This window comes from Winogradskyella sp. 4-2091 (assembly GCF_045765065.1).
Lineage (GTDB): Bacteria > Bacteroidota > Bacteroidia > Flavobacteriales > Flavobacteriaceae > Winogradskyella.
Map to the genome: position 1 here is coordinate 250,379 of NZ_JBJKOD010000001.1, position 115,343 is coordinate 365,721.

Annotated in this window: 100 protein-coding genes and 1 tRNA gene (1 of these 101 cut by a window edge); 50 read left to right on the forward strand and 51 right to left on the reverse strand. The window is 32.6% G+C overall.

The features are described from left to right. Both ACJBCC_RS01080 and ACJBCC_RS01085 read left to right on the forward strand, forming a co-directional pair. The coding region (locus ACJBCC_RS01080) for a T9SS type A sorting domain-containing protein (protein WP_407556164.1) at positions 1–464 on the forward strand (464 nt) is incomplete at its 5' end. 128 nt (positions 465–592) lie between these two features. Beyond that, positions 593–1,657, forward strand: coding sequence for a hypothetical protein (locus ACJBCC_RS01085; RefSeq protein ID WP_407556165.1), 1,065 nt, complete (start codon positions 593–595; stop codon positions 1,655–1,657). 118 nt (positions 1,658–1,775) lie between these two features. Here ACJBCC_RS01085 and ACJBCC_RS01090 read toward each other — a convergent pair whose 3' ends face one another. Genes ACJBCC_RS01090 through map form a run of 3 tightly spaced genes read right to left on the reverse strand, consistent with a single transcriptional unit; the run spans position 1,776 to position 3,740 of the window. Beyond that, entirely contained in the window at positions 1,776–2,144 is a 369-nt protein-coding gene (locus ACJBCC_RS01090; RefSeq protein WP_407556166.1) for a DUF423 domain-containing protein, read from the reverse strand. Between the two features lie 2 nt (positions 2,145–2,146). Then, positions 2,147–2,920 (reverse strand): class I SAM-dependent methyltransferase, encoded by a 774-nt coding sequence (locus ACJBCC_RS01095; RefSeq protein WP_407556167.1) that lies wholly within the window; start codon positions 2,918–2,920, stop codon positions 2,147–2,149. Between the two features lies 1 nt (position 2,921). Continuing rightward, a complete protein-coding gene (map, locus tag ACJBCC_RS01100; protein WP_407556168.1) occupies positions 2,922–3,740 on the reverse strand; it encodes a type I methionyl aminopeptidase in 819 nt (272 codons plus the stop codon). Between the two features lie 126 nt (positions 3,741–3,866). On the opposite strand from map, the gene ACJBCC_RS01105 reads away from it, so the two are divergent. After that, positions 3,867–5,141, forward strand: a complete 1,275-nt coding sequence (locus tag ACJBCC_RS01105) for an acetyl-CoA hydrolase/transferase family protein (protein ID WP_407556169.1) — start codon at positions 3,867–3,869, stop codon at positions 5,139–5,141. A 4-nt stretch (positions 5,142–5,145) separates the two neighbouring features. On the opposite strand, the gene ACJBCC_RS01110 is transcribed toward ACJBCC_RS01105, so the two are convergent. Together ACJBCC_RS01110 and gpmI are read right to left on the reverse strand one after the other, a co-directional pair. Next, complete coding sequence (locus ACJBCC_RS01110; RefSeq protein WP_299099167.1) at positions 5,146–5,544, reverse strand: BT0820 family HAD-type phosphatase; 399 nt, start codon at positions 5,542–5,544, stop codon at positions 5,146–5,148. A gap of 47 nt (positions 5,545–5,591) precedes the next feature. Continuing rightward, positions 5,592–7,109, reverse strand: a complete 1,518-nt coding sequence (gene gpmI, locus ACJBCC_RS01115) for a 2,3-bisphosphoglycerate-independent phosphoglycerate mutase (RefSeq protein ID WP_407556170.1) — start codon at positions 7,107–7,109, stop codon at positions 5,592–5,594. Positions 7,110–7,371: 262 nt separating this feature from the next. Here gpmI and ACJBCC_RS01120 point away from each other — a divergent pair, with 262 nt between their 5' ends. Further along, the gene (locus tag ACJBCC_RS01120) at positions 7,372–7,767 is read left to right on the forward strand and encodes an ankyrin repeat domain-containing protein (RefSeq protein WP_407556171.1); all 396 of its coding nucleotides are present in this window, start codon (positions 7,372–7,374) and stop codon (positions 7,765–7,767) included. Positions 7,768–7,811: 44 nt separating this feature from the next. Here the strand turns inward: ACJBCC_RS01120 and ACJBCC_RS01125 are convergent, their stop codons facing one another. Continuing rightward, positions 7,812–8,579 carry a M48 family metalloprotease gene (locus tag ACJBCC_RS01125; protein WP_407556172.1) on the reverse strand — a complete coding sequence of 256 codons (768 nt, stop codon included), beginning with the start codon at positions 8,577–8,579 and terminating at the stop codon, positions 7,812–7,814. A 150-nt stretch (positions 8,580–8,729) separates the two neighbouring features. Here ACJBCC_RS01125 and ACJBCC_RS01130 point away from each other — a divergent pair, with 150 nt between their 5' ends. Next, positions 8,730–9,155, forward strand: coding sequence for a GNAT family N-acetyltransferase (locus ACJBCC_RS01130; protein WP_407556173.1), 426 nt, complete (start codon positions 8,730–8,732; stop codon positions 9,153–9,155). Positions 9,156–9,157: 2 nt separating this feature from the next. Here ACJBCC_RS01130 and pepE read toward each other — a convergent pair whose 3' ends face one another. Further along, positions 9,158–9,865, reverse strand: coding sequence for a dipeptidase PepE (gene pepE / locus ACJBCC_RS01135; protein ID WP_299099177.1), 708 nt, complete (start codon positions 9,863–9,865; stop codon positions 9,158–9,160). 153 nt (positions 9,866–10,018) lie between these two features. On the opposite strand from pepE, the gene ACJBCC_RS01140 reads away from it, so the two are divergent. The 6 genes from ACJBCC_RS01140 to ACJBCC_RS01165 all read left to right on the forward strand — a co-directional run bounded on the left by ACJBCC_RS01140 (position 10,019) and on the right by ACJBCC_RS01165 (position 16,568). Further along, complete coding sequence (locus ACJBCC_RS01140; protein WP_407556174.1) at positions 10,019–10,855, forward strand: carboxypeptidase-like regulatory domain-containing protein; 837 nt, start codon at positions 10,019–10,021, stop codon at positions 10,853–10,855. Next, on the forward strand, positions 10,842–11,633 hold the full coding sequence (locus tag ACJBCC_RS01145) for a hypothetical protein (protein WP_299099181.1): 792 nt from the start codon (positions 10,842–10,844) through the stop codon (positions 11,631–11,633). Before ACJBCC_RS01140 ends, ACJBCC_RS01145 begins: the two co-directional genes overlap by 14 nt. 47 nt (positions 11,634–11,680) lie before the next feature. Next, the gene (locus ACJBCC_RS01150) at positions 11,681–12,187 is read left to right on the forward strand and encodes a DUF6702 family protein (RefSeq protein ID WP_299099183.1); all 507 of its coding nucleotides are present in this window, start codon (positions 11,681–11,683) and stop codon (positions 12,185–12,187) included. 64 nt (positions 12,188–12,251) lie between these two features. After that, positions 12,252–14,549: a M1 family metallopeptidase gene (locus tag ACJBCC_RS01155; RefSeq protein ID WP_299099185.1), complete on the forward strand. Its 2,298-nt coding sequence runs from the start codon at positions 12,252–12,254 to the stop codon at positions 14,547–14,549. Positions 14,550–14,651: 102 nt separating this feature from the next. Continuing rightward, positions 14,652–14,942 carry a twin-arginine translocase TatA/TatE family subunit gene (locus ACJBCC_RS01160; RefSeq protein WP_299099186.1) on the forward strand — a complete coding sequence of 97 codons (291 nt, stop codon included), beginning with the start codon at positions 14,652–14,654 and terminating at the stop codon, positions 14,940–14,942. Between the two features lie 117 nt (positions 14,943–15,059). Further along, a complete protein-coding gene (locus ACJBCC_RS01165; RefSeq protein ID WP_407556175.1) occupies positions 15,060–16,568 on the forward strand; it encodes a S8 family peptidase in 1,509 nt (502 codons plus the stop codon). Between the two features lie 62 nt (positions 16,569–16,630). Here the strand turns inward: ACJBCC_RS01165 and ACJBCC_RS01170 are convergent, their stop codons facing one another. From ACJBCC_RS01170 to kynU, 11 genes are all read right to left on the reverse strand, one after another. Then, positions 16,631–17,272, reverse strand: coding sequence for an O-methyltransferase (locus ACJBCC_RS01170; protein WP_407556176.1), 642 nt, complete (start codon positions 17,270–17,272; stop codon positions 16,631–16,633). 33 nt (positions 17,273–17,305) lie between these two features. Beyond that, positions 17,306–17,533 carry a hypothetical protein gene (locus tag ACJBCC_RS01175; protein ID WP_407556177.1) on the reverse strand — a complete coding sequence of 76 codons (228 nt, stop codon included), beginning with the start codon at positions 17,531–17,533 and terminating at the stop codon, positions 17,306–17,308. A gap of 54 nt (positions 17,534–17,587) precedes the next feature. Continuing rightward, positions 17,588–18,673 carry an amidohydrolase family protein gene (locus tag ACJBCC_RS01180; protein WP_299099194.1) on the reverse strand — a complete coding sequence of 362 codons (1,086 nt, stop codon included), beginning with the start codon at positions 18,671–18,673 and terminating at the stop codon, positions 17,588–17,590. A 52-nt stretch (positions 18,674–18,725) separates the two neighbouring features. Further along, complete coding sequence (locus ACJBCC_RS01185) at positions 18,726–19,205, reverse strand: 3-hydroxyanthranilate 3,4-dioxygenase (RefSeq protein ID WP_407556178.1); 480 nt, start codon at positions 19,203–19,205, stop codon at positions 18,726–18,728. Between the two features lie 98 nt (positions 19,206–19,303). Further along, the gene (locus ACJBCC_RS01190) at positions 19,304–20,086 is read right to left on the reverse strand and encodes an SDR family oxidoreductase (RefSeq protein WP_407556179.1); all 783 of its coding nucleotides are present in this window, start codon (positions 20,084–20,086) and stop codon (positions 19,304–19,306) included. Positions 20,087–20,212: 126 nt separating this feature from the next. Continuing rightward, a complete protein-coding gene (locus ACJBCC_RS01195; protein ID WP_407556180.1) occupies positions 20,213–21,652 on the reverse strand; it encodes an aldehyde dehydrogenase in 1,440 nt (479 codons plus the stop codon). After that, positions 21,649–22,293 (reverse strand): hypothetical protein, encoded by a 645-nt coding sequence (locus ACJBCC_RS01200; protein WP_299099201.1) that lies wholly within the window; start codon positions 22,291–22,293, stop codon positions 21,649–21,651. The genes ACJBCC_RS01195 and ACJBCC_RS01200 overlap by 4 nt, the downstream gene beginning before the upstream one ends. Positions 22,294–22,363: 70 nt before the next feature. After that, entirely contained in the window at positions 22,364–22,759 is a 396-nt protein-coding gene (locus ACJBCC_RS01205) for a RidA family protein (RefSeq protein WP_299099203.1), read from the reverse strand. Between the two features lie 131 nt (positions 22,760–22,890). Beyond that, complete coding sequence (locus tag ACJBCC_RS01210; protein ID WP_407556181.1) at positions 22,891–24,288, reverse strand: FAD-dependent oxidoreductase; 1,398 nt, start codon at positions 24,286–24,288, stop codon at positions 22,891–22,893. A gap of 28 nt (positions 24,289–24,316) precedes the next feature. Next, a complete protein-coding gene (locus tag ACJBCC_RS01215) occupies positions 24,317–24,670 on the reverse strand; it encodes a hypothetical protein (protein ID WP_407556182.1) in 354 nt (117 codons plus the stop codon). Next, the gene (gene kynU, locus ACJBCC_RS01220) at positions 24,667–25,932 is read right to left on the reverse strand and encodes a kynureninase (RefSeq protein WP_407556183.1); all 1,266 of its coding nucleotides are present in this window, start codon (positions 25,930–25,932) and stop codon (positions 24,667–24,669) included. The genes ACJBCC_RS01215 and kynU overlap by 4 nt, the downstream gene beginning before the upstream one ends. Positions 25,933–26,088: 156 nt before the next feature. On the opposite strand from kynU, the gene ACJBCC_RS01225 reads away from it, so the two are divergent. After that, positions 26,089–27,480: a sensor histidine kinase gene (locus ACJBCC_RS01225; protein WP_407556184.1), complete on the forward strand. Its 1,392-nt coding sequence runs from the start codon at positions 26,089–26,091 to the stop codon at positions 27,478–27,480. Positions 27,481–27,638: 158 nt separating this feature from the next. On the opposite strand, the gene ACJBCC_RS01230 is transcribed toward ACJBCC_RS01225, so the two are convergent. Further along, entirely contained in the window at positions 27,639–28,322 is a 684-nt protein-coding gene (locus tag ACJBCC_RS01230; RefSeq protein WP_407556185.1) for a hypothetical protein, read from the reverse strand. A 41-nt stretch (positions 28,323–28,363) separates the two neighbouring features. Here ACJBCC_RS01230 and ACJBCC_RS01235 point away from each other — a divergent pair, with 41 nt between their 5' ends. Further along, positions 28,364–29,173: a methyltransferase domain-containing protein gene (locus ACJBCC_RS01235; RefSeq protein WP_299099215.1), complete on the forward strand. Its 810-nt coding sequence runs from the start codon at positions 28,364–28,366 to the stop codon at positions 29,171–29,173. Positions 29,174–29,291: 118 nt separating this feature from the next. Here the strand turns inward: ACJBCC_RS01235 and msrA are convergent, their stop codons facing one another. From msrA to ACJBCC_RS01250, 3 genes are all read right to left on the reverse strand, one after another. Then, positions 29,292–29,954 carry a peptide-methionine (S)-S-oxide reductase MsrA gene (msrA, locus tag ACJBCC_RS01240; protein ID WP_299099217.1) on the reverse strand — a complete coding sequence of 221 codons (663 nt, stop codon included), beginning with the start codon at positions 29,952–29,954 and terminating at the stop codon, positions 29,292–29,294. Positions 29,955–30,080: 126 nt separating this feature from the next. Further along, a complete protein-coding gene (locus ACJBCC_RS01245; RefSeq protein ID WP_299099218.1) occupies positions 30,081–30,866 on the reverse strand; it encodes a zinc ribbon domain-containing protein in 786 nt (261 codons plus the stop codon). A gap of 2 nt (positions 30,867–30,868) precedes the next feature. Then, complete coding sequence (locus ACJBCC_RS01250; RefSeq protein ID WP_407556186.1) at positions 30,869–31,963, reverse strand: Nif3-like dinuclear metal center hexameric protein; 1,095 nt, start codon at positions 31,961–31,963, stop codon at positions 30,869–30,871. 40 nt (positions 31,964–32,003) lie between these two features. On the opposite strand from ACJBCC_RS01250, the gene lpxK reads away from it, so the two are divergent. After that, positions 32,004–33,002: a tetraacyldisaccharide 4'-kinase gene (gene lpxK / locus ACJBCC_RS01255; RefSeq protein ID WP_299099220.1), complete on the forward strand. Its 999-nt coding sequence runs from the start codon at positions 32,004–32,006 to the stop codon at positions 33,000–33,002. Here lpxK and ACJBCC_RS01260 read toward each other — a convergent pair. From ACJBCC_RS01260 to ACJBCC_RS01285, 6 genes are all read right to left on the reverse strand, one after another. Further along, positions 32,995–35,235, reverse strand: coding sequence for an ATP-binding protein (locus tag ACJBCC_RS01260; protein ID WP_299099221.1), 2,241 nt, complete (start codon positions 35,233–35,235; stop codon positions 32,995–32,997). The two genes, lpxK and ACJBCC_RS01260, sit on opposite strands and share 8 nt — an antisense overlap. 50 nt (positions 35,236–35,285) lie before the next feature. Then, the gene (gap, locus tag ACJBCC_RS01265; RefSeq protein WP_299099223.1) at positions 35,286–36,281 is read right to left on the reverse strand and encodes a type I glyceraldehyde-3-phosphate dehydrogenase; all 996 of its coding nucleotides are present in this window, start codon (positions 36,279–36,281) and stop codon (positions 35,286–35,288) included. Further along, positions 36,281–37,153, reverse strand: coding sequence for a lipoyl synthase (lipA, locus tag ACJBCC_RS01270; RefSeq protein ID WP_407556187.1), 873 nt, complete (start codon positions 37,151–37,153; stop codon positions 36,281–36,283). The genes gap and lipA overlap by 1 nt, the downstream gene beginning before the upstream one ends. A 114-nt stretch (positions 37,154–37,267) precedes the next feature. After that, positions 37,268–37,813, reverse strand: coding sequence for an RNA polymerase sigma factor (locus ACJBCC_RS01275; RefSeq protein WP_407556188.1), 546 nt, complete (start codon positions 37,811–37,813; stop codon positions 37,268–37,270). After that, positions 37,804–38,916, reverse strand: a complete 1,113-nt coding sequence (locus ACJBCC_RS01280) for a glycosyltransferase (protein WP_407556189.1) — start codon at positions 38,914–38,916, stop codon at positions 37,804–37,806. The genes ACJBCC_RS01275 and ACJBCC_RS01280 overlap by 10 nt, the downstream gene beginning before the upstream one ends. Before the next feature lie 6 nt (positions 38,917–38,922). Next, positions 38,923–39,126 carry a membrane or secreted protein gene (locus ACJBCC_RS01285; protein ID WP_299099231.1) on the reverse strand — a complete coding sequence of 68 codons (204 nt, stop codon included), beginning with the start codon at positions 39,124–39,126 and terminating at the stop codon, positions 38,923–38,925. A 132-nt stretch (positions 39,127–39,258) separates the two neighbouring features. Here ACJBCC_RS01285 and aqpZ point away from each other — a divergent pair, with 132 nt between their 5' ends. Then, positions 39,259–39,945, forward strand: coding sequence for an aquaporin Z (aqpZ, locus tag ACJBCC_RS01290; protein WP_299099233.1), 687 nt, complete (start codon positions 39,259–39,261; stop codon positions 39,943–39,945). A 76-nt stretch (positions 39,946–40,021) separates the two neighbouring features. On the opposite strand, the gene ACJBCC_RS01295 is transcribed toward aqpZ, so the two are convergent. The 5 genes from ACJBCC_RS01295 to ACJBCC_RS01315 form a co-directional block, all read right to left on the reverse strand. Beyond that, complete coding sequence (locus ACJBCC_RS01295; protein WP_407556190.1) at positions 40,022–40,810, reverse strand: RNA polymerase subunit sigma-70; 789 nt, start codon at positions 40,808–40,810, stop codon at positions 40,022–40,024. A 2-nt stretch (positions 40,811–40,812) separates the two neighbouring features. After that, a complete protein-coding gene (locus tag ACJBCC_RS01300) occupies positions 40,813–41,355 on the reverse strand; it encodes an RNA polymerase sigma factor (protein WP_299099237.1) in 543 nt (180 codons plus the stop codon). A 198-nt stretch (positions 41,356–41,553) separates the two neighbouring features. Continuing rightward, positions 41,554–42,567, reverse strand: coding sequence for a UDP-N-acetylmuramate dehydrogenase (gene murB, locus ACJBCC_RS01305; RefSeq protein ID WP_299099239.1), 1,014 nt, complete (start codon positions 42,565–42,567; stop codon positions 41,554–41,556). Further along, positions 42,567–43,757 (reverse strand): pyridoxal phosphate-dependent aminotransferase, encoded by a 1,191-nt coding sequence (locus ACJBCC_RS01310; protein ID WP_407556191.1) that lies wholly within the window; start codon positions 43,755–43,757, stop codon positions 42,567–42,569. Before ACJBCC_RS01310 ends, murB begins: the two co-directional genes overlap by 1 nt. 117 nt (positions 43,758–43,874) lie before the next feature. After that, positions 43,875–44,300 (reverse strand): DUF1573 domain-containing protein, encoded by a 426-nt coding sequence (locus ACJBCC_RS01315; RefSeq protein ID WP_299099243.1) that lies wholly within the window; start codon positions 44,298–44,300, stop codon positions 43,875–43,877. Positions 44,301–44,486: 186 nt separating this feature from the next. Between ACJBCC_RS01315 and ACJBCC_RS01320 the strand changes: the two genes are divergently transcribed. Beyond that, positions 44,487–47,117: a valine--tRNA ligase gene (locus ACJBCC_RS01320; RefSeq protein WP_407556192.1), complete on the forward strand. Its 2,631-nt coding sequence runs from the start codon at positions 44,487–44,489 to the stop codon at positions 47,115–47,117. A gap of 39 nt (positions 47,118–47,156) precedes the next feature. On the opposite strand, the gene ACJBCC_RS01325 is transcribed toward ACJBCC_RS01320, so the two are convergent. The 7 genes from ACJBCC_RS01325 to purH all read right to left on the reverse strand — a co-directional run bounded on the left by ACJBCC_RS01325 (position 47,157) and on the right by purH (position 54,799). Beyond that, complete coding sequence (locus ACJBCC_RS01325; RefSeq protein ID WP_299099247.1) at positions 47,157–47,492, reverse strand: hypothetical protein; 336 nt, start codon at positions 47,490–47,492, stop codon at positions 47,157–47,159. A 10-nt stretch (positions 47,493–47,502) separates the two neighbouring features. Then, positions 47,503–48,783, reverse strand: a complete 1,281-nt coding sequence (gene rodA / locus ACJBCC_RS01330) for a rod shape-determining protein RodA (protein ID WP_299099249.1) — start codon at positions 48,781–48,783, stop codon at positions 47,503–47,505. After that, positions 48,783–50,720: a penicillin-binding protein 2 gene (gene mrdA, locus ACJBCC_RS01335; RefSeq protein ID WP_299099251.1), complete on the reverse strand. Its 1,938-nt coding sequence runs from the start codon at positions 50,718–50,720 to the stop codon at positions 48,783–48,785. Before mrdA ends, rodA begins: the two co-directional genes overlap by 1 nt. Continuing rightward, positions 50,717–51,223 (reverse strand): rod shape-determining protein MreD, encoded by a 507-nt coding sequence (gene mreD, locus ACJBCC_RS01340; protein WP_299099253.1) that lies wholly within the window; start codon positions 51,221–51,223, stop codon positions 50,717–50,719. The genes mrdA and mreD overlap by 4 nt, the downstream gene beginning before the upstream one ends. Further along, positions 51,216–52,037, reverse strand: coding sequence for a rod shape-determining protein MreC (mreC, locus tag ACJBCC_RS01345; protein ID WP_299099255.1), 822 nt, complete (start codon positions 52,035–52,037; stop codon positions 51,216–51,218). Before mreC ends, mreD begins: the two co-directional genes overlap by 8 nt. A gap of 10 nt (positions 52,038–52,047) precedes the next feature. Continuing rightward, the gene (locus ACJBCC_RS01350; protein WP_092444594.1) at positions 52,048–53,076 is read right to left on the reverse strand and encodes a rod shape-determining protein; all 1,029 of its coding nucleotides are present in this window, start codon (positions 53,074–53,076) and stop codon (positions 52,048–52,050) included. A gap of 193 nt (positions 53,077–53,269) precedes the next feature. Next, entirely contained in the window at positions 53,270–54,799 is a 1,530-nt protein-coding gene (purH, locus tag ACJBCC_RS01355; protein WP_299099257.1) for a bifunctional phosphoribosylaminoimidazolecarboxamide formyltransferase/IMP cyclohydrolase, read from the reverse strand. A 144-nt stretch (positions 54,800–54,943) separates the two neighbouring features. Between purH and ACJBCC_RS01360 the strand changes: the two genes are divergently transcribed. After that, positions 54,944–56,197, forward strand: coding sequence for an ABC transporter permease (locus tag ACJBCC_RS01360; protein WP_299099259.1), 1,254 nt, complete (start codon positions 54,944–54,946; stop codon positions 56,195–56,197). Positions 56,198–56,221: 24 nt separating this feature from the next. Here the strand turns inward: ACJBCC_RS01360 and ACJBCC_RS01365 are convergent, their stop codons facing one another. Next, positions 56,222–56,680, reverse strand: coding sequence for a GAF domain-containing protein (locus tag ACJBCC_RS01365; protein WP_407556193.1), 459 nt, complete (start codon positions 56,678–56,680; stop codon positions 56,222–56,224). Positions 56,681–56,770: 90 nt separating this feature from the next. Between ACJBCC_RS01365 and xrtF the strand changes: the two genes are divergently transcribed. From xrtF to ACJBCC_RS01395, 6 genes are all read left to right on the forward strand, one after another. Then, positions 56,771–57,316: an exosortase family protein XrtF gene (xrtF, locus tag ACJBCC_RS01370; RefSeq protein ID WP_407556194.1), complete on the forward strand. Its 546-nt coding sequence runs from the start codon at positions 56,771–56,773 to the stop codon at positions 57,314–57,316. Continuing rightward, on the forward strand, positions 57,316–57,744 hold the full coding sequence (locus ACJBCC_RS01375) for an exosortase F system-associated membrane protein (protein WP_407556195.1): 429 nt from the start codon (positions 57,316–57,318) through the stop codon (positions 57,742–57,744). Before xrtF ends, ACJBCC_RS01375 begins: the two co-directional genes overlap by 1 nt. Positions 57,745–57,794: 50 nt before the next feature. Next, positions 57,795–58,208: an HYC_CC_PP family protein gene (locus ACJBCC_RS01380; RefSeq protein WP_407556196.1), complete on the forward strand. Its 414-nt coding sequence runs from the start codon at positions 57,795–57,797 to the stop codon at positions 58,206–58,208. A 74-nt stretch (positions 58,209–58,282) separates the two neighbouring features. Then, positions 58,283–60,520, forward strand: coding sequence for a TonB-dependent receptor (locus ACJBCC_RS01385; RefSeq protein WP_407556197.1), 2,238 nt, complete (start codon positions 58,283–58,285; stop codon positions 60,518–60,520). An 87-nt stretch (positions 60,521–60,607) separates the two neighbouring features. Beyond that, the gene (locus ACJBCC_RS01390; RefSeq protein WP_407556198.1) at positions 60,608–60,979 is read left to right on the forward strand and encodes a heavy-metal-associated domain-containing protein; all 372 of its coding nucleotides are present in this window, start codon (positions 60,608–60,610) and stop codon (positions 60,977–60,979) included. Between the two features lie 20 nt (positions 60,980–60,999). Continuing rightward, a complete protein-coding gene (locus ACJBCC_RS01395; RefSeq protein ID WP_407556199.1) occupies positions 61,000–61,611 on the forward strand; it encodes a hypothetical protein in 612 nt (203 codons plus the stop codon). Between the two features lie 36 nt (positions 61,612–61,647). Here ACJBCC_RS01395 and ACJBCC_RS01400 read toward each other — a convergent pair whose 3' ends face one another. From ACJBCC_RS01400 to miaB, 8 genes are all read right to left on the reverse strand, one after another. After that, positions 61,648–62,316, reverse strand: a complete 669-nt coding sequence (locus ACJBCC_RS01400) for a DUF6090 family protein (protein ID WP_299099275.1) — start codon at positions 62,314–62,316, stop codon at positions 61,648–61,650. A gap of 126 nt (positions 62,317–62,442) precedes the next feature. Further along, positions 62,443–64,071: a chaperonin GroEL gene (gene groL, locus ACJBCC_RS01405; protein WP_299099276.1), complete on the reverse strand. Its 1,629-nt coding sequence runs from the start codon at positions 64,069–64,071 to the stop codon at positions 62,443–62,445. A gap of 106 nt (positions 64,072–64,177) precedes the next feature. Further along, positions 64,178–64,453 (reverse strand): co-chaperone GroES, encoded by a 276-nt coding sequence (gene groES, locus ACJBCC_RS01410; protein ID WP_299099278.1) that lies wholly within the window; start codon positions 64,451–64,453, stop codon positions 64,178–64,180. Positions 64,454–64,629: 176 nt separating this feature from the next. Continuing rightward, positions 64,630–64,974: a preprotein translocase subunit SecG gene (gene secG / locus ACJBCC_RS01415; RefSeq protein WP_299099280.1), complete on the reverse strand. Its 345-nt coding sequence runs from the start codon at positions 64,972–64,974 to the stop codon at positions 64,630–64,632. Position 64,975: 1 nt separating this feature from the next. Then, positions 64,976–65,920, reverse strand: coding sequence for a hypothetical protein (locus ACJBCC_RS01420; protein WP_407556200.1), 945 nt, complete (start codon positions 65,918–65,920; stop codon positions 64,976–64,978). Between the two features lie 3 nt (positions 65,921–65,923). Then, complete coding sequence (locus ACJBCC_RS01425; RefSeq protein ID WP_407556201.1) at positions 65,924–66,427, reverse strand: LptE family protein; 504 nt, start codon at positions 66,425–66,427, stop codon at positions 65,924–65,926. A 71-nt stretch (positions 66,428–66,498) separates the two neighbouring features. Continuing rightward, positions 66,499–67,773, reverse strand: coding sequence for a sigma-54-dependent Fis family transcriptional regulator (locus tag ACJBCC_RS01430; protein ID WP_299099286.1), 1,275 nt, complete (start codon positions 67,771–67,773; stop codon positions 66,499–66,501). Positions 67,774–67,775: 2 nt separating this feature from the next. Continuing rightward, positions 67,776–69,221 carry a tRNA (N6-isopentenyl adenosine(37)-C2)-methylthiotransferase MiaB gene (miaB, locus tag ACJBCC_RS01435; protein ID WP_407556202.1) on the reverse strand — a complete coding sequence of 482 codons (1,446 nt, stop codon included), beginning with the start codon at positions 69,219–69,221 and terminating at the stop codon, positions 67,776–67,778. A gap of 205 nt (positions 69,222–69,426) precedes the next feature. Between miaB and ACJBCC_RS01440 the strand changes: the two genes are divergently transcribed. The 9 genes from ACJBCC_RS01440 to ACJBCC_RS01480 all read left to right on the forward strand — a co-directional run bounded on the left by ACJBCC_RS01440 (position 69,427) and on the right by ACJBCC_RS01480 (position 80,521). Further along, the gene (locus tag ACJBCC_RS01440; protein ID WP_299099290.1) at positions 69,427–70,212 is read left to right on the forward strand and encodes a hypothetical protein; all 786 of its coding nucleotides are present in this window, start codon (positions 69,427–69,429) and stop codon (positions 70,210–70,212) included. 44 nt (positions 70,213–70,256) lie between these two features. Next, positions 70,257–70,688: a hypothetical protein gene (locus ACJBCC_RS01445; protein WP_299099292.1), complete on the forward strand. Its 432-nt coding sequence runs from the start codon at positions 70,257–70,259 to the stop codon at positions 70,686–70,688. Positions 70,689–70,842: 154 nt separating this feature from the next. Continuing rightward, the gene (gene topA, locus ACJBCC_RS01450) at positions 70,843–73,374 is read left to right on the forward strand and encodes a type I DNA topoisomerase (protein WP_299099295.1); all 2,532 of its coding nucleotides are present in this window, start codon (positions 70,843–70,845) and stop codon (positions 73,372–73,374) included. A gap of 6 nt (positions 73,375–73,380) precedes the next feature. Beyond that, complete coding sequence (locus tag ACJBCC_RS01455) at positions 73,381–74,547, forward strand: formimidoylglutamase (protein WP_299099298.1); 1,167 nt, start codon at positions 73,381–73,383, stop codon at positions 74,545–74,547. A 159-nt stretch (positions 74,548–74,706) separates the two neighbouring features. Further along, positions 74,707–76,062, forward strand: coding sequence for a gliding motility lipoprotein GldK (gene gldK, locus ACJBCC_RS01460; protein WP_299099300.1), 1,356 nt, complete (start codon positions 74,707–74,709; stop codon positions 76,060–76,062). Positions 76,063–76,137: 75 nt separating this feature from the next. Then, positions 76,138–76,776, forward strand: a complete 639-nt coding sequence (gene gldL, locus ACJBCC_RS01465; protein ID WP_299099302.1) for a gliding motility protein GldL — start codon at positions 76,138–76,140, stop codon at positions 76,774–76,776. 49 nt (positions 76,777–76,825) lie between these two features. Beyond that, positions 76,826–78,400 (forward strand): gliding motility protein GldM, encoded by a 1,575-nt coding sequence (gene gldM / locus ACJBCC_RS01470; RefSeq protein WP_299099304.1) that lies wholly within the window; start codon positions 76,826–76,828, stop codon positions 78,398–78,400. A gap of 50 nt (positions 78,401–78,450) precedes the next feature. Beyond that, positions 78,451–79,362, forward strand: a complete 912-nt coding sequence (gldN, locus tag ACJBCC_RS01475; RefSeq protein WP_299099306.1) for a gliding motility protein GldN — start codon at positions 78,451–78,453, stop codon at positions 79,360–79,362. Positions 79,363–79,480: 118 nt separating this feature from the next. Then, entirely contained in the window at positions 79,481–80,521 is a 1,041-nt protein-coding gene (locus tag ACJBCC_RS01480; RefSeq protein WP_299099308.1) for an FAD-binding oxidoreductase, read from the forward strand. A 44-nt stretch (positions 80,522–80,565) separates the two neighbouring features. Here the strand turns inward: ACJBCC_RS01480 and ACJBCC_RS01485 are convergent, their stop codons facing one another. Continuing rightward, on the reverse strand, positions 80,566–80,949 hold the full coding sequence (locus tag ACJBCC_RS01485; protein ID WP_299099310.1) for a DUF983 domain-containing protein: 384 nt from the start codon (positions 80,947–80,949) through the stop codon (positions 80,566–80,568). A gap of 112 nt (positions 80,950–81,061) precedes the next feature. Between ACJBCC_RS01485 and ACJBCC_RS01490 the strand changes: the two genes are divergently transcribed. The 8 genes from ACJBCC_RS01490 (at position 81,062) to ACJBCC_RS01525 (ending at position 92,418) form a co-directional block, all read left to right on the forward strand. Further along, entirely contained in the window at positions 81,062–82,972 is a 1,911-nt protein-coding gene (locus tag ACJBCC_RS01490) for an ABC-F family ATP-binding cassette domain-containing protein (protein ID WP_299099312.1), read from the forward strand. Between the two features lie 69 nt (positions 82,973–83,041). Beyond that, a complete protein-coding gene (locus ACJBCC_RS01495; RefSeq protein ID WP_299099314.1) occupies positions 83,042–84,181 on the forward strand; it encodes an efflux RND transporter periplasmic adaptor subunit in 1,140 nt (379 codons plus the stop codon). Then, positions 84,181–87,378 carry an efflux RND transporter permease subunit gene (locus ACJBCC_RS01500; RefSeq protein ID WP_407556203.1) on the forward strand — a complete coding sequence of 1,066 codons (3,198 nt, stop codon included), beginning with the start codon at positions 84,181–84,183 and terminating at the stop codon, positions 87,376–87,378. The genes ACJBCC_RS01495 and ACJBCC_RS01500 overlap by 1 nt, the downstream gene beginning before the upstream one ends. Then, complete coding sequence (locus ACJBCC_RS01505; RefSeq protein ID WP_299099318.1) at positions 87,368–88,687, forward strand: TolC family protein; 1,320 nt, start codon at positions 87,368–87,370, stop codon at positions 88,685–88,687. The genes ACJBCC_RS01500 and ACJBCC_RS01505 overlap by 11 nt, the downstream gene beginning before the upstream one ends. A gap of 12 nt (positions 88,688–88,699) precedes the next feature. Further along, a complete protein-coding gene (locus ACJBCC_RS01510) occupies positions 88,700–88,846 on the forward strand; it encodes a CPXCG motif-containing cysteine-rich protein (RefSeq protein ID WP_407556204.1) in 147 nt (48 codons plus the stop codon). A gap of 166 nt (positions 88,847–89,012) precedes the next feature. Continuing rightward, a complete protein-coding gene (locus tag ACJBCC_RS01515) occupies positions 89,013–89,855 on the forward strand; it encodes a Two component regulator three Y domain protein (RefSeq protein ID WP_299099322.1) in 843 nt (280 codons plus the stop codon). Positions 89,856–90,023: 168 nt separating this feature from the next. Then, positions 90,024–90,096, forward strand: a tRNA-Met gene (locus tag ACJBCC_RS01520). A gap of 402 nt (positions 90,097–90,498) precedes the next feature. Further along, positions 90,499–92,418 carry a T9SS type A sorting domain-containing protein gene (locus ACJBCC_RS01525; RefSeq protein ID WP_407556205.1) on the forward strand — a complete coding sequence of 640 codons (1,920 nt, stop codon included), beginning with the start codon at positions 90,499–90,501 and terminating at the stop codon, positions 92,416–92,418. Between the two features lie 639 nt (positions 92,419–93,057). Here ACJBCC_RS01525 and ACJBCC_RS01530 read toward each other — a convergent pair. Next, positions 93,058–97,845, reverse strand: coding sequence for a beta strand repeat-containing protein (locus ACJBCC_RS01530; RefSeq protein WP_407556206.1), 4,788 nt, complete (start codon positions 97,843–97,845; stop codon positions 93,058–93,060). Between the two features lie 362 nt (positions 97,846–98,207). Here ACJBCC_RS01530 and ACJBCC_RS01535 point away from each other — a divergent pair, with 362 nt between their 5' ends. The 10 genes from ACJBCC_RS01535 to ACJBCC_RS01580 form a co-directional block, all read left to right on the forward strand. Beyond that, the gene (locus ACJBCC_RS01535; protein WP_299099328.1) at positions 98,208–99,650 is read left to right on the forward strand and encodes a DASS family sodium-coupled anion symporter; all 1,443 of its coding nucleotides are present in this window, start codon (positions 98,208–98,210) and stop codon (positions 99,648–99,650) included. A 138-nt stretch (positions 99,651–99,788) separates the two neighbouring features. Next, entirely contained in the window at positions 99,789–102,581 is a 2,793-nt protein-coding gene (locus tag ACJBCC_RS01540; protein ID WP_299099330.1) for a LuxR C-terminal-related transcriptional regulator, read from the forward strand. A 253-nt stretch (positions 102,582–102,834) separates the two neighbouring features. Then, positions 102,835–105,870 carry a SusC/RagA family TonB-linked outer membrane protein gene (locus ACJBCC_RS01545; protein WP_407556207.1) on the forward strand — a complete coding sequence of 1,012 codons (3,036 nt, stop codon included), beginning with the start codon at positions 102,835–102,837 and terminating at the stop codon, positions 105,868–105,870. 15 nt (positions 105,871–105,885) lie between these two features. After that, positions 105,886–107,421, forward strand: a complete 1,536-nt coding sequence (locus ACJBCC_RS01550; RefSeq protein ID WP_299099334.1) for a RagB/SusD family nutrient uptake outer membrane protein — start codon at positions 105,886–105,888, stop codon at positions 107,419–107,421. 11 nt (positions 107,422–107,432) lie between these two features. Further along, positions 107,433–109,175 carry a LamG domain-containing protein gene (locus ACJBCC_RS01555; RefSeq protein ID WP_299099336.1) on the forward strand — a complete coding sequence of 581 codons (1,743 nt, stop codon included), beginning with the start codon at positions 107,433–107,435 and terminating at the stop codon, positions 109,173–109,175. 103 nt (positions 109,176–109,278) lie between these two features. Then, the gene (locus ACJBCC_RS01560; RefSeq protein ID WP_299099338.1) at positions 109,279–110,652 is read left to right on the forward strand and encodes a glucoamylase family protein; all 1,374 of its coding nucleotides are present in this window, start codon (positions 109,279–109,281) and stop codon (positions 110,650–110,652) included. Positions 110,653–110,654: 2 nt separating this feature from the next. Beyond that, complete coding sequence (locus ACJBCC_RS01565) at positions 110,655–112,013, forward strand: glucoamylase family protein (RefSeq protein WP_407556208.1); 1,359 nt, start codon at positions 110,655–110,657, stop codon at positions 112,011–112,013. A gap of 10 nt (positions 112,014–112,023) precedes the next feature. Further along, the gene (locus ACJBCC_RS01570) at positions 112,024–112,821 is read left to right on the forward strand and encodes a prolyl oligopeptidase family serine peptidase (RefSeq protein ID WP_407556209.1); all 798 of its coding nucleotides are present in this window, start codon (positions 112,024–112,026) and stop codon (positions 112,819–112,821) included. Between the two features lie 6 nt (positions 112,822–112,827). After that, the gene (bglX, locus tag ACJBCC_RS01575; RefSeq protein ID WP_407556210.1) at positions 112,828–115,167 is read left to right on the forward strand and encodes a beta-glucosidase BglX; all 2,340 of its coding nucleotides are present in this window, start codon (positions 112,828–112,830) and stop codon (positions 115,165–115,167) included. 6 nt (positions 115,168–115,173) lie between these two features. Further along, positions 115,174–115,343: the 5' portion of a glycoside hydrolase family 3 N-terminal domain-containing protein gene (locus ACJBCC_RS01580; protein ID WP_407556211.1), read on the forward strand. Its footprint extends 2,050 nt past the window's final position; the window shows 170 of its 2,220 coding nt (coding positions 1–170); the start codon lies at positions 115,174–115,176; its stop codon lies off the right edge, out of view.

The window sequence follows — 115,343 nt, forward strand, 5'->3', positions numbered from 1 at the left end:
ATTTCGCAAATCATTCTAGCACTACAAATGTTTCAAACACAAATCCTTTGTTTACAGATTCTGTAAATGGAGATTATACATTGCAAGGAACATCGCCAGCTATAGATGGAGGGGATAATCAATATGTTACGCTTAACGAAGATTTATTAGGCAATGCTAGAATTTATGGAAGTGCCGTAGATATGGGAGCTTATGAGTTTGGTTCTTCATTATCAATAGCTGATGCAGAAGGTAATATAACAGAAGTTAAACTGTATCCAAATCCTGCCTCTAACATCATAAACATTATATCAAACCAAGTTAATATTAAATCGGTAGGTATCTATGATGTTTTAGGTAAACAAGTTTTAGCTACAACTAATAAGAAAGATATAAATGTATCTGATTTAAGAAGTGGAATGTATATCGTTAAAATTGAGTTCGAAAATAATACAAGTGCTTCAAAACGCTTTATAAAATTATAGACCAAATAGAAGAGGATCTTTAATATTCCGCTTATTTGCTTAAGCCATTAAAAACAAAATCAAGAATCATTTAACAACTTGTATTAGAGTAATTTGGTTGTGATATGGTTCTAAAAAAAACAAATAAAATGAAAAAAAATATAACATTAGCGCTAGCACTTTTTTTAACCCTAGTAAGTTTTTCTCAACAATCCCTTTTTGAAACATTAGAATCTCATGGAGAAGAGGCTGTATACCAACGTTACTATTCCGTGTATAAAGATGATGATGGCAAACAAGTAATTAAAGGTAAGCAATACCAATTAAAAGTAGAAATTCTAAAAACTCAAGGTGTTTATTCTGGTATAAAATTAGTTGGTGCAACAAAAGATGATAAAGCAGGTATGTATACCCTAGATGTAACAAAATCTAAATCGAGCAAAATGTATGGATATCCAAATGTATCTCATTTAGTAGATAAAATTTCTAGAAAAGGATTTGTTGTTATAGGTGATTACATTTTTAAAATAGGGAATGTTTGGAAAGAAAGCGAAGGATATGGCTTTAATAATATAGATGAAATATACATAAGAGTTGGTGCTGATGTCACAGAAAAATCAGAGGTTGATGGTAAAAAGAAAAAAAAGAAAAAGAAGTTTGGTGCTTTAATGGGTAAATTAAAAGATGCAGCAATGAATAAAGCACCTGCCGAATGTACAAGTCCTGCATGTAAAAAAGCAGAAAGTATGAATTTAAATAGGTATGTATTAGATTATCTTGAAGAAATGAAAGCAAAGCAAGATGGTTACATACTTACAGCAAAGGATAAAGCAGATATTGCAAAAATTGAAAATGCAGAGAAATCGTATAGTGAAGGGATAGCTGATTACAATAATAAATATAAGAGAAAACCTGAATATCAGCGAGTGCTTCAAAACAATATTAATGCACAAGCAAGTAAAGATCGGAAAAACTTTATACGTGTAGAAGGTACAGATGCTAAAGTAGATAATTGTAAATACTACATAAAAAATGTAGGTTCTACTACTTACAAATACACAAATTCATCACAGAAAATTGGGAGTATTTTACCCGGAAAAACTCAAGAATTTAGTTGTTATTACCTAGCTTTTGTGGCGGAAGGTACGGATAAAGGGAAGTTAATTGTCAATGGAGGGCAAAGCTCTAGAGGCAAAACACGGACGGTAAATTAATAGTTTTATAGGGTGTAAAAATTAAGGGAAGTTATAAAATAAAAAGGGAAGTCAAAATATTGGCTTCTCTTTTTAGTTCTTAAATCCTACTCACAATTTAAAGATAATTAATGCTGCACTAAAATGCTTCAAAAACAATCAATAGCCAACCACTCACTAAAAGCAAACCACCAATTGGAGTTACAGGTCCTAAAAACCGAAGTTTTTTGCCTTTAGCATCAGATAAAACTAAACCGTAAATACTAAAAGAGAAGAGTATTATACCGATTGTAAAACACCAATACGTTGCTGAGGTTACATTGGTTGCGCTAAGTCCTAATACTAATAATACGATGGCGTGATACATTTGATATTTTACACCAACTTCAAAACTGTGCAATTGATCTGTGGATAATATTTTCTTTAAAGCATGTGCTCCAAAAGCACCAAAAATAACAGACAACATCCCAAAAAGTGCACCTGTTGCAATAATAATATTTTGAGTCATATTTAAAAATTTAATTTAAAAACAACAGGAATTATCTCACCCTCTGCCAACCTGAATTTATCAATATCTCCTTGAGATAGTTGAGTTGTATAATCTACTTCTTCAACCTTAAAACCTATAGAGCGCAATTTGTCAAAATAATCTCTGCCATAAACTCTAACATGATCGTATTGCCCAAAAATTTTAGCACGCTCAGCTTTATCTGTAATGTTATCGTCCTCAAAAGTTTCAGCTCTATTTAAATCTTGAGGAATTTGAAAAATGCCATAACCACCAGGTTTCATTACTCTGTACAATTCTTGGATAGCTTTGGTATCATCTTGTATGTGCTCTAGAACATGGTTACATAGAATAACATCATAGCTATTGTCTTCAAAAGGAAGATCGCAAATGTCAGCTTTTACATCTGCAATTGGCGATAATAAATCAGTTGTTGTATAGTCTAAATTTTTAAGTTTCTTAAAACGTTTTAAAAAACACTGTTCTGGCGCAAAATGAAGCACTTTTTTATTGGCCTTAAAAAAATCAGTTTCATTGTTTAGATAGAGCCATAATAATCGATGCCTTTCTAAAGAGAGTGTAGAAGGAGATAGTACGTTTGGTCTTTGTTGGCCATAACCGTAAGGTAAGAAGGATTTAAAACTTTTTTCGTCTATAGGGTCTGTATATTTATTACCTTTTAATATTAAAGCTAAGACGGGTTTTATTAAGTAACTTAGCCTTATTAAAAGTGGTCTAGGGATAAAATTGAGAAAAAATTTAAAAACTGATTTCATTTTATAATACCAACGCCTTTTGTCTAAAAGGATTTTCCTCATTAGTAACGATTCCTAAAGCTTCATGCACATACGCAAAGGTTGATAATATTTCAGGCTTACCATTTACAATAGCAATATCATGCTCAAAGTGAACGCTTGGTTTACCGTCTTGTGTTACAATCGTCCAGCCGTCTTTTAATTGTTTTACTTTATGAGTTCCCATGTTTATCATAGGTTCTATAGCCACAACCATACCTTCAATAAACTTCTTTCCTCTACCGCGTTTTCCGTAATTTGGCATTTCTGGATCTTCGTGCATTTTTTTACCTAATCCATGACCAACTAATTCTCTAACGACACCATAGCCTTGAGCTTCGCAATGTTGTTGAATAGCATACCCAACATCACCAACACGATTACCAGTTTTTAACTGTTCAATCCCAACATATAAAGATTCCTTTGTAACCTTTATTAATTTTTTAGTGTCTTCATCAACATTTCCTATTTCAAAAGTATAGGCATGGTCACCATAAAAGTCATTCATTAATGCGCCACAATCTATAGACACAATATCGCCATCTTTTAAAGGAATGTCTGTAGGTAAACCGTGTACAACAGCTTCGTTTACACTACATAGTAAAGTAGACGGACAATCATAAAGGCCTTTAAAACCCGGTAAAGCACCATGATCTCTAATGAATTCTTCAGCGATTTTATCTAAGTGATTTGTAGTTACACCTTCTTTAGTTTCTTTGGCTAACATACCTAAAGTTTTAGATACAATTAGAGCACTTTGGCGCATTAATTCAATTTCTTCTGCAGTTTTTACTATAATCATGTTTCATTCTATTGAGCGGCAAAGATAGGTAATTATAATAATTAAAATATTCATCAAAACATGATATATCGCAGTTTCTATATCAGATTACTAATATAAATTTGTAATCTAATTACATCTCAAATTATGTTTAAAACGGTAACTGCAGAAACGGCTTTAAAAGTTGTAAAGTCTAATGATCGAGTTTATATTCAGGCTGCTGCGGCTGCACCTCAAACATTAATAAAGGCATTAACTGCACGAAGTGAAGAATTGAGAAATGTTGAGATATGCCAATTACATACGGAAGGAGAAGCGCCTTACGCCAACCCGGTTTTAAGGGATAGTTTTCATGTTAACTCGTTCTTTATTGGCAAAAATGTTAGGCATACTATTAAAGCAGGCAATGGCTCTTATACTCCAGTTTTTTTAAGTGAATTACCAAGATTGTTTAAGCAGCGCATTTTAGAATTAGATGTTGTACTTATTCATGTATCAATACCTGATCGTCATGGTTATTGTTCATTAGGTGTGGCTGTTGAGGCTGTATTAACAGCTATTGATAATGCTAAAACTGTGATAGCTCAAGTAAATCCGCAAATGCCTAGAACGCATGGAGCGGGAATAATTCACATATCTGAAATTGATTATTTTGTAGAAACAGATGAACCTATACCAGTACATATTAATCCTGAACCAAATGCTATTGAAAGTAAAATAGGAAATAGCGTTGCTAACTTAATTGAGGATCAAAGTACCTTACAATTAGGTATTGGTTCTATACCAAATGCAGTTTTAAAAAGTTTGGTTAATCATAAAGATTTAGGACTTCATACCGAAATGTTTTCGGATGGAGTAATTGATTTGATTTTAAAAGATGTTATTAATGGCAATTACAAAAAGATAAATAGAGGTCGTGCGCTGTCTACATTTGTTATGGGTTCTAAGCGATTATATGATTACGTGGACGATAATCCATTTATAGAAATGCGAGCTTCAAATTATACCAATAATCCGGCTTACATTAAACAAAACCCTAAAATGGTAGCTATAAATTCTGCGATAGAAGTAGATTTAACAGGACAGGTTTGTGCGGATTCAATTGGTTCTAATATGTATTCTGGAGTTGGAGGACAAATAGATTTTATAAGAGGAGCATCTTTAAGTCAAGGCGGAAAAGCAATTATAGCACTACCTTCAGTTACAAAAAATGGTGTGAGTAGAATTGTTCCTATTTTAAAAGCAGGAGCAGGTGTTGTTACTACAAGAGCACATGTACATTACGTAGTTACAGAATATGGAGTGGCAAATTTATATGGCAAAACAATAAAACAGCGTGCAAAAGCATTAACTAATATTGCGCATCCAGATCATAGATTAGCAATTGATAAACAATATTTTGAATTACTAAGAGGTGAATAGAATTCTATCTTTGCCACCACTTTTTCTTTGGGATTTTAATGTCTGGCTTTTCATTAGTAATGATTTGGTAGACTTCTCCCCAACCTAGAATTCCTCCAATGTTTCTGTCGTCAATGAATAAGTCAGCATGAATTTTTCTACTTCTGCTGTAGTCATATTTTTCTTCAGGGAAACTAGCATTAACAGCATAAAATTCAATGCCGTTTTCTTTACAAAACTCAACAGCTTCATCTAATTTAGAACCGCATCTATAAGTCCATAAAATGAGTCTGTGACCATCATCTTGTAATCGCTTTAAAGTTTCAAACGCAAAAATTCGAGTTTTTCCAATTTTAGGATACGCATCGTCTACTATGGTACCATCGAAATCGACTGCTATTATTAATCTGTTTTGAAAATTCATGCTATTAAATAATTGTAGGTTGGGGCAAAGTTACAACATTAACGTTTTTATACAAGACTTTCTTGTGTCATTGCTTTTGGTTGAGGGATTCCAATAAGTTTAAGTATTGTTGGTGCTACATCTCCTAAGATGCCGTCTTTAATTGATTTTAAATCTTTATCAATTAAAATAATAGGTACAGGATTTGTAGTATGTGCTGTATTTGGAGAACCGTCCGGATTAATCATAGTTTCACAATTACCATGATCCGCAATTAAAATAGTAGTATAATCATTATCTAATGCTGTTGTTACCACATTTTTCACACACTTATCTACAGCTTCACAAGCTTTTATAGCTGCTTCCATAACACCTGTATGCCCAACCATATCTCCATTTGCAAAATTTAAACAAACAAAATCAACTTCTCCTTTCTTAAGTTCAGGGACTAAAGCATCTGTTAATTCAAAGGCACTCATTTCTGGTTTTAAATCATAAGTTGCAACTTTAGGAGAGTTTCTTAAAATTCTTGTTTCGCCTTCAAAAGGTTTTTCTTGACCACCAGAAAAGAAGAACGTAACGTGAGGATATTTCTCCGTTTCGGCTATTCTAATTTGCTTTTTATTGTGTTTTTCTAATACTTCGCCTAAAGTTTCAGAAAGGTTATCTTTATTAAACACAACATTTATGCCTTTATAATTATCATCATAATTGGTTAAGGTTACATAATGAAGATTTAATTTATGCATGTTTTGCTCATGAAAATCACTTTGCGAAAGCACTTCAGTTAACTGACGACCACGATCTGTTCTAAAATTGAAGAAGATCACAACATCATCATCTTTAATCGTAGTAATTGGTTGATTATTGCTATCTGTAGCGATTAAAGGTTTTATAAATTCATCAGTAACATCATTATCATAATTGTTTTGAATAGATTGTGATATATTCTGTGTTTTTTCGCCTTCACCATTTACCATTCCGTCGTAAGCTAATTTTACACGCTCCCAACGTTTATCTCTATCCATAGCGTAATAACGACCAGTTACTGTAGCAACTTTACCTGAGGTTTTAGCCATATGGCTTTCTAAATCAGTAATAAATCCTTTGCCAGATTTTGGGTCTACATCTCTACCGTCTGTAAAAGCATGTACAAAAACATTTTCTAAGCCATAGTCATGCGTTGCGTTTAATAATCCGAATAAATGATTAATATGTGAGTGCACACCACCATTGCTAACTAAGCCTAATAAATGAACATCTTTATTATTTGTTTTAGCATACTCAAAAGCATCTTTAAGCACTTTTTCTTCTCTTAAAGTTTGCTTTTCTACGGCCAGGTTAATTTTAACTAAATCTTGGTAAACGATTCGTCCTGCTCCCAAATTCATATGTCCAACTTCACTATTTCCCATTTGCCCTTCTGGCAGACCAACATGTAAACCATCGGTTCTTAAGCTAGCGCTAGGATATTTTGTGTAAAGTGAATCTATAAACGGAGTTTGTGCATTATCAATTGCTGAAACTTTAGGGTCTGGCGATTTACCCCAACCATCTAAAATCATTAAAATAACCTTCTTATTCATGTGTAAATATTTTATGTATCAAAGATAATACATACAACAGTATAACAATTCCGTATCCTTAAAAAATTTATAGAGTTATCTATTTTTTATTTTGATGTAACCTGTTGGTTTTCTAATTATTAGGTTTTGTGATTGTGTTAACAGATTTGTTTTCAAAGCGTTAAAGAAATGTTATAAAATAAATTTTAGTGTAACAATTAAAAATAGATATCGTCTATTTAGTATAATCAAAAAACAAATCATTTAATTTAAATCTTTCATCATGAAAAAATCAGTAGTAGTTTTAGCCTTAGCATTAGGTTTTTCAATCAGCAATTTAAATGCATCAAACGTTATTTTGTCTTCAAATGTAAATGACGTCATTGTTCAGACCGTAGAAGTTAGTCCTTTATGTAAAGCAGTTGCAACAGGGAACACGGAAGAAGTAAAAAAATTAATTAAAAATGGAGTCGATGTCAATGCCAAATCTAATGGAATGATGCCAATTCATTATGCTGCCAAATACAATCGAGTAGATTTAATAAAAGTATTAATAACAGCTGGATCTGAAATCCATAGTACTTGTGATAAAGGCTATTCAGCGTTAACATTAGCTAAAAAAGCAAATGCAAAAGAGGCTGCATTGTTTTTAAAGCGTTTTAAAAAGACAACTGCCTAGGAGTGGGCAATTATTTGAGTTAGTTTGCTAAAAAAAGCGTCCAATTAGGACGCTTTTTTATATTTAGAAATAGCTTCCCTTATTTTTTCAATTCTATTTTCAGGGTCAGGATGAGTACTTTGCATCTCTGGTGTTCTGTTTGGTCCAGCTGCCGCTTTTAGTATTTCCATAACGCCTATCATTTCTTCGGGATTGTAACCTGCATCCATCATAAAAACGACACCAAGTTCGTCACTTTCTAATTCATCACCTCTTCCATTTTTTAACAACGAACCGTTTCCAATCTGTTGCGCTACGCCTCCCATATCAATTGCAGAACTTCCCATGGCTAATGTTTTCCAAAAATTGGCATTTGTGATACGCTCGTTAGAATGCTTGCCGAGTACATGACCAATTTCATGACCCAAAACACCAGCTAATTGATCTTCGTTTTCTAATTTTGAAAATAATGAATAGGTTATAAAGATTTGCCCACCAGGCAATGCAAAAGCATTAATTGTTTGCTCATCTGCTAACAAATGAAATTCATATTTATAAGGTGTATTTTTTGCTAAGCTACTGTTAACTAGTTTGTTGCCAACATTGTCTACGAGAGCTTGGTATTGGTTGTTGGGATGTAATCCTCCATGTTGTTGTGCCATACCAGGCGCACTTTGTAGTCCAATAGCTATCTCTTCTTGTGGTGATAAGGATATCGCTTGTTTTTTTCCTGTATAAGGATTGACTTCTTCTTGGCTACATTTTCTTAAGAAAGCAAAACCAGCTATTGCTACGAATATTAAAATACGTACTTTTAAATTACCTCTTCTCATAATTGATGGATTAATGGGTTCAATTTACAAAAGTTTGACACAATTTTTAGCCTAAAGTCATCGATTAGAAACAATTTCAGTAAGTAAATAAAAAATAAACCGACTTGTTTGTCATTAAATTACGATACTTTTATTCAATTAATTTAAGATATGAATTACCAATTTAGCATAATTTCTAATGAAAATTTAGACCAAATAATTCCTTTGGTTTATGAGTTAAATGACTTCAAAATAAGTGAAGCTATTTTGAAGACTAGATTTAATGAAATGAAAAATCAAAACTATGAATGCGCAGTGATTTCAGCAGATAATGAATTAGTTGGAGTTACAGGCATGTGGTTTTGCACAAGGCATTATATTGGTAAATCAGTAGAATTAGATCATGTTTTTATCAAACCAGAGCATAGAGGAAATGGCCTTGGTAAGCAATTTATGGCTTGGATTAATAATTATGTAATAGAAAAAGGGTGTAATTCTGTTGAGTTGAATACCTACGTGCAAAATAATCCTTCACATAAATTTTACTTTAATGAAGGATTTGAAATTTTAGGGTATCACTTTTTGAAAAAACTTTAATCTTATTTTAAAAATTCGAGATTAGTAGTTGTTTTAATTTCATATGGTGCTTTGCCATATTCAAAAATTCTTGCGTCCAATTGTCCTTCTAACGTCAACGTATTTTCTTGCACCTTAACCCAACTGCCTTCTCTTAGACCAATAACAGGTTGGGTATTAAAAGCATGAAATTCTTTAATACGAGTTTCTCTAGTTTCTCCCATATGTTTACTTCCTTCAATTGGGTCTAAATAATGTGGATTAATATTAAATGGCACTAATCCCAAAGTTTTAAAACTTGGAGGATACATAATTGGCATATCGTTCGTTGTGTTCATGGTTAAACCACAAATATTACTACCAGCACTCGTGCCTAAATAAGGTGTTCCCTTAGCTACAACATTTTTTATCGTAGATAAAACGTCATTTTTATAAAGTTGAGATACCAATACAAAGGTGTTTCCACCACCAACAAAAATACCTTTTGCCTTTTCTATAGCGTTTTTAGCACTTTTAAATTCATGTATGCCTTTTACTGATTTTCCAATGGAATTAAAAGCTTTTGCAGCAATAGCAGTATACTCATCATGAGATATTCCGCCAGGTCTGGCATAAGGAATAAATAATATTTCATCTGCAGACTTAAAATGAACTTTAAGTTCGTCTAACAAATATTCTAAATAACCACTACCATGAATGGTTGACGTGCTTGCAATTATAATCGATTTCAATTTTTAGATTTTTTTGTCAAAATATGAATTCTAAACAGGAATGAAAAATTAAATTTAATAGAAATCAAAAAAATGATTTAACAAAAGTTTGACGGACATTATGGTTATTTTTAAAATATAAAACCGAACTTTAGAAAACTAACCCAATACATTATGAAACCAATTATACTTTTTTTGTGTTGCTTATTGTCGTTATCTATTAATAGCCAGGAAATTAGTAGAATTTCTGTTAATGGAAGAATTGTTGTGGCTTCGGAAGATAAAGAAGGAGTGACAGTATTTAATACCTCTTCTAATAAAGGAACAACTACAGACGAAAACGGAACGTTTAAGATTGCAATTGCGCTTAATGATGTAGTAGAATTTGGAGCACTACAGTTTCAGGATTTTAGTGTTGTTATTTCTGAAAGTGTAATGGAATCCAGGCAATTAACAGTAATTTTGGTTGAAGAAGTTAACAAATTAGATGAAGTCGTTTTATTGCCTTTTGGTCTAACAGGAAATTTAAATGCAGATTTCGAAAACGTAAGAACTTACAATGTAGATTTAGATGCCATATATTTTGGACTAGACCATATTGAAGACTTTGAATTTTCAGCAGATTATAAAACTGAAGCAGAAAATTTAGCTTTTAATGAGTATAATCCAAGAATGGAGAATATGCTAAATTTAATTAATGTGGCAGGTTTTTTAATGAAACAAATTGTTAATATAGACGGTGTTGGCCTTGATAGAATTAAATTTAAATCAGAAAAAGAAAAACAAGCAATAGATAAAACACCTTTTAAGCAAGCCCTAGATGATTATAGCGTTAACTATGTTCACACCAATTTCGATATTCCTCTAGAACAAATGGAAGCTTTTACCGATTATGTAGAAAAAGAAGGTGTAAACCAAAAGTTGTTTGCCGATGATAAGGAATTAGAATTACTAGAACGTATTTCTCAATTAAGTAAATCTTTCTTAAAAACGTTAAGTGAAGAAGATTAAAATACTAATAATAGTAACTGCGTTTTTATCAATAAGCATTACTAACGCTCAACTGAATAATGTAAGTGGTCAACTCATTGCCAATGATGAGGTTGCTGGGCTTCATATTCAAAATAAATCTCAAGCAAAATATACTATATCTAACGAAGATGGTAGTTTTATCATTGAAGCAAAAGCATCAGACACTTTAGTGATTTCTGGTGTTCAGTATAAAAAGAAAGAGTTCATAATTACATCCGAAATTATAGAAATAGGGCACTTTAATGTTTATCTCATTGAAAATGTTAGCGAGTTAAATGAAGTTGTAATTGGAAAAATATTGACGGGAAGCTTAGAATCTGATGTTGAAAACTCTGATGCCGAAACCGAGATTAATTTTTACGATTTAGGAATTCCTGGTTATAAAGGCAAACCGCTCACACAAAACGAACGCAAACTTCATGATGCAGATGGTGGAGGTCCAATTTATACGGGATTAGGAGTTAATGTTCATAAATTACTCAACAGAGTGAGTGGTAGAACAAAAAAACTAAAAAATATTGTAGAATTAGATAATAGAGAAGCTTGCACAGAGCGACTAAAAGGAGAATATGAGTCTATTTTATTTGAAAAAGATACGTTAACAAAAAGTCTTAGAATTGAGTACTTTTTATTTTGTCAAGAAGACGAAGAATTCTTAAACTTGTGCAATGCAAATAACGAATTAAAATTACTTGAATTTTTGCAAGCAAAACTATTAGCGTACCAAGAAAATAGAAAATCTGTAACTGAAGATTAAATTTTGGAATACGTTTTGAGATACCAAAAAGAACTATAAAAATTTTTATGAAATCATTACAATTATTAATTACCTTTTTAATACTTCCACTTTTTTTATCTAACCAAAGTTCGCATGAATATTATGTGAGTGTAACGGAAATTGAATACTCTGAAAAAGAAGCGTCTCTTCAAATTATAAGTCAGATTTTTATAAATGATTTTGAAACGCTCATTCGTAAACGATATGATGAATCAATAACCTTAGATTCTAACGATGAATCTGAAAAAGTAGAAACCTACATGAAGCGTTATTTAGAAGATAAACTCAAAATTAAGGTAAACGACAATGCTGTTAAATTCAATTTTATAGGGAAAGAATATAAAGAGGATATTACGTATTGTTATCTAGAAATTCCTAATATTAAAGATATAAATTCTATAGAAGTATCAAACACATTATTATTTGACGTGTTTGACGAGCAACAAAATATCTTAAGGATGAAGCTCTTAAATAAAAATAAAAGTTTTTTATTAGTTCCTGGCAATGAAATATGTGCGTTAAACTTTAAATAAAAAACTTTGTATGCCATCTTAAATTCTTATTTTAGGCTTCACTTTTAATCACAACTAATTATTTATGAAAATTACTAAGTACTTTTTATGCGCTTTGTTATTCTCAACATTCAGCATGTATGCTCAAGATGAGGAAAAGCAAGAGCGTCAACCTGGTCACACCAACGAAAATAAGTTTAAACAACTTTACGATGAGTTTGCGACACCAAATATGTTTAGAACAGGCTCTGGAGCGCCAGGACCAGCATATTACCAACAACAGGCAGATTACAAAATGGATATTGAAATCGATGATGTAAATGCTAAGCTTTATGGAGATGAAACTATTACTTACACAAATAATTCTCCTGACGATTTAAAATACCTTTGGGTACAATTAGATCAAAACATGCGTGCTAGAGATTCTAAAACACCACTTATTCGTTCTTCTGGAATTGGACCAGCAACTTCATCTGCAGGTGCAGTTAAATCTTATTTAAAAGAATCTTTTGATGGTGGTTTTCATATAGAACATGTTAAAGATGTAAATGGAAAAGATTTACAACACACCATAAACCGTACAATGATGCGAGTAGAATTACCTAGCGTTTTAAAATCTGGCGATAAATTTTCTTTCCAGATAAAATGGTGGTACAATATTAACGATCACGTTAAGGATGGTGGACGTTCTGGTTACGAGTATTTTGAAGAAAATGATAATCGTATCTATGTAATGGCTCAGTTTTATCCTCGTATGGCTGTATATAACGATGTAGAAGGATGGCAGAATTCTCAATTTTGGGGACGCGATGAGTTTGCATTACCATTTGGAGACTTTGATGTAAATATTACAGTGCCTGCAGATCATATATTAGATGGTACAGGCTTCTTAGTAAACCGTGAAGACGTGTTTACTAAAGATATGATGAAACGTTTTAAGAAAGCGAAAAAATCATACGACGAACCTGTTATGATTGTAACACAAGATGAAGCTGAGGTATCAGAAAAGTCTAAAAGTAAAAAGAAAAAAACATGGAAACTTTCTGCACAGATGGTACGTGATTTTGGTTTTGCGACATCTCGTAAATTTTTATGGGATATGATGGCTGTAAAAGTAGGAGAGAAGGATGTAATGGCAGTGTCTTTATATTCTAAAGAAGGAAACCCGTTATGGGAACAATGGTCAACTAAAGCTGTTGCGAGTACATTAAAGTCATATTCTCGTATGACGTTTGATTATCCTTACCACAAAGCAATTTCTGTACATGCACCAATGGGAATGGAATACCCAATGATTTGTTACAACTTTGGTCGTCCAGATAAGGAAGGGAATTATTCAGATAGAACAAAATACGGAATGATCAGTGTTATTATACATGAAGTTGGCCATAACTTTTTCCCAATGATTGTAAACAGTGATGAACGTCAATGGACATGGATGGATGAAGGATTAAATACATTTGTTCAGTATGTGGCAGAGCAAGATTTTGGAGAGTGGTATCCAAAAGCATTATCTCCAAGTGATAAAGCTTATCCATCGAGGCGTGGACCAGCAAAAAATATTGTGAGATATATGGGCGGAAATCAAGATTACATTGCGCCAATTATGACAAAAGGTTTAAATACTTACCAGTTTGGTAACAATGCATATAGTAAGCCAGCAACAGGATTAAATATACTTAGAGAAACAATAATGGGACGTGATTTGTTCGATTATTCTTTTAGAGAATATGCTAACCGTTGGATGTTTAAGCACCCAACACCAGAAGATTTCTTCCGTACTATGGAAGATGCATCTGCTGTAGATTTAGATTGGTTTTGGAGAGGCTGGTTCTACACTACTGATTACACAGATATTGGTATAAAAGAAGTGAAGAAGTTTGCTGTGACAGCAACACCTAATGAAAATGGTAAACAATTAGCTGAGCGTTACAACAGAGACCCAAATAGCTTAGTGTATTTTATTGAAGAAGGAGCAGAAGGTTATGATGACGCTATTAAAAAAGCAGAAGCTATTGATGATTTGCCTACTGTAAAAGAATACATCATGGATAATTTTACACCTGCAGAACAAAAAGAAATGAAGGAAACGCCTAAATTCTTTTATCAAATTACTTTTGATAAGCCAGGTGGATTAGTAATGCCAATTATTGTAGAATATACATATGCAGATGGTACAACTGAAAAAGAAACATATCCTGCTCAAATTTGGAGATACAATGATAAGGAAGTTAGTAAAGCAATAGCAAGTGAAAAAGAAATTGTTTCAATAGCTTTAGATCCAGATTTAGAAACTGCTGATGTGGATACAAGTAACAATTCGTGGCCTAAAGAAGCTGTGACAAGTGAATTTGACAAGTTTAAAGACAAAGTAAAAGACTAAAACTATTTAGTATGTAAAGAGAAGCCGATTTTTTTAAAATCGGCTTTTTTTTATTTTTAATTTCACTAGGTATAATTCACAAACTCACTTTATATTTGCATTATGATACATCACTTAACATTGTTATTTATTGGAGGTGCCGAAATAATGGTAATACTACTAGTTGTGGTTATGTTTTTTGGTGCAGATAAGTTACCAGAAATAGCTCGCGGTTTAGGTAAAGGTATGCGTCAATTGAAGGATGCTACAAATGATGTTAAGCATGAAATCACCAAAAGTGCCAAAGAAAGTAATATTATTGATACTGAAGTAACTAAAAATGTGAAAGAGGAACTCAATAAAGTAAAAGATGATTTAGAAGACTTCACTGGATCATTAAAAAGAGATAAGTAATTTTATTATTGTTATCTTAAAAGGTGGTTTTTTGACAAAATCACAAAATTCACTTTAAAATTTTATAATATATTTAATATATTTAGGAAATATAATTAATCAACTAAATCATATTAAATGAAAAAAATGTACCGTTTGGCAATGTTCGCATTGGCGATTGCCGTAGTTTCTTGTTCTAAAGATGCTATTGTTGAGACTGAAACCGTAACTGAAGCATCTCAAACTCCAGAAAAAGCTTTAACCATTCAGCAAATAAACCAGCGAATTACAGAAAGTATTGAATCTACTGGAGATTTTGATTGGAATGATCAAGAAGCTCATTTTGTTTGGAGCGCATTAATGCTTGGCCAGAATGTATTAACCGTTGGCTATGGTAATGAAGGTCAGAGTTACAGTGAAGAAGTTGATGTAGAATTAATTCAAAAAAAGAACGACTTACTTTCAATTATTATGTCAACTGAACAAGTAGATAAAGATGATTTTAAAATGAAAGAAGATGAAATTCTTACCGTTTTTGATGCAGAAGTAACGAAATTAGAAACTATCATAGCACTTAGAAAAAGTGATTATGTCAGGTATTTAGAGCCAAATGGGTATAATCATTATGTAGCAGGTTCAGTACAAAAATCGAGCTCAGGTTGCGATAAAAGTGCAGATTATATTAGTACTGCTCATTATACAACAACCACGCCTAATAACGTACAAGTATCTTGGCATTTTAATGAACACAACATTCAAAGTGCTTGGAATATGTCTACTGGTTCTGGTGTTACAATTGGATTAATTGATACAGGTATTTCAAGATATCAATCACTATTAACTTCAGCAGGTATTAATGATGGTTATTCATCTGGTCGTTATGTTCAGAAATATGGAACTTTTATAGATTCTAATTGGTGGTGGTCTAGTAATTATGATGGTCCAGATGACAAATGTGGACACGGAACAGCAATGGGTTCAACAATGGCGTCACCTAGAAATAATGATGGTATGCCAGTTGGTGTAGCATACAATGCTAATTTGGTAGCATATAGAGCAACAGAAGATGTGTTACTTAATGATTACCATGAGCGTAAAGGAGTTTCTAAAGCCTTAACGCAATTAGGAAATCGGAGTGATGTGAAAATTATATCTATGTCTATCGGCTATGTATGGTCTATAGGTAATATTAAAGACGCTGTGAAATATGCTTACGGTAAAGGGAAATTGATTTTTGCAGCTGGCGGAACTTCAACTAGTTTTACAAATGGCTTTGGTGTAATTTTTCCGGCAACAATGAGTGAAACTGTAGCGGTAACAGGTGTAAATGATGGTAGTAACTATGAACGTTGCGAAACTTGCCATAGTGGAAGTAAAATAGATTTCACAATTATAATGGAAGGAGATAATAATACAAGTAAAGCACCTCCTGTTTTAAACTTTTATAATGGTCAACGTCGTTATACAGGTGGTTCGTCTGCAGCAACAGCAACTACAGCTGGTATCGCGGCTTTAATTTGGTCTAAGTATCCTAATTGGAGTAGAACACAAATATTAAACAGGTTAAAACAATCTGCAGACCTTTATCCTTATAAGAGCAGTAGTTTTGGATATGGAAATATTGATGCGCTTCAAGCAGTACAATAAAGTTTAATACTATGTATAATAAAAAATCCTCTTCAATTTTGAAGAGGATTTTTGTTTTACCTTTATTTTTTTCTACTAATAGTTAAACCATCTCTAATAGGAAGCAGTACAGTTTCAATCCGTTTATCTTCTTTTAAAAGGGTGTTGTAATCTAAAACCGCTTTGGTAGATTTATCTTTTTCGTCTAAGGGTTCTACAACTTTTCCGTGCCATAAAACATTATCTGAAAGAATTATACCTCCAGAATTTAACTTATCAATTATTAAATGAAAATAATTAGAGTAGTTAGGTTTGTCTGCATCTATAAAAACTAAATCGAAAGTTTTATCTAGTTCTGGAATAATATCTAAAGCACTTCCTGTATGCTGAATGATTTGTTTTCCATAATTAGATGTGTCAAAATACTTACGTTGAAAGTCAACCAATTCTTCATTAATATCAATAGTATGCAATTCGCCATCACTAACTAAGCCTTCTGCCAAACACAATGTAGAATAGCCAGTAAACGTGCCTAATTCTAAAATAGATTTTGGTCGTATCAATTTAGAAATCATACTCAACACTCTCCCTTGATAAGGTCCACTGAGCATAATAGGTTGTAAAACCTTCTGATATGTTTCTCTAGTGAGTTGTTTTAATAAATCAGGCTCTTGTTCAGAATGTGCAACAACGTAGTTGTCTAGATTTTCTGGTAAGAAATACATATCTATAAATATTTTAAAGAAATGAAAAATATATTATTCAGCAGACTCTTCATTCGGTAATTCTAGCTCAGTTTCTTCAACTTCTGGTTTTCCCATGAAGAAAAGAACAGCACCTACAACAACAAGCCCAATTTTAATAGCCCAAGCAGCTGTGTCTCCCCAAGAATAAATCCACATTAAGATAGTTGGTACTCTGTCAAAGAAATTTAAAACAATAGCAAATAGGCCAAAGAAAGCCATATATCCTCCAATTTTTTTCATAATTTATTTAGTTGGTTAGAGTTTAAATATAGACATAAAAATTGAATTTCAAAGCTAGGATGTTATTCTGGTAATTAACTTTTGTTTAGCGTCTTCATCCTCGCCACACAACCATTGAATAACATTATCTTCCCAAATGGCATCGCCTTCAGTTTCTGTAATTATCTCTCTGTCAATGGCTAAGTCAATTATTTTTCCTGGATAAGAAGATTGTTTTTCGCTTTCCATTTCCCCTAATGGATAAGGGTCATCAAGTCCCATTATCACTTGTTTAGAACCTTGATTTCTTATTAATAACTCTAATCCTCCAGTATCATGCACTAAAGTGTCAAAGAAGATGTTTTTATGTCCTACCGCTTTTCTAGGATGACTTTTGCCTTCAAATAAATCTGGTCGTCCATCAAACCCTTGAATACGTCTTCCTAAGTTAATTTGTGCCAATTGTCCACCATGAGCAAAACAAGTTCTCATGTTTGGATATTTATCTTGGTAACCATTTAAAGTTAAAAAGTGATACGCATCGCCACATTGTGCGAGCATCCAAATTAAGTGAAAACGCCATGATGTATTTTCTAATTTTATAAACTTTTCGCCATCGTAAGGATGGATTTCTACAGCCAAATTATATTTGTTGGCCATTTCAAAAATGGGTTCATTTTCTTCGTCAAAAATACAACGCCAAGTACCTATAGAATCCATATAATGCGTTGGTAAACATAATAATCGCATACCTAACACTTCTACGCAACGCTCAATTTCCCAACAAGCACTTCTAACAAAACCAGGATGAACCACAAAACCACATGTAAATTTACTAGGATGATTATGTTGCACTTTGGCATTAAAATCATTTTGAAAACGTAAAGCTTGCTTCATTTCTTCAACCCTTAAACCATTACCATAAAGCTGAGATAAATTTAAAACCACAGCATGGTCTAGCTTATTGCGCTCCATCCATTCTAATTTTTCATCTAAAAAGAAGCTAGAATCTGTGATAGGTCGATTCCAATCTTTTTGAAGCATAAATTTTCGGTCTTTATCTACCCAAAAAATACCTTTGTCTTTCATGAACTGAGGGATTTCTTCAGGATAGGGAAGAAGGTGAGAGTGACCGTTTATTCTTAGTTTGCGTTTACTCATATTTGGGTTGAATTACGAGAGGTTTTATTATGAAATCTTTTTAATTTCTAGTTTAATCTTTTTTAATAGTCTTATTATATCTGTCAAAAATGGCAGGCATATCAGTTTCTATATTATCCAAAGTAAATTCCTCTTCGTATAGCAAATTAGCATCTTTTTCAGAGTACCATTGCAGTTTGTCTTTTACACCTTCATCTCTTGGATATTCTATAACTAAACCAACCGTGTTTGGTCCACGTTGTGGCGAATGCGGCACTTTTGGTGGCAATAAAAAGATGTCACCTTCCTTAATATGAATGTCCTTTGGTACACCTTCATCAATGACTTTTAAAACAATGTCACCTTCTACTTGATAGAAAAATTCTGGTGTTTCATTATAATGATAATCTGTACGGTCGTTAGGTCCACCAACAACCATTACAATAAAGTCGCCATCTTTCCAAACCACTTTGTTACCAACAGGTGGTTTAAGTAAATGACGATTTTCTTCAATCCATTCTTTAAAATTTATGGGTGGGAATAGTTTGCTCATATTTTACTATTTTTTGTCATTCCTGCGTATGCAGGAATCTATGTTATTATAGTTTTTATTTTGGATTCCTACCTGCGCAGGAATGGCAAGTTATAAAGTTACAAAGATTTCGTTCGTCCGCCATCAACAGGAAGATTAATTCCGTTGATATAACTTGCGCGTTCACTCGCTAAAAATGTAATAGCATCGGCAAGTTCTTCTGGTTGCGCAAAGCGTTTTACTGGTACTGCATTTTTCATGACATTAGCAGCTTCTTCTTCCGTGTTTCCTGATTTAGCCGATTTATTTTTAATAATTTGAGTTAAGCGTTCTGTGCCAGTGGCTCCTGGTAACACATTGTTTACCGTAATACCGAATTGACCGAGCTCATTGGCCAAAGTTTTACTCCAATTGGCAACGGCTCCTCTAATGGTGTTACTAACGCCAAGTCCATCTAAAGGCTGTTTCACAGACGTTGAAATTACATTGATGACACGACCAAAACCTTCTTCTTTCATAAAAGGAACAATGGTTTGAACTAGAACATGATTGCACTTTAAATGTTGCGTAAAAGCCGATTCAAATTCATCAACTTCAGCAGAAAAAATAGGACCTCCTTTTGGGCCACCTGTATTATTTACCAAAATATGAAAACCATGATTTTCTGAAATGTATTCTGAAACCTTAGTTTTTAAATCTTCCGGATTCGAAAAATCAGCAACAATATAATCGTGTGTTCTTTGCTGAGGTAATTCTGAAAGTACAGTTTTTAATTTGTCTTCGTTTCTAGCAACAAGTGTGACTTGCACACCTTCAGCGGCTAAGGCCATTGCTGTTGCTTTTCCTATTCCTGCGGTGCTTCCGCAGACTAGTGCGTATTTGTTGTTTAGTTGTAGATTCATAAGCCCATCCCAACCTTCCCAAAGGGAAGGGGTTTTGTTTAGAGTTATTATTTTAAAAATTTATTCAATTTATATATAGAGTTCCAATCTAGTTTCTTCCCTTATGGGAAGACGGAAGATGGGCTTCTAGTATTTTATACAAACATTCTTAGCCTCTGTAAAAAAGCGTAAGGCTTCAAATCCACCTTCTCTTCCAACACCTGAAGCTTTTACACCACCAAAAGGTGTCCTTAAATCGCGCATCATCCAAGTGTTTACCCAAACAATACCTGCTTGTAATTGGTTGCTGAGTTTCATGGTGCGTTTTAGATTGTTGGTCCACAAAGTTGCTGATAAACCATATTTAACTTTGTTTGCCATTTCTAAAACCTCGTCTTCTGTGTTGAAAGGCATTATGGTTACTACAGGCCCAAAAATTTCTTCTTGGTTCACTCTGCAGTCGTCATTAGGCACTTCAATAACGGTTGGTTCTAAATAATAACCATTTTCAAATCCTGCAACAGTAACTTCATTGCCTCCACAAAGTACAGTTCCATTTTCTGTTTTTGCGATGTTGATGTATTCTTTTACTTTTTCAAGATGTGGTTTTGAAACTAAAGCACCAATATTGGTGTCTGTTTCGGAAGGATGTCCGACTTTGAGTTGTTTTACTTTTTCTACAAAGTCAGTCTTGAATTTTTCATAAATAGAAGCTTCAACAAATATGCGACTACCACACAAACAAATCTGCCCTTGATTGGCAAAGGACGAACGTACTGTGGTGTTCAGCATATCGTCGTAATCGCAATCGGCGAAAATGATATTTGGGTTTTTTCCGCCTAATTCTAAGGATAATTTTTTAAACATTGGTGCAGCGACTTTGGCAATATGTGCTCCTGTTGCTGTGCCTCCTGTAAAGGAAATGGCTTTAATATCTGGATGCTCAATAATAGCTTGTCCTGTGGTGGTTCCTAAGCCGTGAATAATATTTAAAACACCTTCAGGCAAACCTGCTTCGTTACAAATTTCGCCAAGTAAATAAGCCGTCATTGGTGTGACTTCACTTGGTTTGGCAACCACACAATTTCCTGCAGCTAGTACTGGGGCGATTTTCCAGGTAAATAAATAGAGTGGTAGGTTCCATGGCGAAATACAGCCTACAACACCAATAGGTTGACGCAAGGTATAGTTAATGGCATTTTGACCTACAGATTCATGACTTTCACTCGCGAATTGCGTAATGGCATTACCAAAAAAACGAAAGTTACTCGCAGCTCTTGTAATGTCAACCGCTTTAGCTAAACTTATAGGTTTGCCGTTGTCCTTACTTTCAGCTTCGGCAAAACGGTCAAGGTTAGCTTCTAATAATTCTGAAATTTTAATTAGAATCCTGCTTCGTACCTCTAACGTGGTTTGCGACCATTGCTTAAAAGCAGCTTTCGCACTTTTATAAGCTTCGTCAACATCATCTTTGGTTGAATTAGGAATTTGTCCATAAATCGCTCCATCTGATGGGTTATAATTATCTATCCAGTTGCCTTGAATTGGATTTTGGAATTTTCCGTTTATGTAGTTTTTGATGTTCATCTTGTCCAGCCGCCTGCGTAGTCTTTAAATTGCCACTTATTATTTGTTTTTTCATATAGAAACCCAGAACCATTTAGATAGGAAAAATCTACTTCTATATATGCTTTGTTTAATGGTTTATTAAAGATAGGTTTACTTATAGAGACACTTCTGTTTTTCTTTAAATACTGATAAATACTTTCTAATGAATCCTTTGTTACAAATACTTGTTCTTCTACTAAACTATCTCCAATATAAATATTTTTCCTAATGTTTTTCCAGTCGATTATTTTATGTCCATTAGGTTGAATGTTTTCTATATTAAAATCGTTATCTAAATATTGATTATACACAAAAGAAGAGTCTTTTTCATTTAAGGTCATTGCAATGATTTGAATATCGGATTTAGTTTGAGTTGTACCTTTAACTTTATCATTGATTAGTCTTTTAGAGTTAACAATTTCTTTATTAAAAATTAATGCATTTTTGTATCTACCCGAAAGAACTATTGAATCTTTTAAAACCTCTTTTAAAAAATCAAGTTTATATTTTTCCGTAATTATTGGGTATCCATTTGAGTCATAGTTTATCAACTCATCCTTGCTGTTTTCACAAGATAAACTCAAAAGAAAAATTAATAAATATGTATAATATAGTTTCAAATAGTAATTAGTTTTTAATGCTATGCGATTCCTCGTCGCTACGCTCTGTCGGAATGACAACGATGATTCTTTATTTTGGTTTATAAGCCATAACTTTTATTTCAACCACTAAATCAGGATGCGGTAATTGATGAACCGCAACAGTTGTTCTGGTTGGTCCTGTTTCCTTTTCAAAGAATTCTGCATAGGCTTTGTTGTAATCTGCAAAATCATTCATGTTGACTAGAAAAGACGTAACGTCAACCACATCTTTAAGGCTTGCTCCAACTTTTGCTAAATTTTTTTCTATGTTTTTTAGAACTTCTTGGGTTTGTGTGTAGGCGTTTAGACGTTTTGTTCCCATCTCGTCAATCAGGTCTACACCTGCAATGGTGTTGTCTGCACGTCTAGAACTCGTACCTGAAATGAATATAAAATCGCCTACTTGTTTTACGTGTGGATATGCTCCTCTTGGTGTTACTTCCATATGTTTAAAAAGCCCCTTTTAATTTCCCGAAAGGGAAAAAATCAGAGCGAAAAATTGAGTTAATATTTATAATCAATATTTTTTATGCGTCAATAGTTCCTTCCCTTAGGGAAGGTTCGGATGGGCTTTTTTTATAATCCCGCAATCCTATCATCTTCCAAAATAGCTTCAGTTTCCGCGTTTACTTTGTCTAAAATATCTTTTAAATTGTCTTCTGATGAAATTACTTTATCAGTTAACATATTCAATATGGCCTTGTCTTGTGCGCGTCCTTTTAACATGGCTTGTCTATAACCGATGTTTTCATTAAAGGTAACTAAACTATATTTTGAGGAATACGCATTTTGAAATTCTTTTTCTAAAGCCATTTCGATTTTTCGTTTTTCTTGAAAAATAGGATTCGCCACATGACCTTTCATTTCATGGAAATTGTCAATGGCTAAATCGGCAATAGCGTCTGTATCTTTCTTGCGGTTTTTCTCGTACGTTTTAAATATCGCTTCCCAATTCTCTAGGTTTTGGTCTAGTACTTTATCGAATTCAACCACATCTTCAAACGATGCATTCATACCTTGTCCATAAAAAGGGACGATGGCATGTGCAGAATCTCCCATTAATAAGGTATTGCCTTTATAATGCCATGGCGAACATTTTACCGTTCCTAAGGCTGCTGTTGGATTTTCAAAAAAGTCATCGACTAAGTTTGGCATAATGGCTAACGCGTCTGGAAATTCTTTTTGGAAGAATTCCGTTACGGCTTCTGGTGTTGTTAGATTGTTAAAATTGTATTCGCCTTCATCAAAACTTAAAAATAATGTGACTGTAAAACTGCCATCTAAATTTGGTAAAGCAATGAGCATAAAGCTGCTTCTTGGCCAAATATGTAAGGCATTTTTATAGGTTTTATAATCGCCAGTTTCAGTTGGTAAGAAGGTTAATTCTTTATAGCCATGACTTAAATAGTCTTGAGAGAAACTGAATAAAAATTTCTTACCCAAATAATAACTTTTTCGCAAAGCTGAACCTGCGCCATCCGTTGCTATAATGCAATCTGCGTCTTCTACAAATTCGTCTTTTGAGTTATAATCTTGAAATAAAGCTGTTGTTTTTTCAAAATCTATAGACTTACATTTTTTGTTAAAATGTATAGTGACATTATCATGTTTTTCGGCTTCATTGAGAAGTAGAGCGTTTAAATCGCCTCTAGAAATTGAATTGATATATTCGTAATCTCTTCCGCTATAATTAGATAAAAAAGTATTGCCTTCTTTATCGTGAAGCATTCTACCATTCATTGGTATACATAAATCATTGACTTTATCTTCTAAACCAACGAGTTTAATAGCTTTGTTGCCTCTGTTAGAGAAGGCTAAATTAATAGAGCGACCTGCAGAAATGTCTGTTGTTCTGAGGTCTGGGCGCATTTCGTAAACGGTTACGTTATAACCGCGTTGTCCTAATCGTAATGCTAATAGGCTTCCGCAGAGTCCTGCGCCTATGATTAGTATGTTTTGTTGTTTGTTACTCATTTTGAAAATTTTACTTCAAATAACGTAATTAACTGTTTTGATGCTTTAAAAGGTTTTTTATGTCTTGAATTTCTTCATACGATGGTCTAAACCTATTTAAATTAATAATTTGTTTTCTGTTTTGACGGTTTATTACATACAAATTATTGTTGTTAGAATTGAATTTGAGACTTGAAAATAGTTTGTAATCTACATTTTTTATCAAATCATTTTTGATGACTAGAAGTACTCTTTTATCAGTAATAATTAAATAATCATGCCCTAAGTTAAAGAAATAATATAACAGTCCTAAAATTTGATATTCCCAAAAACTAGCCTCAGACTTTTTCTTGATTTTTAAGAGTATATTTTCATCATTTATAAGGGCAAAGATTTTGTTCATAAAAGTGCTTTCATCTTCTCAACCATTAAATACACATCTTCAAATGAATTATATAAAGGAATTGGTGCGCATCTAATAACATCGGGTTCTCGCCAATCACTAATAACACCGGCTTCAGTTAATTTATCGTGTAAGGATTTGTCGGCATTTAAAACTTGAATAGAGAGTTGGCAACCACGTTCATCTGGATGCTCTGGCGTGATGATTCTGATGGTATCTTCGCCTAAGTCTTTCAGTAGAAACTCAAAATAACCCGTTAGTTTTTTCGATTTTTTTAGGATTTTATCAAATCCGACTTCGTGAAACATATCCAATGACGCTTTGATGGCAGCCATGGATAATATTGGCGGATTACTTAATTGCCAACCTTCGGCTCCTGGTAAAACATCAAATTCGTGACGCATATTAAAACGTGTGTCTTTATTGTGGCTCCACCAACCTGTAAATCGGTTGAGTTCTTTATCATAAGCATGACGCTCATGTACAAAGCAACCCGATAAGCTACCTGGTCCTGAATTTAAATATTTATAAGTACACCAAACGGCAAAATCTGCTCCAGAATTATGTAAGTCTAAATCTACGTTTCCGGCACCATGAGCACAATCAAATCCGACTTTACAGCCATAACTATGTCCTAAGTCTGTAATACGTTTAAAATCGAAAAACTGCCCTGTGTAATAATTGACACCTCCAACCATAATAAGCGCGATTTCGTTGCCGTGAGTTTCAAGAATTTTTTCTAAATCTTCGTAACGTAATAATTCTTCATCTTCTCTCGGTTTCCAGAGAATCAATCCTTCTTTATCATCATAGCCATGATGTCTTAATTGGGATTCTACGGCATATTTATCTGAAGGGAAAGCATCACTTTCAATCAGAATTTTATAACGGTCTTTTGTTGGTTGGTAAAACGACGCCATCATAAAATGCAGGTTCGCCGTTAAGGAATTCATAGTAACTACTTCTATGGGTTTTGCACCAACGAGTTTAGCAGTGGCTTCGGTTAAAAATTCGTGGTATGGTAACCATGGGTTTTTAGCATCCGTATGGCCTTCAACGCCAAGATTTGCCCAATCTTCTAATTCTTGATTGATGTATGCCTTGGTTGATTTTGGTTGTAAGCCAAGTGAGTTACCACAAAGGTAAATAAGGTCGTTTCCATCCTTGTCTTGTGGAATGTGAAACTGATTTCTGTACTGAGATAATTCGTCTAATTCGTCTTGTTGTTTTGCATAATCAAGACCTAGTTTATAGTTGGACAATTTGAAAAATTTTTCGGATTGTAACAAAAATAAGATAATTATATGATTTTTTTATAATTGTTAAATGCCTCAATTATTAGATGACTAATTTGTAAGAATTATATTGTCTAATAAACAAATTCTACTTAGATTTATTGTAATCAATCAATTTATTATATGCTTAAGAAACTATGGTCATCATACTATGAATGGTATATTCAGTTTAGTGGGTTTTCTAGAGGAAATGAACAAGACGAATTATCTTATTTTAGAGATCGACTTTTCATTTCAATTCTCCTCTTAATTTTACCTTTAGGGCTGATTTCATATATTCCAAGTGCTATTTTTAGTATTATTTTGGATAAATGGAATGTCTTCTATGCGGATTCTATCGCTTTTTTGCTCATTTGCTTTTTATTTTTTAATAATAAAATGAGCTTAAGTCTTAAGAAAAACATATTTTCTATTAACCTATTTGTATTATCATTTGCGCTTGTTGTGTATATTGGTTTAAGTAGTAGTAGTGGTTTGTTATTGTTTATGTTAAGTGTTTTAGTAACACTCTATAGTGGAAAGAAAGCAGGACTACTTTCAGTATTATATACTGGCTGTGCTTATGCCTTAATAGCCGTGATTTTTTATTTTCAACTTTTTGACTTCCCTTTTTTTGAAGATGAGGTGTTTGAGGTTGTAGTCATCGTTTTCCTTAATAATGTACTTTTTATTTTAATGACTGTTTTTTCGGTTTCTTTTTTAATAGATAAGATTAATGCTGCGCTTATTAAAGAAAGTAAATTACAAGAAGAACTTATAGAAAAACATAAGAATGTAATAATCGCAAAAGAAAGAGCAGAGCAATCAGATCAGTTAAAATCTGCTTTTTTAGCAAATATTAGTCATGAAATAAGAACACCAATGTATGGGATTTTGGGCTCAGCCGAACTTTTAAAAGATTATGAAACTCAAAATGATGAGGATTTTAAAGAGTTTGTTGATGTCATTGAACAAAATGGTTCAAAATTGCTTGATGTTATCTCAGGAATAATTAATATTTCAGAAATAGAAACAGGCGTTATGAAACTTAATATTACTAGATTCAATATTATTGATACCATTTCTTTAATGTATGAACAATATCTGCCAGAAGCCCAATTAAAAGGTGTGCTCTTTATTTTTGAAAATAATATTTTAAAGGATAATTCTGAGATATCAACAGATGAGGCTAAGTTGGTTGTACTGTTAAAGAAGTTGATAGAAAATGCTATAAAATTCACATCGGAAGGTGAACGTATTATTTTAAGAACATCCATGAATAGTTTAACCTTAGACGTGTCTTTAGAAGATACAGGTATTGGTGTGCCAGACGATAAAAAAGACACTATTTTTAATCCTTTTTATCAAGTAGACGTCAATAATAAAAATGCATTACATGGGTCTGGTATAGGTTTGTCTATTGCAAAAGCTTATGCAGAATTACTTGGTGGCAGTTTGTCTTTAATAAGTGCAGAAGGTGTAGGCTCTACATTTATGTTTAGTATTCAGAGCAATTTGAACGTGAAAGCCAATTAAATAATAGATTTTTAAAAAAGAGAAAGCACTTCTATTAGTAATAAAAGTGCTTTCATATATATAGACGCCAAAAGGCGGAAAATGTAAGCTATGCGTATTTAAATAAAAATTTAGAACGCGAATCTTACATTATAGATTGCAAATGTAATGCCATACTATTAGTTTACCAAAGTAATACTCACATCTGTAAAATTTAAGTTCCAATTACCGTCAGCCATTTTGTGATCTGTGGCAATTTTTATGCCGTTATAAACTTTATAGTTCTCAAAAGTGGTAGTTAATGAAGGTTCTTTTGAGTTTCCTTTTCTAAAAACCCATTCTCTAATCATAAAGTCGTTATCGTAATAAATATCATAAGCATCACCAGGTGTATAACCACCTTCGTTAGGATATGTTATCGTAAGCATATTTAATTGTTTCTTGCTTATTGGTGCAACTGTAAATGTCGGTTCTGATACTTTTGCTGAGCTATCCCAAACTAATTGAAAAGGTACTAATAACCAATATTTATCATTAATGAATTTTTGGTCAGTATTAACATGCGTGCTATCCATTTGGCTTCTACGGTATTTTATATTGGTTTCGCTAGTTGTCATTTTGACCTTATCATTTTTAGGAAACCATGTCCATGATCTTCCTTTGCCTTTAATCGTGTCTCTATCGACTTGGAAAGTAAATTTTACTTCCGATACATTTTTCCAGTTTTCAAAACCATGTGCATTCGCTATTTTTTCTGTAATAGTTAATTCTTTTACGTTTTCAGAAACTGGTGTTTCAGTTTTATCAGATTTACAAGAAACGACAAGGAATAGACCAATCAAACTTATATATAATGCCTTCATATTAAAAAGTTGTTATAAATTACATGCAAAATTAACCAACCATGAAAGACAACACTAATTATTTTGAAGTAAATAAATCGACATGGAATAAGAAAGTAGCTATACATGCACAGAGTGAAATGTATAATTTGGAGGCTTTTAAAAATGGAAAAACATCCTTAATGCCTTACGAATTAAAGGCTTTAGGTATTGTTGAGGGAAAGTCACTATTACATTTACAGTGTCACTTTGGGCAAGACACCTTGAGTTGGAGTAGAATGGGAGCCAAGTGTGTTGGTGTAGACCTAAGTAATGAGGGCGTAAAATTGGCAAAGCAACTAAATGAAGAATTAAAGTTAGATGCTGAGTTTGTGTGTTGTAATGTTTTAGATACATCACAGAATATTACCGAAGCATTTGATATTGTTTTTACAAGTTATGGCGTTATTGGGTGGTTACCAGATTTAAAACCTTGGGCAAAAATGATTGCGGAACGTTTAAAGGTAGGAGGAACGTTTTACATGGTAGAGTTTCATCCCATTGCGTGGATGTTTGATTATATAGATGGACAGCCAAAAATGAAATACCATTACAGTCAAGATGAAGTGATATTCGAAGAATATGAAGGTACTTATGCTAATGAAGATTCTGAAATGGTAAGTAAAGAATATGGCTGGAATCATGGATTAAGTGAGGTTGTAAATGCATTGATTGAAGCCGGATTGCAAATTGATTACCTCAATGAATATGATGAAAGTCCGTATGATGTATTTCCGGATTTAGTAAAAACGGAGTCTGGAATGTATATAATGGAAAATCAATTATTTCCTATGATTTTTGAGTTGAAAGCTACTAAGAAGGAGCCCCTTTAATTCCCCAAAGGGGAAAACTGTGCAATCTCAATTTATATTAATAGTACCTGAAAACCTAGTAAATTTTAAAATCTACTAGGTTTATATAAATATCTAGACCTGCTAGGTTTAATTATAATTAATGCTTTTCTTCTTCCTTTAATAGTTCCGGAAATTTAGCTTTAAATTTATTTAATCTAGGAATAGATACATTCCTTATATAGCCTTGATTTGGGTGAAGCCTTTCATAGTTTTGGTGGTAATCTTCACCAACCCAAAATTTTTGAAAAGGATAAACCTCTGCAGCAATTGTAGCATCTAATTCTTTAGCTAAAGCCGCTTTTTTATCTTCTATTATTTTCTTCTGCTCATCGTTTTGATAAAAAATAATTGAACGGTATTGCGAGCCATGATCTGGTCCTTGTCCATTAACTTGTGTTGGGTTTTGAGAGCCAAAATAAACATCTACTAATTCAGAGAAACTAATAACTTCTGGATCGTAAATAATTTCAACCGCTTCTGCATGGCCTGTTCTACCTGTATTACTTGCTTCGTAAGTTGGGTTTTCAGTAAAGCCACCAGAATAACCAGAAATAGATTCTTCAACGCCTTTTACACTTTCATAAACAGCTTCAACACACCAGAAGCAACCACTAGCAAAATAAGCTCTTGCTTTTCCGTCTTCTAGAGGAACTTCAACAGGTTCTGCATCAATAACGGCTTGTTGTTCTGGGTTAACTTGTGCTTGATTATGGCAGCTAAATATTAAACTTAGACTTAATACGGAAAGTAACTTTTTCATATTTATAATTTTTCTTTTTTTGTCGACTTAAGGTACAAATCCTTAACACCAATTATTCTAAAATTATCTTAAATAAAAAAAGCCCTTGCAGTTGCAAAGGCTTTTTTTTATAATATGTAATGATAATTACTTACTAAGCTTAGTAAATAATTTATTCATTTTTACTTTTTCTTCTTCAGCTAAAGCAGCATCAACTAAGATACGTCCACTGTGCTCATCAGTAATTACTTTTTTACGAGAAGCAATTTCTACTTGTACTTGTGGTGGAATTGTAAAGAAAGAACCTCCAGAAGCACCACGCTCAATAGCAACAACAGCTAGACCATTTTTAACGTTGTTTCTAATTCTAAGGTATGCTTTTACTAAACGGTCATCAATTTTCTTTTGAAAATCTAAAGACTTATTAATTAACGCTTCTTCTTCTTTTTCAGTTTCCTTTAAGATCTCGTTAAGCTCACCTTTTTTGTGCTTTAAGTGTGCGTTACGGTCTTTTAAACGGTCTTTAGTGTCAGAAATAACTACTTTTTTCTGCTCTATTTGCGCTTTAAATTCTTTAATGTGCTTTTCAGCCAATTGAATTTCTAGTTCTTGAAATTCAACTTCTTTAGTCAATGAGTTGTACTCTCTGTTATTTCTAACATTTTTTTGTTGCTCACTGTATTTTTTAATTAAAGTTTTTGCTTCTTCAATTAAGTTTTTCTTTCCTTTAATTTCGTCGTCAATAATAGTAAGGCTATCATTTAGCTTTTCCATTCTTAAGTTAAGTCCTTCAACTTCGTCTTCTAAATCTCTAACTTCTAACGGAAGCTCACCTCTGACATTTCTTATTTCATCTACTCTAGAGTCAATTAATTGTAAATCATATAGTGCTCTTAATCGCTCTTCAACAGAAACTTCAGCTTTTTTTGCCATAATTATAAATACTTTATCGGATTTGTATTTGTCTTTGATAAAATGATTGCAAAATTAGTAATTTTTTTCGAGAGATAGTCTACTAAAAACGATTTTGTGAACTGTTCGCTTTCATAATGTCCAATATCTGCTAATACAATACTATTTTCTGCACTAAAAAAGTCATGGTATTTTAAGTCGGCAGTAATGAAAATGTCAGCATTGGCGGCTTTTGCGGCTGATATAGCAAAACTGCCTGAGCCACCTAAAACCGCTATGCGTTTAATAGTTTTATTTAATGATTTAGAATGTCTAATACACTCCGTATTCATCTTAGTTTTAATATATTTTAAACAATCTTCCGTTTTCATTGCCGTTTTTAGTTCTCCAACCATTCCCATACCAATCTGTTGGTTGGCATTTTCTAATGTTGAAATTTCATAGGCGACTTCCTCATAAGGATGTGCTTCAAATAATGTTTTTAATACTTTTGATTCTAGGTGCTTTTTGAAAGTAACGGAAATCGCGACTTCCTTTTCGGTATGTAATTCTCCTTTTTTTCCAATAACAGGATTAGAATTTTCATTGCCTAAGTATGTGCCTTGTCCTTCAACATTGAAGCTACACGATTCATAGTTGCCTAGACTACCAGCACCAGCCTTAAATAAAGCGGATCTTAAATTTGCTGCATTTACTTTAGGAACATAAGTTTGTAATTTTTTTATTGTACCAGATTGCGGAATTAGTATTTGCTTGTTTATTAATTCTAATTGATTACAAATAATTGAATTAACGCCATTTATAGCATTGTCTAACGCTGTGTGAATAGAGAAAATTGCGATGTTATATTGAATTGCTTTAATAACCACACGCTCAACATAAGTTTTTCCTGTTAATTTTTTTAAACCCGAAAAAATGATAGGATGGAAGCTTACTATAAGATTACAATTGTTTTCAGTCGCTTCGTCTACAACGGCTTCAAGCGTGTCAAGAGTAACAAGGATGCCAGAAACTTTTTCATTTTTATCGCCAACTAAAAGACCAACGTTATCAAAATCTTCAGCATAAGCTAAAGGCGCTAAGTTGTGTAAGTGATTAATTACGTCTTGTATAATCATAAGTGTATATTTGTTTCAAAAATAATATAATTTAGTCATCGTGAACTTTATCCGTATCATATTGTTTCCTATTGTGCCCATTTATTATCTGATAACATGGTTAAGAAATTGGTTATTTGATATTGGTGGAATTTCTTCTAAATCTTACGACGTCCCTGTTATATGCGTTGGAAATTTAAGTACTGGAGGAACAGGAAAAACACCAATGATTGAATATTTAATAAGGCTATTGAAGGAAGAAAAGGATATTGCAACTTTGAGTAGAGGTTATAAAAGACAGACTAAAGGATTTGTTTTAGCAGATGACAAAGCAAATGCTGACACTATTGGAGATGAACCTTTTCAATTTTTTAGAAAATTTAAAGATGTAAGCGTTGCTGTTGATGAAGATAGACAAAATGGGATTGAAAACCTGATGGAATTAAAACCAGATCTCAACGTTATTTTATTAGATGATGCTTTTCAACATAGAAAAGTTAAAGCAGGTTTTAATATAATGTTAACCGCTTATAATAACTTGTATTATAAGGATTGGGTTTTACCTACAGGGAATTTGCGAGAGCCTAGATCAGGAGTTAAACGCGCAGATATAATTGTTGTTACAAAATGTAATAAAGATATCTCGGAAGCAAAAAAGTTGGAAATTGCATCTCGTATTCAGCTTAGAGATCATCAGCAATTGTTTTTTAGTTATGTAGATTACTCATCAGTAGTAAAGTCCGTAAACTACAAATTGAACTTAGATGAATTGCCAGAATTTACACTTGTCACTGGTATAGCAAATGCAATACCACTTGTAGAATTTTTAAAAGAGAAAGACTTAAAATTTAATCACTTAGAATTTAGTGATCATTACAGTTTTAAGGAGTCTGATATTGAGACAATAGCTTCAAAATCATTAATAATTACTACGGAGAAAGATTTTGTTAGGTTGTCTAGATATGTGGAATTAAAGGATAAATTGTATTATTTGCCAATAGAAGTTAAGATAGATAATTCGGCAGAATTTAATGCTTCAATTATAAATTATATTAACTAAAGTAACTTGAGACTATTTTTTCTCCAGACAAGGCTGCGTGCAATTTAGTTTCAAAATCATCTTGTTTAAATGGTTTAGAAATAATGTCATCAAATCCGGCTTCTCCAAATTCGTGCATTTTATCTTCTAAGGTTACAGCCGTAAGTGCAAAAATTGTTAGTTCTTTATCAAAAGTTCTAATGATTTTTGTGGCTTCTAATCCGCTAATTCCAGGCATATGGATGTCCATTAAAACAACATCATATTCTACCTCTTTTACTTTTTCTACTGCAGCTTCGCCATTATCTACCACATCACAATATAGATTCATTTTGTTAAGAATCTTTTTGGTAATCATTTGATTAATCTTATTGTCTTCTACAATTAGAATTTTAACGTTACTTAAATCTAAACTATCCATCTTATTAACTTTTTTAACTTCCTCTATTTTTGGTTTTTCAGCATCTTTATCATATTCTAATGGTAGTTCAAAAAAGAATGTTGTGCCTTTACCAAGCTCACTCTTTAGATAGATTTTACCTTTTAGAATTTGAATAAGTCCTTTTACAATAGATAGGCCTAGACCTGTTCCTCCATATTTTCTGTTAATTTGAACAGAACCTTGAGAGAAGCTATCAAACATTTGACCTTGCTTTTCTTTTGTAATTCCAATACCATTATCTTCAATTTCAAAGCGAAGGTTGTACATGTTGTCTTTTGCATCAACTTTGTATGCTTTTACCCAGATGTCTCCATCTTTTGTGAATTTAATAGCATTTCCAAGTAGGTTAATTAAGATTTGGGAAATCTTTAGTTGGTCACCAATATAGGTTTCTGGCAACCCTTTTTCATATTCGAAATGAATTTTTGTGTTTTGGTCATTAGCAGAATTACTAAGTGCCGAAATCACATTTTCTAATTTATGTTTAAGATTAAAGTTTTCTGGGTCTAACTCTACCTTATTTGCTTCAATTTTATTTATTTGAAGGATGTCATTAATAAATGTTAGTAGGTAATCACCCGAGAATTTTAATGATTTTAAATGTGGTACTTGATGTTCTTTAGGTTCTTCATCTAGAAGCATATTTGTTAAGCCAGTGACAGCATACAATGGTGTACGTAACTCATGTGTAACCGTAGATAAGAAATTTGCTTTGGTTTTAGAGGCTAACTCTGCTTTCTCTTTTGCAACGATTAATTCATCGTTCTTTTTGTGAAGCATTGTATTGGTATTTAACCTAATATTATTGTTTTTATATAACGATAATGTTAATAAAGACAATATTGTGATTAGTGCAATACTTAAAATTGTAGTAATTCTAGTAAAGGCACTTTCTCGAGTAACTTCATCAATTTGAGCTTGTAATTGCGCATTTTCGGCATCTTTATATTTATCAATATTTTGACCAGACATACCAGGTGGTAAATTATCTCGTTTTATATTTAAGATAGAATCAGATAGTTGTATATGCTTAGTAATATAATTATAGGAGCTTTTATAATCGCCATTCTTTTTGTGGATATCGCTAAGAACAACATAAGCTTCGTTAATGTTTTCTAAGATATCATTCTTTTTAGCAATAGCTAAGCCTTCTTCTGCTTGAGATTGAGCAATTCTTGGCTGATTTAAAGCATCTGAAACTTTTGCACTTTCAATAAGAGCGCTACTTAAACGGTCCTTTTGACTATGTTTTTTCGCTAGAATTATAGTTTTAACCAACTGCGATTTGGCTTCTTCGTAACGTTTTTGAGCAATAAATATCTTTGCTTCATTAAGAGTTACATCTGAGATATAAGACTCTAAATCTTCTTGTTCGAATAAATTTTTTGCTGAATTAAAATATTGTAGCGCATATTCATATTCTTCTAAATTACTATGAATAACACCTTTAATGTTATAGGTAATAGCTAAGTTAGCGTAGTCGTCAATTTTACGTTGAATTTGAATGGCATTGTGCAGAGAACCATTAGCTAAATCTGGTTTGTTAACTAGAAATTGAACTTTGGCAATCTTGGTATGAATTTTACCTTGATTTATTTTATCGTCAATTTTTTGAGCAATTAATAATGCCTTATCTAAATTGTCTTGAGCATCGTAGTATTTACCACGATCATTGTCTAATTTAGCCTGAGCTAAGTGATTTTGAAGCTGTAACGTTAAGACGTCAGTATCTTCAACGCTATCTTGTTGCGCAAAGATTAGACTACAAAAACATGCTAAAAATACAAATATGTAATATTTGAAACGGGACATTCAGCTCAATTGATTTGAGGCAAATATAAATATTTATTCGATAAAAGCTATTATTTTACCGATAAATTGCATAAAAGGTCTAAAATTCTTGAACTATATCCTGTTTCATTATCATACCAACCAACTATTTTTACCATGTTTCCGATAACTGAAGTCATTTGAGAATCAAAAATGCAAGAGTGCGGATTACCTACAATATCTATGGATACTATAGGGTCTTCTGTATATTCTAAAATATGTTTTAACTGACCTTGAGCTGCGTTTTTAAAAATTTCATTCACATGTTCAATAGATGTTGGCTTTTCAACATTAATTGTAATATCTGTTAAAGAACCGTTTGCTACAGGTACTCTTATACCACAGCCACCAATAACATCTGATAAATCTGGAAATATTTTAGTTAACGCTTTTGCTGCTCCTGTTGTTGTTGGTACAATAGATTGACCTGCTGCTCTAGCTCTACGCAAATCTTTGTGTGGTTGATCATGTAAACTTTGATCTGTTGTATAGGAGTGAATTGTTGTTATATATGCTTGCTTAATGCCAAGATGCTTTTTAATTAATGCAATCATTGGTGCTGCGTTGTTAGTAGTACAAGATGCATTAGAAATTATAGTTTCATTACCATTTATCGTATGGTCATTAACACCTAGAACAATAGTTTTAATATCATCTTCTAACGCAGGAACAGATAAAATAACACGTTTAGCACCATTAGAAATATGATATTGTAGGTCTTGTTTTGTTTTAAATTTTCCGGTTGATTCTATAACAAATTCCGGATTAACTTTAGTCCAATCTATGTTTTTAGGATGCGGTGCACTATAGATAGGAATTGAAACACCATTAACAATAATATGATTATCATCATGAGAAATGGTTTCATTTAAAACACCATGAATACTATCATATTTTAATAAATGACTTAATGTTTTAGCATCTGCTAAATCATTTATAGCAACTATTTTTAAATTAGGATTGTTTAAAGCAAGTCTAAAAACACGGCGACCAATCCTTCCAAAACCATTAATGGCAATAGTAATCATTAATTAATGTGTTTTTGCGCTTTATAAGAAGATCTCACTAAAGCACTACTTTCAACATGTCTAAATCCTAACTCTAATCCTATTTCTTCATATTCTTTAAATTGATCAGGATTAATAAATTGTTTTACAGGTAGATGTTTTTTACTTGGCTGAAGATATTGGCCAATTGTAACAACATCGACATCGTTTTCTCTTAAATCATGAAGCGTCTGTATAACTTCTTCACGTTCTTCACCAAGACCTAGCATAATTCCAGACTTTGTTCTTCGTTGCCCTTGTGCTTTTAAATATTTTAAAACACCTAAACTACGATCGTACTGTGCTTGTATTCTAACCTCACGAGTTAATCGTCTTACAGTTTCTATATTATGTGATACAACTTCTGGTGCTACATCAATAATTCTGTCTATATGTTTTTCTATGCCTTGAAAGTCAGGAATAAGGGTTTCTAATGTCGTTTCAGGATTCATTCGTCTAACTGATTTTACAGTTTCTGACCACATGATGCTTCCCATATCTTTTAAATCATCACGATCTACACTAGTTAAAACGGCATGTTTTATCTGCATAAGTTTTATAGATCGCGCTACTTTTTCTGGCTCATCCCAATCAACCGTTTCTGGTCTACCTGTTTTAACACCACAGAATCCACAAGAACGTGTACACACATTGCCTAAAATCATAAACGTTGCTGTACCTTCTCCCCAACATTCTCCCATATTAGGGCAGCTACCTGAGGTACAAATCGTATTTAATTTATACTTATCAACTAAAGATCTTAATTCAGTATATTTTTTACCTGTTGGTAATTTTACTCTTAACCATTTAGGTTTACGTTCTGGTAAAATATTTGAAGCGACTTTGGTTTCCATGCAATATCAATTTCTTACAGCAAAGATACGAAGTAAATAATAAATTAAGTTGAATGTGGTGAAGGATAACAAATACTACTTTTAACATTTTATAGTTCTGTTTTTGTGTAGAATTTATGCTTTAACAATAATGGCAGCAAGTAGTTTTTTTGCGCGTAAAAGTTTAACTTTTACGTTGTTGATAGGTTCTTTAAGTTCTTCAGAAATGTCCTTATAACTTAACTCCTGAAAATATCTAAGATTAATAACTTCTTGATAATGAGGTTTTAATTTTTTGATATCTCTAAGTAAATTTGCTAAATTTTGTTCTGTAATGATCTTATCTTCAGGTGTAGGAGAATCATCTACAATTTCAAAGTAATTCTCCTCATCATCTTTTGAGGTGTTTTTGATAGATTTTTTCTGTTTTCGAACTAAATCAATATGAAGGTTTTTAGATATGGTAATTAACCAAGTTTTAAATTTGAAAGCTTCGTCATACGTGTCAATTTTATCAAAAGCTTTAGAAAATGTTTGAATGGTAATGTCCTCAGCATCATTTTCATTTAATGTGCGTTTCAGTTGAAAAGCATAAACATCGTTCCAGTACGTATCTAGCAAAAATTTAAACGCGCTTTGTTCTTTATTTTTGGCTTTAGTAATGGCTTCTTTTATTTCCAATGTTTCGGTTTCGATATCTTATTAGCAATAAAGATACTTAATTGTGAAGTAATTAAAAACACTTCTAAAATAGGAGCTAAAAAAATAAGATCAGTTTCTTCGAGTTTTTTAGCTGTAAACCCTATGCAAAGCCATTGAATAATAAATCGAAGACCAATTAAACTTGCTGTCCATTGCCAAGGAAATGCCGTTAATAATAGAGTAATGCCTAGTATCCAAAACATAAGTTGCGTTATGTAAAATACACCTAGTAGAAATTGATGTTTTGCCTTATATAAACGAGCAGTACTGATATGTCTTCTTTTTTGAGTTATCCAAGTTTTAAAGGATGGCTTGGCTTCGGACACTGTGAAACTTTCTTTTGAAAAACATAAAGCTGTGTTCGATGAGGTTGCGACTTCATTGATAAATAAGTCATCATCACCAGATTTAATATTTATATGGTTGTTAAAACCGCGATTATTAAAAAATAATTCTTTTCTATAAGCCATGTTTCTGCCAACTCCCATATATGGTAATCCTAATTTTGCATAAGAGAAATACTGCATAGCAGTCATTACCGTTTCAAAACGTATAATTTTATTTAAAAACGAATATTTCTTTTTAGCGTAGGCACCATAACCTAAAACTATAGATTCTTTATTAGAAAAATGAGAACTTATATGAGAAAGCCAGAGGTTAGAAGTAGGTACACAATCTGCATCTGTAAATACTAAAAAGTCATTTGATGAGGCTTTAATACCTAAGGTTAATGCGTATTTTTTATTTCCCCAAAATGTTTCGTTACTTTTAACATCAACGATTTTTATATTTGAGTTTTTAGAAGCAAAATTCTCCATGATTTCTAATGTGCTATCACTAGAACTGTCATTTACTAGTACAATTTCGAAATTAGAATAATCTTGGTTTAATACGGATGGTAAGTTTTTTTCTAAATTTTGAGCTTCATTTTTGGCACAAATAATTACAGAAATAGGAATCTGTTTTTTTAAGCGAGTTTCTGATCGTTTTATTGCAAAAGAAAATAAAAAACAAGCGTAATAAACTACTTGAATTATAACTACTACAATAAATGCATAAAACAGTATTGTGATAAATGCCATTAAGGTTTAAGAATGTTGAGGTTCGCTACAATCTTGGTATTGATCAGGAGTTTTACCGCAAAAACCACAAGCTTCCCCTTCTTTATTTAGCATTGGGTTTTGACTTGCACACGTACCAGCAAATTCACCATCTTTTTTTGCCCATAATTTAATGGCAATTCCGGCTACACCTAGAGCTAATAAAGCAAGAGTAATTAATAGTAATTTCATTATTCTTCTAAATTTTGCACAAAGATAATACTTTTACTTTGAATCCTTATTGTTAAATTTTGTGACTTAACTTATTGATTTAGTGTCTTATTAGCATTAATCATTTTTTACTAACTAATTAATTTATCAATTATGAAAAAATTATTTGCAGAGTTCTTTGGAACTTTTTGGCTTGTTTTTGGAGGTTGTGGTAGTGCAATTTTTGCAGCCGGAATTCCAGAATTAGGTATTGGATTTGTAGGCGTTGCTCTAGCCTTTGGTTTAACAGTTTTAACTATGGCTTATGCTGTTGGTCATGTTTCAGGTGCACATTTTAATCCTGCAGTTTCTATAGGTCTTTGGGCTGGTGGAAAATTTGATGCTAAGGATTTGCCTGGTTATATTATTGCTCAAGTTATTGGAGCAATTGCAGCTGCTGGAGTTTTGTATTTAATTATTTCTGGTAAATCAGGATTTGATGGTGTAGGTGGTTTTGCTGCTAATGGATATGGTGAGTTGTCGCCAGATGGTTATAATATGGTTTCTGCTTTAATAGCCGAATTTGTATTAACGGCATTTTTCCTTTTGGTTATTTTAGGAAGTACGTATCCTAAAGCACCTAAAGGTTTTGCTGGTATTGCTATTGGTTTAGCTTTAGTCTTAATTCATTTAATTAGTATACCAATAACAAATACGTCTGTAAATCCGGCGAGATCTTTAAGTCAAGCGATTTATGCAGATGGAGCTTATTTATCTCAAGTATGGTTATTCTGGGTTGCGCCTATTGCTGGTGCAATTGCTGGTGGTTTAATACACAAAACTTTATTTTCTAAAGATTAGGTGCTAAGAATTATAAACAAAAAGAGGCGCAATATTTATTGCGCCTCTTTTTGTTGTTATTTATAAATTAAAACTTCTATTGATCTTTTAATGATACTTCTGCAACTTCAGTATCTGTTTCAATTGTATCATCTTTAGATTTAATCTTTATGCTCAATGCTAGTGCATCTTCCATATATGGAATTTGCTTTAACTTACGGTCAGACTCATCTAATATACCTAAGTTAACCATTTTGTCTTGCATTTCTGCCCAAATCTCATAGTGCTGCTCTTCTGGTAATTGTGGTAGAGAGATAACATCAATCATTGACGTTTTTTCAATAGGATTAATATAAGCAACCGTTTTTAAGTCTTTTGCACGATCATTTCCTGTAATTAAATATTTTTTAGAATCAGGATTGTTTAATTTTAATAATTCTCTAGATAATTGATCTAGCTTAGAGTTATTAGTTTCTATATCACTTCGTAAGTCATAAATTTCATCAACAACAACATTGTTTTCGTTGTTTAATTGCATGTTCTTTTGATATAACATAAATGATGTCGCAGCAAATAATACCGCAGCTGCACTTGCTGCAATACTATACCAAGGCGTTTTTCTGCTCTGTACTAAATTGATAACTTTAGTATCATTCGTTTCTTCTAATGACTCTAATATATCTCCTAAAATATCATGAGGCACTTCTGTAGCACCTGCTTTTGCAATGATTTCTAAATTATCTTGAAGTTTTTCATAAGCATCTGAAGCTTCAGGATAGTTTGAAATAAAGTGTTCAACTTCTTTAGATTCTTCCAAAGAAGTATCTCCAACTAAATACTTATTTAGTAAGTTGGAGTTTAAAAAAGTATGTAATTTTTTTTCCATGATTAACTATTTTCGGGATCGTAAACTTTCTTTAATTCACGTAACCCTATTTTTAATCTAGACTTTATTGTACCAAGCGGAATTTCTAGTTCGTCACTAGCTTCTTGCTGTGTCATCCCTTGAAAAAACAAGGCATCTAACACTATTTGGTATTTTTCTTCTAGTCGCCCAACATGTTCCTTTATGTCCATTACATCTTGGTTTAAATTAGATGTTGGTAGGATATATACGTTAGAAGTTTCAATTTGGACTTCTTTTTGAAAACGATTATTAAAACTTCTTAGTTTATCTATTGCTGTATTTCTTGCTATACGGAACAGCCAAGTAAATAATTTTGCCTTAGAAGGATCGTATTTTCCGGCGTTTTTCCAAACTTTAATAAAGGTTTCTTGTAGAGCATCTTGTGCTACTTCCTCATTAATTGTTATTTTTATAATAACACCATATAAGCTATTTGAATAGTTTTCGTAAAGTAAATTTAATGCACGCTTATCTCCTTTCTGAAGTAAAGTGATTATTTTTTTCTCTATTGGTGTTATACTCAAAGTGTTAAAGTTTGTTTTTTTTGTTTCTAAAACATCCAAATTGGATTTCTAAACGTAAATATAATTAAATACACCTTATATAGGTGCCCTCAATATATTTTTAGAATAGTTTTATCTTCATAAAAGTTTGATTAATAGCATATTCAAAAAAAAATTATTCTAGATTCAAAAGTCCCAATCCAAATTGGGACTTTTGTATTATATAATATTGACCTCTGTTTCTATTGTAATACTAAATAGTCTTTTTACTGTTTTTTTAATCAACAATGCGAGTTCAAAAATTTCTTTTCCTGTAGCATTTCCATAGTTAACTAATACTAAGGCCTGTTTATTATGCACACCATAGTCATTGAAGCGTTTTCCCTTGAAGCCTGCTTTTTCTATGAGCCATCCAGCAGGAACTTTAATAGCATCTTCAGATATTTTATAGGAAGGAACTTCTGGGAAATTGCGTTCTATTATAGCGAATTCCTTAGCAGTAATAATTGGGTTTTTAAAAAAACTACCACTATTACCAATCTCTTTTGGATCTGGTAGTTTGCTTTGTCTTATGGCAATAACAGCATCTGAAATATTTTTAATCGTTGGGTTAATTACACCCTTTCGCTCTAACTCATTAAGAATAACACCATAATCTGTATGCAATTGATGATTGTTGGTAGTTAATTCTAAATTGACGCTAGTAATTACATATTCTCCTTTTAAATCTTGTTTAAAAATAGATTCTCTGTAATCAAAATTACATTCAGACTTTAAAAAGGTGCGTTTAGATTGGTCTTTAATATTTATAGCTTCACAACTATGAAAAACATCTTTTAGTTCAACACCATAGGCGCCAATATTTTGAATAGGTGCAGTGCCAATATTTCCAGGTATTAACGATAGGTTTTCTATACCGCCAAAGTTGTGCTCTAAACACCAAAGAACAAAGTTGTGCCAGTTTTCACCAGCCATAGCCTTAATCATTACTTTTTTTTCTGATGTCGTAACAACTTCAATACCTTTTAAATTAATATGAAGCACTAAAGCGTCAATATCTTTAGTTAATAACATATTGCTACCACCACCAAGAACAAACAACGGATTGTTATGGTGTTGTCTTAATATTTCAGTAAGTTGATCAATAGAAGTTATATCGCAATACGATTGCGCTTTAGCTTCTATGCCAAATGTATTGAATGATTTTAAGGAAGCATTTTTTATAATGGTCATTAGTCTTTATAAACTTTTAAAGCTTCTTTTAAAATTTCAACTGAAGTTCTCAAACTATCCTCATTAAGTACATATGCAATTCTTATTTGATTTAAACCTACGCCTGGCGTAGAGTAGAAACCAGCTGCTGGTGCTACCATAACTGTATTGTTCTTATAATGAAAAGACTGTAAGAGCCATTTAGCAAAATCATCAGAATTTTTTACTGGTAACTCAGCGATACAATAAAATGCACCATTAGGTTTAGCCACTTTTACACCTTCAATTTTTTCTAATTCTTCAATTAAAATATTTCTACGCTTAACGTATTCTTCCTTAACATCGTCAAAATAACTCTGTGGAGTTTCTAATGCAGCCTCACTTGCAATTTGTGCTAGTGTAGGAGGACTAAGTCTCGCTTGCGCAAATTTTAGAGCAGTCTTTATAAATTCTTTGTTTTTTGAAACTAAATATCCAATACGTGCACCACACATACTATAACGCTTAGAAACAGAATCAATTATGATTGCATGCGCCTCTAGTCCTGGCTCTTGTAGTATTGAGTAATGTTCTACACCATCATACACAAACTCTCTATAAACTTCGTCTGCAATTAAAAATAAATCATGCTTTTTTACTATTGCTGCTAATTGTTTAATCTCAGCTTTAGAATATAAATAACCTGTAGGATTTCCTGGGTTACAAATTAAAATAGCTTTTGTTTTTGGGGTGATTAATTTTTCAAATTCTTCAATAGGAGGTAAGGCGAAATTGTTTTCAATTTTAGAAATTACAGGTACAACATTTACGCTTGATGCTGTTGAGAACCCATTGTAATTTGCATAAAATGGTTCTGGTATTATAATTTCATCATCCTCATCCATTATACTACCAAAAGCAAATAATAGTGCTTCACTTCCTCCAGTAGTGACTATGATATCGTTATGCGAAACTTCAATCTCGTTACGCTTGTAATAATTAGCAATTTTTACTCTATAGGCTTCAGAACCTTCAGAACGTGAATATGCTAAAATATCTAATGAATGTGTTTTTACAGCATCTAAAGCTACGGCAGGTGTTTTAATATCTGGTTGACCTATATTAAGATAGTAAACTGTTTTTCCACTTTTATGCGCTTCTTCAGCATATGGTACCAATTTTCTAATAGGTGATTCGGGCATTTTGATACCCTTGTTTGAAATTTTTGGCATTTGGTTTGAATTTTAGGATGCTAAGTTCTGAAAAATCTAATGTAAATTAGGATAATTTTTCAAAAAAAAAGAGTCCTCAAAATGAGAACTCTCTTCATATAATTTTTTAGAGTTTAATTATTCTTCAATAATACTTTTACTCTTCTTTTCTAAAACACTTGTTTTATTTGCTTCTACAACCATTCCTTTAATTCTAAGTGCAACCGTTTTTGGTTCTGCATTAGTCGTTATAGTAATCGTTTTAGCAATTTTATTAAGATTATTAGTATTATATTTTACTATAATTTCTCCAGTTTCTCCTGGTAAAATTGGCTCTTTTGGCCAGCTAGGAACTGTACAACCGCAAGTAGATTTTGCATTTTCTATAATAAGTGGTGCATCACCTGTGTTTGTAAATTCAAATGTTCTTTTTCCGTCAGCACCTTTTTCTATTGTGCCATAATCGATAACATTAGTCTTAAATTCTATTTTCGGTTTTGCGTCTTGCGCATAAGTCGCAAAACTAATAAGGCTAACAAATAATACTGCTATTAAATTTTTCATCATTTTATTTTTAAAATTGATTATTCAAAACTAGTTACTTTTTAGTTCCAATCAAAATTTATTAGACGTAATACATACCATTTAACAGAATTTATGGTTTTTCAACCCATATTGTTACGCTAATAATTTTTCGAAATAGGAATTATAAGTACTTTTGTCAGTTATATTACAAAAACGATACCAAACATGGAAATTCCATCAAAATATAATGCCTTGTCAGTAGAAAGTAAATGGTACAACTACTGGATGGAGCACAACTATTTTCACTCTACACCAGATGATAGAGAACCTTACACCATTGTAATTCCGCCACCAAACGTAACAGGGATTTTGCACATGGGACATATGTTAAATAATACCATTCAAGATGTGTTAATTAGACGTGCACGTTTGTTAGGTAAAAACGCATGTTGGGTTCCTGGTACAGATCACGCTTCTATTGCTACAGAAGCCAAAGTTGTTGCTAAATTAAAAGCTCAAGGCATTGATAAAAATGATTTAACTAGAGAAGAATTTTTAGAGCACGCTTGGGAATGGACAGAAGAATATGGAGGCGTAATCTTAGAGCAGTTAAAGAAATTAGGTTGTTCTTGTGATTGGGACAGAACAAAATTTACAATGGACGACGATATGTCTGAAGCTGTAATTAAGGTTTTTGTTGATTTATATAACAAAGGCTTAATTTATAGAGGCTACCGCATGGTAAATTGGGATCCAGAAGCCAAGACGACCTTGTCTGATGAAGAAGTAATCCATGTTGAAAAACAAGGTTTATTATATTATTTGGAATATAAAATTGAAGGTAGTGATGAAAAATTAACCATTGCAACCACAAGGCCAGAAACTATTTTTGGAGATTCTGCTATTTGTATCAATCCAAATGATGAACGTTTTACACATTTAAAAGGAAAGAAGGCGATTGTGCCAATTTGTGGACGTGTTATTCCAATAATAGAAGATGAGTATGTAGATGTTGAATTTGGTACAGGTTGTTTAAAAGTAACACCTGCTCACGATGAAAATGATAAAGTTTTAGGCGATAAACACAATTTAGAAGTTATAGATATCTTTAATGAAGACGCAAGCTTAAATAGCTTTGGATTGCAGTTTGAAGGTCAAGATCGTTTTGTGGCAAGAAAAGCAGTCGCTAAAGCATTAGAAGAAGCCGGAATTTTAGTAAAAACTGAAAACCACCTTAATAAAGTAGGAACATCAGAACGTACAAAGGCAGTTATAGAACCGAGATTAAGTGATCAATGGTTCTTAAAAATGGAAGATTTAGCAAAACCTGCAATAGATGCTGTATTAAAAACAGGAGATGTAAAATTATTTCCAAAGAAATTTGAAAACACCTATCGTCATTGGATGGAGAATATTCGCGATTGGAATATCTCACGTCAATTACTTTGGGGACAACAGATTCCTGCGTATTTCTATGGCGATGGAAAAGAAGATTTTGTAGTTGCTGAGTCTATTGAAGACGCGTTAAAATTAGCAATAGAGAAAACAGGCAACCAACAACTAACAACTAGTAACTTAAAACAAGATACTGATGCGTTAGATACTTGGTTCTCATCTTGGCTTTGGCCAATGAGTGTTTTTGATGGCATTAGAAACCCTGAAAACGACGAAATAAAATATTATTACCCAACAAATGATTTGGTAACTGGTCCAGATATTTTATTCTTTTGGGTAGCACGTATGATTGTTGCTGGCTACGAATATAAAGACGAAAAACCTTTTGAAAATGTTTACCTAACTGGTTTGGTTAGAGATAAGCAAAGACGAAAAATGTCTAAATCTTTAGGTAATTCGCCTGATGCTTTAAAGTTAATTGAAGATTATAGTGCAGATGGTGTAAGAGTAGGATTGTTATTAAGTTCTGCAGCCGGAAACGATTTAATGTTTGATGAAGCCCTTTGCCAACAAGGAAAGGGTTTAGGAAATAAAATTTGGTCTGCATTTTACTTAACTAATTTGTGGGATGTTGCAGATATAGAACAACCTCAATCTAGTGCAATAGCCATTGAGTGGTTTGAGTCTAAATTTCAAAAAGTATTAATTGAAATCGAAGACCACTTTAGTAAATACAGATTGTCTGATGCTTTAATGGCTATTTATAAATTGGTGTATGATGATTTTGCATCTTGGTTATTAGAGATTGTAAAACCAGCTTACCAACAACCAATAGATTCAAAAACCTATAATGCTGTAATGGCAATTTTTGAAGATATTCTAAAGGTGGTTCATCCATTTATGCCATTTATCACAGAGGAAATTTGGCAAACTATAAGTGAAAGAACACCAGAAGAGGCGTTAATCGTTTCAAAATGGCCAGAAATAAAACCAGTTAATGAGGCTTTAATCTCAGAATTTGAATTTGCAACTGAAGTCATTTCAGGAATAAGAAACATTAGAAAGCAAAAAAATATCGCTTTTAAAGATACCATTGGTTTTTCTGTTGTTAATAATGAAAATGTAAATACAACATTTGATGCTGTAATTTCTAAATTAGGAAATTTGGAGAGTTTCGATTATGTAACCGAAGCTGTAGAAGGTGCTTTAACGTATAGAGTAAAATCTAATGAATACTTTATTCCTATGGAAGGCAGTATAGATGTTGAAGCTGAAATTAAGAAGCTAACCGAAGAATTAAGTTATACTGAAGGTTTCTTAAAATCTGTTCAAAAGAAGTTATCTAATGAACGTTTTGTTGCAGGTGCACCAGAACAAGTTGTCGCTTCAGAGAAAAAGAAAGAAGCTGATGCTTTGGCTAAGATTGAAACTTTAAATGCTAGTTTAGCTAGTTTAAAGTAATATTTACAACCTACAAGCTTTCTAAAATCTTGTAGGTTTTTATTTTATCACTTCTTTGTCTAAAAATATTATACTGTATCTTGGCTTTCTCGCTGAGATATTTACTTTAAAATATCTATTGACGTAATTATTGTTAGAACCTCTATCTATAGATAAAGTATTTTGATATGATTTTCCTTCAAAACTGTATTCATATCTAATTTTAGGATGAAGTTTTGCTGTTCGATATTGTTTAATGACTTTACCAACTACTTCTATTTTGTGATTTTTAATTTCTGTTTCTTCGTAATGAGTATTTAATTGGAAAAAGAAATAACCAAAAGTAATTAAACAGAATAATATTAAAATAAAAGATTTTGAAATTGGTTTATCCATTTCTATCAGTTTACCACTCATTTATCTTATTACTATCGAGCTTCACAAAAATAAAGAGCAGAATAGTAAAACCCCAAAGTCCGGAGCCACCATAGCTAAAAAAGGGTAGTGGAATACCAACAGTTGGTATTAAACCCATTACCATACCAATGTTAATGGTAAAGTGAACAAATAGAATGGCCGCAACGCTATAGCCATAAACTCGACTAAATTGTGATTTTTGAGCTTCAGCCAAATAAAGAATTCTAATAATTAAAAACACAAATGTTATAACGACAAAGCTAGTGCCTAAAAATCCCCATTCTTCACCTACTGTACTAAAAATATAATCTGTTTCTTGTTCAGGAACAAACTTTCCGGTTGTTCTAGTGCCTTCTAAAAATCCTTTTCCGGAAAAACCTCCTGAACTTATGGCTTGTTCCGATTGAATAAGGTTATAGGCTTCAGATTTTTTCATTCGTTCTAGCTTAGCAGGATCTTTTTCTAATCGAAGCCAAAGACTAATTCTGTTTTGTTGATGCGGTTTTATACCATGTTCATAGAACAATTTTACACCGTAAGAAAAGGCAATACTTATCAGTAAAACTAATATATATTGTAAAATAGAACCACGTTTTTTCTTTCTGAAAAAATAGACACTGATTAAGACAATTGAGACTATAATAGCCGTAATTAAGATTCCAAATTTAAGACCAAGTACAGCAAGAATAATTAAGGAAAGTCCAATAATTAAATAGATTTGCTGCAAACCTTCTCTGTAGAAGACAAAGAAAAATGCCAAATATACAATGGTACTACCTGCATCATTTTGAAGTAAAATTAATAAAGCAGGAAAGAATATAATAGCTGTTACACGCAACTGATCTTTTATGGTTTGCATATTAGTCTGTAAATCGCTTATATACTTAGCTACTGCAAGTGCTGTAGCGAATTTAGCGAATTCACTAGGTTGAATGGTCATGCTGCCAATTCCATACCATGAGCGCGCTCCATTAACGTCTTTACCAAATATAAAAAGACCAATTAAGGCCAGAATGGCGACTAAATAGATGATACTCGCAAACCGTTCGTAAAATTTTGCTTCAAAAGATAGAATAAGGATAACCAAAACAAAAGTTAATCCTAAAAACACAAGCTGTTTTCCATAAAGTTGGGTTGTGTCAAAGTAATTGGTAACTTCTCCAACATGAGATGCTGATAAAATATTGAGATACCCAAAACCCACCAGCAACAAAAAAAGAATGATGATAATCCAATCGAACTTAAAACCTCTATGATTTTCTCTTAACATTAATAATTCAAGTTTTGAAGTTCAGAATTGGTATTAATAGAATATTCATCAATTACTTGAAGCGTGGTTTCTCCGTTAATTTTAAAAGGCTCGCCAGAATAAGGCTTTTTATATTCGTTTTCTAGGCTATGCGTTAAAATCCACTTTTCTAAGTCTGTTCTTGTAATGTGACCTTTTATGTATTTTTCAATCATTAAACTTGCCATTCGTCCTGCAAATCGACTTCCCCAATATCCGTTTTCAACAAAAACAGCAATTGCAATTTTAGGGTTATCTTTTGGTGCAAAAGCGACGAAAATTGAATGGTCAGTTAGTTGTGTCTTAACACTATCTATTTTAATAAAATTCTCTGCTGTACCAGTTTTACCACAGATATCAATACCAGGAATTCGTAGTGATTGCGCTGTTCCTTTGTTATAAACATCAAACATACCTTCTATAACGGGTTCAAAATGACGTTTATCAATAGTGGTATGGTTAGGTGTTTTAAACTTTTTAGGAATAGTATCGCCTTCAATATTTTTAATGATGTGTGGCGTGTAGTAATATCCACGATTTCCTATCGCAGCTGCCATATTTGCTAATTGAATTGGAGTTGCTTCTACTTCGCCTTGTCCAATAGCATTAGAAACGATGTAAGTAGATCCCCAACGATTATCGCCATATTGTCTATCATAATAATCGCCATCAGGAATTCTTCCTTTTCTTCCTACGGATAAATCATTGTTGAGATAATTACCTAAACCAAAACTTTTTGCATGATCAGACCAAATATTCATGCCTTTACCTGCATCATCATATTTGTCTACAATGCGTCGGTAAACATTTACAAAATAGGCATTACAAGATTGTGCAATTCCTGCATTCATATCTACAGGGCTCCTATGATGGTGGCAACCTGTGAGTCGTCTACTTCCGTAATAATAGCCCATTCTACAAGTGAACTTGTCGCCAACATCTACTACATCTTCTTGTAAGCCAATTAAAGCATTTATAACTTTAAAAGGTGAACCTGGAGGGTACTGTGCTTGTAAACCTCTATCAAAGGTTGGCATGTTGATGGTATCTCTAAATAGTCGGCTAAAATTCTTGTTTCGTTCTCTTCCTACTAATAAATTTGGATTATAACTTGGCCCAGTCACCATTGCTAATATTTCGCCACTTTGAGGATCAATAGCAACAATACCGCCACGTTTATGTTTCATAAGAAGTTCACCATAGGCTTGTAAATCTGAATCAATGGTAATAGTGATATCTTTTCCTGGTTTTGGTAATGTATCATAAATACCATCTTTGTATGGACCAATATTTTTATTATGTCTATCTTTTTGAATAAATTTTATTCCCTTTACACCACGCAAAACATCTTCGTAAGATAATTCTATACCTTGCTTTCCAATAAGATCTCCTAATTTGTAATACGGTTGACGTTTAATTATTCTACGGTTAACTTCACCAAGATCTCCAAGTACATTAGCTCCAATGCTAGTTTGATAAAATCTAAGGGATCGTTTTTGAATATAGAAGCCTTCAAATTTTCTCATTTTTTCCTGAAGAACAGCATAGTCTGTTTTAGAAAGTTGAGGTACAAAAGGTGAAGGTAGTCGAGGGGAATAGTTTCGAGCTTTGTTTAATTTTTTAGCGTATTCTTCTTTCGTGATTTTTAATAATCCGCAAAATTCTTCAAGTTCTAAAGAGTCTAAAGGAGATACTTCTCTCGGAATCACCATGACATCGTATGATGGTTGATTGGCGACTAGTAATTTCCCATTTCTGTCATACACATAACCTCTTTTTGGGTAATTGTAAACTTTTCTAATAGCTGTGTCTTCAAAAATATTATATGTAGAACTATTATAAACTTGGAGATAAAATAAGCGCGCAATAAAAACTAGACCAACAAGTAAAACAGTTGCTAGAAGTAATAATTTTCTCATTTCTTATTTCGGCTAAATAGAATTATAATCAATACACTAAGTATTATTGTAAAAATACTAGAAAATAACGTCTTTTTTAGAACTAAAAGTATGTTGGAAATGTTAAAAATTTCGAGAGAGAATAATATTAAATGATGTATTAATGTACCTAAAGTAAGATAAGTAATAAGGCTGCCAATGTCTGTAGTACTAAATTTGATACTCTGATGTTCGTAAAGCATACCAAAGGAACTTTTCAATAGAACTGGTCTGGCATATGCTAGAGATACTGCAGCCGCTGCATGAACACCTCCTGAGTCTGAGAACAAGTCAACTAACATACCTAGTATAAAACTAGATAATAATAAAACCAGTCTTTCATCTCTTATAGGAAAAAGGAAAATAAATATGATATAAATATAAGGATTGATATACCCAAAAAGATTAATCTGATTACATATCACTACTTGTACTAAAAGTAGCACTATAAACCGGATAGCATTAATACCTAGAACACTATTCATTGCTGCTGTTTTCTAAGTTAATAATTTCTGGTCGATTTAGATTTTCTAAAATGTATATGGTTCCAAGGTTAGTCATGTCATTAAACAATTTAACCTGTATAGTGTAAGTGTCTCCACTAATATCACTTTCAAAACTTGAAATACTACCAATACCAATTCCTTTAGGGAAAATAGAGGATTGACCACCAGTTTCTATGGTGTCACCTATTTTAACTGGTGCATATTGCGATACATCTTCTAATTGAACAAAATTTGGCGACTTGCTATCCCAAGTTAATGAGCCGATATGATTAGATGTTTTAAGCTTAGCATTTATTCTGCTTTTAGCATTTAAAATAGATAATACAGTTGCGTAGTTATTAGAAGTGTTATCAATGATGCCAATAATACCGTTTGATGTTATAACTCCAAAATCTTCTTTTATACTGTCATTTTTACCTTTGTCTATGGTTAGAATATTGTTTGGCAGAGCGTAACTATTTTTATATACATCAGCAATAGTCACTTTATATTTACCTTTTGTATTTGTGCTATCAATAAAAGTAGAATCTGTTTGCACGTTTAGATTAAGTAATTGTTCTCTTAATCGTTTGTTTTCCTCAGCAAGGGTGTTATTTTCTGTTTTTAAATTGAAATATTGATCCACAGAATTCATGGTACCATAAACTCCACCAGTTAAAAAGTTGGCAGAATTTATAAATTTACTCCTGTGGTAAGAATGCGATTGAATGGTAAGAGCTAAGGCAATACTAAAAAGCAATAAAAACAACAGAAATGTTTTGTTTCGTATAACAAAATTGAAAATTTGTTGCATTATTTATGGCTTATTTAATCAATACGCTTTTGTATTTAGGTAAGTTTTTAAGTACAATACCTGTACCTCTTACTACGGCTCTTAATGGATCTTCAGCGATATAAACAGGTAAATCTGTCTTTTGTGATAAACGTTTATCTAAACCTCTTAACATAGATCCTCCACCAGCTAAATAAATACCAGTATTATAAATATCTGCAGCCAATTCGGGAGGCGTTTGAGATAATGTTTCCATAACAGAATCTTCAATTCTAAGAATAGATTTGTCTAATGCTTTTGCAATTTCACGGAATGAGATTTGAACCTGCTTAGGTTTTCCCGTCAATAAATCACGACCTTGAACGCTCATATCTTCTGGAGGTAATTCTAAATCTTCAGTTGCGGCGCCTATTTGTATTTTAATTTTTTCTGCAGTTCTATCACCAACATATAAGTTATGTTGAGTTCTCATGTAATAAATAATATCGTTTGTAAATACATCACCTGCTACTTTTACAGATTTGTCACAAACAATGCCACCAAGAGCAATCACTGCAATTTCAGTAGTTCCACCACCTATATCTACAATCATATTTCCTTTTGGTTGCATAATGTCTACTCCAATACCAATAGCTGCTGCCATTGGTTCGTGAATTAAATAGACTTCCTTACCATTAACACGTTCACAAGATTCTTTTACTGCTCGCATTTCAACTTCTGTAATACCTGAAGGAATACAAACAACCATACGCAAAGCCGGATTAAAGAATTTCTTCTTTAAAGCTGGTATGTTTTTAATAAACATACTAATCATTTGCTCAGAAGCATCGAAATCTGCAATTACACCATCTTTTAATGGACGAATTGTCTTAATGTTTTCGTGCGTTTTTCCTTGCATCATGTTGGCTTCTTTACCAACGGCTATGATTTTTCCGCTAATGCGGTCTCTTGCTACTATAGATGGATTATCTACAACTACTTTGTCATTGTGGATAATCAATGTATTTGCGGTTCCTAAATCTATGGCTATTTCTTCCGTTAGGAAATCAAAAAATCCCATGTGCTATACTTAATTATTTGGGTTATTCCTGTCTTTATATTAAGACTATCTGTAAAAGTAGTAAAATATACGTTATTTATACCTTTATAGATGTTTAAAGCAAGAATTTTTTTCTTAGTTATTTTGAATGCTAAAAAACTAGTAACCAAGATTTCTACTGTACCGAAATTATTTCGGTACAGTAGAAAGAAGTTTAATGTTTAAAATGACGTGTTCCTGTAAAGACCATTGCCACATTATTATCATTACAATAGTTAATGCTTAACTCATCTTTAATAGAGCCACCTGGTTGAATTACAGCTGTAATACCTGCGTTATCTGCTATTTCTACACAATCTGGAAAAGGGAAAAATGCATCACTGGCCATTACAGCTCCTTTTAAATCAAAATTAAATGATTGTGCTTTGTGAATGGCTTGGTTTAAAGCATCAACTCTACTTGTTTGTCCTGTGCCACTTGCACACAATTGTTTTCCTTTTACAAGTACAATGGTATTAGATTTTGTATGCTTACAAATTTTTGAAGCGAAAATAAGGTCATCTAGTTCGTTAGAGCTAGCTGTAGTTTTAGTAACTGATTTTAAACCTTCTAAAGTATCTGTTACGTTATTTCTGTCTTGAACTAAAACACCATTTAAACAACTTCTTACATTCGTTTTTGGCATTTCAATATCTTGAAGAATTAAAAGAATTCTATTTTTCTTTCCTTTTAAAATTTCTAAAGCTTCAGGAGAGAAAGAAGGCGCAATTACGACTTCACAAAATAACTTATGAATTTCTTCTGCTGTTGCTAAATCAATTTCAGAATTACTGATTAAAACACCTCCAAAAGCAGAAACCGGATCACCAGCTAATGCATCTACATAAGCTTGGTGTATTGTATCGCGTTGTGCTAATCCACATGCATTGTTGTGTTTTAAAACAGCGAATGTTGGTGCATCGTTTTTAAATTCTAACATTAAATTTACAGCTGCATCAACATCTAAAAGGTTATTATAACTTAATTCTTTTCCGTGTAGTTTAGTGAAAATCTCATCAAAATCGCCAAAGAAGAATCCTTTTTGGTGTGGGTTTTCGCCATATCTAAGTACTTTTCCTTTTGTTTCTGAAATTTTTAAAGAAGGAATTTCATGGTTTTTATTGAAGTAATTAAAAATAGCTGAATCATAATGTGATGAAACGTTAAATGCCTTCGCAGCAAATTGTTTTCTATCTTCTTCAGAAGTTACACCATTTTTTGTTTCCAATAAATCTAAAAATTCAGCATAATCATCTACAGAGGATACGCATGTAACATCTGCATAATTTTTAGCTGCAGCTCTAATTAAAGAAATACCTCCAATATCAATTTTTTCAATAATATCTTGGTTGCCTGCGCCAGAAGCTACTGTTTTTTCAAATGGATATAAATCCACAATTACAACATCAATTTGCGGAATATCAAATTCTTTTAATTCGGCAACATCACCATCGTGGTTTTGACGATTTAAAATGCCTCCAAAAACTTTTGGATGTAATGTTTTTACTCTACCACCAAGTATAGAAGGGTAAGAGGTTACGTCTTCTACAGGTACCACGTCGATTCCTAAATCTTTAATGAATTTTTCGGTTCCTCCAGTAGAATAAATTGTGACGTTGAGATCGTTTAATTTTTTTACAATTGGTGCTAATCCATCTTTACTAAAAACTGAAATTAGTGCCGATGAAATGGTTTTGTTACTCATAATGTTGTGTTGTGTTTTAGATGTGGCAAAAATACGTATATTCACAAAGAAAAACTTAGTCCACAATGTAGTTTCTTTAAGTTTTTTGTAACAATAAATTGTTGAAAACGTCCTATCTTTAAAATGTTATAAAACAACGGTTGCATGCTAGTATATTTTCGATTACTAAAAGAGAGTTTTTCATTTGCTATTAATGCACTTAGAAATAATAAACTCAGAACGTTTTTATCACTTTTGGGAGTAACTGTTGGGATTTTTTCAATTATTGCTGTGCTGGCAGCAGTAGATTCTTTAGATAAAACAATAACATCGCAGCTAAGCTCTTTAGATAGTAATACCATGTATGTTGTAAATAGGTCTTTTGGTCCTACGGAAGTTCCACGTTGGCAACGCGAATCCTTTGATCCTATTACATTTAATGAATATAAGAGTTTGAAGTCATCGTTATCTGATGCAGAGCATGTCGCATTTCAACTCGGCGTAAAACCTGAAAATATCAGGTATGAATCTGAATTAGTAAGTGGAGTAAATACTGTAGTGGTTTCGCATGAGTTTACAGATATTCAAGTATTAGAATTTGATAAAGGACGGTTTTTTAATGAATCAGAATCTAACTCAGGAAGACCAGTTGTGGTCATTGGTTCTGAAATCGCAAAATCTCTTTTTGGTGAATTTGAACCAATCGGAAAAAGAGTCCGAATTTATGGTCAAAAATTTACGGTAATTGGTGTGGTTAAAAAAGAAGGTTCTGGGCTCTTAGGAGACAGTAATGATGTCTCTATTTTTCTACCAGCTAATTTTGTAAGAAATAAATTTGGAGATAACAATCCTAATAATATGCCTATTGTAATTATTAAACCCGCTAAAGATGTTGATATAGACGGCTTAAAAGCAGAAGTATCGCAAATACTTAGAAACAAACGCGGACTAAAGCCTAATGAGATAGACACCTTTTTTGTTAATATAATAGCTGGCTTGCAAAGTGCAATTGATGAAATGTTAGGTGTGTTAAACTTAATTGGTTGGGTAATAAGTGGATTTTCATTATTAGTTGGTGGCTTTGGTATCGCTAACATTATGTTTGTTAGTGTAAAGGAACGCACTAATTTAATCGGAATTCAAAAATCTCTTGGAGCTAAAAATAAGTTTATACTATTTCAATTTTTGTTTGAAGCCGTTATTCTTGCTGTTGTAGGTGGTATTGTTGGTTTAATCCTAGTATACTTAGGTACTATAATAGGGAGTAGTTTTACAGATGATTTTGAATTTGTCTTATCACCTCAAAATATGCTGTTAGGATTCTTTATTTCTTCAATGATTGGTTTAGTTTCTGGGGTAATTCCTGCATTAACTGCATCGCGCTTAGATCCTGTAGAAGCTATTCGCACAGGAATGTAATATTTTAAAATTCCTTATTAGGAATTAACTTAAAATAGAAGCCACTTTTTTACAAACGAATTCTAAAAATTTTTCATCAGCATCGGTAAAAGGATCAGGTGTGTTAGAGTCAATATCTATTTGTCCAATATTTTCATTATTAACAAAAATAGGAATAACAATTTCGGCTTTAACTGTTATGCTACAAGCTATGTAGTTGTCTTGTGCAGCAACATCTGGTACTACAAAATTTTCGTTACTAACCGCAACTTGTCCGCAAATACCTTTTCCAAAAGGAATAATGGTATGGTCTGTTGGTTCACCAACATAAGGACCTAATTTTAGTTCGTTTTTATCTCCATTTTTAAAATAAAAACCTACCCAATTATAATAAGTAACGTTGTCTTCTAAGGTTTCACAAATTAATAAAAGACGTTCGTCAACACTAAGATTTTCTTGAGCTATGATGCTTTCTATTTTTGGTTCTAATGCTTGTAAATTCATAAATGGAAAAAACTTTTAGTAAAAGTATTTAAAATGCGCTATTTTGAAATACTGTTTTTATAAATTTAACAACAAATTATTAATTTTAACTTGAAGGCACTTTTAATAAAATATAAATCTGTAATCCGTTTTATTATCACTTTTTTGGGTGTGTATGCTGTTCTAACTATGGGCTACAATGTGTACTTAAATATGTCTGATGGTTCTAAATATTATCCAGATTACTTAACGCATTTAGTTGCAGAGCAAACCACTTCGGTTTTAAATAGTTTAAATTACGAGGCAGAGATTTTACCACATCCTAATGAGCCTTCTTTAAAAATTATAATTAATAAAAAGTATGTGGCGCGTGTTATTGAAGGTTGTAATGCCATTAGTGTTATTATTTTGTTTTTGTCTTTCATAATTGCGTTTGCTGGTAAATTTAAAACGACTTTATTTTATGGATTAGCTGGCAGTATTATAATATATGCTTTCAATCTTATTAGAATTGTAATTCTTTCAGTAGGTCTATATCATTATCCTTGGCGACGAGAAATTTTACATAATGTTATTTTTCCTATGTTAATTTATGGAACTGTATTTTTACTTTGGATGATTTGGGTTAATCGGTTTTCTAAAAAAAGCAACGGCTAATGCAGAAGGTTGTAACTTATATTTCAGTAGGACTATTATTCATGTTCTTAATCCTTATAAGAACTTTTGAAGACGTCTTATTTTATGATCCCTATTTAACTTTTTTTGAAAACGACTACTTATACATGGACAGTCCTAGACGAGAAGTCGCAAAACTTGTCTTATTTACATCCATTAGGTTTGTCTTAAACACATTAATTTCATTAGGTGTATTATATGTTATATTTAAGGATATGAGTATCATTAAATTTTCAACCCTTATTTACGCAATCGCATATATCTTACTTTTAATTCCGTTTTTATATTTTGTGATTAATCCTAAACAAGAAGATTACTATTTATTTTTTAATGTTAGACGATTTTTAATTCAGCCGATAGGGTTAATTCTTTTATTACCTGCTTTTTATTATTACAGAATGAATCGTTAATAGTTTTATAAATCAATTTTCGATAAATAAGAATTTTGTAAATTTGTAACGTGAATTTTGCAATTACACATAAAATATTTTCTATAGCACTATCTTTTTTGGTTTTGATTTTATCATTATCATTAACTATAGAGAAGCACTTTTGTGGAGAAACATTAGTTGATGTTTCTATTTTTTCTGAACCAGACAATTGCTGTGATGATAGTTTAGAAGTTGCAAAATCAGACACGATAAAAAAAAGCTGTTGTAAAGATGAAGTTGATATTTTAGATGGCTTATCTGAAATTACAATTAATTCATTTGAAGACTTAGATGTCATACATCAGCAAGTATTATTTGCATATAGCTACTCTTATTTAAATCGTTTTGAAGATTTTTCAAATCGAGTTATTTCTTATAAAAATTACTCACCTCCCAAACTCATTAAAGATATTCACGTCTTAGATGAGAAATTCCTTATTTGATTTTAGATATAACCCTTAGAAACAAAAGGATGCACGCTATGTTGTGCAGTTAGTTATATCTATAAATCAAACAAATGAGAATAAATTTAATATTAATTTTTATGGTTTTGTCGCACGCGCTGTCAGCACAAGATCAATTAAAAGGCATTGTCTCAGAATCGAGTACAGGAAAAGTTTTGCCTTTGCCAGGCGCAAATGTATATTGGTTAGGTTCCTCAATAGGAGCTGTTACTTTGGAAGATGGTACTTTTCAATTACCCTATAAATTTTCATATAACAAATTAGTAATTAGTTATGTGGGTTTTAAAACAGATACATTAACCGTAAATGAAAACAGTTATATTAACCATATACTTCAGTCTAGTGAAGAATTAGATGCTGTTGAAATTAAAACACGGAATATACCGACAAGAAAATCGTATTTAAAAGCGGCAAATACGTTTACAGTAACCAAATCAGAGTTGCTAAAAGCGGCTTGCTGTAACTTATCTGAAAGTTTTGAAACCAATCCGTCAATTGACGTAAACTTTGCTGATGCTGTTTCTGGTACTAAGCAAATAAAAATGTTGGGATTAAATTCGCCTTATATTTTAATAGCTACAGAAAACATACCAACAATTAGAGGTGCGTCTCAAGCATATGGACTAAGTTTTATTCCTGGTACTTGGGTAGAGAGTATTCAGATAACCAAAGGGACAGGGAGTGTCGTCAATGGATTTGAGAGTATTGCCGGTCAAATAAACGCAGAGCTTGTAAAACCTTCTAGCGATGACAAGTTATTCGTTAACCTATATGGTGCATCTAGTGAGCGTTTAGAATTAAATACGCATATCAATACAGAGGTTTCGGACAAATGGAGTACAGGTTTGTACTTGCATGGTAATACGCATCAAGAAAAACACGATGTAAATGATGATGGCTTTTTAGATATGCCTCTATACAACCAGATTAATGTATTAAATCGTTGGCAATATACTAATCTTGAAAAAGGCTTCGTCAGTTTTATAAATCTAAGATATTTAAATGATGAAAAACAAGCAGGACAAGTTGAATTTAATCCAGATACAGATAAAGGAACTACAAATTTCTGGGGAAGCGAAATTAATACGGAACGTTTTGAAGTGGCTGCAAAATTAGGCTATGTAAATCCAGAAATTCCCTATCAAAGTTTCGGTTTACAAACCTCCTTTAGTCATCATAATCAAGATTCTTATTTCGGACTAAATCTCTACGATATTCAGCACAATAGTTTTTATTCTAATTTGGTGTATAACACAATCATTTCAGATTCTCGTCATAAAGTAAAGACCGGTTTGAGTTTCACTTACGATCATTATGATGAGTTGGTAAATACAGATATTTATGAGCGTACAGAAAATTCTATTGGAGGTTTTTTTGAATATGCCTACGATAATTTAGATAAATTAACAATGACTGCAGGTATTAGAGTAGATCAGCATAATAGATTGGGATTTTTTGTTACACCGCGTTTTCATTTACGATATACGCCTTGGGAGAAATCGGCTTTGCGTTTTTCAATAGGAAGAGGGAAGCGGAGTGCTAATATTTTTGCTGAAAATCAGAATATGTTTTCAAGCTCTAGGCAAATTAATATTGTAAATTCAGGAGGTAAAATATATGGATTAGATCCTGAAATTGCTTGGAATTATGGTGTGAGCTATTTACAAGGGTTTAATCTGTTTGATAGAAAAGCTGATGTAACTTTTGATTTTTACAGAACTGATTTTCAGAAACAAGTTATTGTAGATTGGGAAAATCCTTTTGAAGTAAATTTTTATAATTTAGAAGGAGAGAGCTATGCTAATAGTTTTCAGTTTGAATTTAATTACAATGCTTTTGAAGGTTTTGATATAAGAACCGCATATAAATATTACGATATTAAAACAGATTATAACTCTGGTAAGCTTGAAAAGCCATTAATACCTGAGCATCGTTTGTTTGCTAATACTTCTTATGAAACTGAAATTACTAAAAATGGTTCTCAATGGAAATTTGATGCCACTTATAATTGGTTAAGTCAGCAACGTTTTCCTAGCACAGTTTTAAGTTCTGCAGAATATCAATTAGATGATAAAACGCCAACAATAGCAACATTAAATTTGCAAGTTACTAAAGTGTTTTCTCCTAAATTTGAAGTATATTTAGGAGGCGAAAATGTAACTAATGTAAGACAAAGTAATCCAGTGATAAGTGCTGATAATCCGTTTGGATCAAATTTTGATAGTAACTTTGTATATGGTCCAATATATGGAAGTATGTATTATGCTGGACTGCGGTATAGGATAAAGTAATCGTCAGTCTTGGGAAACCAGGAATTCAAAATGAAATATTAAATAAATAGATTCCTGCCTTCGCAGGAATTACAAAAAACATTCAAAATGAAAAAAATAGTATTAATCTTTACATTATTAATTACAACAATCGTTTTTGCTCAAAATAAAAATGCTAAAGCCAGTATAGAGGTGGATGGTGTTTGTGGTATGTGCAAAGAACGGATAGAAAAAGCTGCAATTAGAACTAAAGGTGTAAAATCAGCGGTTTGGAATGTAGATACGCACGAGTTAAAACTCATATATGATGAGCGAAAAACCGATTTAAAAACCATTTCTACGAGTGTGGCATCTGTAGGTCATGACACCAAAGAGATAAAGGCTACTGAAGAACAGTATAATTCTGTACATCCATGTTGTAGATATAGAGACGAAGATGTAAAGAAAGATCATGAACCTAAAAAAGAAACAAAAGAATAATAAAAACTTAAAATTAAAATATGAAGTATAATTATTTGTTTATAGCTCTGTTTTTTGTAGCTACCAGTGTTAATGCCCAAAAAGATTATGTCATTACTGTTGACGGCAAGGACTATGAAATTGCTTTAGATGGTAATGAAGATGTTAAGATTAAGGGTAAGTTGGTTAACATTGCTTTAAAGAAAAAAGATACTTTATTATTAGATGATGATTATTTTGAACTTAAGTATACTAAACAACACAAAGTATCTCGAGTAGAAATAGAATCAGATATAGAACAAATAATGTTAATGACAGCTGGAGGCTCTGGATTAATTATTCAAAAGTATGGTTCGTTTAATCCAAGTATGCTTCAAGAAATGATGATGAATGAGGTAACAAAAGAAAGCGTGAGTTATGGTTATAACTTGAAACGTGAAGATTATGATAAAGAATTATCCTCTGGCGAAACCATTAAAGTTCTTAAGTCCGTTTTAACTTATAAAGGAGAAACTGAAGTTTATGAAGTGATGGCACATGGAAAAAAAGATGAAGGTATAATAGTTATGACTATGAATATGAATCTTGGCGTTGAAGACGGAGGAGAGGATATGATACAACTCATGTGGAATTCATTAAGTATTAAACCATAGAAAAAAATTAAGCCTGAATTTATTCAGGCTTTTTTTTTAAATATAATTTAGAGCAGCATCAATTTCTGAAATTAAAGTATCGCAGCTGTTAATACCAAGATTTGTAGCTTCTACCTTATCACTAAATGTAGTTAACAATGCACGAACAATGTTTTTTAATTTTATTTCATCTAAAAATGGAGCATTTCCTTTAGGTATCTGGTCATAATCTGCATTATTAACGAGATAATTGCCTAAGTAATCTTTTATTAAACTAGTATGTCTAACATAAACATCTGATAGTTCATCATAGTTAGAATAATGTTGTTGAATAGCTGTTTTTAGTTTAAAGTCTTCAATAAGTTTTAAATCACCTGAGTTGATTAAGGTTTTGTAGGTTATATTTTTTGGACTGAAATTTTCATACTTCAAAATTGCAAAGATGTTATTCATTAATTGCATGTTTTGCTCATTTTCAGAATTCAATTGAGGAATAATTTTTGAACAAATATTTATTTTTTTAGTTATCGCTTTAATATTCTGCTCTAATTGAATTTTATCAGCCTCTACATCACTCTTTAGGTTAATTAAGTATTCTTCTCTTAGGTTATTGTCTTTTACGTTATCGGAACATTTATTCATGCTAAAGGCTATTGTAATGCCAATTATAACAATAACTATTTCTCTTAATGTGTATTTCCAAGTTGCTTTTGTAGTCTTTGCCATAGAATAGATTAATTAGTTTTCTAAAGCTAAGAAAATTATATATAACAAAAGCCCTTGATTTTCATCAAAGGCTTTTAAAATTTATAACTGACCAAGGTCAATGATTTATCTATGGCGATTCGCCATCTACATCATACCTGGCATTCCGCCTCCACCCATTGGCATGGCTGGTGCATCTTCTTTAATATCTACCAATGCACATTCCGTAGTTAAGATCATACCTGCTACAGAAGCTGCATTTTCTAAAGCAATACGAGTTACTTTTTTAGGATCAATAATACCAGCTTTAAGCATGTCAACATAAGTTTCAGTTTTAGCATCATAGCCAAAATCTTTTTTACCTTCTAAAACTTTATTGATAACAACAGATCCTTCACCACCAGCATTCTCTACGATAGTACGTAAAGGAGCTTCTATAGCTTTATTCACAATCTGTACACCAGTTGTTTCATCTAAATTATCTGTTTCTATTTTTTCTAAAGTTTTCTTAGCTCTTACTAAAGCAACGCCTCCACCAGCTACGATACCTTCTTCAACTGCAGCACGTGTAGCATGTAAAGCATCATCAACTCTATCTTTCTTTTCTTTCATTTCAACTTCAGAAGCAGCACCAACATATAGTACGGCAACACCACCAGCTAACTTAGCTAAACGTTCTTGCAGTTTTTCTTTATCGTAATCTGAAGTAGTTGTTTCTATCTGAGCTTTGATTTGGTTAACTCTGGCTTTAATGTCAGCAGCTTTACCTTCTCCATTAACAATTGTAGTGTTGTCTTTGTCAATAGTTACAGTTTCGGCAGTTCCTAACATAGTTAAGTCTGCATTTTCAAGAGAAAAACCTCTTTCTTCAGAAATAACAACACCACCTGTAAGGATAGCGATATCTTCTAACATAGCTTTACGTCTGTCTCCAAATCCTGGTGCTTTTACAGCAGCAATTTTTAATCCACCACGTAATTTGTTAACTACTAATGTAGCTAATGCTTGTCCTTCTACATCTTCTGCGATGATTAATAATGGACGACCAGATTGCGCTACTGGTTCTAATATTGGAAGAATTTCCTGTAAGTTAGAAATCTTTTTATCAAATAATAAAATGTAAGGATTTTCTAAATCAGCGATCATTTTATCAGAATCTGTAACAAAATAAGGTGATAAATAACCTCTGTCAAACTGCATACCTTCTACAACATCAACGTATGTTTCCATACCTTTTGCTTCTTCTACAGTAATTACGCCTTCCTTACCAACTTTTCCGAATGCTTTAGCGATTAATTCACCAATAGTATCGTCATTGTTAGCAGAAATTGCAGCAACTTGCTTAATTTTATCAGAATCGCTACCTACTTTTTTAGATTGTTTATCTAAATCTTTTACGAGAGCTTCAACAGCTTTATCAATTCCACGTTTTAAATCCATTGGGTTTGCACCAGCAGCAACGTTTTTAAGACCTTCTTTAACGATCGCTTGGGCTAAAACAGTTGCAGTTGTTGTACCATCACCAGCTAAATCGTTAGTTTTAGAAGCGACTTCTTTTACCATTTGAGCTCCCATGTTTTCAAGCTCATCTTCTAATTCAATTTCTTTTGCAACAGAAACACCATCCTTAGTTACAGAAGGTGCTCCAAATGATTTTCCAATAATTACGTTACGACCCTTAGGACCTAATGTTACTTTTACTGCATTTGCTAAAGCATCTACACCACGCTTTAATCCATCGCGTGCTTCAATATCAAATTTTATATTTTTTGCCATGTTTTTTAGTTTTTGTCATTCCTGCGAAGGCAGGAACCTAATTTATTTAAGTTTATATTGTGGATTTCGCATTAAGAGTGGGAAATCACATAATTAAGAGTTGATATTAAATTATCGCCAAGATGTCACTTTCGCGCATCATTAAATAATCTTTACCTTCTAATTTAAGTTCAGTTCCTCCATATTTTCCATAAAGAACAGTATCTCCAACTTTTACAGTTAAAGGTTCGTCTTTTGTTCCGTTTCCTATTGCCACAACAGTACCTTCTTGTGGTTTCTCTTTTGCGTTATCTGGAATAATAATTCCTGATGCTGTTTTAGTTTCAGCTTGCTTAGGTTCTACAAGAACTCGGTCTGCTAATGGTTTAATGTTTAAGCCCATTTGTTATATGTTTTTTAAATTATTTAATTATTAATTTACGCTTTAGCGTAGTTCGAAAATTATGCCAATTAAGGTGGACTGACAAAGTTTCATATTGAATTAGTTTTTGATTATGAGAATAAAAAAAGCCAACTTAAAAAAGTTGGCTTTCTATATTGCAAAATAACTAGTATGTGTTATTCCGTATCTGCTCCCTCTGCTGTTGCACCATCATTTGTTGCTGGTGTAGACATTGGTAATTCTGTAGACTCTTCTGCATCGTAAGCTTTAGATTCTGTAGAACCTCCAGAACCAATAGTTAAATTAGATGCTAAAATTAATACGATTAAAGCTGTTGCTAAAAACCAAGTACTCTTATCTAAAAAGTCTCCTGTTTTTTTAACACCACCCATTTGTTGTGTGCCACCACCACCAAATGAAGAAGATAATCCTCCTCCTTTAGGGTTTTGTACCATAATTACTACGACTAGTAAAAAGGCAACGATTACGATTAGTACTAAAAATATTGTAAATGCACTCATTTTATTTTGTATTATTATCTTTTAATTCTTTTACCAATTTTATTTGGTGTGCAAAGAAACTACTTTTTTCTGGATATTTCAAACTTAAAATTTTGTAAGACTGAATTGCCTTATTATAGTTTTTCTGCTCTAAATAAATTCTTGCCAAAGTTTCAGTCATTAAACTGTCTGAAATAACGTCGTCATTGTTTACTAACTTTGGTTTTGGAGCGTTATCTGTAATTGGTTTTATTTTAGGGTTTTCACTTATAAACTTGTCGATTAGTGCTAATTTATTTTCTAAAGGTGAAGTAGACGCTTGTTCTGAAATCTCCTCCGTAACCTCTGCTGGTTCATCAATTGTGACTTCTCTGTTGATAGGCTTAAAACTTGTGATTTTCAACCATTCCGTAAATGAATGATTTTCCGATTTATCAAAATCTAAGGGTTTTCCAATGTTGAGTTGTTTTTCTGGAGTAATGTTTTTGAAATCAACAGCTATAATAGAGTCTTCTAGTTTTGGAGATTGAGAATCTTCTTTTGGCTGAGGTAATGGTTTAGCCTCAAATAAATCTGGATCTAAAACACCTTCTGTTGCTTTTATTTGTTCTTTTAAAGCATCATCAATAGTTACACTTTTATTAATTGAAATATCATCAACTTCATTAACTTCGATACTTTTTATATGCTCTATGTTTTGCTTTATTTGTTGTGATATTTCATTTTGATTAAATTCAGCAGATGTAATATAGTCAAACAGCACACTACGATCAGTGGTATGTGCTGCTGTAATTTTTAAAGCATTATTGTATTTGTAACTATCGGCTTGTTTAAGACCTTTTAAGTAAAGCGCTCTTAATGTTTGAAAATAAGGATATTCCTTTATTGCAGAAGAAAGATCGTCAGTTTGAGACGCGGAAATTGCTTCTGGCTTTTGAATTAAATATGTTAAATTTTCAAGCTGCATATTTTACCAATCTGCTAATGATGCGTTAAGAATATCTTGCGTTAGTCGTTCTAAAATTTCATCGAATGCAGTGTCTTTAACGCTTCCTGCTAATTGCTCACTCGCACCATAATCGTAGAAGAATGAAAATCGCTTATCAAAATCTTTTTCTTCGTCCTTAGTGTTGATATATCTTACTTGTACACTAATGGTTAAACGATTTTGAGCGGCAGTATTTTCTGCCGTTGCTGTCATAGGTGCAATTCTGTATTCTGTAATTTCACCTTCGTAAATAACTTCACCACCAGTGTTTACCAAGTTAGAACTTGTTTGGTTAACGATTAAATCTTGTAATGCATTCGTAAATAATTGGTCTAAACCTGGCTCAACAAGATCTGCTGTATTCTGAAAGAAATTAACTTGAAATGTATCTGGCGTATCGGTAATACCAGTAAATGAATAATTTACTTTGCATCCAAAACTTACAAGGCAAATTGCTAATACTAAAATGTATTTAAAGTTATTCATTTAAAAGGCTTTTATATTCTATAGGTTTTTTAGTTAACGATATTTACGCTAGGATGTTTCTTAATGTTATCCTAAAGATCAAATTGTTTAATTTTTCTATATAAAGTTCGTTCGCTAATCCCTAACTCTGCAGCAGCTAATTTACGTTTTCCGCTATGTCTTTCTAAGGATTTTTTAATCAATTCTAATTCCTTGTCGTGTAAAGATAAGGTTTCCTCTTCTTCTATTTCTTCTGCGAAATGATATTTATCTTCATTTTCAGTAGAGATTTCTTCAGGTTGATCTGTATGCGAAGTGTGTGCCGGAATTGATAATACTTCTAAATCTTCAATGGAAGCTTCAAAATCTTCTTCTTTATCGTCGCCATAAATTTTCTGAATTAAATGTTCGTTGTCTTTTTGAACATCACTAGTAGTTCCTGTTTTCATCAGTTCCATAGTCAGTTTTTTAAGATCATTAAGATCACTCTTCATGTCAAATAAAACCTTATATAAAATCTCACGTTCACTGCTAAAATCACTTTCGGATTTTGTACTACTTACAACAGCTGGTAAGTTACTGCCTGTATTTGGTAAATAGTTTTGCAATGTAACACCATTAATAGTTCTGTTTTGCTCTAGTACAGAAACTTGTTCAGCTACATTTCGTAATTGTCTAATATTACCATTCCATCGGTATTTTAGTAATAAACCAACGGCATCATCTGTTAACTTTACAGTTGGCATTTTATATTTTAAAGCAAAATCACTAGCGAATTTTCTAAATAATAAATGAATATCGTCTTTACGGTCTCTAAGTGGAGGTAAATTGATTTCTACAGTACTTAGTCTGTAGTATAAATCTTCTCTGAATTTCTCCTTCTTAATAGCTTCAAACATATTCACATTTGTTGCAGCTACAATTCTTACATCAGTTTTTTGAACTTTAGAAGAACCTACTTTTATAAATTCTCCATTTTCTAAAACACGCAGTAAACGTACTTGTGTGGTTAATGGTAATTCTCCAACTTCATCTAAAAATATGGTTCCACCATCTGCCACTTCAAAATAACCAGAACGTGTAGATGTTGCACCTGTAAAAGCACCTTTTTCATGTCCAAATAATTCACTGTCAATTGTGCCTTCTGGTATCGCTCCACAGTTTACTGCTATGTATTTACCGTGTTTTCTGTGTGATAATTGATGAATTATTTTAGGAATACTTTCTTTACCAACACCACTTTCTCCTGTGACTAATACAGAAATATCAGTAGGCGCAACCTGAATTGCCTTTTCTATAGAACGATTGAGCTTAGGATCATTTCCTATAATTCCAAAACGTTGTTTTATGGCTTGAATAGATTCCATAATTAATTTTGTTTAGAATAACCAACAGCTTTACCAATTAGTGTTGCACTTGTACAATCGGTAATTAATACATTTACTAAATCTCCTACTTGATAATGCTCTTTTGGGAATACAGCAACTGTATTGTCTGAAGTTCTTCCAGACCATTGTTCATCAGATTTCTTAGAAGCTTTTTCTATTAAAACTTCTACAGTTTTATTGACGTTTTGGCGCGTGTTTAGCTCACTATATTTACGTTCTAATTTCACTATTTCTGTTAGTCGTCGCTTTTTAACGGCTTCAGGCACATCGTCTTCCATTTTACGACCAGCCAATGTTCCTGGGCGTTCCGAGTATGTAAACATATAGCCAAAGTTATATTTTACGTAATCCATTAAGCTTAGTGTATCTTGGTGGTCTTCTTCAGTCTCGGTAGGGAAACCTGCAATTAAATCGACACTTATAGAGCACTCAGGTATAATTCGTTTTATGTTATCTATAAGCTCAAAATACTCTTCACGCGTATGAAGCCTGTTCATTTCTTTTAATATACGGTCGCTTCCGCTTTGCACAGGTAAGTGTATATGCTTACAGATGTTATCATATTTTGCCATTGTTTCAATGACATCTAATGTGAAATCTTGAGGATTAGATGTAGAAAAACGAATTCGCATCTTAGGTTGTGCTTTTGCACATAATTCTAAAAGGTTAGCAAAGTTTACTGCTGTAGCTTTTTGTAAATCAGTTGCGTTTACAAAATCTTTCTTTAAACCACCACCATACCATAAGTAGCTGTCTACGTTTTGTCCTAAAAGAGTTATTTCTTTAAAGCCTTTAGACCATAAATCGTTAACTTCTTCAATTATACTTTGCGGATCCCTACTTCGTTCTCGTCCTCTAGTAAAAGGAACAACACAAAAAGTACACATGTTATCACAGCCACGAGTTATAGAAACAAAAGCAGTAATTCCATTAGTGTTTAGTCTTACGGGAGAAATATCGCCATAGGTTTCTTCTTTTGAAAGAATAACATTAATGGCATCTCTACCTTCATCTACTTCGGCAAGTAAATTAGGTAGGTCTTTATAAGCATCTGGCCCAACAACTAGATCTACAATTTTTTCTTCTTCTAAGAACTTTGTCTTTAGTCGTTCTGCCATACATCCTAAAACGCCAACCTTCATTTTTGGGTTAGTACGTTTTACTGCATTATATTGTTGTAAGCGTTTTCTAACGGTTTGTTCTGCTTTATCTCTAATTGAACACGTGTTTACTAAAACCAAGTCAGCTTCTTCAAGCGTCTGTGTCGTATTAAAACCTTGTTCTGATAAAATAGAAGCCACAATTTCACTATCACTAAAGTTCATGGCGCAGCCATAACTTTCTATAAATAGTTTACGTTTATTACCTTCTTTATTGTCTAAAATTAAGGTTTCACCTTGTTTATTTTCGTCTATAGTTTTTTCCATCAGTTGTAGTGAATACTGCAAAATGCAATAAGCATGCAAAGATAATATTATTTTAGAGATTGTGACAAAGTGGCAGTTATAAAATCGTTAATGTTTAAATTTAACTATGCATAAAAATGATTTATTTTTAGCATTGGTCTACTCATTTGCTTGAATAATTGCAAAAAATAGATTTCTTTTGAAGTACTAACTAAAATAATAAAAGATGAATACCATTGAAATGAAACGTAGAATTGGAAGTGCTAAAGATTTAGATTTCGGCACTATTTTTAATCAATCTATTGAGTTGTTTAAGAAAGTTTGGGTTCAAGGATTGGTGGTTTTGTTACTCGGAATGGTTTTGGCAATGCCTATAGGAATGCTTGTTTATATTCCTTTAATTTTTTCTGGATTCATGGATTTTTACTCTAGTACTTACGATCCATATAGTTCAGCGCAACCAGAAATTGGAGCAATGTTTTTTGTTTCTATGGGATTTGTTTACCTCATTTTAATTTTAGGAATGAGTATAATAACACTTGGTCTTAATGCCGCATTTTATAGAATATGTAAGATTAAGGATTTAGAGCAAATGGGAAGTGAAGATTATTTTTATTTCTTTAAAAAACCATATTTAGGTAAAACGATAAAACTAGGATTGGTATTTGGTGGTATTTTACTATTATCCTTTATGCTATGTTTCTTTCCTATTATTTATGTTTCAGTTCCTTTAGTTTTTTTGGTAACCATTTATGCCTTCAATCCAGATATGGCTATTTCAGATATGGTTAAAATGGCGTTTGATTTAGGAAACAAGAAATGGTTTGTTTCTTTTGGATTAATTTTTGTTTCTGGGTTTTTAGCATTCGTCGTAGGTTTCTTTATGTGTTTTGTAGGTATGTATGTTACGAGATCTTTTTCATATTTACCTGTGTATTTTATATATAAAGAAGTTATTGGGTTTAATGATGAAGACGGATTACCTAAAATTGAGGAAAATACAAGATTTTAACGCAACCTATTTGTAATTTTTACATCTATATAATAAATGGTATAATGAAAAACAATACACTTTTTGCCTACATGTTAATGTGTATACTGCTATTAAATATGCAGTGTGACACTGATGAAACTATAACTATAGAACCTTGCGGTTTAGATATTATAATAGATGATTTAGCTTATAACGAAAGTGAAGGTTATGCTATCAATGAGGTTGTTATCGAAAATGACTGCATAACATTAGGGATTTCGGGTAGTGGTTGTGACAGTGATAATTGGGTTATGACGTTAATAGATTCTGGTAATGTAGCAGAATCATTGCCACCACAACGTTATCTAAAATTAGACTTAACTAATAATGAAGTGTGTTTAGCCTTTTTTACTAAGTATGAGGAGTTTGATTTATCACCTTTGAGAGTTGACGGTTTAAATGAAGTACTTTTAAACATTGAAGGATTTTCAGAGCCGTTGCTCTATACATATTAGTTATAAATATTTATAAACTGTGAAAGCCTTACAATACGTAAGGCTTTTTCCGCTTTATAAACCATAAAAATTACGTTAAAAAGCGTGCTATTTACGACCAAATTAGGATTGTAACTTAATTTTCACATACATTTGTAAACGCAAAATTTTAAGAATGTCGAAGAATCTAGTTATTGTTGAGTCACCTGCTAAGGCAAAAACCATAGAGAAATTTTTAGGAAAAGATTATAAAGTAGAGTCCAGTTTTGGGCACATTGCAGATCTACCATCTAAGGAATTAGGAGTTGATGTTGATGGCGATTTTATGCCAAAATATCAAGTGTCAAAAGATAAAAAGGATGTTGTAAAAAAATTAAAAGACTTAGCGAAGAAAGCAGACATTGTATGGCTAGCGAGTGATGAGGATCGAGAAGGAGAAGCAATTGCTTGGCATTTAGCTGAGACCTTAAAATTAGATAAAGAGAAAACAAAGCGTATTGTTTTTCACGAGATTACAAAGTCGGCAATTAATAAAGCGATAGAAAATCCAAGAAGTATCGATTATAATTTAGTAGATGCACAACAAGCAAGGCGTGTATTAGATCGTATTGTTGGTTATGAATTATCTCCTGTTTTATGGCGTAAGGTAAAAGGAGGGTTGTCTGCAGGACGTGTGCAATCTGTTTCTGTACGTTTAATTGTGGAACGTGAGCGCGATGTACAAGCCTTTGAAGCTAAAGCATCTTATCGCGTAGATGCTGAGTTTACCAATGAAAACGGAAATTCGTTTAAAGCAAAATTACCTAAGAATTTTAATTCAGAAAAAGAAGCATTAGAATTTCTTAATAATAATACAGGAGCAACATATCAGGTTTCAGATTTACAAAAGAAACCTGCTAAGAAATCTCCAGCAGCACCATTTACAACGTCAACACTTCAACAAGAAGCATCACGTAAATTGGGATATTCGGTAAGTAGAACGATGTCTAATGCACAACGTTTGTATGAAGCTGGTCTCATTACTTATATGAGAACAGATAGTGTTAATTTATCTGATGAGGCTAAAAAAGGAGCAGAGAAAGAAATAATTTCGGCTTACGGATCAGAGTTTAGTAATCCTAAAAACTATAAAGGAAAATCAAAAGGTGCGCAAGAAGCTCACGAAGCTATACGACCAACAGATTTTTCTAATCATACTGTTAATGCAGAACGTGATCAAGCAAGATTGTATGATTTAATCTGGAAACGTGCTATCGCTTCTCAAATGAGCGATGCTAAATTAGAACGTACGAATCTAAAAATTCAGATTAATGCAAAAAATAAAATTAGCGAGCAGTTTACTGCGAATGGAGAAATCATCACTTTTGAAGGCTTTTTAAAAGTATATTTGGAAGGTACTGATGATGAAGACGCAGAACAAGAAGGTATTTTGCCAGATTTAAAAGTTGGTGAAGCACTTAAAAATAAATACATCACAGCGACAGAACGTTTTACTAGACCACCAGCAAGATTTACTGAAGCATCGTTAGTTAAGCAATTAGAAGAATTAGGTATTGGTCGTCCGTCAACATATGCGCCAACAATTTCTACAATACAAAATAGAAATTATGTTGAAAAAGGAACGCATGAAGGTGATGAAAGAAAATACAAACAGTTGGTATTTGAAGATCAAAAGATAAAAGATAATACACTTTCTGAGCAAACAGGATCTAATAAAGGAAAATTAGTGCCTACAGATATAGGAATGATTGTTACAGATTTCTTGGTAAATCATTTTGAAAGCATTTTAGATTATAACTTTACTGCTAAAGTAGAAGATAAGTTTGATGATATTGCAGAAGGAAAAGAAGATTGGCGAGAAATGATGAAAGATTTCTACAAAGGGTTTCATCCACAAGTAGAAGATGTGCAAGAAAACGCCGAACGTGAATCTGGTGAACGTATTCTAGGGACAGATCCTAAAACGGGTCGTCAGGTCAGTGTGCGTTTAGGTAAATTTGGACCAATGGTGCAGCTTGGTGTCATGGAAGATGAAGAGAAACCGAAGTTTGCTAGTTTGTCTCCAGATCAACAGCTAAATTCTATTACTTATGATGAAGCAATGGATTTGTTTAAGCTTCCAAAAGCTTTAGGTCATTATAAGGAGGAAGAAGTAGAAGTGAACAATGGACGTTTTGGACCTTATGTGCGTTTTGGTAAAAAGTTTGTGTCTCTACCAAAGGGTGTTGATCCTTTAAGCGTAGATATGGATGAGGCAATGATATATATTAAGGAGAAAGAATTAGCAGATGCTCCTATATATATGTACAAAGATTTAGAGGTAACTAAAGGTAAAGGACGTTTTGGACCGTTTATAAAATGGAACAACATGTTTATCAACGTTAATAAAAAATACGATTGGGATAATTTATCAGAAGAAGATATTGTGACTCTAATTGAAGAAAAGATTCAAAAAGAGATTGATAAAGTTATACATAACTGGGAAGATGAAGGTGTACGTGTTGAGAAAGCGCGTTGGGGAAGACACAATATTATAAAAGGCAAGCAAAAAGTAGAGCTAGCCAAAACTGTAGATGTTACTAAAATGACTTTAGAAAAAGCATTAGGTATTCTCGAAAAAAATGCACCTAAAAAGAAGGCGCCAAAAAAGAGAGCTACAAAAAAGAAGACTACAGCAAAAAAGAAAACGACAACTAAAAAGAAATAATAAACTATGAATTTTAATTTTTTAACGCCTGTATCAGATGCGGTTTTGGCTCACAATGAACTAACAGCGCAACAATCACTAGGAAGAAAAATTAAAATACATTCACGCCAAAACGGACTACCTGATTTAGAAGGTGTACAATTAGCAATTATTGGCGTACAAGAAAATAGAAACGACGTTAATTATATTGGTGCCAAAATTAATTTTGATACTATCAGGAAAACTCTCTACACATTATTTCCTGGTAATTGGCACACAACATTAGCAGATCTTGGTGATATAGAACCAGGTGAAACAGTTGAAGATACTTATTTTGCAATCCGTACTGCAATAGCAGTTTTAGTAGAAAAAGATATTATACCTATTATTTTAGGGGGAAGTCAAGATTTAACTTACGCTAATTATAGGGCATATGATGCTTTGTTGCCTATGGTAAACATTGCAAGCATAGATACTAATTTTGATTTAGGTGATGCAAGTCTTCCTATTAAGAACAATAGTTATGTTGGTAAAGTAATTGTTGAGGAACCTTATAATCTCTTTAATTATGCAACAATAGGATATCAAACTTATTTTAATTCTCAAGAAGAATTAGATCTCATAGAAAAGTTGTACTTTGAAGCCTACCGTTTAGGAGAGATATCTGGAGACATTAATAAGGTAGAACCTTTATTAAGAGATGCACACATTGTATCTGTAGATTTAAAATCTGTAAGAGCAGCTGAGGTTAGTGATAACCAAAAATATTCGCCCAATGGATTTTCAGGTAAAGAGATTTGCGCTATCAGTAGATATGCAGGTATTAGTAATAAGGTATCGTCGTTTGGTATTTATGAATATCATGGGTCAAAGAACGATAATGCAACATCTATGTTAGTGGCTCAAATGATATGGTATTTTATAGAAGGTGTTAATTGTAGAGTAAATGATGATTCATTTAAAGACGAAAAGTATTATCAGAAATACAATGTATTAGTTGAGGATGATGAATTAATATTTTTCAAAAGTTTAAAAACTGGGCGTTGGTGGATTGAAATACCTTTTTTGCCAAATGTTAATAATAAATTAAAAAAGCATACGTTATTACCATGCATGCACTCCGATTATGTGTTAGCAACGCAAGGTGAAATACCAGAACGTTGGTATAAAGCTTACAGGAAGAATAGCTTCTAATTTGTGCATTTTGTCGGATTTTTACGTTTTTTCAGTCGACGAAATGCTTATTTTAAGGATGAAATGCAAAAAAAATGAAAAAAAAGTTGTTTATTCGAAAATATATAAATATGTTTACGACCTCAAAAATAATAATGACTAATTTAACCTCGAGTTACTATGAATATTAAGAAGTTTATTTTACTAACCGCAGTACTAGTTTTGGTAGCCAGTTGTAATTCTGGAGACCGTGGACAATTGGTAGGAGTCAAAGGTAAAGCATGGCATCCAGAAAAGCCATATGGAATGACACTTGTTCCAGGTGGAGCTTTTATTATGGGTAAATCTGATGATGATTTAGCTGGTGTACAAGATGCACCTACTAGAACAGCAACCGTTCGTGCATTTTACATGGACGAAACAGAAATTACAAATAGCGAGTATCGCCAATTTGTAGAATGGGTAAGAGATTCTATTCTAAGATTAAAATTAGCTGAAATGGCTGACTTAGAAGGAAAGACACCAGGAAGTGGAGATATTGGAGAATTTGCATATAAAGATGCAAACCCAGAAGATCTTAACGCTTACGAGAGCTACATGCAAAATACCTACGGCAATGAGCAAAGAAAAATTAATCGTGACGTTGAGTTATTTTTAGATACAGATGATTATCCAGATGAATTGTACGCAGAGGTTATGGACGGTATGTATTTACCTTTAGAAGAGTCATATAATGGACAACGTACTTGGGATGTGAAACAATTTAAGTTTCAGTATACCTTTATGGATATCCAAAAAGCAGCGAAAAACAGAGGTCTTAAGCGTTCTGAGGTTGTAGTTCAACAAGAAGTTGAGGTATATCCAGATACTACAGCTTGGATTAGAGATTTTGCATACTCTTATAACGAACCAATGCACAATGATTATTTCTGGCATGATGCTTATGGCGCATATCCAGTAGTAGGTGTATCTTGGAAACAAGCACAAGCCTTCTGTCAGTGGAGAACATTATATCACAATGCGGATAGAAAGAAAAGAGGTGTACACGCTGTAAATTCTTATAGATTACCATCTGAAGCTGAGTGGGAATATGCTGCTCGTGGAGGATTACAAGGTGCCTCATATCCTTGGGGTGGACCTTACACTAAAAATGATAGAGGTTGTTTTATGGCAAACTTTAAACCATTACGTGGAGATTACGCAGCAGATCAAGCTTTATATACAGTAGAAGCTGATGCTTATGATCCAAATGATTTCAACCTATATAACATGGCTGGAAATGTTTCAGAATGGGTAAATGGTTCTTACGATCCTGCATCATATGAATATGCATCGTCAATTAATCCAAATGTAAATGATCCAAACAATGCTCGTAAAGTAGTAAGAGGTGGATCTTGGAAAGATGTTGCTTACTTCTTACAAGTAAGTTCAAGAGATTACGAATATGCAGATTCTGCAAGAAGTTATATCGGATTTAGAACAGTTCAAGATTACATGGGAACTGAAGTAACGAATAACACAGCAACTAATAAATAAAACTTAACTTAAACTATATATTAATCCCAAATTGAGTCTAACAACCAAACTCAATTAAAACTAAAATTTAAAATCATGGCACAAAAGAAATTATCAACAATGAATATGGTCTACGGACTTGGAGCTGCAATTGTAATTATTGGAGCATTATTCAAAATCCAACACTGGCCTTATGGTTCTGCTATCCTTACTTTAGGAATGATTGTTGAAGCAGTAGTATTTACAATCTCAGCTTTTGAGAAACAAGGAGATGACTTAGATTGGTCATTAGTTTACCCTGAATTAGCTGGTGGTCAGTCAGCAGGTGGTAAAAAGAAAAAAGCAATAGAAGAGCCTAAAGATGCTGAAGGTTTATTATCTAAAAAATTAGATAACTTATTAAAAGATGCAAAAATTGATGGTGCTTTAATGGCAAGTTTAGGAGACAGCATTAAAAACTTTGAAGGTGCAGCAAAAGGAATCTCTCCAACTGTAGATTCAATGGCAGCACAAAAGAAATATAGTGAAGAAATGTCTTTAGCAGCAGCTCAGATGGAATCTTTAAACAGTCTTTATAAAGTACAAATGGACAGTGCTAACCGTCAAGCAGCTATTAACGAAGAAGCTGTTGAAAATGCAACTAAATTAAAAGAGCAAATGCAATCTTTAGCGTCTAACCTTTCATCTTTAAATGGTGTTTACGGTGGAATGTTATCTGCAATGAATAAAAACTAATTGGTTTTATAATCGATTTAATTAATAAACAATTAAAAACTAATTAGAAATGGCAGGAGGAAAACAGTCCGCAAGGCAAAAAATGATTAACCTAATGTATTTGGTATTTATTGCAATGATTGCAATGACAATGTCAAAAGAAGTATTATCTGCATTTGGTTTAATGAACTCTAAATTTGATAGCGCTAATGAATTAGCAGCTACTTCAAATGAAGGTATACTTTCTCAACTAGAGAAAAAAGCTGAGGAGAAGCCGCAAGAATTTGCTGTAGTAGCAAGTAAAGCACAACAAATTAGCAAAGTATCTGATGCTTTTTACAAGTTTATCGAATCTGTAAAAGAGGAAGATATTGTTAAAAAAGGAGGATACATTAGAGAAGAAAATGGTCAGTTACCTTACGAAGAAATGGATAAAGGTGATAAACTTGATGAACTTTGGTTTACGGGTGATCGTTATACTAAGCGTGGTGACGAGATCGTTGCAGCAATAGCTAAGTATAAAACTGATATCAAGAAGATCGTTGGTGATGATGTAAAATGGTCTAAAGTAATTGAAAGTTTTGAAAAGCGTTTCAGTTTAGAAGAAGTTGTAGATAGTGAAGGAGCAAAGAAAAAATGGTTAGATTATCATTTTCAAGGCTTCCCAGCAATTGCATCTTACACTAAGTTAACTGCTATGCAAAATGATATTAAAGCTACTGAGACTAATATGTACAATGGTTTCTTAGGAAACTTAGTAACAGAAGCAGTATCGTTAAAAAACTATAAAGCTATTGTATTAGCTGATAAGTCTGCATTTTTTGCAGGTGAAAAGTTTCAAGGTAGAGTTGTATTAGGTAAATATGCTAATGTAACACCTACTAAATTAAGTGTTCAAGGTCAAGAAATTGATTTAACTAACGCTATTGATTCTACTGGAGCGGCAAAATTAGATTTCAGTGTTGGTAATGTTGGTGAGCACCAAGTTGAAGGTAAATTTACTTTTATTGAAGACGGAAAGCCATTAGATATTCCAATTATAGGAAACTATGTTGTTGTACCAAGACCAAACTCTGCTACAATATCTGCAGACAAGATGAACGTTGTTTATCGTGGTGTTGCTAACCCAATGACTATTTCTTTTGCTGGTGTCCCAGATAATAAGGTTTCTGCAAGTGGAGCTGGTTTATCTAAAGCTTCAGGTGTTGGAAAATACTTAATGAAGCCAGGTTCAGGTAGAGAAGTAACTATTAATGTTTCTGCTACTTTAGATGATGGTTCTAGAGCTAGTGATCAACAAACATTTAGAATTAAAGATATTCCTAAGCCTACAGGTACTATATCTGGTAAAGATGGTATTGTAAAATTACCTAAGCGTAACTTAGAGATTGGTACAGTGGGAGCTAAATTAGAAGATTTCGTATTTGATTTACCAATTAACGTAACATCTTTTAAAGTAAAAGTTCCTGGTCAGCCAACTGTAATAGTATCTGGTACTAAGATGAATAGCCAAGCAAAATCAGCAATTAAAAGAGCACGTAAAGGTGACGTTGTAACGATTTTTGATATCAAAGCTAAGATTCAAGGAAATGCTTCTTACAGATTAAAAGGAGTGTCACCAGTTGCTGTTGAAGTAACGAACTAATTGATAGAAGTATCAATAAAATAAAATCCCAAATTATAATAAAAAATAAGATGAATTTAAAAAGCTTTTTATGTATAGGAATAGGCGTGTTAGCTGCAAACACTATGTTTGCGCAGGCTAATATCCTAAATGCAAAAATACCAGAAGAAATTGGTATGAAAACTGAAGCGCAGTTACTTCTAGATAACGACAAGCCTTTAGAATATGGATATGTTGGTGATAGAGATATCTTATTTTCTAAAATGACTTGGGAAAAGATTGTCTTAGACGAACGTGCTAACTTTCCATTATATTTTCCAATTGAAGATAACTTAGGTGATGATAGAAAATCATTATTTAAAGTATTAATGTCTAACATTGAAGATGGTACAATTCCAAAGGTATATGCAGATGCATATTTCACAGAAGAACGTACTATGGAAGATTTAGCACCAGCTTTAAAAACAGAATTTATTACTGATGAAGGTATTGAATGGATGAATGCCGAAGGTGTATCAGATACATCAGAAGTTCCTGAAGAATATGTTATTCGTCGTGAAATTGGAGCAGCAGATATCAATTCTTATTTAGTTAAAGGATTATGGTATTTTGATAAGCGTCAAGGTGAATTAAAGTATCGTATCTTGGCAATTGCACCTGCAGCGCCAGATGTTAACTTTATTGATTCTGATGATGAAGCTAATAAAGAACCAATAGGATTATTTTGGGTGTTTTTTCCAGAAATCAGAGACATTCTTCATGAAGCTAAAGCATTTAACAACAAGAACAGTGCAGTGCCACTTTCATTCGATCACTTATTAAACAGTAGACGTTTTAGTGGAGTAATCTACAAAGAAGAAAATGTTTATGGTGATAGAGAAGTTAAAGAATATGTTGCTGAAAATGCATTAATGCAGCTGTTAGAATCTGAGCGTATCAAAGACAAAATCAGAAATTTTGAACAAGATATGTGGAGCTACTAATTAGCTACAACATAAAATATATAAAAGCGCTCACTTATTAAGTGGGCGCTTTTTTTTGCAATCATATTATTGTTATTACTAAGGTGATCAGCGAATAGAATTATTTATTTTTGCATGTATGAAAGAAGTAGATTACATCATCGTTGGTTGTGGGTTAGCAAGTATTGCGTTTTGCGAAGTATTACAGAAAGAAAATAAAACCTTTCGCGTGTTTGATGATCAATCTCAAAAATCATCTATTGTTGCTGCAGGATTATATAATCCTGTAATCTTGAAGCGTTTTTCAGAAGTTTGGAAAGCTAAGGAGCAACTCGCCATTGCAATTCCTTTTTATTCTAGCTTAGAAAACAAATTAGATATTTCCATAGATTATAAACTTCGAATTTTAAGGCGTTTTACTTCTATTCAAGAACAGAATAAATGGTTTACAGCAAGTGACAAACCGAGTCTAGAAGACTTTCTTTCTACTGTATTAGTTAAAAATGATAATGATTGTATTGATGCAACTTTAGGTTTTGGTGAAGTTTTGCATGCTGGTAGAATAGATACTAAAATGCTTATTAATGGTTATCGTGATCATTTAAAGGAAAATGATAGTATTGAGGAAACCACATTTGAACATAATAAGTTACAAGTTCTTTCAGAATTTGTTACCTATAAGGACATAAAAGCCAAACATATTGTATTTGCAGAAGGTTTTGGTGTTAAACAAAATCCCTTTTTTAAAGAAATACCGTTAACAGGGTCAAAAGGCGAAATAATTACCATTAAAGCAGTTGACTTACAAATTGATTATGCTATAAAATCTTCTGTATTTATTATTCCACTTGGAAATGATTTGTACAATGTTGGAGCCACATATAATAATGACGATAAAACTAACACACCTACAGAGAAAGCAAAAGAAGAACTTATTTCAAAATTAAAAACCTTTTTAAAATGTGATTTTGAAATAGTGAAGCACGTTGCAGGTGTAAGACCAACAGTAAAAGATAGAAGACCTTTAGTTGGTAGACATGCTGTACATAAAAATTTATATGTGTTAAATGGATTAGGTACGCGAGGTGTTATGATTGCACCTTATGTGGCAGGTAAATTATTTCAACTTATTGAAAATAATCACGCTCTAGATTCTGAAATTGACGTGAATCGATTTTAGTATCTTAAATTCTAAAGATGAAGTTGAAGCTTTTTACAAATCCGTTAAGCTTTACTTTTTTCTTTATCATAACTTATAAAAAAGTTAATCCATATGTTGCGAGAAAGCCGCATTATTATAGGCATAAACACCACTAGTGTTACAATAATTGCTATAAATGCAGTAATAACGGAAGATTCAAAGATAGAGTAGCTAACTACAAAAGCAGTTACTGCAAAAGCGACAGCTACAGCGTAACTTACATACATAGAGCCATAAAAGAATGAAGGCTCTATTTCATATTTAGTATTACAATGAGAGCATGTCTCATTCATTTTTATAATTTCTGATAGTGCGTATGGGTTTTTATTCACGTACATAGATTCTTGATGACATTTGGGACATGCACCAAAAAGAATACTATATAATTTCATTCCTTTTCTAATCATAATTAAACCTTTACTTTTGCATTTTTAAAAACAATACAAAGATAAAATTTAAAAATCCTTGTATTGTAACAATTGTAACTTAATTAAGTGCATTGTCATATTCTAAATTCTTATGTTAAATATCCATAATCTTTCTATATCATTTCAAGGAGAATACCTTTTTGAAGAAATTACATTTAAACTGGGTCTTGGAGATCGAATAGGTTTAATAGGTAAAAATGGAGCTGGTAAATCTACTATGCTTAGAATTTTATCTAAAGAACAAGAAGCCGATTCTGGTCAGATTGCTGCAGATAAGGATATGAAAATTGGGTTTTTAAAACAAGATATTGATTTTGATTTAGGAAAAACCGTTTTAGAGGAATCGTATCAAGCTTTTAAAGAAATCAAGAAGTGCGAAGCACAATTAGAAGAGATTAATACACAGCTAGCTGAGCGTACAGATTACGAAAGCGAATCGTATAACCAACTTATGATTGATTTAAATGACGTACAACATCAGTACGAGATTTTAGGTGGTTATAATTATCAAGGTGAAACAGAAAAAATTCTTCAAGGTTTAGGTTTTAAGCGTGAAGATTTTGATAAATTAACAGATACGTTTTCTGGTGGATGGCGAATGCGTATAGAATTAGCAAAGCTTTTACTTCAAAATAATGATTTGTTACTTTTAGATGAGCCAACGAATCACTTAGATATTGAATCTATAATTTGGTTAGAAAACTTTTTAAAAGGTTACAGTGGTGCAGTAGTGATTGTATCTCACGATAAAATGTTTTTAGATAATGTTACCAACAGAACTATTGAAATTTCATTAGGTAGAATTTACGATTACGCTAAACCATATACTCAGTTTTTAGCTTTACGTAAAGAAATGAAAATTCAGCAATTGGCGGCACAAAAGAATCAAGAGAAACAAATACAACAAACCGAAAAGTTAATTGAAAAATTTAGAGCCAAAGCTTCAAAAGCAACGATGGCACAATCGCTAATTAAAAAATTAGATAAGATTGATAGAATTGAGGTGGATGAGGATGATAACAGCGTTATGACCCTTAATTTTCCGGTCTCAGTAACACCCGGAAAAGTAGTTGTAGAAATTGAAAATGTTTCTAAAAAATACGGCGATTTACAAGTGTTGCATAATGTAAATTTGTCCGTGCCAAGAGATATAAAAACGGCCTTTGTTGGTCAGAACGGTCAAGGAAAGTCAACTTTAGCAAAAATTATAGTTGGTGAATTAGAACATGAAGGTAAGTTAAACCTAGGTCATAATGTGCAAATTGGTTACTTCGCACAAAACCAAGCTGAGTATTTAGATGGTAATAAAACTGTTCTAGACACAATGATTGATGCTGCTAATGAAACCAATAGAAGTAAGGTTAGAGATATTTTAGGATCGTTTCTATTTAGAGGTGAAGAAGCCGAGAAATATGTTAGAGTATTGTCTGGAGGTGAGCGAAACAGATTAGCATTGGCTAAGTTGTTATTACAACCGCTCAATGTTTTAATAATGGATGAGCCAACCAACCACCTAGATATAAAATCTAAAAATGTATTAAAGGAAGCATTAATAAAATTTGAAGGCACTTTAATTTTAGTATCTCACGATAGAGATTTTCTACAAGGCTTAACAGATACGGTTTACGAGTTTAAAGACCAAAACATAAAAGAGTATTTAGGTGATATTGATTTTTATTTAGAAAAACGTAATCTCGAGAACCTACGGGAAGCAGAAAAAAGAACAGTTATTGCTAATACACCTAAAGAAAGCAATAAACAGAATTACGAAGACCAAAAGAAATTGAAATCTTTAAATAACAAGTTGAGTAATATTGAATCTAAAATTAATCAACTAGAAAAAGATATTAAAACTGATGATGTAAAATTGGCAACTGATTATGATAAAACAGCTTCAGATCCAAAGTTTTTTGATGCTTATCAGAAAAAGAAAAAATCATTAGAGCAGTTAATGGAAGATTGGGAAACAATCCAATTTCAACTTGATGAGATTTCAGGTTAACAATTAAGTTTTTTTTAACGTAGTGGCTCAAGTATATAGGTAAATTTGCAGCTTACCGACCATCTCATTATGTTAAGAAAAATTATTTTATCTGTGCTAGGCATTGCATTTCTTGTAGGTGCCTTTATTTATGCAAACTATTTAATTGATAATAAGCACAAGCCTAAACCCGTTGTACCCAAGGTTGTTAAAACCGTAATCGTAGATACGGTTAAAAATGGAATTGTTCCTGTTGTAATTTCTGCCAATGGAAATTTAAGCAGTAAACAACGTGTAGAATTATACTCAGAGGTACAAGGGATTTTTAAAGCAGGTTCAAAACTATTCAAACCAGGACAAAAATTTACTAAAGGAGAAACCCTTATACGTTTAGATGCATCAGAATATTATGCTAGTGTGCAATCTGCAAAAAGTGAATTGTATAATAGTGTAGCTGCAATAATGCCAGATTTACGTTTAGACTTTACAGAAGTGTATCCTAAATGGCAAGCATATTTAAATGGTTTCGATTTAAATAAAACAACTCCAAAACTTCCAGAGATTTCAGGTGAAAAAGAAAACTATTTTATTACAGGTCGTGGTATTGTTAGTGCATACTACAATGTTAAAAACTTAGAACAGCGATTAACTAAATATAGAATTGCAGCGCCATTTACCGGTATTTTAACAGAAGCATTGGTTACAGAAGGAACTTTAATTAGAAGCGGTCAAAAATTAGGAGAGTTTATAAACCCTTCTGTATATGAAATGGAAGTGGCTATAAGTAAATCTTATGCAGATATCTTAAAAGAAGGCGAAAGTGTTAGTTTAACTAGTTTAGATAAGACCAAAGCTTACCAAGGTATTGTATCTCGTGTTAATGGAAGTATTGATGCGACAACCCAAACTATAACTGTATACATTGAGGTAAAACACGAAGATTTAAAAGAAGGCATGTACCTTGAAGCTAATTTAAATGCTGAGAAAATTGAAAACGCCATTGAGATTGATAGAAACCTTTTATTGGACAGTCAAGAAATATATGTTGTTAACGATAGTTTGTTAGATGTTATTACCGTGAAGCCAGCTCATTTTTCTGATGAAACAGTAGTTTTAAAAGAAGTGCCAAACGGAACTATAATTTTAAAAAAGCCAGTTCCTGGCGCTTACGCAGGTATGCATGTAAAAGGTGTAAAAACTAATGTTTCAACAAATGATACGATTCAATAATGAGAAAAATAATTGAATATTTCATAAGATATCATGTTGCAGTAAATGTTTTAATAATAGCATTTATAATTTTTGGTGTAATTGGAGCAGTATCCTTAAAGTCATCCTATTTTCCGCTAACTGAGTCTAAAATCATTACGGTTGCCATAGCTTATCCAGGAGCCTCTCCACAAGAGATAGAGGAAGGAATTGTACTTCAAATTGAAGATAACCTTAAAGGATTAAAAGGCGTTGATAGAGTAACATCTACTTCAAGTGAAAATGGTGGAACTATAACCGTTGAAATAGAAAAAGGAGAGAGCTTAGATTTTATGCTGCTGGAAGTAAAGAATGCAGTAGATCGCGTACCTTCTTTTCCAACAGGTATGGAACCATTAGTAGTATCTAAACAAGAAGCCGTAAGAGAAACAATTTCATTTGCTATTAATGGTAAAGATATTCCGTTGGCAACGCTAAAGGAGTTAGCTAGGCAGGTAGAAACGGATTTGAGAGCTCTAGATGGTATTTCTCAAATTGAACTTTCTGGCTTTCCAGAAGAAGAAATAGAAATTGCAGTTAACGAACTCGATTTGCTAGCCTATAATTTAACCTTCAATGATGTTGCCGTTGCAGTAAGTAATGCAAATATTTTAGTTACAGGTGGAAATGTAAAAACCGTTGCTGAAGAATACTTAATTAGAGCAAACAACAGACAATACTATGGTAAGGAACTCTTAAATATTATTGTTAGAGCCTATTCAGACGGAAAAGTCATTCGATTAAAAGATGTTGCTGTAGTAAGAGACCGATTTTCTGAAACGCCCAATGCTACTTATTTTAATCAAAATTTAGCGGTTAATATTACTGTTACAAGTACTAATAATGAAGATTTGATTTCTTCCGCAGATAAAATTAAAGCCTATATTGAACAGTATAATCAAAAATATAATAATGTAAAATTAGAAGTAGTTAATGATAGGTCCATAACATTAAATCAAAGAACAGATTTATTAACGGAAAATGCCATTGTAGGTATGCTGTTGGTATTACTGTTTTTATCAATTTTCTTAAATACACGTTTGGCATTATGGGTTGCTTTTGGTTTACCTATATCGTTTTTAGGGATGTTTATTTTTGCAGCGCAGTTCGATGTAACCATTAATGTATTATCATTATTCGGAATGATTATTGTAATTGGGATTTTAGTTGATGATGGTATTGTAATAGCAGAGAATATCTATCAGCATTATGAAAAAGGAAAAAAACCTATCCAAGCAGCCATCGACGGTACATTGGAGGTAATTCCACCAGTGGTTTCTGCAATTATAACCACATTATTAGCTTTTTCTCTATTCTTCTTTTTAGATAGTAGAATTGGTGAATTTTTTAGTGAAGTCGCTGTTATAGTGATTTTAACCTTAGTAGTCTCATTAATTGAAGCTTTAGTGATATTGCCTGCACATTTGGCACATTCTAAAGCATTAAGAACACAGAAAGTAGATGAAAACCCATCTAAAATAAAACGATTTTTCTCATTTATGAGGGGCATTAATACTGGTGGAGATCGCTTTATGGCTTTTTTAAGAGATAAAGTTTATACACCATTACTAGATAGAGTTTTACGTTATAAAATTTTCTCTTTGGGAGTGTTTATTGCTTTATTGATATTAACATTTGGTTCGCTTGGAGGTGGAGTCATTGGTGTTACCATATTTCCTAGAGTAGCTAGTGATGCTGCCAATATAGAATTGGTAATGCCTGCAGGAACCAACGTAAAAATTACAGATTCTATTATTTCCTTAATTGAAGAAAAATCATTTATTGTAAATGAAGAACTTACTGAGAAATACTTAAAAGGATCTGGCAAACAATTGTTTGAAAATACAATAATAGATATCAGTAGTAGCTCTAGCGCAAGATTAAGAATAAACTTATTGCCAGGAGAAGAAAGGCCAGATGAGATCAAGGCAGATTTAGTTACTAATCGACTAGAGGAATTGGTTGGGCCAGTAATAGGAACCGAACGATTAATCTATGGTTCTGGTGGTAATTTTGGAGGTAGCCCTGTCTCTGTGTCCTTGCTAAGTAATAATATAGAAGAGTTAAAAGCTTCAAAATTAGAGCTTAAAAAGTATTTAGAATCTAATCCGTTACTTAAAGATATCGGTGATAACGATCCTGCAGGTATTAAAGAAATCAGATTAGAACTTAAAGAGAGTGCTTATTTGTTGGGCTTAGATCTGAGTAGTGTAATGTCTCAAGTACGTGCTGGTTTTTTTGGTGCGCAAGCCCAACGTTTTCAAAGAGGACAAGACGAAATTAAAGTTTGGGTTCGTTACGATTTAGAAAATAGAAGTTCTATAAACGATTTAGATGCTATGCGCATTGTAACCCCTTCTGGTGAGCGTGTTACTCTAAAAGATATTGCAGATTATAGTATTGCCAGAGGTGATGTTGCAATTAATCACTTAGAAGGTAAGCGAGAAATTCAAGTCTATGCAGATTTAAAAGACCCAAGTACTAGTAATACAGATATTATAGATGATATTAAAACATCTTTTATACCTCAATTACGGTCTAAATATCCTTCTATTAATGCATCTTATGAAGGGCAGAATAGAGAAAAAGATAAATTAACTGGTTCTTTAGGAGTTGCTGGTCCAATAATATTATTATTAATCTATATTACCATAGCTTTTACTTTTAGAAGTTATTCACAGCCATTTTTACTTATTTTACTAATACCTCTAAGTTTAACGGCTGTTGCTTGGGGACATTGGTTGTTAGGCTTTCAAGTTAATGTATTATCGCTCTTAGGGATTATTGCCTTAATTGGTATTATGGTAAATGATGGACTTGTTTTAATAGGTAAGTTTAATAGTAATTTAAAGGAAGGAATGGCCTTTGAAATGGCACTGTCCGAAGCTGGAAAATCACGTTTTAGAGCGATATTCTTAACTTCAGTAACAACAATAGCTGGTTTAGCACCTCTATTATTAGAGAAAAGTAGACAAGCTCAGTTTTTAAAACCAATGGCAATTTCAATTTCTTTTGGTATTGCATATGCCACTATACTAACGTTATTAGTTTTGCCACTATTCTTGTCTTTTAGTAATAGTATAAAAAAGAACGGAAAATGGTTAGTGACAGGTAAGGATGTTACAAAAGAAGAAGTAGAACGAGCAATTATTGAACAAAATGAAGCTAATGACCACTAATGTTAAAATTATAATACTTTTTATTTTGTGTCATTTGAGTATAAATGCACAAGAAATATTAACAAAAGAAGAGGCGGTATCTAGTGCTTTAGAAAATAATTACGGTGTTAAAATTGCTAAAAACGCAGTTTCTGTTGCTGATAATAATAAAAGTATTCTTAATTCAGATTTTTTACCAACGGTTTCGGCAAGTGCAGGTGCTAATTATTATGTAGATAATACAGAAGCGGAATTTTCAGACGGAAGAGATGATGCGGTTTTAAATGGTGCTGAGAGTTCTAATTATAATGCCAGTATAACTGTTAATTACACCATTTTTGACGGATTGGGTAGACGTTATAATTATAAACGATTGAAGGAACAATATCAGTTGTCCGAGTTACAAGCAAGAGAAACTATTGAAAACACAATATTGCAATTGTTTTCTGTTTATTATAATGTAGCACAACTTACGGATAATTTAAATGCCTTAGAAGAAACTTTAAATAACACAAAAGATAGGCTGCTTAGAGCAGAATATCAATTTGAATATGGCCAAAATACGAAACTAGAAGTTTTAAATGCTGAAGTAGATATAAATACAGACAGTATCAATATAATTAATACAAAGCAAGATATAAAAGTTGCTAAACGCGATTTAAAACTTGTTTTGGGAGAATCATTTTCTACAGATTTTAATGTTGAAACAGAAGTTGCTTTTTTACTAGAATTGCAAAAAGATAGTTTATTCGAAAAGGCAAAATCTCGTAATATATCATTATTGCAAACTGATAAAAATATAGCCATTAGTAAATTGGATATCAATTCGGGAAAATCAAATTATTTGCCCACTATTGATTTGTACGGCTCATACGGTTGGAATAAAAATAACAACAACGCTGTAGCTTTATTGGCAGTTTCTACGAACACAGGTCTTTCTACAGGTTTGAGTCTTAGTTGGGATATATTCGATGGAGGTTCGACTGTAACAACAATAAGAAATGCAAAATTAGATTTAGAAGCTCAAAAACTTCAAAAGGAGCGTATTTTATTAACCATTGAAAGAGACTTTAATAACGCTTGGGATAATTATCAGAACAAATTAGAGATTTATAATATACAGGAAAAGAATATCATTACGGCTCAGAATAATTTTGATCGTACCGAGGAAAAGTTCAAAATTGGTCAGGTAAATTCAATTGAGTTTAGGCAAGCACAGGTTAATTTACTTAATGCAGAATTAAGTAGAAATCAGGCAAAGTTTTCTGCTAAACTATCAGAGTTAGAAGTGCTTCAAATCAGTGGCGAATTGTTGAATATTAAGTTTTAAATAAATCGGGTTATGGACGAGTATTTTTTTCAATGTCCTTATTGCTGGGAGCAAATTTCAATGCTTATTGATAGGTCTCAAAGCCGTCAAAAATACATAGAAGATTGCGAGGTTTGTTGCAATCCAATTCAATTATCAATCGTTATTGAGAATCAGTAAGTTGTAAGTTTTTATGCGGACAATATAGAACAATGATTGACTATAATAGTCTGATTATAAACATTTTTAGTTTTTACTATGTAGTTCATCGAAAAATGTTGTCGTTTATAGTGTAATTATGTATATTCGTTGCGTTATTGTGTCCCTCCACAAAAATCTACTAGTTATGAAGACACTAAAAATAACAATTCTATTCTGTTTAGTATCAGCATTTTCCTTTGCTGAAGTTTCTCAAATTCAAAAAGCAGCACTTGTAGATTTATATAATGCAACTAACGGCGAAGCTTGGAAAAATTCATGGGATTTAGAAGAGCCAGTTTCCTCATGGTACGGAATAACGTTAAAAGATGATAATGTTGTCGAAATTAATATGAGTTTCAATGACATGGAAGGTACCTTACCGGAATCAATTTCAGATCTAGAATACCTTAAGGTCCTAAATTTAGCTTTTAATAAATTAGAAGGTAAATTACCTAAATCATTAACTTCTATAATTACTTTAGAAGAATTGAAGCTGTTTTCTAATAAGTTTAATGGTTCTATACCAGGAGACATTGGCAATTTATCAAACTTGAAATCTTTAGAATTATATAATAATGATTTTTATGGCGCAATACCTAATTCAATAGGTGACTTAACTAATCTAGAAAATTTAATGCTAAGTAGTAACTTATTAATGGGAACACTACCAGCCAGTTTATCAAAATTACAATCATTAAAAGTTTTGAGTGTATTTGATAATAATTTATTTGGCACAATTCCATCTTCAATAGGTCAACTAACAGAATTAGAAGAGTTAGTGTTATCTAACAATGCTTTTTATGGAAATTTGCCTGGAGTTTTAGTAGAATTAACAGGTTTGAAAACATTATTGTTAAGCAATAATCAATTCAAAGGAAATTATGCTGTGTTAAAAGAATTACTACCTAATATTGTAGATTTTGATTTAGATGAAATAAATTTAAAAGGAGCTATTGCAACCTTAGATAATGAAGATGATGAGGACTAAATTATAATCATATAATGAGAATAACTATAGCGCTAATTTTTATTAAGCGTTTTTTTGTATTAAGTCTTTTGTATATTAAAAAAAGTATTATCTTTGCAGTCCTAAAATGATATAGTCGGCATTATGAACCGAAAGTTAAAAGCTAAGAAAATCATTTTATAATTAAATCGCGGGATAGAGCAGTAGGTAGCTCGTCGGGCTCATAACCCGAAGGTCACTGGTTCGAGTCCAGTTCCCGCTACTAAGTTTAAATTATTGAAAAACGGTTTAGTTTGCGCTAAACCGTTTTTTTATTCCTTTAAGTAATACCTTTCATGGTAATTCACTATAAGAGAATTTTATCTTTCTTTCTCATCATTAAACTTTATATCGATTTCAAAAAAACTATTAGTTAACGTGCTATACTTCAGTTTCTTAATCTATATTTTTGTAGTAAATAGACTATATTTTAGTGTTGTTTATCGATTAATTTGTTCTTATTATCTGATATTGTAAGAAAAACACTTGCATTTTGTCTAAAAAGATTAGAAAATATTTCTTCTTATCAAAAAAAATAGTATTTTCGTTTAAATGCAAATAAATCCGACAAAGTGTAAAATTGTAAAGTTCGGTTATAGTGTCTGTTTTATAAATACCAATTATTATGTTACGTTATTATCGTTTTTTAAATACTACTTCAATTTTTAAAAATAATTATTTTAAATCTAATTATAAGGTTAGATATTACTTAGCATTTGTAATGCTATTTGCTATGCTGTTGTCAAGTCAAGCGCAGCTAAGTGTTAGAAACAATAACTACATATTTGTTAATGACGAAATTGTATTTGTAAATAATGCAATTACGTTAGGTGAATCAGATTCAAAATTTTATCTAAGAGATGAAGCTCAGCTTATACAAGGTGAGGAAACTTCTTTAAATACGGGAATAGGAGAGTTGAGCGTCTACCAAACGGGTAATTCTAGTACTTATACCTATAACTATTGGTGTTCTCCAGTAGGTAATAATTCTATAGCGCAAGGGAACGAGGCTTCGCGCGTTAATCTCATTAATGAGGCTACTAATAATGTGACTTTAGAAGATCCAACTGGCTTAATATCTAGTGCTAACGTTTCTTTTACCTCTGATTTTGATGGGTTTGGATCACCTGTTTTAACGATATCTAATCGTTGGTTGTTTACCTACAGTACGTCTAATAATTATGCAGATTGGAATTATGTAGGAGAATCGTCATCAATTTTACCTGGTTTAGGTTTTACTATGAAAGGCGTAGCAGGTACAAACAATCAATTATATGACTTTAGAGGAAAGGCGAATAATGGTACAATTAGCAATATGGTTACACCAAATAAGTTTACACTAATTGGCAATCCGTATCCATCTGCTATTGACGCTTTGTTGTTTATTCACGATCCTCAAAATACAACTTTGAATAATGGTCCATCGCCTCAACCTACTACAACAGGTGCTTTATATTTCTGGGAACAATCTGATGAAGGGTCTCATAATATTGCTGATTATATTGGAGGTTATGCTTCTTACACTATTTCTGATACAGGAATGGAGAGCTTTGTTAATGCCATGTTTTCTGCCTATGACGGTTATGGAAATTCTGTTCCATTAGCTCCGTCACCTAGTGGTAATATGGGATCTAAAATATCAAAACGTTTTATTCCTATTGGTCAGGGTTTTATGGTAGAAGGTGAGAGTGGTATACCATTGGGATCACATGTGTATGTTAAGAATGCACATAGAGTGTATGAAAAAATATCTGATAATAGTAGTGTCTTTTTTAGAAGTGCTGTAACACAAAAAAATGCATCTTCAGAAGGAGCAAATGAAGTTGTATATAATGAATATGGACTAAATATTGTGCCAAGTGACTATAAAAGATTTCGTTTAAATGTTACTTTCAATGATCAATTTACAAGGCAATTAGTACATAATTTTCATGATAGTGCTACGCCTAACTTTGATTATGGATTAGAGGCTAAATCGCCTAGTGAAGCACCAACTGACGCTTTCTGGATACTAAACACTGAGCCTTTTACGATACAAGCAAGCGCATTTACTACAGATTTGGCGATACCAGTTGCCGTGAAGTCAGAGAATCAACAACAATTAAAGTTTAGTATTTTCGATATTCAAAATTTTGAAGAATCTCAACCTATTTATTTACATGATATAGAAAATGATATTTATATAGATCTAACGCAGCAAGACTATGATATAAATATAGAGGCCGGTAATTTTAATAATAGGTTTCAAATTGTATTTGTAAATGCTAGCACATTGAGTGCAGATACAATAATTAAACACCAGTTGGATGTTTTAATAAACAATGAAAATTCAGTATTTAGTCTTTTAAACCCAAATAGCCTTAATTTAAAATCTTTTCAGGTCTACGATGTCAATGGGAGAGAAGTTTTAAATTATTCAATTTCATCGTTACAAGAGCGTTATGAATATTCTTCAAAGCCTTTAAGTGATGGGATTTACATCGCCAAAATTCAAGTTGAGGGTAATACATCATTCACTAAAAAGCTTATTGTAACTCAAAAATAATGGGTTCACTAATTGTTTATTTTATGAATAATTATTTTTTTCTAAAGATTTCGATAAGCTAATGAAATTCAATAACATAATTAACTTTAGACTTAAGCAAAGGAAATTCAATACATAAATTGTTCTATTTAATTACTGATTATTAGATGTTTGATTGCTCATTATCTAATTATCTAAATAGATAAGCTGATTAATTATTATTACATAACCTAAGTTCTAAAATAAATTATATTCCGCTAAGTATTTATTCCGTTATATATAATAACAAATAAACTCAGCTTTGACTATATAATTAGCTTTGTTTGGGCTGTTAATAGACAAACCTTCCATCTCATTTATAATAAAGTCCAAAACATTAATTTTAAGACGCTCTAATCAGTTAAATTTATATCTAGCTAAGTTTTATGTTTGAATATATTGATAATGACAGAAGAAGTATCTTTAATTTGAGTGATAAAACCTTGTATTTGAGGTTGAGTAGATTAATTATAGCTTTTTCTGAATACTAATAAGAATGTATTTAAACTGTCGGTTTGAAAAAAAACTTATATAAACCTCTTATTAATGTTTAGTACAAAAAAAAGTCAAGATGAACTTACAAGTTCATCTTGACTTTTTTTTAATACGGTGTATAATGATTTAGTTTACTGTAGCCGTAACATTAGATTCTGAATATCCCCAATTGTCACTTCCAATATTTCTTCCCCATAGTGATATCGTATAGGTTCCACTACAATTACTATTTGTTCCACTAGTACCTCCGTAACCAGTTGTGTTGTCATGATTGACTTCGGAAAAACTTCCTCCAGATAAATTGATATCAGAACAATCACCACTTCCGATTAAACGGACTTCAAAGTTTAAAGTATCAGTAGTGCTAGTTCCCGTTAATTTAACAATTGTTGACCAATTAACTAATATAACATCACCATCTAAAACATCTAATGAAGCAGAGGAACTAGAAATTCTTCTCCATTCATCTGAGTTATTATAGTTTGCACTAGTTCCTCGAGCAAATGTAGCACTCCTGGTTGATCGAATGTTTAAAACACCTTCACTGTCTGCATATACTACTCTGTTTCCTGAATTACTTAATTCTCGTACGCGGACAGATCCATTATTAATATCTAACTTTTGAGTTGGAGCAGTTGTGCCGATACCTAGCCCAGTTGTGGTCAAAGTCATACCTGTGCTGGTGACTACTGCTGTACCTGCAGTAACACCTTCTGCTATTTCAAATGACATTGCAGCATTTACATTGTTATCAACATTTACGCTAATTCGTGCTGCATTGCCATCTACATCTGGTATTCTAGAAGTGTTGTTAAATGTAATATTTGCGTTTCCACCACCATCATTAGCTGTAAGTGCTACTGATCCTGTATTGATGCCGGTTTCTAATCTATTTACTGCAATTTGTGTATGTGTTGATGCTGCTCGACCTACTTGAATAATGCCACCATTCACATTTAGTTTTTCCTCAGGATCTGACATACCAATTCCTACTTTATTAGTATCCGCGTCCACTGCAAATGTATTACCGTCCACACGAAAAGCATTATCAGCTGAACTAGCAAAATGAAGAGTGTTAGTATTTAAGTTAACTGTACGGTCAGATGTTAAAGTTCCATTAGTACTATAAATATTGTCATTAATTCCACCACCAGCTGCCACAATTTCAGCGGCTGTTCTTCTTCTAATATTACCGCTTGAGTCTCTAGTTAGAATATTATCTGTTGCATCACCACTATTAACGGTTCTTATCCTTAAGTCTCCATTGATATCTAGTTTAGCAGTAGGATTTGAAAGGCCAATACCAACTTCGTTATCACTACCTTCAATAACTAAAGTACTAGAATCGAAATTAACATCGAAGTTATTCTGTGTGATATAACGATTTGCAGTAATAATACCATTATTGCTGTAAAAATTATCATCGCTTCCACCGCCAGCAGCCACAATTTGCGCAGCTGTTCTACGACGAATATTTCCGCTAGAATCTCTTGTTAAGATATAATCACTGTCTTCTCCGTTATTAACGGTTCTAATTCTAGCCGTTCCGCTAACATCTAATTTAGCAGTAGGATCACTTATGCCAATACCAATATTACCTCCATCTTCTATAAAGAAATCATCCGTGTTATTTGTACCTAATCTTACTTGTCCGGATCCACGATTACGGAAATACATAATACCATTACCTTCATTGTCAATAATGAAATCGCCATCTGTGCCATTATTTCTAATAATCTCGGCATCATTAGAAGCGTCCGCATCTGAGTGGAATTGTATTCTAGAGTTTCTGTTACCAGTACCCATTTCGTTTAGTCTAAAGTCTCCATCTCGAGAAACATTTGTTCCTAATCTACTATTCCCATTAACATGAAGTCGTTCAGCGGGAGTCGTGGTTCCAATACCAACATAACCGTTATTGTTAATTCTTACTCTTTCGTTATTATTTGAGTAAATGGCCAAAATCCCATCTCCTTGTTGTTGTAAACCTGTATCAGTATCACCAATGGCTAAATCTATATTAGGATTGCTGGTACCAATACCTACGTTATCTGAGCTACCATCAATAAATAAAGTGTTAGCATCAAAATTTACGTCGTAATTGTTTTGTGTTATATTACGAGTACTTGTAATAGTACCACTTGTAGAATAAATATTATCATCACTTCCACCACCAGCAGCTACAATTTCAGCGGCTGTTCTTCTTCTAATATTACCGCTTGAGTCTCTAGTTAGAATATTATCCGTTGCCGCACCACTATTAACGGTTCTTATTCTAAGATCTCCGTTGATATCTAGTTTAGCAGTAGGGTTTGAAAGACCAATACCAACTTCGTTATCACTACCATCAATAACTAAAGTGCTAGAATCAAAATTAACATCGAAGTTGTTCTGAATAATATTACGATTACCAGTAATAGTGCCACTTGTGGAATAAAAATTATCATCGCTTCCACCGCCAGCAGCCACAATTTGCGCAGCTGTTCTACGGCGAATATTTCCGCTAGAATCTCTCGTTAAGATATAATCACTGTCTTCTCCATTGTTAACGGTTCTAATTCTAGCCGTTCCGCTAACATCTAATTTAGCAGTAGGGTCACTTATACCAATACCAATATTACCTCCATCTTCTATAAAGAAATCATCCGTGTTATTTGTACCTAATCTTACTTGTCCGGATCCACGATTACGTAGATACATTATTCCGTTCCCTTCGTTATCGATAATTAGGCTACCATCTACGCCATTATTTCTAATAATTTCGGCATCATTAGAAGCGTCCGCATCTGAGTGGAATTGTATTCTAGAGTTTCTGTTACCAGTACCCATTTCGTTTAGTCTAAAGTCTCCATCTCGAGAAACATTTGTTCCTAATCTACTATTCCCATTAACATGAAGTCGTTCAGCGGGAGTCGTGGTTCCAATACCAACATAACCGTTATTGTTAATTCTTACTCTTTCATTATTATTTGAGTAAATGGCTAAAATTCCATCTCCTTGTTGTTGTAAACCTGTATCAGTATCACCAATGGCTAAATCTATATTAGGATTGCTAGTGCCAATACCTACGTTATCTGAGCTACCATCAATAAATAAAGTGTTGGCATCAAAATTTACATCGTAATTGTTTTGTGTTATATTACGAGTACTTGTAATTGTGCCACTTGTGGAATATATATTATCATCACTTCCGCCACCAGCTGCCACAATTTCAGCTGCTGTTCTTCTTCTAATATTACCGCTTGAGTCTCTAGTTAGAATATTATCAGTTGCCGCACCACTATTAACGGTTCTTATTCTAAGGTCTCCATTGATATCTAGTTTAGCAGTAGGGTTTGAAAGACCAATACCAACTTCGTTATCACTACCTTCAATAACTAAAGTGCTAGAATCGAAATTAACATCGAAGTTATTTTGTGTGATATAACGATTTGCAGTAATAATACCATTATTGCTGTAAAAATTATCATCGCTTCCACCACCAGCAGCCACAATTTGCGCAGCTGTTCTACGACGAATATTTCCGCTAGAATCTCTTGTTAAGATGTAATCACTGTCTTCTCCGTTATTAACGGTTCTAATTCTAGCAGTACCACTAACATCTAATTTAGCAGTTGGATTACTTATACCAATACCAATATTACCTCCATCTTCGATAAAGAAATCATCCGTGTTATTTGTACCTAACCTTACTTGTCCGGATCCACGATTACGTAGATACATTATTCCGTTCCCTTCGTTATCGATAATTAGGCTACCATCTACGCCATTATTTCTAATAATTTCGGCATCATTAGAAGCGTCCGCATCTGAGTGAAATTGTATTCTAGAGTTTCTGTTACCAGTACCCATTTCGTTTAGTCTAAAGTCTCCATCGCGAGAAACATTTGTTCCTAATCTACTATTCCCATTAACATGAAGTCGTTCAGCGGGAGTAGTGGTTCCAATACCAACATAACCGTTATTGTTAATTCTTACTCTTTCATTATTATTTGAGTAAATGGCTAAAATTCCATCTCCTTGTTGTTGTAAACCTGTATCAGTATCACCAATGGCTAGATCTATATTAGGATTGCTAGTGCCAATACCTACGTTATCTGAGCTACCATCAATAAATAAAGTGTTGGCATCAAAATTTACATCGTAATTGTTTTGTGTTATATTACGAGTACTTGTAATTGTGCCACTTGTGGAATATATATTATCATCACTTCCGCCACCTGCAGCTACGATTTCTGCTGCTGTTCTTCTGCGGATATTACCATTTGAGTCTCTAGTTAATATATTATCAGAGTCAGCACCATTATTTACAGATCTAATTCTGGCTGCTCCATTAACATCTAATTTTGCAGTTGGATTGTTAGTACCAATACCAACTTCATTTTCATTACCTTCAATAACTAATGTATTAGAATCTATATTTAGTTCGTAATTACCGGTCGTAAGTGTTCTGTTGGCATCTAATATTAGATTAGAATTTGCAATATTGGTATCTGATCCTGTCGTTATATCGCTTATAGGTACCGTTGCCGTATTACCATTTTCTAGCGTAATGCTTAGATTAGCTCCTATAACACTAAAGTTAGATACTTTTTGATTATCGGCATTAGAGCCAGCTGCGACGCGAACCCATACACTATTATCCCAATAGTAGTATCCAGGCTGAACATCACTGATCAGTTGTGTATTGTAAATTAATAGACTTTCAACATTACCACCAGTAATGGTTGTGGTATCGTTTGTGCTAGTTAACTCTACTCTGGGAATTAGAATACCTTGTGAATTTGATTCTATATCCAAGATTGAAGAAGGATTAGGTGTTGTAGTTCCTATACCTACCTGAGCATTGGAATAAGTGCAAAAGCCAAAAAATAATATGGCAATTTTAAGGCTTGTCGAGAATTGAGGTTTCATTTTTCTGTTATTTGATGGTACAAATAAATATAAAAATCCGATTAAATGCAAGTTTTTCCGATAAAATGTAAAATTGTAGGCGGAATTTCTTTCTAATTTGATTCAATATGTAAGAAAAATGACAATAATTTTTTGTTGTATGCCTTTTTTTAGAAGTTATTAATTGATGGTTAAATCTACTTATTAGAAAAATAAGCAATACCTTACATATCAGTATTTATTTTGAATATTCAATTAATATGTACCTATTGTTTTTCTAATTGTATTGAAATAGAGTCGTTTTTATAATTTTTAGTTTTCAACAACATATTTCTCTATTGAAAAATTATCTTAATATTTTAGTACTTATATAATTCTTATAAATGAGTTTATCAAAGAAAAAAATAGGATTATTCTTAGGTCCAATTGCTTTCATTTTCATCAAATTGTTTTTTAATCCGGAAGGGTTAGATGCTACAGCAAATGCGGTTTTGGCATCAACGATTTGGATTGCAATCTGGTGGATAACAGAGGCTATAGCTATACCTGCAACTGCATTACTACCCATTGTGTTGTTTCCTTTGTCTGGCGGATTGTCTTTAAGTGAAACAACGGCTTCTTATGGACATAAGTATATTTTTTTATTTGTAGGAGGTTTTATTTTGGCAATAGCTATAGAGAAATGGAATTTACATAAACGAATTGCTCTAAACATTATCAAAGTAGTTGGTACTAATATTAGTAGAATTATTTTAGGTTTTATGGTGGCAACTGCCCTATTGTCAATGTGGATTTCTAATACAGCTACGGCTGTAATGATTTTGCCAGTAGGTATTGCTATAGTTTTGCACCTTCAGGATAACCCAGAAACTAAAGAAAACGAGAATTTAATTTTTGGGAAGGCATTAATGTTGGCAATTGCATACAGTGCGTCAATTGGTGGTATGGCAACATTAATTGGCACACCTCCTAATTTAGTATTGGCAGGTGTTGTAGAAAATACATATAATACCGAAATTACATTTTCTCAATGGTTTGCTTTTGGTTTTCCTATCAGCATAATACTTTTAATTATATGCTGGTTTTATTTAACTCGAATTGCATTTAAATTTAAACAAAAAGAGTTTCCTGGAGGAAAACAAGAAATAGATAAGCAATTGGCAGCATTAGGAAAAATGACCTACGAAGAAAAGGCTGTATTAATTATTTTTTCAATTACTGCTATTGCTTGGATCGCTAGATCTTTCTTATTGGTAAAGTGGTTACCTGCAATTGATGATACAATTATTGGAATGATCGCATCTATGGTTTTGTTTTTAATTCCGAGTAAATTGAAAAACTCAGCATTAGTAAATTGGGAAGATGCTGTTAAATTGCCTTGGGGAATTCTTCTGCTTTTTGGTGGAGGTATGGCATTAGCTAGTGGTTTTGAGTCATCTGGTTTAGCTGCTTGGATAGGAAATCAATTGACGACCTTAATAGGTGTTTCTGTATTTGTAGTATTAATTGTTTTAATTTCATCGGTAAATTTTCTCACGGAAATCACATCTAATATGGCAACAACCGCGATGTTATTACCAGTATTAGTATCATTAGCAGTTATTCTAGATATTCATCCCTATATCTTATTAGTTAGTGCTACAGTAGCAGCATCTTGTGCTTTTATGCTGCCCGTTGCAACACCACCAAACGCGGTTGTATTTGGTTCTGGTTATTTAAAAATTAGTGATATGGTAAGAAAAGGAATTTGGATGAATTTAATTTCAATTGTTATCCTCACATTATTTGTTTATTTCATCTTACCATTAATCTGGAATTTAAATTAATATGAATCAATAAATTACAGGTTTGATCTATTGGAGAAAACGTTTTACAATTACCATTTTTTGTTCAAAGCATATATTCTTAGTTTATAATTATTACTTTTAAATCGTTTTCAATACAAATGAGTCATCGCAAAAAAAATGATTAAACGTTTTACATATATAAGTCTTCTTATCTCTTGTTTATTTTTTTTTAAAGCGAATGCTCAGTTTTCACCTCAAATTCAAAATTATAGTTTAGCAGAATATAAAGCCGCTAATCAAAACTGGGATATTACACGTTCTGAGGATGGCTATGTTTATGTCGCAAATAATAATGGGCTTTTGGTTTATGATGCCTTAAACTGGAAGTTTTATCAATTACCAAATAAAACAACTGTACGTTCAGTTTTTGCACATAACGATCTCATATTTACAGGATCCTATGAGGAGTTTGGCTATTGGAAAAAAGATGAATTTGGGATTTTAAATTACAACTCCCTTAGTGATGATATTATAGACCTTATTTCACCAAATGAAGAAATTTGGCAAATTGTAAAAATTAAAGACAAAATTATCTTTAGGTCTTTTCTAAATATTTATATCTATGATTTTAAGAAAGTAGTTCAATTAAGGCCTATGTCTGCTATAATTTCTTGCAATGTTGTAGATGATAAACTGTACGTTTGTACTTTAAATAAAGGTATTTTTTCTTTAGAAAGTGATGAATTAAAACCTTTTTATTTTGATGAACAATTAGCCGATACTAAAATAGTGTCACTAACTAAATTTAAAGATGGATTACTGGTCTTGACTTCACTAAAAGGTAGTTATTATTTGTATAATAATGAATTAAAGCCGGCTGGTTTTGAGATTGATAAAGAAATAAAACAGCATCAGCTCAATAAATTTGCACAGTTAACTAATGGAGAAATGGTATTTGGGACCATTAAAGATGGCGTGATAATTACAGATTCTCAAGGGAAATTTAAATCTCATGTTAGTAAGGAGAATGGGCTGTTAAATAATACGGTTTTAGGCCAATTTATAGATGCATCCAATAACTTATGGTTAGGTTTAGATAATGGGATTTCAAAAATTGACTTAGATAGTCAGCATTATTTTTATAATGATCAATCAGGAAAACTTGGTGCTGTGTATGATGTATTGCGGTATAAAGGATCTATTTACATAGGAAGTAATACAGGACTCTTTAGGTTAGATGAAAATGAAAGCCTACAATTTATTGAAGGATCTCAGGGTCAAGTTTGGGATTTAAAAATTATTGAAGATCAATTATTTTGTGGGCACAATGAAGGAACATTTATTGTAGATGGCGATCAATTAACCTTAATTTCGGATTTTACAGGAGGTTGGACAATTAAAAAAGTTCCAGAAAGTAGTCATACCTACATTCAAGGAACTTATACAGGCCTTGTAAAGTTTAAAAAAAACAATGATAAATGGATTGTAAAACATTTAGGTAAAACCACAATTCCATCTCGTTTTCTAGTTTTTGAAAATCCTAATACAGCTTGGGTCGCACATGCTTACAAAGGGTTGTATAGAATTAAATTTGATGCAAATTATGATTCAATTTCTAGTGTTAAATCATATAGTAATAAAGGAATAGTTTCAGATTTTAATCTAAGGGTTTATAATATAAAGAACAATATAAGTTTTAAAACAAATGATGGTTGGCAAAAATATGAGCCAATTATTGACTCCATTATTCCGTACAATTTGCTTAATGAAAAATTTGGGAAAGAAAGCTATATAATTTCTGAAGAAGATACCAATCAAATAGCGCTTATAAATAAAGAAGGTGTTATTAGCTTAAAAACATTAAATAATAATACGGATAGTATAACGTTTGGCAACCGAAGAATTAAAAATCGTTATGTAGTCGGTTATGAGAATGTTTCTAAAATTGAAGATTCCATTTATGGCCTTAATTTGGTGAATGGTTTCATGATGATGGAGAATAGTTTTAAAAAGAATCTCGAATTAGTGAAACCTAAAATTCAATCTATTTCAATAAATAAAAAATCAATAGTTCTTCCGTCTGATAATGAATCTATCACATTAGAGTACGGAGAAAATTTAGAATTAGAACTCACATCACCAAAATCTAATAATCATTATTTTGAATATAACTTGTCTAATAATGAAGATAATTGGTATAGAGTTGATAACAATACCATTGAGCTTACTAATTTAATAGAAGGTGATTATAAAATCAAGTTCGTAGCAAATAACGACTTTGGAAATGTTTCGCCAATACAAAGCTTTGAATTCGAAATAAAACCACCTTGGTATAGAGGTGCATTAGGAATTTTACTCTATATCTTAATTTTTGCACTTGCAATTATTGGCTTCTTCTATGTACAGAAGAGAAAAGTATTAAGGCAACAGCGACTTATTAAAATTAAATATCAAAAAGAACAACAAAAATTATTGAGGGAGAAAACACTGGAGAATGAAAAACGAATTGTGCAATTAAAAAACGATGCCCTTCAAAATGATATAAAGCTAAAAAGTAAACAATTAGCAAATAATGCTATGGCTTTAGTTAAAAAGAATGAGTCCTTGCAAGAAATCAAAAAGGAATTAATGATTAATAAAGATGGCTTTCAAAATTACTACGCCTATAAAAAACTTTTAAAACGCGTGGATAATTCTATTGTGTTAAAAGACGAATGGGAAGTTTTTGAGTACAATTTTAATCAAGTGCACGATGAGTTTTTTGTGAAGTTAAAGCAACAAAACCCAAAATTAACACCAAAGGATTTAAAAATTTGTGCATACATCAAAATGAATTTATCCTCTAAGGAGATTGCACCTTTATTAAACATCTCTGTGAGAGGTGTAGAAACACATCGTTATAGACTTAAAAAGAAATTAAATTTAGAAAATGATACTTCTATAGTGGATTATTTATTGAATATTAAATAATCAACACTCTATTTTATCAATTAAGTAATTATTCACTACGTCATTACTACGTCATTCTGTTAAATAACGTGTATCTACAACGTTTTTTTAGTAGCTTTAGAGTACGTCAATCTAGGATATTTCTCTAAAATGACTAAAAATAAAATGAGTGACGTATTTAAAATGTAAATAGATGTTAACAGTATTTAACATTAGGTTATAATTTAGACAAATACAACAACTAAATAATCAACTCTAATATTTATTAATTTCTATGAAAACAAAATTCAGTTTATTGTTAATGCTGTTTTTTTCAATTTGTGCTTTCGCTCAGCAGATTGAGATTAGCGGAATTGTAACAACCGAAAGTGATGGGATGCCTTTGCCAGGAGCAAATGTCCTAGTACAAGGAACAAGTAGAGGTACTACAACAGATTTTGATGGTAAATTTACTATTAAAGTAACTTCAGGAGAACGCGTTGAGTTTAGCTACATTGGCTTAGAGACTCAAGTAATAGTAATTGAGAACCAAACAGAGCTAACAATTATTCTAAAAGATGACGTAGCTTCATTAAATGAAGTCGTTGTAATAGGTTATGGTACTCAGAAAAAAGAAGATTTAACAGGTGCAATTACTACAGTGAAGTCTGATGACATTGAAAAAACACCTAACAGTAACGTAATGCAATCTTTACAAGGTAAGGTTGCAGGTGTTCAAATTACAAGCAGTGGTTCTCCAGGAGGATCACCAAATGTGAGAGTAAGAGGTGTAAACTCTTATTTAGCAGGTAATAATCCATTATATGTTGTGGATGGTATGTTTTATGACAACATTGATTTTCTAGATTCAAGTCAAATTGAAACCATCTCTGTTTTAAAAGATGCTTCGTCTATTGCTATTTTTGGACAAAGAGGTGTAAATGGTGTTATTATCGTTGAAACAAAAAATGGTAAATTAGAACAAAAACCTGTATTTACTTACACAGGTTATTCAGGGTTTCAAAATGCTCAGAACGTTGTCAAAATGGCTAACGCAGAGCAATTTGTTACTATGGCTTATGAGTCAGGATCACAAGCAGATATTGAGTTTGTAGAAAATGCCATTCAACGTTATGGAAGAAGTAGAGTAAACCCTAATATTCCAGACGTCAACACAGACTGGTATAAAGAAGTATTGCGTGTGGCTCCAATTACTAGTCATGGAATTGGTGTAACAGGTGGAACGGAAAATACAACTTACGGTGTTAATGCTAACTATTTTTCACAAGATGGAATATTAGATATGAAAAATGAATACGAACGTTTCAATATTCAATCTAATGTAGAGATAAAACTTTCTGATCGTATTACTGTAGGTACAAATGCTATTTTTAGTAATGCTACACAGTACAATCCTGAAAATGGTGCATGGTTTCAGGCGTATTTTGCGGTGCCAATATTACCAGTTTATGATTATGTAAATACTGAAGCAGATCCAATTGCTTTTTCAGATGCAACAGCATTAGGTTATCGTGGATCTCAAAATCCGTTTCCTGCAATGACTTTTAATGATAATCAGGTTAAAACCAGAAAAGTTTTAGCAAGTATGTTCTTAGAAGTAGATATAATCACAGATAAACTAAAGTTTAAAACAGCTTATAGCCATGATTATTCTACAGTTTCTGAGCGAAATGTAAGATTACCATTTTTTATATCAGAAAATTCACAGCGTGAGACGTCTTCTATAAGACGAGCTGAATTAAAATTTTCTAATCAATTATGGGATAATACATTGACGTTTAAAGATAGTTTTGGCAATCATAATGTAACCGTAATTGCCGGTACTTCATATCGCGATGATCAATTCAATACGTTTTCGGCAACAGGTAATGATGTTCAAGGAATTGGTCTTGAGAGCTCATGGTATTTAAATTTTGCAGATCCTACAACCTTCAGTAATCAAGTTAATGAAATAGGTGATAGGTTTTATTCATTTGCGCTTTTTGGTAGGTTAGAATATAGTTACAAGGATAAGTATTTATTAAATGCTACACTTAGACATGAAGGTGATGGTAGATTCCCAAAGAAGTTATGGGAAACAACACCATCAGTAGGTCTAGGTTGGGTAATATCTAAAGAAGATTTCTTTGAAGAGAACAACCTTTTTAATTTTTTAAAATTAAGAGCTTCTTGGGGAAAATTAGCTAACGGATCATTAGGTGGAAGTACAGGTACTAGAACGGTATCACAAGTAGTAACCGATATAGGAGATATACCTACAAATGGAATTTTAACGACAAATACGTTTCAAAACTTACGAAGAGAAATCTTGGAAGAAATGAATTTTGGTATTAGCTCACGTTTATTTGATAATAAATTAAGTTTAGAATTAGATTATTACATCAGAGATACGGAAAATCTAGTTTTACCACGAGAAGTGCCTATAACAGCAGAAGTGGTAAATGATAACATTGGCGAAATGAGAAACCAAGGTTTAGAAATAGCTGCTAATTGGAGTCAAACCATAAATGATAATTGGAGTTTTTCTATTGGTGGAAATATTGCAACTTTAAAAAACGAAGTTACTCAGATAAATAGCGAGCAAGGATATTTTGATACCGGAAGTGCAGAATTTCGTCAAAGGCTTATTGTAGGTGAACCTGTCAATGCCTTCTTTGGTTGGGAAGTAGCTGGTGTATATCAAAATGATGAGCAAATTGCATCTAGTGCTACAGCACAGTACGAATTAACGGAAAATAACAACGAATTAGTTCCAGGGGATTTTATCTATAAAGATCAAAATAATGACGGAAAAATTGATGCAGATGATAGAGTTGTTTTAGGTTCATATTTACCAACGTTTAATTATGGTGGTAACATTAATGTAGCTTACAAAAACTTTGATTTTTCTGTTGCTATTTCTGGTCAAACAGGAAATAGTATTCTAAATAGAAAAAGAGGTGAAGTTATCTTTACTAATGATACAAATGTTGATGCAGAATTCGCAATTAACAGATGGCATGGTGAAGGAACTACGAATTCATTCCCATCATCAGAAGGTCGCAGAAAGGCTTGGAATCAAAAAATGAGTAGCTTCTTTGTTGAAGATGGCGCTTATTTCAGAGTTCAAAACATACAATTAGGTTATAGAATTCCCTCAAGCAGTTTTAAAGGGAAATTTTCGCCAGATGTTAAGGTAACTCTTACTGCTGAACGACCAATTACAATTTTTGATTATAATGGTTTTAATCCTGAAGTGGCAAATGGAGTAGATCGTCAAACCTACCCAGTACCAGCGGTTTATACTTTAGGAGTTAACATTAAAATATAATAAAAAAAGCTAAACATGAAAAATTTAAAACAAGTAACAAAACAGCTGGCTTTAATGTTGGCGGTCTTTACAGCATTCTTTGCTTGTACAGATAAATTAGAAGAAAACGACGGACAACTGGCTGCAGATGATTTAGATTTAACCATTTCAGAAGATATGATTCTTCCACTTATTGGTGCATATTCAGCAGTTTATTCTAGAGGATGGGAAGATCCTTTATTAATAGGTGTGAGAGGTGATGATGTAAACGCAGGTGGATTAGGAGATCAGCCGCAGTTTGCAGATACAGATCTATTTGTATACGACAATGGATTTTGGATGTACAACCAAATATGGGAAAACTTTTATGGAGACATAGTAAGAATTGTTAGTTCACGAGAAACAATTCAAAATTATAAAGATTTTGCTATAGGAGATTACGTTGATAAAGCAGACCAATATATGGCAGAGTGTAAAGTGTTAAGTGGATTTACACATTTTCAAATGTCAAGATTATGGGGAGATATTTTTATCATTAACTCATCTGATATTACATCAGAATTAGAGAATGGAGTAAAAACTAAAGCTGAGGTAATGCAATATATATCGGATTTAATGGATGAAGCAATTCCGTTTTTGCCAAATCAAAGACCTAATGAAAGAGAAGATGTCTCTGCAGGCGTAACTAAATATACGGCATTAGCAATTAAAGCTTTAGCAAATTTAGAATTAGAGAATTACCAAGGTGTAGCAGATGCAACTAGCGAAATTATAAGTTCAGATAAGTTTAATTTATATCCAGATTTTTACGAGTTGTTTAAAAAGCCTGGCGAAAGAAGTAATGAAAACCTTTTTGAGCTTCAATTCTCAGATTACAATACAGAATCAGGAGCTACAAACAATCACTTATATGCGCCATTTGGACCTTCTAGTTGGACACCTGCAGTCTCAACAGCTTCTGGAGGATGGGGTTTTTATGAGCCAAGTTTAAAGTATATCAAGTTTATGATTGATAGAGGTGATCAAACAAGGTTAGTAACTAGTGTGAATTTTACACCAAGAGGAATGGATGAATTAATGTTAGATCCTAATTATGCTACCTTACCTAGCTATATTTCTAATACAACATTAGATGGCGATATATTTAACGATTATCCTAGGGCTATGTTTGGTAGTGGTAAACACTATTTACCATCAAACCAATTAACACCTGGTAGAAATAGTTATGGCTCAAGTAAGAATTTCATTGTAATTAGATATGCAGAAATATTATTAATGCATGCAGAAGCACTGACACAAGGAGCTACTAGTTCTGCGATGACAGCAGATCAAGCTGTTAATATGGTAAGAGGAAGAGTCGGAATGCCTTCACTTACTGGTGTAACAAATGACCAAGTTATGGATGAAAAATTTGCTGAACTTGGTATGGAATGGGGTGTTCGTTATTTTGATATGATTCGATTAAATAAATATGACGAATTAAGCTACGATGGCAGAACTTTTACCGCAGATAAAGAGCTTTTACCTTATCCGCAGAATCAATTGGATTTGTTACCACTTAATAACAATTAAAAAATAAGAAAATGAAAAATATAAAAACATACATATTTGCATTAACGGCTTTGCTAATGTTAGGTTCTTGTTACGAAGGGATTGATCCAATCACAGCGGTAGATCCAGGTAACGATGTTGGAGCACCAGTTATTTCTATTGTAAAACCAAGTGAAGGTTTTGAGATACAAGTGCCAGAACCAGTGACTTCAACAGCAATAGAGTTCAGAGTAGAAGATGACATTGAAATTATGTCAGTTTCTGTAAGTCTAGATGGACAAGTTATTGCAGCTTTCGATTCATTTTTAGACTATAGAATTTTTAATAGTGAATTTGTTTACGATAACATTACAACTGGTGAACACGTATTACAAGTTACTGCTGTAGATATAGTAGGGAATGAAACTATAGCAACGTCAAATTTTAGTAAAGAACCACCTTATACACCACTTTTTAGTGGAGAAACATTTTACATGAATTTTGATGGTAGTTATACTGAATTGGTAACAGTTACGGATGCTACAGAGGTTGGTATGCCAAGTTTTGCTCCAGAAGCTCGTGTGGGTTCAGGTGCTTATGCTGGTGCTACAGATTCTTATTTAACATTCCCGACAAGTGGATTGTTAGGAAATCAATTTAGTGCTTCATTTTGGACCAAAGTTAATGCAGATCCAGACCGTGCAGGTGTCTTAGTTATTGGGCCACCAGATGATGCAAATCCTGATGCCCAAAATAACAGAACAAGTGGATTTAGATTATTTAGAGAAAATGCAGGAGGCATGCAACGTTTTAAGCTTAATGTAGGTAATGGTACTGCAGATTCTTGGTTTGATGGAGGTACTGATGCAGATGTAGACCCAACAACAGATGAGTGGGTACACATTGCATTTACTATTTCAGAATCTGAAGCGGTTGTTTATATCAATGGAGAAGTCGTAAAGCAAGGCACATTAGATGGTGGAGTTGATTGGACTGGTTGTGATGTGCTATCTATAATGTCTGGTGCTCCAAGGTTTTCAGGTTGGGGACATGAATCTGATAGTGGTTATATGGATGATTTAAGATTATTCAATATCGCTTTATCACAAGATGAAATTGTTGGAATGATTGCGCAAAGTGACGAAATTTTTAAACTAGGGTTTAATGGTAGTTATACCGATAGTTACAGTGATGAAGATTGTACAGAAGTAGGAAACCCTTCTTATACAGGATCTAGTGATGCTTATGAAGGAAATAATGCTTATTTAGGTGCAACTGATTCGTATTTAACTTTCCCAACAGCTGGCTTACTAAACGAAGAGTTTTCTGCAGTGTTTAGATACAAAGTAAATGAAACGCCAGATAGAGCAGGTATTTTAGTAATAGGTCCACCAGATGCGGATAATCCAGATGCTCAAAACAATAGATCTAGTGGTTTTAGGTTATTCCGAGAAAATGCAGGTGGATTACAAAGAATAAAATTAAATGCAGGTAACGGCACAGCCGATTCTTGGTTTGATGGTGGTGCAGACGCAGATATTGATCCTACAAGTAACCAATGGCATCAAGTCGCGTTTACAATATCAGCTACAGAATGTGTTGTATATATTGATGGTGTTGTGGTAAAACAAGGCGAATTCTCAGGTATAGATTGGACGGATTGTGATGTGTTATCTATAATGTCTGGAGCACCAAGATTTACAGGATGGAATCATAATTCCGATGAGAGTGCAATGGATGATTTAAGAATATTTAAAAAAGCACTTTCTCACACAGAAATACTTTCAATGCTATAATAGTATTGTCTTTAAATAAGATATTTTGTTTGAATTAGTCTTTATACCTTTAGCTGTATTTGTCTATGATAAATGCAGCTAAAGTTTATCTAAATTTTAGTAAATGAAAAAATCAAAACATATACATTTTGTGATTTTGATAACTGGGCTATTACTCATATTTTCTTGTAGTAATACCAATACCACCAAAGAATTAAGTGAAGCTATACAAGAAGAAAGTGAGTCTTTTAATGAAGAGCTTCTAGATAAAGTTCAACATCAAACATTCAACTATTTTTGGGAAGGTGCAGAGCCTAACTCAGGTTTGGCCAGAGAGCGTATTCATATGGACGATAAGTATCCATCATCTCCAAAAAATACAGTAACAACAGGTGGAAGTGGATTTGGACTAATGGCTATATTGGTTGGTGTAGAAAGGGGTTGGATAACTAAAGAACAAGCTATAAGTAGGTATCATAAAATAGTAAGTTTTTTAGCTAAAGCCGATCGTTTTCATGGTGCTTGGCCACATTGGATCAATGGAGAAACAGGTAAAGTTTACCCTTTCGGAAAAAAGGATAACGGTGGAGATTTAGTTGAAACAGCTTTTCTGATCCAAGGATTACTTACCGTTTCTGAATATTTTAAAGGAACCAATCCTGAAGAATTAGAACTTAGAGATAAAATAGATAAATTATGGAAAACAGTTGAATGGGATTGGTATACAAAAAATGGAGAAGATGTTTTATATTGGCATTGGTCGCCTGAATATGAATGGGAAATGAATTTTCCAGTTGGTGGTTATAATGAATGTTTAATAATGTATGTACTCGCAGCTGCTTCTCCTACACATTCAATTAAAAAATCTGTATACGATAAAGGTTGGGCACGTAACGGAAATATTATTTCTAAAGATTCAATGTATAATTTACCTTTGGTTTTAGATTATTTTGAACATAACGAGGCACAAATAGGACCCCTTTTCTGGGCACACTATTCATACTTAGGATTAGATCCCAATGGGCTTTCAGATCAATATGCAGATTATTGGGAGCTCACTCAAAACCATGCTAAAATTCATTATAAATATGCGGTAGAAAATCCTAAAGAATATAGAGGTTACGGCGAAAATCTTTGGGGACTAACATCGAGCTATTCAATAAAGGGGTATTCGGGTCATAGACCAGGAGCAGATTTAGGCGTTATCTCGCCAACAGCAGCACTTTCTTCATTTCCATATACACCAAAAGAGAGTATGCAAATGCTAAAATATCTATATAAAGAACAAGATTCTTTAATTGGCAAGTATGGACCTTATGATGCCTTTAGCTTGCATGACAAATGGAGCAAACCAAGGTACTTAGCAATAGATCAAGGGCCAATTCCGGTAATGATAGAGAATTATAGAACTGGCTTATTGTGGAATTTGTTTATGAGCAATACAGATGTCAAAGCAGGCTTAGATAAACTAGGCTTTACTTACACTATAAGAGATTAAATATGAAAAAATATAGTTTATTAATTATTGTAGTCCTTTTGTTCAATTGTGGTTCAGATGATGGACCAGGTTGGCAAGAACCTTACGATCCTAGTGATGATGATCCAATTGTTGAAACATTAACTGACGAGGAAATAATGGATTTAACTCAAGAATTAACGTTTAAATATTTTTGGGATTTTGCAGAAAGTAATTCTGGTGCAGCAAAAGAGCGTTATCATCCTAATGATCCTTCAAACAGTCAAAATGTTGTCACAACAGGAGGTAGTGGCTTTGGGCTGATGGCAATACTAGTTGGTATTGAAAGAGGATATATTTCAAGAGAAGAGGGTTTTAACAGATTAGATCAAATTTTAAACTTTTTTGAAAATGCAGATCGTTTCCATGGAGCTTGGTCGCATTGGATTGATGGTAATACAGGTAACGTAATTCCTTTTAGTGATCAAGATAACGGTGGCGATTTAGTAGAAACAGCACTTTTTGCACAAGGTTTAATTTGTGTAAAAGAATATTTTAAAGATGGTTCTGCGGAGGAGGCAGCATTGGCAACTCAGGCAGACACATTATGGAAAGGTGTAGAATGGGATTGGTACACTCAAAACCAGAATGCATTATACTGGCATTGGAGTCCTACTAATGGATTTTCAATTAATTTAGAATTAAAAGGTTATAATGAAACGCTTATTGCATTTGTATTGGGAGCTGCTTCACCAGATTATACAATACCGACGGAAGTGTATCATCAAGGATGGGCAAGTAACGGTAATATTGTGACATCTTCTAGTCAATACAATATACCATTAATTCTAGACCATGCAGGTTCTGGAACTGGTCCCTTATTTTGGGCACATTATTCGCACTTAGGCTTAAATCCCGAAAACTTAACAGATCAATATGCGAATTACTGGGATTTAAATGTGAATCATACCAAAATTAATTATCAATACTGTGTTAACAATCCAAATGATTTTGAAGATTATGGTGAGGAGTGTTGGGGTTTAACAGCAAGTTATTCAAGAAATACAGATGGCTCAACAGGCTACTTAGCGCACGATCCTCAACATGATATAGGTGTGATTTCTCCAACAGCAGCAATAAGTTCAATTCCATATACACCAGAAGAATCATTAGCAGCAATGCATTATTTTTATTCAAAGAAGGCTATTTTATTAGGTGCAGCAGGCTTTTATGATGCATTTAGTCCTGAGTCTAATGACTGGGTAACAGAACGTTATTTAGCCATAGATCAAGGTCCGCAAATTATTATGATAGAAAACTACAGAACTGGTTTATTATGGGATTTGTTTATGCAGAATGCAGATGTGCAAAATGGTTTAACAACACTTGGGTATAATTATTAATAACATATATATGAAACATTTTATTTCTTTTTTTTCATTGGTATTATTTACTTCATTTTGTTCGTTAAACGCACAAGAAGGAAAATCATCTAAAGATCTATTTTCTTATGAAGCGCATGTTGTAGATTCAGATACTTTAAATTATAGAATGCTTTTACCTGAAAACTTTGATGAATCAAAAACATATCCTTTGGTGTTATTTCTTCATGGTGCAGGTGAGAGAGGGGATAATAATAAAAACCAACTTGTGCATGGTAGTAGTTTATTTTTAAATGAAACCACTAGAGATTCATTACCTGCAATTATAATATTTCCTCAATGTGCTAAAGGTGATTATTGGTCTAAACTCGAAGCTGATCGTACTACAAAACCAATTACTTTCAAATATAAATACAATGATAATCCTACTACAGCGATGGCTTTAGTAATGGATTTAATGGATAACATGGTAAGCCAACCATTTGTAAAAACAGACCAAGTTTATGTAATGGGTTTGTCAATGGGTGGCATGGGAACTTTTGAAATTTTATATCGCAAACCCAAAATGTTTGCAGCAGCAATTCCTATTTGTGGAGGTGGTGATCCAGAATCCGCAGTATCCTATGCAACAGATGTACCTTTATGGATAATTCATGGTGCTAAAGACGATGTTGTTGATCCTAAATTATCTCTAAGTATGGCGTCTGCAATACTGAGTGCAGGCGGATTTCCTAAATTGACCATCTACGATTTTGCAAATCATAACAGTTGGGATCCTGCTTTTGCCGAACCAGAATTATTAACATGGCTTTTTTCAAATTCTAAATAAATTAAAATGACAAATCAATTGACTTCAAAATTCGTAATTCTTGCAATTATTACGTTGATTTTTACAAGTTGTAAAACTGAAACTAATTCTGCGCAGTCCTCTTCGGTAGATAAAAATCCATATGCAGCTCAAGTAGATTCTATTTTAGCCCTTATGACTTTTGAAGAGAAAATAGGTCAACTAAATTTACCTGTATCTGGAGATATTACAACTGGTCAGGGAACAAGTTCTAACGTAGGTAAAAAGATAAAAGACGGTTTAGTTGGTGGTATGTTTAATATTAAATCTGTTGAAAAAATAAAAGCAGTTCAAAAAATTGCTGTTGAGGAAAGTAGACTGAAAATTCCATTACTATTTGGTATGGATGTTATACATGGTTATGAAACAACATTTCCTATTCCCTTAGGTTTGTCTTCTTCTTGGGATTTAGAATTAATTGAAAAAACAGCTCGCATGGCAGCAACTGAAGCTAGTGCAGATGGTATTAATTGGACATTCTCTCCTATGGTAGATATTTCTCGCGATCCACGTTGGGGAAGAGTCTCAGAAGGCAACGGTGAAGATCCTTACCTAGGAAGTAGAATTGCTGAAGCTATGGTAAAAGGATATCAGCAAGATGATTTAAGCAAAAATAACACGCTAATGTCATGTGTAAAGCATTTTGCGTTATATGGCGCGTCAGAAGCTGGCCGAGATTATAATACGGTTGATATGAGTAAAATAAGAATGTATAACGAATATTTAGAGCCTTATAAAGCAGCAGTAGATGCTGGTGTTGGTTCAGTTATGGCATCTTTTAATGAAATTGACGGTGTGCCAGCAACAGGAAATAAATGGTTATTAACAGAATTATTAAGAGATGATTGGGGATTTAATGGATTTGTTGTTACCGATTATACTGGTATTTATGAGATGATGGCTCACGGTATGGGTAGCGAAGAACAAGTTGTTTCTCAAGCACTAAACGCAGGTATAGACATGGATATGGCTGGCGATTCGCGAGTTGCTTCAGCCGCCTTTATAAAATCTTTAAAAGGTGCTTATAATAAAGGATTGGTATCTATGGTAGAAATTGATACTGCTGTAAAACGTATGTTAACCGCTAAATATGAGCTAGGATTGTTTGAAGATCCATACAAGTATTGTGATTCAGAAAGAGCAAAAAAGGAGGTGTTTACAACCGAAAATAGAGCTTTTGCTAGAAAAGTAGGTGCAGAATCTATGGTGTTACTTAAAAATGAGAATAATCTTTTGCCGTTAAAAAAAGAGGGAACGATTGCACTAATCGGACCATTAGCAAATAATGCAGTAAATATGGCAGGTACTTGGAGTGTAGCGACACAACAAGAAAAATCTAATCCGTTCCTGTCTGGCTTAAAAACGATTGTTGGTAATACAGCTAATATACTTTATGCAAAAGGAAGTAATATTGATTATGATCTAGAGCTTGAAAAAAGAGCCACCATGTTCAATAAAGATATACCAAGAGATGGTAGAACAGATAAGCAACTTTTAGATGAAGCTTTAAGTATTGCAAAAAAAGCAGATGTCATTATTGCAGCTATTGGAGAATCAGCAGAGTTTAGTGGAGAAAGTAGTAGTAGAACAGAAATAGGAATTCCTCAAGTTCAGAAAGATTTATTGAATGCACTTTTAAAAACAGGTAAACCTGTAGTTCTAGTTTTATTCACTGGTAGACCTTTAGAATTGGTTGAAGAAAATGAAAATGTACCGGCAATTCTTAATGTTTGGTTTCCTGGGAGTGAAGCAGGTTTGGCAATTTCAGATGTGTTATTTGGCTATGTAAATCCATCAGGTAAATTAACTGCAACATTTCCTAGAAGTGTAGGGCAAATTCCAATTTTTTACAATCATAAAAATACAGGAAGACCTTTATCGAATGAAGAAGGTCAATTTGAAAAATTCAAGAGTAACTATATCGATGAGCGTAATGAGCCTTTATATCCATTTGGTTACGGATTAAGCTACACTAAATTTGATTATTCTAATTTTAAAATTAGTACTAATTCTATAAATATGGATGGCACCATAGATGTTTCAGTAGATGTGACAAATTCTGGTGATTATGACGGAAAGGAAGTTGTGCAACTCTACATTAGAGATGTGGTTGGCTCTGTAACGCGACCGTTAAAAGAATTAAAAGGCTTTCAAAAAATTGAAATTAAAAAAGGAGAAACTAAATCTGTTACATTTAAATTGTCAGTAGAAGACTTAAAGTTCTATAATTCAGATTTAGATTTTGTTGCAGAACCAGGAAAATTTCATGTGTTTGTAGGTACAGATTCTAGAACTAAGATGATGAAAGAATTTCAACTGACTAAATAATATAAAATGAAATTAAAACCTCTATATATTGTTGTTATAAGTTGTATTCAGATCAGTTTTGCTCAAAATTATGAGGCTAAAGTAGATTCATTAATGCAATTAATGACACTACAAGAAAAGATTGGTCAAACCACAATGTATAGCGGAAATTGGGATCAAACAGGTCCATTTGTAGG

What these genes read in the sequence shown, in the direction of transcription:
- ACJBCC_RS01085 (WP_407556165.1), top strand. Translation starts at nt 593, where the DNA reads ATGAAAAAAAATATAACATTAGCGCTAGCACTTTTTTTAACCCTAGTA.
- ACJBCC_RS01090 (WP_407556166.1), bottom strand. Translation starts at nt 2,144, where the DNA reads ATGACTCAAAATATTATTATTGCAACAGGTGCACTTTTTGGGATGTTG.
- ACJBCC_RS01095 (WP_407556167.1), bottom strand. Translation starts at nt 2,920, where the DNA reads ATGAAATCAGTTTTTAAATTTTTTCTCAATTTTATCCCTAGACCACTT.
- map (WP_407556168.1), bottom strand. Translation starts at nt 3,740, where the DNA reads ATGATTATAGTAAAAACTGCAGAAGAAATTGAATTAATGCGCCAAAGT.
- ACJBCC_RS01105 (WP_407556169.1), top strand. Translation starts at nt 3,867, where the DNA reads ATGTTTAAAACGGTAACTGCAGAAACGGCTTTAAAAGTTGTAAAGTCT.
- ACJBCC_RS01110 (WP_299099167.1), bottom strand. Translation starts at nt 5,544, where the DNA reads ATGAATTTTCAAAACAGATTAATAATAGCAGTCGATTTCGATGGTACC.
- gpmI (WP_407556170.1), bottom strand. Translation starts at nt 7,109, where the DNA reads ATGAATAAGAAGGTTATTTTAATGATTTTAGATGGTTGGGGTAAATCG.
- ACJBCC_RS01120 (WP_407556171.1), top strand. Translation starts at nt 7,372, where the DNA reads ATGAAAAAATCAGTAGTAGTTTTAGCCTTAGCATTAGGTTTTTCAATC.
- ACJBCC_RS01125 (WP_407556172.1), bottom strand. Translation starts at nt 8,579, where the DNA reads ATGAGAAGAGGTAATTTAAAAGTACGTATTTTAATATTCGTAGCAATA.
- ACJBCC_RS01130 (WP_407556173.1), top strand. Translation starts at nt 8,730, where the DNA reads ATGAATTACCAATTTAGCATAATTTCTAATGAAAATTTAGACCAAATA.
- ACJBCC_RS01140 (WP_407556174.1), top strand. Translation starts at nt 10,019, where the DNA reads ATGAAACCAATTATACTTTTTTTGTGTTGCTTATTGTCGTTATCTATT.
- ACJBCC_RS01150 (WP_299099183.1), top strand. Translation starts at nt 11,681, where the DNA reads ATGAAATCATTACAATTATTAATTACCTTTTTAATACTTCCACTTTTT.
- ACJBCC_RS01155 (WP_299099185.1), top strand. Translation starts at nt 12,252, where the DNA reads ATGAAAATTACTAAGTACTTTTTATGCGCTTTGTTATTCTCAACATTC.
- ACJBCC_RS01160 (WP_299099186.1), top strand. Translation starts at nt 14,652, where the DNA reads ATGATACATCACTTAACATTGTTATTTATTGGAGGTGCCGAAATAATG.
- ACJBCC_RS01165 (WP_407556175.1), top strand. Translation starts at nt 15,060, where the DNA reads ATGAAAAAAATGTACCGTTTGGCAATGTTCGCATTGGCGATTGCCGTA.
- ACJBCC_RS01170 (WP_407556176.1), bottom strand. Translation starts at nt 17,272, where the DNA reads ATGTATTTCTTACCAGAAAATCTAGACAACTACGTTGTTGCACATTCT.
- ACJBCC_RS01175 (WP_407556177.1), bottom strand. Translation starts at nt 17,533, where the DNA reads ATGAAAAAAATTGGAGGATATATGGCTTTCTTTGGCCTATTTGCTATT.
- ACJBCC_RS01180 (WP_299099194.1), bottom strand. Translation starts at nt 18,673, where the DNA reads ATGAGTAAACGCAAACTAAGAATAAACGGTCACTCTCACCTTCTTCCC.
- ACJBCC_RS01185 (WP_407556178.1), bottom strand. Translation starts at nt 19,205, where the DNA reads ATGAGCAAACTATTCCCACCCATAAATTTTAAAGAATGGATTGAAGAA.
- ACJBCC_RS01190 (WP_407556179.1), bottom strand. Translation starts at nt 20,086, where the DNA reads ATGAATCTACAACTAAACAACAAATACGCACTAGTCTGCGGAAGCACC.
- ACJBCC_RS01195 (WP_407556180.1), bottom strand. Translation starts at nt 21,652, where the DNA reads ATGAACATCAAAAACTACATAAACGGAAAATTCCAAAATCCAATTCAA.
- ACJBCC_RS01205 (WP_299099203.1), bottom strand. Translation starts at nt 22,759, where the DNA reads ATGGAAGTAACACCAAGAGGAGCATATCCACACGTAAAACAAGTAGGC.
- ACJBCC_RS01210 (WP_407556181.1), bottom strand. Translation starts at nt 24,288, where the DNA reads ATGAGTAACAAACAACAAAACATACTAATCATAGGCGCAGGACTCTGC.
- ACJBCC_RS01215 (WP_407556182.1), bottom strand. Translation starts at nt 24,670, where the DNA reads ATGAACAAAATCTTTGCCCTTATAAATGATGAAAATATACTCTTAAAA.
- ACJBCC_RS01225 (WP_407556184.1), top strand. Translation starts at nt 26,089, where the DNA reads ATGCTTAAGAAACTATGGTCATCATACTATGAATGGTATATTCAGTTT.
- ACJBCC_RS01230 (WP_407556185.1), bottom strand. Translation starts at nt 28,322, where the DNA reads ATGAAGGCATTATATATAAGTTTGATTGGTCTATTCCTTGTCGTTTCT.
- ACJBCC_RS01235 (WP_299099215.1), top strand. Translation starts at nt 28,364, where the DNA reads ATGAAAGACAACACTAATTATTTTGAAGTAAATAAATCGACATGGAAT.
- msrA (WP_299099217.1), bottom strand. Translation starts at nt 29,954, where the DNA reads ATGAAAAAGTTACTTTCCGTATTAAGTCTAAGTTTAATATTTAGCTGC.
- ACJBCC_RS01245 (WP_299099218.1), bottom strand. Translation starts at nt 30,866, where the DNA reads ATGGCAAAAAAAGCTGAAGTTTCTGTTGAAGAGCGATTAAGAGCACTA.
- ACJBCC_RS01250 (WP_407556186.1), bottom strand. Translation starts at nt 31,963, where the DNA reads ATGATTATACAAGACGTAATTAATCACTTACACAACTTAGCGCCTTTA.
- ACJBCC_RS01260 (WP_299099221.1), bottom strand. Translation starts at nt 35,235, where the DNA reads ATGTCCCGTTTCAAATATTACATATTTGTATTTTTAGCATGTTTTTGT.
- gap (WP_299099223.1), bottom strand. Translation starts at nt 36,281, where the DNA reads ATGATTACTATTGCCATTAATGGTTTTGGAAGGATTGGTCGCCGTGTT.
- lipA (WP_407556187.1), bottom strand. Translation starts at nt 37,153, where the DNA reads ATGGAAACCAAAGTCGCTTCAAATATTTTACCAGAACGTAAACCTAAA.
- ACJBCC_RS01280 (WP_407556189.1), bottom strand. Translation starts at nt 38,916, where the DNA reads ATGGCATTTATCACAATACTGTTTTATGCATTTATTGTAGTAGTTATA.
- ACJBCC_RS01285 (WP_299099231.1), bottom strand. Translation starts at nt 39,126, where the DNA reads ATGAAATTACTATTAATTACTCTTGCTTTATTAGCTCTAGGTGTAGCC.
- aqpZ (WP_299099233.1), top strand. Translation starts at nt 39,259, where the DNA reads ATGAAAAAATTATTTGCAGAGTTCTTTGGAACTTTTTGGCTTGTTTTT.
- ACJBCC_RS01295 (WP_407556190.1), bottom strand. Translation starts at nt 40,810, where the DNA reads ATGGAAAAAAAATTACATACTTTTTTAAACTCCAACTTACTAAATAAG.
- murB (WP_299099239.1), bottom strand. Translation starts at nt 42,567, where the DNA reads ATGACCATTATAAAAAATGCTTCCTTAAAATCATTCAATACATTTGGC.
- ACJBCC_RS01310 (WP_407556191.1), bottom strand. Translation starts at nt 43,757, where the DNA reads ATGCCAAAAATTTCAAACAAGGGTATCAAAATGCCCGAATCACCTATT.
- ACJBCC_RS01315 (WP_299099243.1), bottom strand. Translation starts at nt 44,300, where the DNA reads ATGAAAAATTTAATAGCAGTATTATTTGTTAGCCTTATTAGTTTTGCG.
- ACJBCC_RS01320 (WP_407556192.1), top strand. Translation starts at nt 44,487, where the DNA reads ATGGAAATTCCATCAAAATATAATGCCTTGTCAGTAGAAAGTAAATGG.
- ACJBCC_RS01325 (WP_299099247.1), bottom strand. Translation starts at nt 47,492, where the DNA reads ATGGATAAACCAATTTCAAAATCTTTTATTTTAATATTATTCTGTTTA.
- rodA (WP_299099249.1), bottom strand. Translation starts at nt 48,783, where the DNA reads ATGTTAAGAGAAAATCATAGAGGTTTTAAGTTCGATTGGATTATCATC.
- mrdA (WP_299099251.1), bottom strand. Translation starts at nt 50,720, where the DNA reads ATGAGAAAATTATTACTTCTAGCAACTGTTTTACTTGTTGGTCTAGTT.
- mreD (WP_299099253.1), bottom strand. Translation starts at nt 51,223, where the DNA reads ATGAATAGTGTTCTAGGTATTAATGCTATCCGGTTTATAGTGCTACTT.
- mreC (WP_299099255.1), bottom strand. Translation starts at nt 52,037, where the DNA reads ATGCAACAAATTTTCAATTTTGTTATACGAAACAAAACATTTCTGTTG.
- ACJBCC_RS01350 (WP_092444594.1), bottom strand. Translation starts at nt 53,076, where the DNA reads ATGGGATTTTTTGATTTCCTAACGGAAGAAATAGCCATAGATTTAGGA.
- purH (WP_299099257.1), bottom strand. Translation starts at nt 54,799, where the DNA reads ATGAGTAACAAAACCATTTCATCGGCACTAATTTCAGTTTTTAGTAAA.
- ACJBCC_RS01360 (WP_299099259.1), top strand. Translation starts at nt 54,944, where the DNA reads ATGCTAGTATATTTTCGATTACTAAAAGAGAGTTTTTCATTTGCTATT.
- ACJBCC_RS01365 (WP_407556193.1), bottom strand. Translation starts at nt 56,680, where the DNA reads ATGAATTTACAAGCATTAGAACCAAAAATAGAAAGCATCATAGCTCAA.
- ACJBCC_RS01375 (WP_407556195.1), top strand. Translation starts at nt 57,316, where the DNA reads ATGCAGAAGGTTGTAACTTATATTTCAGTAGGACTATTATTCATGTTC.
- ACJBCC_RS01385 (WP_407556197.1), top strand. Translation starts at nt 58,283, where the DNA reads ATGAGAATAAATTTAATATTAATTTTTATGGTTTTGTCGCACGCGCTG.
- ACJBCC_RS01390 (WP_407556198.1), top strand. Translation starts at nt 60,608, where the DNA reads ATGAAAAAAATAGTATTAATCTTTACATTATTAATTACAACAATCGTT.
- ACJBCC_RS01395 (WP_407556199.1), top strand. Translation starts at nt 61,000, where the DNA reads ATGAAGTATAATTATTTGTTTATAGCTCTGTTTTTTGTAGCTACCAGT.
- ACJBCC_RS01400 (WP_299099275.1), bottom strand. Translation starts at nt 62,316, where the DNA reads ATGGCAAAGACTACAAAAGCAACTTGGAAATACACATTAAGAGAAATA.
- groL (WP_299099276.1), bottom strand. Translation starts at nt 64,071, where the DNA reads ATGGCAAAAAATATAAAATTTGATATTGAAGCACGCGATGGATTAAAG.
- groES (WP_299099278.1), bottom strand. Translation starts at nt 64,453, where the DNA reads ATGGGCTTAAACATTAAACCATTAGCAGACCGAGTTCTTGTAGAACCT.
- secG (WP_299099280.1), bottom strand. Translation starts at nt 64,974, where the DNA reads ATGAGTGCATTTACAATATTTTTAGTACTAATCGTAATCGTTGCCTTT.
- ACJBCC_RS01420 (WP_407556200.1), bottom strand. Translation starts at nt 65,920, where the DNA reads ATGCAGCTTGAAAATTTAACATATTTAATTCAAAAGCCAGAAGCAATT.
- ACJBCC_RS01425 (WP_407556201.1), bottom strand. Translation starts at nt 66,427, where the DNA reads ATGAATAACTTTAAATACATTTTAGTATTAGCAATTTGCCTTGTAAGT.
- ACJBCC_RS01430 (WP_299099286.1), bottom strand. Translation starts at nt 67,773, where the DNA reads ATGGAATCTATTCAAGCCATAAAACAACGTTTTGGAATTATAGGAAAT.
- miaB (WP_407556202.1), bottom strand. Translation starts at nt 69,221, where the DNA reads ATGGAAAAAACTATAGACGAAAATAAACAAGGTGAAACCTTAATTTTA.
- ACJBCC_RS01440 (WP_299099290.1), top strand. Translation starts at nt 69,427, where the DNA reads ATGAATACCATTGAAATGAAACGTAGAATTGGAAGTGCTAAAGATTTA.
- ACJBCC_RS01445 (WP_299099292.1), top strand. Translation starts at nt 70,257, where the DNA reads ATGAAAAACAATACACTTTTTGCCTACATGTTAATGTGTATACTGCTA.
- topA (WP_299099295.1), top strand. Translation starts at nt 70,843, where the DNA reads ATGTCGAAGAATCTAGTTATTGTTGAGTCACCTGCTAAGGCAAAAACC.
- ACJBCC_RS01455 (WP_299099298.1), top strand. Translation starts at nt 73,381, where the DNA reads ATGAATTTTAATTTTTTAACGCCTGTATCAGATGCGGTTTTGGCTCAC.
- gldK (WP_299099300.1), top strand. Translation starts at nt 74,707, where the DNA reads ATGAATATTAAGAAGTTTATTTTACTAACCGCAGTACTAGTTTTGGTA.
- gldL (WP_299099302.1), top strand. Translation starts at nt 76,138, where the DNA reads ATGGCACAAAAGAAATTATCAACAATGAATATGGTCTACGGACTTGGA.
- gldM (WP_299099304.1), top strand. Translation starts at nt 76,826, where the DNA reads ATGGCAGGAGGAAAACAGTCCGCAAGGCAAAAAATGATTAACCTAATG.
- gldN (WP_299099306.1), top strand. Translation starts at nt 78,451, where the DNA reads ATGAATTTAAAAAGCTTTTTATGTATAGGAATAGGCGTGTTAGCTGCA.
- ACJBCC_RS01480 (WP_299099308.1), top strand. Translation starts at nt 79,481, where the DNA reads ATGAAAGAAGTAGATTACATCATCGTTGGTTGTGGGTTAGCAAGTATT.
- ACJBCC_RS01485 (WP_299099310.1), bottom strand. Translation starts at nt 80,949, where the DNA reads ATGATTAGAAAAGGAATGAAATTATATAGTATTCTTTTTGGTGCATGT.
- ACJBCC_RS01490 (WP_299099312.1), top strand. Translation starts at nt 81,062, where the DNA reads ATGTTAAATATCCATAATCTTTCTATATCATTTCAAGGAGAATACCTT.
- ACJBCC_RS01495 (WP_299099314.1), top strand. Translation starts at nt 83,042, where the DNA reads ATGTTAAGAAAAATTATTTTATCTGTGCTAGGCATTGCATTTCTTGTA.
- ACJBCC_RS01500 (WP_407556203.1), top strand. Translation starts at nt 84,181, where the DNA reads ATGAGAAAAATAATTGAATATTTCATAAGATATCATGTTGCAGTAAAT.
- ACJBCC_RS01505 (WP_299099318.1), top strand. Translation starts at nt 87,368, where the DNA reads ATGACCACTAATGTTAAAATTATAATACTTTTTATTTTGTGTCATTTG.
- ACJBCC_RS01510 (WP_407556204.1), top strand. Translation starts at nt 88,700, where the DNA reads ATGGACGAGTATTTTTTTCAATGTCCTTATTGCTGGGAGCAAATTTCA.
- ACJBCC_RS01515 (WP_299099322.1), top strand. Translation starts at nt 89,013, where the DNA reads ATGAAGACACTAAAAATAACAATTCTATTCTGTTTAGTATCAGCATTT.
- ACJBCC_RS01525 (WP_407556205.1), top strand. Translation starts at nt 90,499, where the DNA reads ATGTTACGTTATTATCGTTTTTTAAATACTACTTCAATTTTTAAAAAT.
- ACJBCC_RS01530 (WP_407556206.1), bottom strand. Translation starts at nt 97,845, where the DNA reads ATGAAACCTCAATTCTCGACAAGCCTTAAAATTGCCATATTATTTTTT.
- ACJBCC_RS01535 (WP_299099328.1), top strand. Translation starts at nt 98,208, where the DNA reads ATGAGTTTATCAAAGAAAAAAATAGGATTATTCTTAGGTCCAATTGCT.
- ACJBCC_RS01540 (WP_299099330.1), top strand. Translation starts at nt 99,789, where the DNA reads ATGATTAAACGTTTTACATATATAAGTCTTCTTATCTCTTGTTTATTT.
- ACJBCC_RS01545 (WP_407556207.1), top strand. Translation starts at nt 102,835, where the DNA reads ATGAAAACAAAATTCAGTTTATTGTTAATGCTGTTTTTTTCAATTTGT.
- ACJBCC_RS01550 (WP_299099334.1), top strand. Translation starts at nt 105,886, where the DNA reads ATGAAAAATTTAAAACAAGTAACAAAACAGCTGGCTTTAATGTTGGCG.
- ACJBCC_RS01555 (WP_299099336.1), top strand. Translation starts at nt 107,433, where the DNA reads ATGAAAAATATAAAAACATACATATTTGCATTAACGGCTTTGCTAATG.
- ACJBCC_RS01560 (WP_299099338.1), top strand. Translation starts at nt 109,279, where the DNA reads ATGAAAAAATCAAAACATATACATTTTGTGATTTTGATAACTGGGCTA.
- ACJBCC_RS01565 (WP_407556208.1), top strand. Translation starts at nt 110,655, where the DNA reads ATGAAAAAATATAGTTTATTAATTATTGTAGTCCTTTTGTTCAATTGT.
- ACJBCC_RS01570 (WP_407556209.1), top strand. Translation starts at nt 112,024, where the DNA reads ATGAAACATTTTATTTCTTTTTTTTCATTGGTATTATTTACTTCATTT.
- bglX (WP_407556210.1), top strand. Translation starts at nt 112,828, where the DNA reads ATGACAAATCAATTGACTTCAAAATTCGTAATTCTTGCAATTATTACG.